At 73.7% G+C, this 113,194-nt stretch carries 102 protein-coding genes and 1 tRNA gene (2 of these 103 running past the window's edge); 58 read left to right on the top strand and 45 right to left on the bottom strand.

Translation table 11 applies throughout. The annotated features are described in order from the left end of the window. Positions 1-945, top strand: the 3' portion of a protein-coding gene (locus C229_RS0104875) for a lipase family protein (RefSeq protein ID WP_026313446.1). The gene continues 327 nt to the left of window position 1, outside the view; only the last 945 of its 1,272 coding nucleotides appear in the window; its start codon lies beyond the left edge, outside the window; its stop codon occupies positions 943-945. A gap of 45 nt (positions 946-990) precedes the next feature. On the opposite strand, the gene C229_RS0104870 is transcribed toward C229_RS0104875, so the two are convergent. Beyond that, complete coding sequence (locus C229_RS0104870) at positions 991-1,746, bottom strand: inositol monophosphatase family protein (protein WP_205624417.1); 756 nt, start codon at positions 1,744-1,746, stop codon at positions 991-993. Positions 1,747-1,817: 71 nt separating this feature from the next. On the opposite strand from C229_RS0104870, the gene C229_RS0104865 reads away from it, so the two are divergent. Next, positions 1,818-2,765, top strand: a complete 948-nt coding sequence (locus C229_RS0104865) for an Lrp/AsnC family transcriptional regulator (protein ID WP_018653956.1) — start codon at positions 1,818-1,820, stop codon at positions 2,763-2,765. 10 nt (positions 2,766-2,775) lie between these two features. After that, positions 2,776-3,615, top strand: coding sequence for a hypothetical protein (locus C229_RS0104860; RefSeq protein WP_018653955.1), 840 nt, complete (start codon positions 2,776-2,778; stop codon positions 3,613-3,615). On the opposite strand, the gene C229_RS0104855 is transcribed toward C229_RS0104860, so the two are convergent. The 4 genes from C229_RS0104855 to C229_RS0104840 all read right to left on the bottom strand — a co-directional run bounded on the left by C229_RS0104855 (position 3,612) and on the right by C229_RS0104840 (position 7,876). Further along, complete coding sequence (locus tag C229_RS0104855; protein ID WP_018653954.1) at positions 3,612-4,373, bottom strand: SDR family NAD(P)-dependent oxidoreductase; 762 nt, start codon at positions 4,371-4,373, stop codon at positions 3,612-3,614. The two genes, C229_RS0104860 and C229_RS0104855, sit on opposite strands and share 4 nt — an antisense overlap. Positions 4,374-4,439: 66 nt before the next feature. After that, positions 4,440-7,073 carry an AAA family ATPase gene (locus C229_RS0104850; RefSeq protein ID WP_018653953.1) on the bottom strand — a complete coding sequence of 878 codons (2,634 nt, stop codon included), beginning with the start codon at positions 7,071-7,073 and terminating at the stop codon, positions 4,440-4,442. 33 nt (positions 7,074-7,106) lie between these two features. Further along, positions 7,107-7,622: a hypothetical protein gene (locus tag C229_RS0104845; RefSeq protein ID WP_018653952.1), complete on the bottom strand. Its 516-nt coding sequence runs from the start codon at positions 7,620-7,622 to the stop codon at positions 7,107-7,109. 44 nt (positions 7,623-7,666) lie between these two features. After that, positions 7,667-7,876 carry a hypothetical protein gene (locus tag C229_RS0104840; RefSeq protein WP_018653951.1) on the bottom strand — a complete coding sequence of 70 codons (210 nt, stop codon included), beginning with the start codon at positions 7,874-7,876 and terminating at the stop codon, positions 7,667-7,669. Between the two features lie 150 nt (positions 7,877-8,026). On the opposite strand from C229_RS0104840, the gene C229_RS0104835 reads away from it, so the two are divergent. Further along, the gene (locus C229_RS0104835) at positions 8,027-8,413 is read left to right on the top strand and encodes a hypothetical protein (protein ID WP_018653950.1); all 387 of its coding nucleotides are present in this window, start codon (positions 8,027-8,029) and stop codon (positions 8,411-8,413) included. Here C229_RS0104835 and C229_RS0104830 read toward each other — a convergent pair. After that, on the bottom strand, positions 8,410-10,059 hold the full coding sequence (locus C229_RS0104830) for a RecQ family ATP-dependent DNA helicase (protein ID WP_026313443.1): 1,650 nt from the start codon (positions 10,057-10,059) through the stop codon (positions 8,410-8,412). The two genes, C229_RS0104835 and C229_RS0104830, sit on opposite strands and share 4 nt — an antisense overlap. 88 nt (positions 10,060-10,147) lie before the next feature. Between C229_RS0104830 and C229_RS0104825 the strand changes: the two genes are divergently transcribed. Then, positions 10,148-10,942 (top strand): SDR family NAD(P)-dependent oxidoreductase, encoded by a 795-nt coding sequence (locus tag C229_RS0104825; protein WP_018653948.1) that lies wholly within the window; start codon positions 10,148-10,150, stop codon positions 10,940-10,942. Here C229_RS0104825 and C229_RS0104820 read toward each other — a convergent pair. From C229_RS0104820 to C229_RS29430, 3 genes are all read right to left on the bottom strand, one after another. Continuing rightward, complete coding sequence (locus tag C229_RS0104820) at positions 10,939-14,553, bottom strand: nSTAND1 domain-containing NTPase (RefSeq protein WP_081639724.1); 3,615 nt, start codon at positions 14,551-14,553, stop codon at positions 10,939-10,941. The two genes, C229_RS0104825 and C229_RS0104820, sit on opposite strands and share 4 nt — an antisense overlap. Positions 14,554-14,642: 89 nt before the next feature. Next, a complete protein-coding gene (lepB, locus tag C229_RS0104815) occupies positions 14,643-15,353 on the bottom strand; it encodes a signal peptidase I (protein WP_240487076.1) in 711 nt (236 codons plus the stop codon). Positions 15,354-15,463: 110 nt separating this feature from the next. Beyond that, the gene (locus C229_RS29430; RefSeq protein WP_018653945.1) at positions 15,464-15,844 is read right to left on the bottom strand and encodes a CU044_2847 family protein; all 381 of its coding nucleotides are present in this window, start codon (positions 15,842-15,844) and stop codon (positions 15,464-15,466) included. Between the two features lie 90 nt (positions 15,845-15,934). On the opposite strand from C229_RS29430, the gene C229_RS0104805 reads away from it, so the two are divergent. After that, positions 15,935-16,525: a hypothetical protein gene (locus C229_RS0104805; RefSeq protein ID WP_018653944.1), complete on the top strand. Its 591-nt coding sequence runs from the start codon at positions 15,935-15,937 to the stop codon at positions 16,523-16,525. Between the two features lie 34 nt (positions 16,526-16,559). Continuing rightward, entirely contained in the window at positions 16,560-16,970 is a 411-nt protein-coding gene (locus tag C229_RS0104800) for an SgcJ/EcaC family oxidoreductase (protein WP_018653943.1), read from the top strand. Positions 16,971-16,974: 4 nt separating this feature from the next. Here the strand turns inward: C229_RS0104800 and C229_RS29425 are convergent, their stop codons facing one another. Continuing rightward, a complete protein-coding gene (locus C229_RS29425) occupies positions 16,975-17,364 on the bottom strand; it encodes a hypothetical protein (RefSeq protein ID WP_155884596.1) in 390 nt (129 codons plus the stop codon). 88 nt (positions 17,365-17,452) lie between these two features. Between C229_RS29425 and C229_RS29420 the strand changes: the two genes are divergently transcribed. Continuing rightward, positions 17,453-18,310 carry a metallophosphoesterase family protein gene (locus C229_RS29420; protein WP_018653941.1) on the top strand — a complete coding sequence of 286 codons (858 nt, stop codon included), beginning with the start codon at positions 17,453-17,455 and terminating at the stop codon, positions 18,308-18,310. On the opposite strand, the gene C229_RS0104785 is transcribed toward C229_RS29420, so the two are convergent. Continuing rightward, entirely contained in the window at positions 18,280-18,846 is a 567-nt protein-coding gene (locus C229_RS0104785; RefSeq protein WP_018653940.1) for a TetR/AcrR family transcriptional regulator, read from the bottom strand. The two genes, C229_RS29420 and C229_RS0104785, sit on opposite strands and share 31 nt — an antisense overlap. Before the next feature lie 59 nt (positions 18,847-18,905). On the opposite strand from C229_RS0104785, the gene C229_RS0104780 reads away from it, so the two are divergent. Then, positions 18,906-19,292, top strand: a complete 387-nt coding sequence (locus C229_RS0104780; protein ID WP_018653939.1) for a nuclear transport factor 2 family protein — start codon at positions 18,906-18,908, stop codon at positions 19,290-19,292. 3 nt (positions 19,293-19,295) lie between these two features. Here C229_RS0104780 and C229_RS0104775 read toward each other — a convergent pair whose 3' ends face one another. The 3 genes from C229_RS0104775 to C229_RS0104765 form a co-directional block, all read right to left on the bottom strand. Further along, entirely contained in the window at positions 19,296-19,871 is a 576-nt protein-coding gene (locus tag C229_RS0104775; RefSeq protein ID WP_018653938.1) for a class I SAM-dependent methyltransferase, read from the bottom strand. Between the two features lie 100 nt (positions 19,872-19,971). Beyond that, complete coding sequence (locus tag C229_RS0104770) at positions 19,972-21,201, bottom strand: WD40 repeat domain-containing protein (RefSeq protein WP_018653937.1); 1,230 nt, start codon at positions 21,199-21,201, stop codon at positions 19,972-19,974. Next, positions 21,198-21,725 (bottom strand): SigE family RNA polymerase sigma factor, encoded by a 528-nt coding sequence (locus tag C229_RS0104765; protein WP_026313440.1) that lies wholly within the window; start codon positions 21,723-21,725, stop codon positions 21,198-21,200. Before C229_RS0104765 ends, C229_RS0104770 begins: the two co-directional genes overlap by 4 nt. A 459-nt stretch (positions 21,726-22,184) precedes the next feature. Here C229_RS0104765 and C229_RS0104760 point away from each other — a divergent pair, with 459 nt between their 5' ends. Together C229_RS0104760 and C229_RS0104755 are read left to right on the top strand one after the other, a co-directional pair. Beyond that, on the top strand, positions 22,185-22,724 hold the full coding sequence (locus tag C229_RS0104760) for a S1 RNA-binding domain-containing protein (RefSeq protein ID WP_081639723.1): 540 nt from the start codon (positions 22,185-22,187) through the stop codon (positions 22,722-22,724). Between the two features lie 101 nt (positions 22,725-22,825). Beyond that, positions 22,826-23,194 carry a hypothetical protein gene (locus C229_RS0104755; RefSeq protein WP_018653934.1) on the top strand — a complete coding sequence of 123 codons (369 nt, stop codon included), beginning with the start codon at positions 22,826-22,828 and terminating at the stop codon, positions 23,192-23,194. 96 nt (positions 23,195-23,290) lie between these two features. Here the strand turns inward: C229_RS0104755 and C229_RS0104750 are convergent, their stop codons facing one another. Then, a complete protein-coding gene (locus tag C229_RS0104750; protein WP_155884595.1) occupies positions 23,291-23,893 on the bottom strand; it encodes a hypothetical protein in 603 nt (200 codons plus the stop codon). Between the two features lie 122 nt (positions 23,894-24,015). After that, positions 24,016-24,789: an SGNH/GDSL hydrolase family protein gene (locus C229_RS0104745; RefSeq protein ID WP_018653932.1), complete on the bottom strand. Its 774-nt coding sequence runs from the start codon at positions 24,787-24,789 to the stop codon at positions 24,016-24,018. Between the two features lie 184 nt (positions 24,790-24,973). Here C229_RS0104745 and C229_RS29415 point away from each other — a divergent pair, with 184 nt between their 5' ends. Together C229_RS29415 and C229_RS0104735 are read left to right on the top strand one after the other, a co-directional pair. Continuing rightward, positions 24,974-25,477, top strand: a complete 504-nt coding sequence (locus C229_RS29415) for a PadR family transcriptional regulator (RefSeq protein WP_018653931.1) — start codon at positions 24,974-24,976, stop codon at positions 25,475-25,477. Positions 25,478-25,657: 180 nt separating this feature from the next. Then, a complete protein-coding gene (locus tag C229_RS0104735; RefSeq protein WP_240487075.1) occupies positions 25,658-26,866 on the top strand; it encodes a lipase family protein in 1,209 nt (402 codons plus the stop codon). 149 nt (positions 26,867-27,015) lie between these two features. Here the strand turns inward: C229_RS0104735 and C229_RS0104730 are convergent, their stop codons facing one another. Further along, complete coding sequence (locus C229_RS0104730; protein WP_018653929.1) at positions 27,016-27,402, bottom strand: DUF7919 family protein; 387 nt, start codon at positions 27,400-27,402, stop codon at positions 27,016-27,018. Positions 27,403-27,405: 3 nt separating this feature from the next. After that, positions 27,406-31,113 (bottom strand): putative adhesin, encoded by a 3,708-nt coding sequence (locus C229_RS29410; RefSeq protein ID WP_081639722.1) that lies wholly within the window; start codon positions 31,111-31,113, stop codon positions 27,406-27,408. Positions 31,114-31,487: 374 nt separating this feature from the next. On the opposite strand from C229_RS29410, the gene C229_RS34030 reads away from it, so the two are divergent. Then, complete coding sequence (locus C229_RS34030; RefSeq protein WP_155884594.1) at positions 31,488-31,796, top strand: hypothetical protein; 309 nt, start codon at positions 31,488-31,490, stop codon at positions 31,794-31,796. Here the strand turns inward: C229_RS34030 and C229_RS0104720 are convergent. Beyond that, positions 31,761-31,846 (bottom strand) — tRNA-Leu (locus C229_RS0104720). The two genes, C229_RS34030 and C229_RS0104720, sit on opposite strands and share 36 nt — an antisense overlap. An 85-nt stretch (positions 31,847-31,931) precedes the next feature. Between C229_RS0104720 and C229_RS0104715 the strand changes: the two genes are divergently transcribed. The 3 genes from C229_RS0104715 to C229_RS0104705 all read left to right on the top strand — a co-directional run bounded on the left by C229_RS0104715 (position 31,932) and on the right by C229_RS0104705 (position 36,412). Further along, positions 31,932-33,269: a M20/M25/M40 family metallo-hydrolase gene (locus C229_RS0104715; protein WP_051108861.1), complete on the top strand. Its 1,338-nt coding sequence runs from the start codon at positions 31,932-31,934 to the stop codon at positions 33,267-33,269. A 110-nt stretch (positions 33,270-33,379) separates the two neighbouring features. Continuing rightward, positions 33,380-34,564 (top strand): hypothetical protein, encoded by a 1,185-nt coding sequence (locus C229_RS34025; protein WP_155884593.1) that lies wholly within the window; start codon positions 33,380-33,382, stop codon positions 34,562-34,564. A 129-nt stretch (positions 34,565-34,693) separates the two neighbouring features. Next, the gene (locus C229_RS0104705) at positions 34,694-36,412 is read left to right on the top strand and encodes a chaplin family protein (protein ID WP_018653925.1); all 1,719 of its coding nucleotides are present in this window, start codon (positions 34,694-34,696) and stop codon (positions 36,410-36,412) included. Between the two features lie 154 nt (positions 36,413-36,566). Here the strand turns inward: C229_RS0104705 and C229_RS0104700 are convergent, their stop codons facing one another. Further along, a complete protein-coding gene (locus C229_RS0104700) occupies positions 36,567-36,752 on the bottom strand; it encodes a DUF5703 family protein (protein WP_026313437.1) in 186 nt (61 codons plus the stop codon). Positions 36,753-36,925: 173 nt separating this feature from the next. Here C229_RS0104700 and topA point away from each other — a divergent pair, with 173 nt between their 5' ends. The 3 genes from topA to C229_RS0104685 are packed head-to-tail and all read left to right on the top strand — an operon-like array spanning position 36,926 to position 43,211. Then, positions 36,926-39,622 carry a type I DNA topoisomerase gene (topA, locus tag C229_RS0104695; protein WP_026313436.1) on the top strand — a complete coding sequence of 899 codons (2,697 nt, stop codon included), beginning with the start codon at positions 36,926-36,928 and terminating at the stop codon, positions 39,620-39,622. Between the two features lie 25 nt (positions 39,623-39,647). Further along, positions 39,648-42,038, top strand: a complete 2,391-nt coding sequence (gene tmk / locus C229_RS34845) for a dTMP kinase (protein WP_018653922.1) — start codon at positions 39,648-39,650, stop codon at positions 42,036-42,038. A gap of 36 nt (positions 42,039-42,074) precedes the next feature. Continuing rightward, a complete protein-coding gene (locus C229_RS0104685) occupies positions 42,075-43,211 on the top strand; it encodes a DNA polymerase III subunit delta' (RefSeq protein ID WP_018653921.1) in 1,137 nt (378 codons plus the stop codon). 121 nt (positions 43,212-43,332) lie between these two features. On the opposite strand, the gene C229_RS0104680 is transcribed toward C229_RS0104685, so the two are convergent. After that, positions 43,333-43,941 carry a TetR/AcrR family transcriptional regulator gene (locus tag C229_RS0104680; RefSeq protein ID WP_018653920.1) on the bottom strand — a complete coding sequence of 203 codons (609 nt, stop codon included), beginning with the start codon at positions 43,939-43,941 and terminating at the stop codon, positions 43,333-43,335. Positions 43,942-43,985: 44 nt separating this feature from the next. On the opposite strand from C229_RS0104680, the gene C229_RS0104675 reads away from it, so the two are divergent. Further along, entirely contained in the window at positions 43,986-44,378 is a 393-nt protein-coding gene (locus tag C229_RS0104675) for a hypothetical protein (RefSeq protein ID WP_018653919.1), read from the top strand. A gap of 6 nt (positions 44,379-44,384) precedes the next feature. On the opposite strand, the gene C229_RS0104670 is transcribed toward C229_RS0104675, so the two are convergent. The 6 genes from C229_RS0104670 to C229_RS0104645 all read right to left on the bottom strand — a co-directional run bounded on the left by C229_RS0104670 (position 44,385) and on the right by C229_RS0104645 (position 50,340). Beyond that, positions 44,385-45,986 (bottom strand): ABC transporter permease, encoded by a 1,602-nt coding sequence (locus tag C229_RS0104670; RefSeq protein WP_018653918.1) that lies wholly within the window; start codon positions 45,984-45,986, stop codon positions 44,385-44,387. Further along, positions 45,983-46,882, bottom strand: coding sequence for an ABC transporter ATP-binding protein (locus C229_RS0104665; RefSeq protein ID WP_018653917.1), 900 nt, complete (start codon positions 46,880-46,882; stop codon positions 45,983-45,985). The genes C229_RS0104670 and C229_RS0104665 overlap by 4 nt, the downstream gene beginning before the upstream one ends. Positions 46,883-46,952: 70 nt before the next feature. Continuing rightward, the gene (locus tag C229_RS29400) at positions 46,953-47,594 is read right to left on the bottom strand and encodes a TetR/AcrR family transcriptional regulator (RefSeq protein ID WP_018653916.1); all 642 of its coding nucleotides are present in this window, start codon (positions 47,592-47,594) and stop codon (positions 46,953-46,955) included. A gap of 65 nt (positions 47,595-47,659) precedes the next feature. After that, a complete protein-coding gene (locus C229_RS0104655) occupies positions 47,660-48,322 on the bottom strand; it encodes a potassium channel family protein (protein ID WP_205624416.1) in 663 nt (220 codons plus the stop codon). Next, positions 48,315-49,673 carry a TrkH family potassium uptake protein gene (locus C229_RS0104650; RefSeq protein ID WP_018653914.1) on the bottom strand — a complete coding sequence of 453 codons (1,359 nt, stop codon included), beginning with the start codon at positions 49,671-49,673 and terminating at the stop codon, positions 48,315-48,317. Before C229_RS0104650 ends, C229_RS0104655 begins: the two co-directional genes overlap by 8 nt. A 70-nt stretch (positions 49,674-49,743) precedes the next feature. Further along, positions 49,744-50,340 carry a dihydrofolate reductase family protein gene (locus C229_RS0104645; RefSeq protein WP_018653913.1) on the bottom strand — a complete coding sequence of 199 codons (597 nt, stop codon included), beginning with the start codon at positions 50,338-50,340 and terminating at the stop codon, positions 49,744-49,746. A 171-nt stretch (positions 50,341-50,511) separates the two neighbouring features. On the opposite strand from C229_RS0104645, the gene C229_RS0104640 reads away from it, so the two are divergent. Then, a complete protein-coding gene (locus C229_RS0104640; protein ID WP_081639721.1) occupies positions 50,512-51,705 on the top strand; it encodes an MFS transporter in 1,194 nt (397 codons plus the stop codon). A gap of 348 nt (positions 51,706-52,053) precedes the next feature. Here C229_RS0104640 and C229_RS34015 read toward each other — a convergent pair whose 3' ends face one another. Further along, positions 52,054-53,817, bottom strand: a complete 1,764-nt coding sequence (locus tag C229_RS34015) for a hypothetical protein (protein ID WP_205624415.1) — start codon at positions 53,815-53,817, stop codon at positions 52,054-52,056. A gap of 838 nt (positions 53,818-54,655) precedes the next feature. Further along, a complete protein-coding gene (locus C229_RS0104630) occupies positions 54,656-55,060 on the bottom strand; it encodes a pyridoxamine 5'-phosphate oxidase family protein (protein ID WP_018653910.1) in 405 nt (134 codons plus the stop codon). Between the two features lie 104 nt (positions 55,061-55,164). Between C229_RS0104630 and alaS the strand changes: the two genes are divergently transcribed. Together alaS and C229_RS0104620 are read left to right on the top strand one after the other, a co-directional pair. Then, positions 55,165-57,789, top strand: a complete 2,625-nt coding sequence (alaS, locus tag C229_RS0104625; RefSeq protein WP_018653909.1) for an alanine--tRNA ligase — start codon at positions 55,165-55,167, stop codon at positions 57,787-57,789. Positions 57,790-58,050: 261 nt separating this feature from the next. Next, positions 58,051-59,085: an AI-2E family transporter gene (locus C229_RS0104620; RefSeq protein ID WP_018653908.1), complete on the top strand. Its 1,035-nt coding sequence runs from the start codon at positions 58,051-58,053 to the stop codon at positions 59,083-59,085. Here C229_RS0104620 and C229_RS29390 read toward each other — a convergent pair. Beyond that, complete coding sequence (locus C229_RS29390; RefSeq protein WP_018653907.1) at positions 59,082-59,792, bottom strand: DedA family protein; 711 nt, start codon at positions 59,790-59,792, stop codon at positions 59,082-59,084. The two genes, C229_RS0104620 and C229_RS29390, sit on opposite strands and share 4 nt — an antisense overlap. A 45-nt stretch (positions 59,793-59,837) precedes the next feature. On the opposite strand from C229_RS29390, the gene C229_RS32595 reads away from it, so the two are divergent. Further along, complete coding sequence (locus tag C229_RS32595) at positions 59,838-61,838, top strand: NACHT domain-containing protein (protein ID WP_018653906.1); 2,001 nt, start codon at positions 59,838-59,840, stop codon at positions 61,836-61,838. On the opposite strand, the gene C229_RS0104605 is transcribed toward C229_RS32595, so the two are convergent. Next, on the bottom strand, positions 61,828-62,418 hold the full coding sequence (locus C229_RS0104605; RefSeq protein WP_018653905.1) for a class I SAM-dependent methyltransferase: 591 nt from the start codon (positions 62,416-62,418) through the stop codon (positions 61,828-61,830). The two genes, C229_RS32595 and C229_RS0104605, sit on opposite strands and share 11 nt — an antisense overlap. Before the next feature lie 116 nt (positions 62,419-62,534). Between C229_RS0104605 and C229_RS0104600 the strand changes: the two genes are divergently transcribed. The 7 genes from C229_RS0104600 to C229_RS0104570 are packed head-to-tail and all read left to right on the top strand — an operon-like array spanning position 62,535 to position 68,095. Beyond that, positions 62,535-63,518 carry an NAD-dependent epimerase/dehydratase family protein gene (locus tag C229_RS0104600; RefSeq protein ID WP_026313432.1) on the top strand — a complete coding sequence of 328 codons (984 nt, stop codon included), beginning with the start codon at positions 62,535-62,537 and terminating at the stop codon, positions 63,516-63,518. A gap of 13 nt (positions 63,519-63,531) precedes the next feature. After that, on the top strand, positions 63,532-64,173 hold the full coding sequence (locus C229_RS0104595) for a glycosyltransferase family 2 protein (RefSeq protein ID WP_240487073.1): 642 nt from the start codon (positions 63,532-63,534) through the stop codon (positions 64,171-64,173). Then, positions 64,170-64,784, top strand: a complete 615-nt coding sequence (locus C229_RS0104590) for a TIGR04282 family arsenosugar biosynthesis glycosyltransferase (protein ID WP_018653902.1) — start codon at positions 64,170-64,172, stop codon at positions 64,782-64,784. Before C229_RS0104595 ends, C229_RS0104590 begins: the two co-directional genes overlap by 4 nt. Beyond that, a complete protein-coding gene (locus C229_RS0104585) occupies positions 64,781-65,392 on the top strand; it encodes a class I SAM-dependent methyltransferase (RefSeq protein ID WP_018653901.1) in 612 nt (203 codons plus the stop codon). Before C229_RS0104590 ends, C229_RS0104585 begins: the two co-directional genes overlap by 4 nt. Continuing rightward, the gene (locus C229_RS0104580; RefSeq protein WP_018653900.1) at positions 65,389-66,471 is read left to right on the top strand and encodes a molybdopterin-dependent oxidoreductase; all 1,083 of its coding nucleotides are present in this window, start codon (positions 65,389-65,391) and stop codon (positions 66,469-66,471) included. The genes C229_RS0104585 and C229_RS0104580 overlap by 4 nt, the downstream gene beginning before the upstream one ends. Further along, the gene (locus tag C229_RS29380; RefSeq protein ID WP_018653899.1) at positions 66,468-66,830 is read left to right on the top strand and encodes a hypothetical protein; all 363 of its coding nucleotides are present in this window, start codon (positions 66,468-66,470) and stop codon (positions 66,828-66,830) included. The genes C229_RS0104580 and C229_RS29380 overlap by 4 nt, the downstream gene beginning before the upstream one ends. After that, positions 66,827-68,095 carry a hypothetical protein gene (locus C229_RS0104570; RefSeq protein ID WP_018653898.1) on the top strand — a complete coding sequence of 423 codons (1,269 nt, stop codon included), beginning with the start codon at positions 66,827-66,829 and terminating at the stop codon, positions 68,093-68,095. The genes C229_RS29380 and C229_RS0104570 overlap by 4 nt, the downstream gene beginning before the upstream one ends. Positions 68,096-68,097: 2 nt before the next feature. On the opposite strand, the gene C229_RS0104565 is transcribed toward C229_RS0104570, so the two are convergent. Continuing rightward, positions 68,098-68,727: a hypothetical protein gene (locus tag C229_RS0104565; protein WP_018653897.1), complete on the bottom strand. Its 630-nt coding sequence runs from the start codon at positions 68,725-68,727 to the stop codon at positions 68,098-68,100. Positions 68,728-68,745: 18 nt separating this feature from the next. Here C229_RS0104565 and C229_RS34630 point away from each other — a divergent pair, with 18 nt between their 5' ends. Next, entirely contained in the window at positions 68,746-68,898 is a 153-nt protein-coding gene (locus C229_RS34630; RefSeq protein WP_169513807.1) for a hypothetical protein, read from the top strand. Here C229_RS34630 and C229_RS0104555 read toward each other — a convergent pair. The 3 genes from C229_RS0104555 to C229_RS0104545 form a co-directional block, all read right to left on the bottom strand. Next, positions 68,895-69,395 (bottom strand): DUF1269 domain-containing protein, encoded by a 501-nt coding sequence (locus C229_RS0104555; RefSeq protein ID WP_018653895.1) that lies wholly within the window; start codon positions 69,393-69,395, stop codon positions 68,895-68,897. The two genes, C229_RS34630 and C229_RS0104555, sit on opposite strands and share 4 nt — an antisense overlap. 11 nt (positions 69,396-69,406) lie before the next feature. Continuing rightward, the gene (locus tag C229_RS0104550; protein WP_033423919.1) at positions 69,407-70,477 is read right to left on the bottom strand and encodes a rod shape-determining protein; all 1,071 of its coding nucleotides are present in this window, start codon (positions 70,475-70,477) and stop codon (positions 69,407-69,409) included. Positions 70,478-70,634: 157 nt separating this feature from the next. Continuing rightward, positions 70,635-71,852 (bottom strand): L,D-transpeptidase, encoded by a 1,218-nt coding sequence (locus C229_RS0104545; protein ID WP_018653893.1) that lies wholly within the window; start codon positions 71,850-71,852, stop codon positions 70,635-70,637. A gap of 156 nt (positions 71,853-72,008) precedes the next feature. Here C229_RS0104545 and C229_RS0104540 point away from each other — a divergent pair, with 156 nt between their 5' ends. Beyond that, complete coding sequence (locus C229_RS0104540; RefSeq protein WP_155884589.1) at positions 72,009-72,272, top strand: hypothetical protein; 264 nt, start codon at positions 72,009-72,011, stop codon at positions 72,270-72,272. Here the strand turns inward: C229_RS0104540 and C229_RS0104535 are convergent. Then, positions 72,269-73,468, bottom strand: coding sequence for a PucR-like N-terminal domain-containing protein (locus C229_RS0104535; protein WP_018653891.1), 1,200 nt, complete (start codon positions 73,466-73,468; stop codon positions 72,269-72,271). The genes C229_RS0104540 and C229_RS0104535 overlap by 4 nt on opposite strands. A 182-nt stretch (positions 73,469-73,650) precedes the next feature. Further along, positions 73,651-74,829 carry a cytochrome P450 gene (locus tag C229_RS0104530; RefSeq protein WP_018653890.1) on the bottom strand — a complete coding sequence of 393 codons (1,179 nt, stop codon included), beginning with the start codon at positions 74,827-74,829 and terminating at the stop codon, positions 73,651-73,653. 183 nt (positions 74,830-75,012) lie between these two features. Here C229_RS0104530 and C229_RS0104525 point away from each other — a divergent pair, with 183 nt between their 5' ends. Further along, entirely contained in the window at positions 75,013-75,828 is an 816-nt protein-coding gene (locus C229_RS0104525; RefSeq protein WP_018653889.1) for an SAM-dependent methyltransferase, read from the top strand. Here the strand turns inward: C229_RS0104525 and C229_RS0104520 are convergent. Both C229_RS0104520 and C229_RS0104515 read right to left on the bottom strand, forming a co-directional pair. Continuing rightward, positions 75,825-77,519: an ABC transporter ATP-binding protein gene (locus C229_RS0104520; RefSeq protein ID WP_018653888.1), complete on the bottom strand. Its 1,695-nt coding sequence runs from the start codon at positions 77,517-77,519 to the stop codon at positions 75,825-75,827. The genes C229_RS0104525 and C229_RS0104520 overlap by 4 nt on opposite strands. Then, positions 77,516-79,156, bottom strand: coding sequence for an ABC transporter transmembrane domain-containing protein (locus tag C229_RS0104515; protein ID WP_018653887.1), 1,641 nt, complete (start codon positions 79,154-79,156; stop codon positions 77,516-77,518). Before C229_RS0104515 ends, C229_RS0104520 begins: the two co-directional genes overlap by 4 nt. 116 nt (positions 79,157-79,272) lie before the next feature. On the opposite strand from C229_RS0104515, the gene C229_RS0104510 reads away from it, so the two are divergent. The 5 genes from C229_RS0104510 to C229_RS0104490 all read left to right on the top strand — a co-directional run bounded on the left by C229_RS0104510 (position 79,273) and on the right by C229_RS0104490 (position 86,529). Continuing rightward, positions 79,273-81,603: a phosphoketolase family protein gene (locus tag C229_RS0104510; protein ID WP_018653886.1), complete on the top strand. Its 2,331-nt coding sequence runs from the start codon at positions 79,273-79,275 to the stop codon at positions 81,601-81,603. Further along, positions 81,600-82,664, top strand: coding sequence for an acetate/propionate family kinase (locus C229_RS0104505; protein WP_018653885.1), 1,065 nt, complete (start codon positions 81,600-81,602; stop codon positions 82,662-82,664). Before C229_RS0104510 ends, C229_RS0104505 begins: the two co-directional genes overlap by 4 nt. Before the next feature lie 76 nt (positions 82,665-82,740). Beyond that, on the top strand, positions 82,741-84,810 hold the full coding sequence (locus tag C229_RS0104500) for a catalase (RefSeq protein WP_018653884.1): 2,070 nt from the start codon (positions 82,741-82,743) through the stop codon (positions 84,808-84,810). A gap of 10 nt (positions 84,811-84,820) precedes the next feature. Next, positions 84,821-85,600 carry a sulfite exporter TauE/SafE family protein gene (locus tag C229_RS0104495; RefSeq protein WP_205624414.1) on the top strand — a complete coding sequence of 260 codons (780 nt, stop codon included), beginning with the start codon at positions 84,821-84,823 and terminating at the stop codon, positions 85,598-85,600. A 23-nt stretch (positions 85,601-85,623) separates the two neighbouring features. Next, the gene (locus C229_RS0104490; protein WP_018653882.1) at positions 85,624-86,529 is read left to right on the top strand and encodes a glycoside hydrolase family protein; all 906 of its coding nucleotides are present in this window, start codon (positions 85,624-85,626) and stop codon (positions 86,527-86,529) included. On the opposite strand, the gene C229_RS0104485 is transcribed toward C229_RS0104490, so the two are convergent. From C229_RS0104485 to C229_RS32590, 3 genes are all read right to left on the bottom strand, one after another. Further along, positions 86,508-87,416, bottom strand: a complete 909-nt coding sequence (locus C229_RS0104485) for a sulfotransferase family protein (RefSeq protein ID WP_018653881.1) — start codon at positions 87,414-87,416, stop codon at positions 86,508-86,510. The genes C229_RS0104490 and C229_RS0104485 overlap by 22 nt on opposite strands. A gap of 154 nt (positions 87,417-87,570) precedes the next feature. After that, a complete protein-coding gene (locus C229_RS0104480; RefSeq protein ID WP_018653880.1) occupies positions 87,571-87,756 on the bottom strand; it encodes a DUF397 domain-containing protein in 186 nt (61 codons plus the stop codon). Then, positions 87,747-88,511: a DUF5753 domain-containing protein gene (locus C229_RS32590; protein WP_018653879.1), complete on the bottom strand. Its 765-nt coding sequence runs from the start codon at positions 88,509-88,511 to the stop codon at positions 87,747-87,749. Before C229_RS32590 ends, C229_RS0104480 begins: the two co-directional genes overlap by 10 nt. Positions 88,512-88,768: 257 nt before the next feature. Between C229_RS32590 and C229_RS29370 the strand changes: the two genes are divergently transcribed. The 10 genes from C229_RS29370 (at position 88,769) to C229_RS0104430 (ending at position 97,333) form a co-directional block, all read left to right on the top strand. Next, positions 88,769-89,119 (top strand): ATP-binding protein, encoded by a 351-nt coding sequence (locus tag C229_RS29370; protein WP_018653878.1) that lies wholly within the window; start codon positions 88,769-88,771, stop codon positions 89,117-89,119. A gap of 8 nt (positions 89,120-89,127) precedes the next feature. Beyond that, positions 89,128-89,307: a MerR family transcriptional regulator gene (locus C229_RS33380; protein WP_081639796.1), complete on the top strand. Its 180-nt coding sequence runs from the start codon at positions 89,128-89,130 to the stop codon at positions 89,305-89,307. A 133-nt stretch (positions 89,308-89,440) separates the two neighbouring features. After that, positions 89,441-89,788: an NADH-quinone oxidoreductase subunit A gene (locus C229_RS0104465; RefSeq protein WP_018653877.1), complete on the top strand. Its 348-nt coding sequence runs from the start codon at positions 89,441-89,443 to the stop codon at positions 89,786-89,788. Next, positions 89,779-90,753 (top strand): hypothetical protein, encoded by a 975-nt coding sequence (locus C229_RS35220; RefSeq protein WP_018653876.1) that lies wholly within the window; start codon positions 89,779-89,781, stop codon positions 90,751-90,753. Before C229_RS0104465 ends, C229_RS35220 begins: the two co-directional genes overlap by 10 nt. After that, positions 90,750-91,667 carry a complex I subunit 1 family protein gene (locus C229_RS0104455; RefSeq protein ID WP_018653875.1) on the top strand — a complete coding sequence of 306 codons (918 nt, stop codon included), beginning with the start codon at positions 90,750-90,752 and terminating at the stop codon, positions 91,665-91,667. The genes C229_RS35220 and C229_RS0104455 overlap by 4 nt, the downstream gene beginning before the upstream one ends. A 9-nt stretch (positions 91,668-91,676) precedes the next feature. Continuing rightward, complete coding sequence (locus C229_RS0104450) at positions 91,677-92,189, top strand: NADH-quinone oxidoreductase subunit J (RefSeq protein WP_018653874.1); 513 nt, start codon at positions 91,677-91,679, stop codon at positions 92,187-92,189. Further along, the gene (gene nuoK, locus C229_RS0104445) at positions 92,186-92,491 is read left to right on the top strand and encodes an NADH-quinone oxidoreductase subunit NuoK (protein WP_018653873.1); all 306 of its coding nucleotides are present in this window, start codon (positions 92,186-92,188) and stop codon (positions 92,489-92,491) included. Before C229_RS0104450 ends, nuoK begins: the two co-directional genes overlap by 4 nt. Further along, positions 92,488-94,302, top strand: coding sequence for an NADH-quinone oxidoreductase subunit 5 family protein (locus C229_RS0104440; RefSeq protein ID WP_018653872.1), 1,815 nt, complete (start codon positions 92,488-92,490; stop codon positions 94,300-94,302). Before nuoK ends, C229_RS0104440 begins: the two co-directional genes overlap by 4 nt. Positions 94,303-94,305: 3 nt before the next feature. Beyond that, on the top strand, positions 94,306-95,787 hold the full coding sequence (locus tag C229_RS0104435) for a complex I subunit 4 family protein (protein ID WP_018653871.1): 1,482 nt from the start codon (positions 94,306-94,308) through the stop codon (positions 95,785-95,787). A gap of 163 nt (positions 95,788-95,950) precedes the next feature. Then, entirely contained in the window at positions 95,951-97,333 is a 1,383-nt protein-coding gene (locus C229_RS0104430; RefSeq protein ID WP_018653870.1) for an NADH-quinone oxidoreductase subunit N, read from the top strand. A 315-nt stretch (positions 97,334-97,648) separates the two neighbouring features. Here C229_RS0104430 and C229_RS32585 read toward each other — a convergent pair whose 3' ends face one another. Then, on the bottom strand, positions 97,649-98,023 hold the full coding sequence (locus tag C229_RS32585; RefSeq protein ID WP_155884588.1) for a hotdog family protein: 375 nt from the start codon (positions 98,021-98,023) through the stop codon (positions 97,649-97,651). A 779-nt stretch (positions 98,024-98,802) separates the two neighbouring features. Here C229_RS32585 and C229_RS0104420 point away from each other — a divergent pair. Beyond that, a complete protein-coding gene (locus C229_RS0104420; RefSeq protein WP_240487070.1) occupies positions 98,803-99,270 on the top strand; it encodes a GNAT family N-acetyltransferase in 468 nt (155 codons plus the stop codon). Between the two features lie 709 nt (positions 99,271-99,979). Here C229_RS0104420 and C229_RS0104415 read toward each other — a convergent pair. Next, positions 99,980-100,930, bottom strand: coding sequence for a leucine-rich repeat domain-containing protein (locus C229_RS0104415; protein ID WP_081639718.1), 951 nt, complete (start codon positions 100,928-100,930; stop codon positions 99,980-99,982). A gap of 77 nt (positions 100,931-101,007) precedes the next feature. On the opposite strand from C229_RS0104415, the gene C229_RS0104410 reads away from it, so the two are divergent. The 6 genes from C229_RS0104410 (at position 101,008) to C229_RS0104385 (ending at position 111,546) form a co-directional block, all read left to right on the top strand. Next, the gene (locus tag C229_RS0104410; RefSeq protein ID WP_026313430.1) at positions 101,008-102,060 is read left to right on the top strand and encodes an NAD-dependent epimerase/dehydratase family protein; all 1,053 of its coding nucleotides are present in this window, start codon (positions 101,008-101,010) and stop codon (positions 102,058-102,060) included. 1,140 nt (positions 102,061-103,200) lie between these two features. Then, positions 103,201-105,843, top strand: coding sequence for a class III lanthionine synthetase LanKC (gene lanKC, locus C229_RS0104405; RefSeq protein WP_018653865.1), 2,643 nt, complete (start codon positions 103,201-103,203; stop codon positions 105,841-105,843). Positions 105,844-105,850: 7 nt separating this feature from the next. After that, positions 105,851-105,982: a SapB/AmfS family lanthipeptide gene (locus tag C229_RS34010; protein ID WP_018653864.1), complete on the top strand. Its 132-nt coding sequence runs from the start codon at positions 105,851-105,853 to the stop codon at positions 105,980-105,982. Positions 105,983-106,071: 89 nt separating this feature from the next. Continuing rightward, positions 106,072-107,754, top strand: a complete 1,683-nt coding sequence (locus tag C229_RS0104395; protein ID WP_018653863.1) for an ABC transporter ATP-binding protein — start codon at positions 106,072-106,074, stop codon at positions 107,752-107,754. After that, positions 107,751-109,490: an ATP-binding cassette domain-containing protein gene (locus C229_RS0104390; RefSeq protein WP_018653862.1), complete on the top strand. Its 1,740-nt coding sequence runs from the start codon at positions 107,751-107,753 to the stop codon at positions 109,488-109,490. Before C229_RS0104395 ends, C229_RS0104390 begins: the two co-directional genes overlap by 4 nt. Before the next feature lie 22 nt (positions 109,491-109,512). After that, the gene (locus C229_RS0104385) at positions 109,513-111,546 is read left to right on the top strand and encodes a prolyl oligopeptidase family serine peptidase (protein ID WP_018653861.1); all 2,034 of its coding nucleotides are present in this window, start codon (positions 109,513-109,515) and stop codon (positions 111,544-111,546) included. A 4-nt stretch (positions 111,547-111,550) separates the two neighbouring features. Here the strand turns inward: C229_RS0104385 and C229_RS29360 are convergent, their stop codons facing one another. Then, positions 111,551-112,210 (bottom strand): response regulator, encoded by a 660-nt coding sequence (locus tag C229_RS29360; protein ID WP_033423917.1) that lies wholly within the window; start codon positions 112,208-112,210, stop codon positions 111,551-111,553. Between the two features lie 499 nt (positions 112,211-112,709). Here C229_RS29360 and C229_RS0104375 point away from each other — a divergent pair, with 499 nt between their 5' ends. Further along, on the top strand, positions 112,710-113,194 hold the 5' portion of the coding sequence (locus tag C229_RS0104375; protein WP_018653859.1) for a patatin-like phospholipase family protein. 352 nt of this gene lie beyond the right edge of the window; the window shows 485 of its 837 coding nt (coding positions 1-485); it begins with the start codon at positions 112,710-112,712; the stop codon falls past the right edge of the window.

Genomic DNA, 113,194 nt, shown 5'->3' with positions numbered 1-113,194 from the left:
GTCGCGAACAGCGCGTTCACCCACGGATCGGGATCGCAGTGCTCGATCTCCAAGCAGCTCAGCGGGAACTTCAACGACGGCTACGACGGCCCGATCATCGCCGGGTTCCTCAAGCAGGGCTGGGCGGTCGCGGCCAGCGACGGCGTCGGCTACCTCGACGGCGAGACGCACAGCTACGTCAACGGCCCGAACGCCGCGCACTCGGTGCTCGACTCGGTGCGCGCGGCGTACCGGCTTCCCGGAAAGCCGGTCGCGCCGGGCGGCAAGGTCGGTCTGACGGGGTACTCCGAGGGCGGCGCCGGGTCGCTGTGGGCCGCGCAGGAGGCGAAGTCGTACGCGCCGGAGCTGAACGTGGTCGGCGTCGCGTCCGGCGGCGTGCCGGGCGACCTCAAGGTCACCGCCGAGATGATGAGCGGCGGGTTCTTCGCCGGGTTCATGGCGATCGCGGTGATCGGGCTGCACGTGTCCTACCCCGAGATGCCGTTCGCCGAGCTGCTCAACGACTTCGGCAAGAAGGCCGTGAAGGACGTCGTGTCGCACTGCATGTTCGGCACGCTGGCGATCTTCGCGGGCAAGAAGATCGAGGACTTCACCACCAAGAAGCTGACCCTTCCGCAGATCTACGCGCTGAAGGGTCCGGACGGCACGACGTGGGGCGAGATCCTCGACCGGCACAAGCTGGGCGTCGGCATCGGCCGGGCCGGTTCGGGCGCCCGGTACGAGATCGGCTTCCCGGTCTTCCAGTACCGGGGCTGGTTCGAGGAGGCCATCCCGCACGAGACCACCGACGAGACGCGCGCCCTGTACTGCAAGGCGGGCATCCCGACGTCGTGGAAGAACGGCTACCCGACCGAGCACGCCACGACGTACTTCGGCGCGGCGGGCGACGTCCTGAAGTTCCTCGACGACCGCTTCACCGGCAGGCCGTTCACCGGCAACTGCTGACCGGACCCGTCCCGCCACGCCCCACACGTGGCGGGACGACCCGTTTCACAGCAGGGCGAGCAGCTTCGGGTGCAACTGGGCCGGAGCGGCGAGGACGCCCGTTTCGCCCGCACGCCAGGGCGCGCCCGCGAGGCCGGTGACCCTCACCCCGGCCTCGCGGGCGATCAGCACGCCGGGCAGCAGGTTGGCGTCGTCGCGGCCGTGCTGCCAGAAGCCGTCGAGGCGGCCCGCGGCGACGTCGGCGAGCTGCCACGACGTCGCGCCGAGGTTCCGGACGGCCGCCACGTGCGGCAGCACGGCCGTCAGCGACCGGCCCGCCTCGGCGGGCCGGGCCGCGTCGAACGGGGGCTGGCTCGTCGCGACGAGCGCGGCGCGCGGGTCGTCGCGGCCGGACGGCGCGCACGGCGCCCCGTTCAGCCGGGCGCCGCCGCCGCGCTCGGCGGTGAACGTCTCGCCGGACGCGGGCGCGTGCAGGACGGCCGCGACGGGCTCCCCGTCCCGGACGAGCGCGACGCTCACGCACCACTGCGGAAGCCCTTGCAGGTACTGGACGGCGCCGTCGACCGCGTCGACCACCCAGACCTCGCCGGTGCCGGGGACGGCGTCGAACTCGTCCGCCCACGCGGCGCCGGGCCGGTGCGGAAGGTGCTCGCGGAGCAGTGCGGTTGCCGGGGCGTCCACGGCCTCGAACGCGGCGCGCAGCGCGGCGAAGTCGCGGCCCCGGACGGGGAGGGGACGGTCGCGCAGGGAGGAACCGGTCGTCTCCGCTGCGAGGGCCATGGACTGCAAGAGAGCGCTCATGCGGACCACTCTCGCCTCGCCGTGCCTGAAACAGGCGCTCACCGCCGCGAACATGGGCGAAACTGGTCGTCATGGACGGTGATACGAGCGAAGACGTCCTCGATCTGCGGGATCGTCGGCTGGTCGCGGCGCTCCAGTGCGACGGGCGGCTCCGCGCCGAGCGCGCCGCCGAGGTGCTGGGGCTCCCGGTCCGCGTCGTGCACCGGCGCTGGGCGGCGCTGCTCGGCTCGGGCGCCGTGCGGATCGTCCCCAGCCCGCTGACGCGGGCCCGCGCGGGGCTGCTGCTGCGCGTCAAGGTGCTGCGCGGGCGCACCGAGGCTGTCGCCGCCGCGCTCGCGGAACGCGACGACGTCCCGTTCGTGGACGTCTCGGCGGGCGGCGACGAGATCGCCGCCGTGCTCCTGGCCGACCCCGGCGTCCCGCACCGCCTCGTCTTCCGGCAGCTCCCGGCGACGGGCGCCGTCACCGACGTCGAGACGCAGACGATCCTGCACGTCTTCGCGACCGCCGAGGACTGGCGCCTCGACGTCCTCACCCCGGACGAACGCGCCGCCCTCACCTACCCCAAGCACGACGTCCAAGGCGAACCGGACGACCTCGACCGCGCCCTCCTCGCCGCGCTCGCCGCCGACGCCCGGCTTCCCGCCGTCGCCGTCGCCGCGCGCACCGGCCATCCGGAGTCGACCGTCCGCCGCCGCCTGGCGGCGCTCCGCGCGAACGGCCTGTTCCGCACCCACCTGCACGTGGACGCGCGCCGCCTCGGCCTGCCCATCGACGCGAACGTCCGCCTCCAGGTGCCGCCGGGCGCGCTGGACGGCGTCGGCCGCGCCCTGGCCGCCCACCCGTCCGTGCACGGCGCCCTCGCCACCACCGGCGCGACGAACCTGCACCTGGCCGTCTGGCTGCCCGACCTGCCCGACCTGTACCGCTTCCTCACCGAGGACATCGGCCGGCACGGCGTCCCGGCCGCCGACGTCCTGCTGGTCGGCCGTGCCGTGAAGCGTCCGGGGAGCGCCTAGGCTGCGGGACGTGGAGGTGCTGGAGCACGAGGTCTGGCGCGCGCGGGAGCGGGCGCACGCGGCGCGCGTCGAGGCGTGGACGGGGCCGTACCTGCGGCGGCGGGAGCGGGGCGAGAAGCACCCCGTCGAGGACTTCCTGTTCACCTACTACAGCCACGGCCCGTCGAAGCTGCGGCGCTGGCAGCCGGGCGCCGGGGTCGTGCTCGAAGGCGCGCGGGCCGCCGACCTCGGCCCGGCGTACCGGGACGTCCCGGACGGCGCGGCGCTCGACACGGACGCCGTGCTGGCCCGGCGCGGCGGCTCGGTCGCCTGGATCGGGCGGCTGCTGACCGCGACGGCGGCGCGCACGCCGCATTTCGGCTGCTTCGGGCTGCACGAGTGGGCGATGGTCTACCGCAGCGACGACATCCGCCACGAGGCGTGGCCGCTGCGCCTGCCCGGCGCCGACATCGCCGCGCTGCTCGACGAGCGCGGCGTGCGGTGCAGCCACTTCGACGCGTTCCGCTTCTTCACCCCGGCCGCCCGCCCCCTCAACGCGCTCCAGCCGACCCGCGAGACGCAGCCGGAACTGGAGCAGCCCGGCTGCCTGCACGCCACCATGGACCTGTACAAGTGGGCGTACAAGCTGTCCCCGCTGGTCTCCTCCGACGTCGTCGCCGACTGCTTCGCGCTCGCCCGCGACGTCCGCGCCGTCGACATGCGCGCCAGCCCCTACGACCTGGCCGCGCTCGGCTACCCGCCGATCCGGATCGAGACGCCGCAGGGCCGCGCCGAGTACGCGGCCCTCCAGCGCGGCTTCGCCGGCCGCGCGGTCCCGCTCCGCCGCGTCCTCGCGGACGCGTGCGCCTAGTCCACCAGCGCGCCGCAGGAGATGTTCACCTGTGTGGACGTGAGCGTGCGGGCGTCGTCGGACGCCACGAACGCCGCGACGCGGCCGACGTCCTCCAGCGTGGCGGTGCGCTTGAGCAGCGTCCCCTCGGCCATCCGCCGCCCGATCTCGTCCGTGGCCGAGTCCGCGATGCCGCCGGTCCGCAGCGTCAGCACGCGGACGCCGCGCGGGCCCAGCTCGCACGCCCACTGGCGGCGCATCGCCTCCACCAGCTCGTAGCCGACCTGGACGTTGCCGAGCCCCGGCATCGCGTTCGTGGTGTCGCCGCCGCCGAAGTGCAGGATGACGCCCGAACCGCGCTCCACCATGTGCCGGGCGGCGGCCCGGTTCGTGATCATGTACGTGCGGGCCACCCGCTCCAGCGACCGCGCGAACGCGTCCGTGGGCATGTCGAGCAGCGGCGTGAACAGCGCCTCGTGCGAGATCATGTTCACGGACACGTCGATGCCGTCGGCGCGCCCGGCGACCGAGTCGACCCAGCCGTTGACGGCGGCCTCGTCCAGCGCGTCCACGACGGCCGTCTCGGCGAGCCCGCCCACCGCGCGGACGTCGGCGGCGACGGCCTCCAGCGGCTCCGGCGTGCGTCCGGCGAGGAACACGCGGGCGCCCTCGGCCGCGAACGCCCGCGCCATCGCGCCGCCGATCGTCCCGCCGCCGCCGTAGATCACGGCGGTCTTCTTCTCCAGCAACATCGTTTCCTCCCGGGTCGTGGTGTCCACGACGCTACGGAGCGGGCTCCGGCCGCCGCATCGGTCGGACGACCGGCGTCCCGGCGCGCGCATCGGTCACAGGTCGAGGCGCGCCAGCTCGGCCCGCCGCGTCACGCCCACCTTCGGGAACGCCTTGTACAGGTGGTGGCCCACCGTGCGGGGGCTGAGGAACAGCCGCGCGCCGATCTCCCGGTTGCTGTACCCGGCGGCGGCCAGCCGCACCACCTGGAGCTCCTGCGGCGTGAGCCGGTCGGCGGTGCCGGGCGCCGTCCGCCGGTCACCGAGCGCGGCGAGTTCGGTGTCGGCCCGCGCCGCCCACGCGGACGCGCCGAGCCGGGCGAACGCCTCGCCCGCCCGCCGCAACTCCGCGCGCGCATCGGCGCGGCGCCGGCGGCGGCGCAGCCACTCGCCGTAGAGCAGCCGGGCGCGGGCGGCGTCGAACGCGCGGTCGTCGTCCAGCGCGGCGCGGTGGTGCTCCTCGGCGTCGTCGCCCGCGAGCAGGGCGCGGCAGCGGGCCAGCAGCGCGGCGGCGCCGCCGGTGTGCGCGGCCCACCGCTCGAAGGCCGGGAGGTACCGGGACGCCTCGTCCGGCCGCCCCGCGCGGACCGCCGCCTCCACGTGGTCCGGGACGGCGCGCAGCAGCACGTCGTGCCCGGCGGGCCCGCCGCACACCGCGTCCAGCCGGTCCAGCGCGGCGGCCGCGTCGCCGCGCGCCAGGTCGAGCAGCCCGAGGCCCCACGCCGCGACGGCCGCGTTCGTCGGATGCAGCCCCGCCGCCGCGACGGCCGCCTCCGCCGGGGCGGGATCGCCCGCCAGCGCGGCGGGCCACGCCGCGATCCCGCGCAGCGCGACGACCTGCGTCGGCATCCCGAGATCGTCCGCCAGCGCCAGCGCCTCGTCGAGCACCGCCTCGGCGCCCGGCAGGTCGCCGCGCAGCAGCAGCGCCAGCGCCAGCGGCTCCAGCGCGTACGGCAGCCAGCCCAGCGCGCCGTCCGCGCGGGCGTCGGCGACGAGCCCGCCGAGCACCGACGCCGCCGCCGCGTCGTCCGCGACGAGAAGCGCCAGGAACCCGGCGATGACGCGCTCCACGACGTCGCCGGTGCGGTCGGCGGCGTCCACCAGCGTCCGCATGGCCGGGACGGCGGCGGCCGTGTCGCCGTCGAGCAGCAGCCCGTACCCGGTCAGGCCCGCGACGGCGGCGGTGCCCGGCGGCAGCAGCGCCACCGCGCGGCGGACCAGGTCGTGCGCGCCCGCGTCGCGCGCCGACCAGATCGCCTCGGTGAGCATCGCGACCGCGCGGTCCGGGTCGTGCGGGAGCGCGAGCCCGGCCGCCTCCAGCGCGAGCGCCGCGTCCGCCGCCGGAGACGTCCGCTCGTAGGCGATCTGGGCGCGCAGGAACACGGTCTCGGCGGTGATCAGCGGGTCGGCGGTGTACGTCGCCGCCTCCGCCGCGAGCCGCAGCGCCCAGCCGGGACGGCCCGCGTCGTAGGCGGCGCGGGCCGCGCCCGCCGTGCGCCGCGCCCGGCCCTCGGGGTCGGTCGACAGCCGCGCCGCCCGCTCGCGCGCCGCCGCGACCGCCGCCGCCCCGCCGCGCCGCAGCGCGCGCCCGGCGGCCTGCTCCAGCTCGGCGGCGACCCGCTCGTCCGGGCCGGTGGCGGCCGCCGCGCGGTGCCAGGCGCGCCGGTCGGCGTGCTCGGGGCCGGGCAGCGCGGCGGCGAGTGCGTCGTGCGCGGCGATGCGCAGGTGGTGCGGCGCCTCCTGGTAGACGACGGCGCGGATCAGCGGATGCCGGAACCGCGCCTCGTCCGGCGCGATGAGCCGCGCCTTCGCGGCGGCGCCGAGGTCGGCGGCGCCCGCGCCGAGGGACGCGGCGGCGCGCAGCACGACGCCCAGATCGCCGGTGCCGTCGGCGGCCAGCACGAGCAGGACGAGCCGGGTGGCGTCGGGCAGCGCGTCGAGCTGCGCGCGGAACGCGTCCTGGACACGGGCGGTGACGCGCGGCGGCCCGGCCAGGACGGGCCGTCCGGGCAGGTCGCGGGCGGCGACGCCCAGCTCGACGAGTGCGAGCGGGTTGCCGTCGGCGTCGCCGAGCAGCCGGTCCCGGACGGGCGCGGTCAGCCCCGGGACGCGCCGGTCGAGCAGCGCCGCCGCGTCGTCGCGGGCCAGCCCACCGAGCCGGACGGCGGGCAGCCCGGGCGCGGGCGTCGGCCGGGCCGTGTCGCGGATCGCGACGATCATCGCGATCGGGTCGGCGTGCAGGCGCCGCGCGGCGAAGAACAGCGCGTCCGCCGACGCCTGGTCGAGCCACTGCGCGTCGTCCACCAGGACCAGCAGCGGGCGTTCCCCGGCGAGTTCGGACAGCAGCGTGAGCGTCGCGGCGCCCACCAGGAAACGGTCGTGCGGGGCCTCGTCGGCGAGCCCGAACGCGGCGCGCAGCGCGGCGGCCTGCCGGGCGGGCAGCGCGCCGAAGCGGTCCGCGAACGGGTGCAGCAGCAGGTGCAGCCCGCTGAACGGCAGCTCGGCCTCGGACTCGATGCCGGTCACGCGCAGCGTCCGGAGCGCTCCGGCGCCTTCGGCGGCCCGGTCGAGCAGGGCCGTCTTCCCGATCCCGGCGTCACCGCGCACCACGAGCACGCCGCTGCGGCCCTCGGCGGCCGCGGCCACCAGGCGGCCGACGCGCTCCACCTCGGCGTCCCGCCCGATCAGCATGCGGCACAACCTAGCCGGGGGAGCCGCCCGTGGCTACGAGGCGCGGAAGGCCACGTCGGCGGCGCGGACGCGGAGCCGTTCCAGCGTGCCGATCTGGGCCCGGGCGCGCTCGGCCAGCGCGTCGACGCGGGCGGCGTCGACGCGGTCGTCGACGTCGGCGAGGCGGCGCAGCGACTCCCACCCCCGGGCCTTGCCCTCGACGCCGAGCCGCAGCAGTTCCAGCTCGATCAGCCCGGTCAGCGGCGGACGCCCCAGCAGCCGCCCGTTGAGCTTCAGCCGCCCGGCCTTCTCGGCGATCCAGCCCGCCGCGACCTTGTACCGGCGCACCGGCACGTCCAGGTCGGCCATGATCGACAGCAGGGCCTCGCGGTCCGCGTGGATCTCGCGGGCGAGCCGGTGCAGGTCTTCGCGTGTCGCCGGGTCGGGCTGCGACGACGCGGCGCGCCGGGCCAGCTCACCGCCCGCCGTGGCGCCCATCAGGTGATCGTTCAGGTAGATGCCGACCGCGCCGGTGTCGAAGCCGAGCCGGCGCGCGAGTGTTCCCCTCATCTCCCGCCCCTGCCCGTTCGCGGGGTACTGAACCGGTACGTGCTCTACGTGCCCGGTGCGGCGAGATGCCGGGCGCGGTCGTGTTCGGTGTCGAAGGTCAGGACGGTGACGGTCGGCGGCGCGACCGCGATCAGCACGGGGGAGCCGCCGGCCTCGGCCAGGTAGAGCGTCGTGCCCTCCGCCGTCCCGCACAGCCGGGCGCCCGGGTACGCGGCGGTGAGGTCGTGGTCGCCGGTGAACGTCTCGATGCGCATGTCGCCCTCCCGGGCGCCATTCAGCCAGGCGGTGGTGTCCCCGGGATGACGCGGCGGTGACGTCGTCCGCACGTCCCGCCGACCATCGCCCGCGAAGCAGGAGGAAGATAACCTCTGCCCCCGGAACCGCACTCATCCCCTGGGAACCACATGAAGCTCCGCGTCACCGCCGTCGCCGCGCTCGCGGTCCTCACCGCCGCCGGGTGTTCGGAGGACGCCGCGCAGCCCCGCCCGTCGGGCTCCCCGACGGCGGCGCCCGCCGCCGCGCACCCCCTGGCGGGCACCTGGCGCGGCCCCACCAACCAGGACGGCAGCAAGCCGACCATCCGCGTGCAACCGGACGGTCGGCTCACCCTGGACTCGGGCGGCCACTCCTGCACCGGCGCCGTCAAGGGCGCGGGCCGGGCGTTCTCGCTCCAGGTCACCGACTGCGTCGTGCCCGTCCCGCCGATCGAGGCGACGCTGGCCGCGAACGGCCGCACCATGATGGCGGGCGGGCAGGGCGGTAAGAAGGAGCGCTGGAGCCGGGCGGGCTAGTCCTTGCCGAGCGTCAGCAGCGACTGGCTCTGCACGGCGTCCAGCGACAGCGTCCGGTAGCCGACCTCCTCGAACAGGACGGTGATCCGGTCCTCCTCGACCCGCATCACGGTCCCCGGCCCCCACGACGCGTGCAGCACCTCGGCGTGCACCGGGAACGGGCCGTCGTCCGCCGCCGTGGGCTCGGGCGCCGCCGTGCCGTCCGCGCAGGTGTCGCAGGCGCCGCACGGCCCGGCGAACGGCTCGCCGAAGTACTCCAGCAGGTAGCGGCGGCGGCAGCCGGTCGTCTCGGCGTAGCCGCGCATCATGTCGATGCGCGAGTCGTCCACGCGGCGGCGGCTCTCGTCCAGCCGGACCGCCTGCGCCACCGCCTCCTCCGGGTCGGGGCCGTCGCCCGCGTAACGCAGCTCGCCCTTGGGGCCCAGCTCGACGGCGTCGGCCTGCTGGAGCAGGTTGACCAGGCCCGTCAGCCGCGACGGTCCCACGCCCACCGCCTCCCGCACCTCGCGCGGGTTCTCGGCGCCGTCGTGGATCAGGTCGGCGACGCGGCGCAGCATCTCGGCGTCCGGGCGGCCCGCCGTGAAGAACCGGCGGAGCCCGAGATCTTCGGACCGGTAGAACAGGACGGCCTCGGCGGGCTCGCCGTCGCGCCCGGCGCGGCCGATCTCCTGGTAGTACGCGTCGGGCGACTCCGGCGGCGCGCTGTGCAGGACGAACCGGACGTCCGGCTGGTCGATCCCCATGCCGAACGCCGACGTGGCCACCACGACGTCCAGCTCGCCCGCCGAGAACAGCCCGTGCACCCGCTCCCGCTCGGCGGCCTTCATGCCCGCGTGGTACGACTCGGCGCGCTTGCCCGCCGCCGCGATCTCGGCGGCGTACTCCTCGGCGTCGCGACGCGTCGCGACGTAGACGAGCCCCAGGCCCTTCCGCCCGGCGGCGTCGGCGACGAGCGCCTTGCGCTTGTCCCGGTCGTCGGCGAAGCGCCGCACGTTCAGGGTGATGTTCGGCCGGTCGAAGCCCCGGATGACCTGTTCGACGTCGCGCAGCCCGAGCGCCGCGACGATGTCCTCCCGCACCGGCGGCGCCGCCGTCGCCGTCAGCGCGATCACCGGCGGGTGCCCGAGCCGCTCGATGACGTGCCCGAGCCGCAGGTAGTCCGGCCGGAAGTCGTGCCCCCACGACGACACGCAGTGCGCCTCGTCCACCGCGATCAGCGACGGCTTGGCCGCCTTCAGGCGCTCCACCACCTCGGGCTTGGCGAGCTGCTCGGGCGACAGGAACACGTACTCGGCCTCGCCCGCCTGCACCTGGTCGAGCGCGTCCTCGCTCGACCCGGCCGACTGCGCCGAGTTCACCATCGTCGCGCCGCCCGCCTTGCGCTCGGCCAGCGAGAGCACCTGGTCGCGCTGGAGCGCGATCAGCGGCGACACCACGATCGTCGGGCCCGGCAGCAACTGCGCGGGGATCTGGTAGACGGCCGACTTGCCGCTCCCGGTCGGCATCACGACGAGCACGTCCCGCCCCCGCAGCAGGTGCTCCATCGCCTCGCCCTGGCCTGGACGCAGCTCCCGCCAGTCGAACACGTCCCGCGCGACGCGCCGGACCCTCCGCCGCTGCCCCGCCCGGTCCCACCGCTCGCGCATCTTCACGCCGCCACCTCCGTCAAGTGGCCGCTAGCTACCCCCCACCCCGGCGATTAGTCCGCCGATCCGCAGGGGAAGATCTTGCGTCATGCGCATCGATCTCTCCGGCCGGACGGCCCTCGTCACCGGCTCCACTCAGGGCATCGGCGCGGCCATCGCGGCCGGTCTCGCCGCGGCGGGCGCCCGCGTCGCCGTCAACGGCCGCGACCCCGGCAAGACCGGCGCCGCCGCCGACCGCCTCCGCGCCGACGTGCCCGGCGCGGACATCGTCCCCATCGCCGCCGACCTCGCCACGGACCAGGGCACGTCCGCCCTGCTGGACGCCCTGCCCGACGTGGACGTCCTCATCAACAACCTGGGCATCTTCGGCACCAAGCCCGCCCTGGACATCACCGACGACGACTGGCGCCGCTACTTCGAGGTCAACGTCCTGACGGCCGTCCGCCTCACTCGCGCCTATCTGCCGGGCATGACGTCGCGGGGCTGGGGCCGCGTCCAGTACATCGCCAGCGACTCCGCCATCGCCACGCCCGCCGAGATGATCCACTACGGCACCACGAAGACGGCGCTGCTCGGCGTCTCGCGGGGCTTCGCCAAGGCCGCCTCCGGCACCGGCGTCACGGTCAACTCGGTCATCGCCGGACCGACGCACACCGGCGGCGTCGAGGACTTCGTCTACGAACTCGTCGACAAGGACCTCCCCTGGGAGGAGGCCCAGCGCGCCTTCATGCGCGAGCACCGCCCCACCTCGCTCCTGGAACGCCTCATCGAGCCGGAGGAGATCGCCAACATGGTCGTCTACCTCAGCTCGCCCCTGGCCTCGGCCACGACGGGCGGCGCGTTGCGGGTGGACGGCGGCTACACCGACGCGATCCTGCCCTAGGGGAGGTCGTCGCGCAGCCGTTCGTAGGGGATGTCCGGAAGGTGGTGCGCCCAGAGGCTCGGGGGGACGTTGTAGGGGAGGCGCTGGGACGCCTGCCGGATGAGGGCGTCCGGGGAGAGCGCCCAGACACGGGCCGTACCGTCGTGGGACGCCGTGCCGAGGTGGGTGCCCGCCGGGTGGAAGGTGACGCACCGGACCCAGCCGTCGTGGGGCAGGCGCGCGGTCTCGGCGCCGGTCGTCAGGCTCCAGACGTGTGCGGTGCCCGGTTCGCCGCCGAAGGCCAGGTGAGTGCCGTCCGGGCTGAACGCCACCGAGAAGACGGTGCCGTCGCAGGGGATCTGGACCCTGGAGCCTCCGGCGAGGTCATGGACGCACACGTTGCTGCCCCAACCCGCCGTGGCCAGGAGGGAGCCGTCCGGGCTGAACGCGATTGAGTAGACCCCACCCGGATGCTGTAGGCGGGCGATGACGGCGTGGTTCCGGAGGTTCAGCACGCGCACCGTGCCATCGAGGCCGCCGGTGGCCTTTACGGTCCCGTCCGGACTGACGGCGATTGCGGGCAGTGGCGGAAGACGAAGGGGTGAGCCGTCACCGTCCTGCATGACGTCCGCGACCAGTTGCCCCTCCGGACCGAACGCGATCGAGGCGATGCCCTCCGGGTACGTGTGGCGGACGGTCTCGGCCCACGCGGACAGGTTCCACAGGCGCGCGACGCGGTCCGTGCCGGCGGTGGCCAGGTGGGTGCCGGTGGGTGCGAACGCCAGCGCTCGCGGCCAGCTCCGCAGGGAACGCCGCAGGGTTCTGGTGCCGTCGGCCAGGTTCCACACGTGGGCGCTCTGATCGTCGTCCGCGCTCGCCAGCCGGGTGCCGTCCGGGCTGAACGCGACCGCCACGACCGTGCTGCCGTGGGCGAGATACCGGGCTTCGCCGGTCTCGGGGTTCCAGACGCGGGCCGCCTGGTTCAGGCCGCCCCAGGCGACGCGCGTGCCGTCCGGGCTGAACGCGACGGCCTTGACCGAGTCGCCCGCGAAGAACCGGCGGAGTTCCGCGCCGGTCTCCACGTCCCACAGCCGGATGTGCTGGTCGGTGCATCCGGTGACCAGCCTCGCGCCGTCCGGGGCGAACGCTACCGCGTCGACCATGCCCTCGTGCGCGAGGTGGGCGATCTCCGTGCCGGTGCCGAGGTCGAGGAGGTGGACGTCGGCGCCGCCGGTGGCCAGGCGCGTCCCGTCGAGACTGAACGCGACCGCCCGGACACCCCGGCGGCGGTGGGCGATCCGGGCGACGACCGCGCCCGTGGACAGGTCCCAGACGTGGACCGTCCTGCGGTCGCCCGCCGTGGCCAGACGCGTGCCGTCCGGGCTGAACGCCACCGCGAGGACCTGCGCGCCGTGCTCGACCTGGTGGAACCAGTCGCCGGTGCGCAGATCCCAGACGCGCACGCTCCCGTCGTCGCCACCGGCGGCCAGCATCGTGAGGTCGGCACTGAACGCCGCCCCGTGAACCCGGTCGCCGTACGGGAACGGCGTCTCCGAGGGCTTCGCGAACGCGAGGGCGCGACGCAACGCCAGATCGCCCTCGAACGTCGGGGCGTGCCGGAGCGAGACGATGCCGAGCGCCAGCGCGGTCGGCTGGTCCGGAGCCGTGCCGGTGAGCAGGTCTTCGGCACGGCGCGCGATGCCGCGCGCCCGAGCCTCCCTAGCGGCGCGTTCCCGCTCGTCCCGCTCGACGTCGGCGCGCGCGGTGCTGGCGGCGATGAACTCCTCGACGCCGGTCAGGTCGTCGGGATGGGCGGCGGCCATGGCGCGGGCCCGGTCGAGGACGGGGCCGCGCAGCAGCAGTTCGTCGTGGCGTCCGTGCTGTTCCCACACGTCGCGGGCGGCCACGACGGACGCGCGCCAGGCGCGCAGCTCGACGTCCTCGGCGAGCCAGCCGTGCAGCCGCCTCCACCCGCGCAGCAGGGCCTCGTGGGAGATCTCGACCAGCGCCGGGCCGCCGTCCGGGACGCGCACCGACAGCAGCCGCGCCTCGCGCAGCCGCTCCACGGCCGGCCAGTCGCCGGGCCGCAGGTCGGTGCGCCGCACCTGGCGGGCGACGTCCGTCCGGTCGGGCTGGACGAGCGCGGTGAAGACGCGCCGCGCGGCGTCCTGCTCGGCGGGGCGCAGCGCGGCGTACTGCTCCTCGGCGTGGCCCGCGAGGGCCTCGGTGACGCCGCCGAGATCCTGGTAGGCGGCGAGGGTGAGGGTCCGGCCGCGTTGCCGCTCCCACAGCCGCGTCAGCGTGAACTCCAGCAGCGGCAGCGCGCCGGGACGGCCCCGGAAGTCGTCCTGGACGAGCCGGACGAGCCCGTCCTCGAACACGACGCCGCCCGCGACGCGCGCGGGCTCCTCGATCGCGCGGGCCAGCTCGCCGGGGTCCATCTCGTGCAGCGCGTGGAAGTGCTCGCGGACGTAGCCGCCGAGGGCGCGGTTCGCTTCGAGCAGGTCCCACAGGAAGTCGTCGCGGACGCTCAGCGCGACGCGCACGGCTCCGGGTTCGTCGGTGGCGAGCCGGGTGAGCAGGTCGAGGAACGCGGCCCGCCGTTCCGGATCGCGGCATTCGGTGTAGATCTGCTCGAACTGGTCGACGGTGAGCAGCAGCCGGGACGTGCCGGTGCCCGCGCATACCTCCTCGGCCGCCTCCGCGAGGCCCCCGGCGTCGAGTCTTTCGAGCCACCGCTGCACCTCGCCGGGCGGATGCGGTGCCCACGACCCCGACGCGGCGGCCAGCGCCACCGCGAGCCGGTACATCGGGTCGGCTCCGGGCCGCAACGACCCCACGGCCCACGAACCGCCGTCCCGCAGCGCGGGCACCAGCCCCGCCGCCACCACGGACGACTTCCCGGCTCCGGACCGTCCCGCGACGACGATCAGCGGTTCGTCTCGCACCGCCTCGACCAGCTCGCGGACGAAGGTCTCCCGCCCGAAGAACAGGTGCGCGTCCTCTTCGCCGAACGCGGCCAGGCCCCGGTAGGGGTTGGGCGGCGGCCGGTACAGCACCTCCGGCCACGCCTCCACGAGCGTGTCGGCGCCGATGACGAGCACGTCCACGGCGTCGTCGTCGCCCGGAACGGCCTGGACGATCCCGACGATCTGCCCGGTCGCCTGCTCCCACACCGGCCCGCCGCTGTACCCGGACTGGACGCGCAGCACGCCCGCGAGGTCCTGGTCGAGCTGGAAGCGGACGCGGTCGTTGCGGTCGAGCAGCCGTCCCACGATCTGGCCGGGCCGCTGCGGGTCGTCGCTCCGGTTCGGCCCCCAGGCGCCGACGCGCCGCTCCCCGGCGCCGTCGGAACTGAGCGTCGCCGCCGCCGCCCCGTGCGGCACGTCCTCGGTGAGCCGCAGCCCGGCGACGTCGCGCATCTCGAACGCGGCGCCCGCACGCGGCATCCACGCCGCCACCCGCGCGCGCCGCACCACCTGCTCGTCGTCGCGTCCGGCGAACGGAAACCGCACCTGCACCCAGCCGTCCCCGGGCAGGCTCGCCGCACGCGCGGGCCGTCCGAGCGCCGCGTTGACGACATGCGCGCACGTCACCAACTCCCGCTCACCCGCAACGAACGCCAAACCCACGGCCCGGTCGTCCGTCCCGAGGATCTGCGCGCGGAAGCGGTCGGGACTGGTCCGGGTGTTCAGGGGCCGTCCTCCTCACGCGCCGGGGGTCAGGGGCCGGTGTCGAGGGCCCGCTGGTGGAAGGTGCCGGGGGTGGGGAGGGTCGTCGCGTGGCCGACGGGCCACAGGATCACGGACGCGCGGCCGATCACGTTCCGAACCGGGATCGTTCCGTCGTCCGAACCCCTCCGGTGGTAGCGCGAGTCCGCCGAGTTGCCCCGGTGGTCGCCCATCACCCACAGGCGGCCGGGCGGGACGACGATGTCGAAGGTCTCGGTGGACGGCTTGTCCCGCTCGTGCGTGACCGGGTCGCGGTAGAGGTAGGAGCGCTCGTCCAGCGGAACGCCGTTGACGGTGACGCGCCCTTCGGCGTCGCAGCACTTCACCCGGTCACCGGCGACGCCGATGACGCGTTTGATGAAGTCCGTCTCGGCGGGCGCGAAGCCCAGCGCCCCGCGCACCGACCGCAGGATGCCGCCCGGCGGGTCGGCCTGGGCCGGACGCCAGGACGCGGGGCCCTTGAAGACGATCGTGTCCCCGCGCTCGACGTCGCGCAGCCGGTAGACGACCTTGTTGACCAGGATGCGGTCGTCCACGTTCAGCGTGTTCTCCATCGACCCCGACGGGATGAAGAACGCCTGCGCCGCGAACGTCTTGATCAGCACGGCGAGCGTCACCGCGACCACGACCAGGACGGGGAACTCCCGCCAGAACGATCGCCGTCTCCGCTCTTTCCGCGCACCGCCGGATTCAGGCTCCACGTCCTTGCGACCCTTTCCCCCGGCCGCGTGCTCGACCCGAATGCGCGGCAGAACCCCTATCCAGCCGAATTTACCCCATGACGCCGCCGGGACGATCGAGGGACGCGGACCTAGGGGGCGTCCTCGTCCTCTTCGTCTTCTTCGTCCTCGGCCGGTTCACCGTTCCACGTGACGGTCACCTTGAGGGCGGCCTCCATCTTCCCCTTGGTGAAGATGATCCCGGTCTCGCCGCCGAACTTCAGCCCGAACTCGACGACGATCTGGTCCGGCCCGCGCGTGGCGTCGCGGAGCCGGGTGACGATCGTGTCGAGGGCGGGTTCGAGGTCGTCGAACGCGGCGGCGAGGCTGCGGAGCGCGCGGGCGGTGCGGCCGGGGCCGTCGTCGGCGACGAGTTCGACGCCGTCCTCGGTCTCGACGTCGCGGCGGTCCACCTCGACCACCATGAACCGGTCCGCGCCCGCGCCGTCGTCCAGCGGAATCCGCATGAGCATGTACCCACCGCCCGTTCTGTCGGCCGTCCGTCCGAACGAACCTACGGGACGTCCGGTCCGGCGGCAGGGCAGAATCGGAAGGGGGGTCGAATGCGGGACGAACTGGTGCTCAAGCCCGACGCCGGGACGCAGGCGGTCGTGGCGGGTGTGCTGGCGCTGGCCGGGGCGGGGCTCGTCGCCGCCGTCGTGCTCGGGCCCGCGCCGACGGTGCTCGCCTGGGTCGTGGGCGGGGTCTTCGGCCCCGCCGTGGTCCTGGCGTGCGCGGCGGTGCGGACGCGGATCGTCGTGACGGACGACGCGATCGTCCGGCAGGGCGTGTTCGGGCGGCGGACGTGGGAGCGGGGACGGGCCGTCCGGACGGTCCGGGCGCACCTGGCGTCCACGGTGGAGGCGGAGGGGCAGGGCGACACGGTCTTCGTGCTGGACGCGCGGGGAAGGGTCCTGTTCCGGGTGGCCGCGCTGCACTACACGCGCGACGGTCTCGACCGCCTGGTGGCCGCGCTCGGCGTGCCGTGCGACGCGGTCGAGGGGCCCGTCAGCGCGAAGGAGTTCGACCGGACGCATCCGGGGCTCGTGTCCTGGGTCGAGAAGCACCCGTACCGGCTCATCGCGGTCGTCGCGGGAGTACTGGGCGCGGTGGCCCTGGCGGTGGCGGGCGCGGTGCTCGCCCTCGGGGCTTGACCTCGACTTCGCTTGAGCTTCTACGTTGGCGGGCATGAACACCACGAACCTCACGCCCCGCGAAATCGACGATCAGCGCATCGGGGAGCTGGTCGCCCGCTCGGAGAGCGCGCAGTTCGACGCGGACGCGCTGCCGCGACTGCACACGTCCGACGTCGTGATCGTCAACATCGTCGGCCGCCGGATCTTCGGACGGGACACGTTCTCCGCCGCCATGCGCGACGCGCTCGCGTCACCGCTCAAGGACGTGCGGACGACGCTGGAGATCAAGGACATCCGGTACGCGGCGCCCGACGTCGCGGTCGTCAGCCTCGTCAAGACCGTCCACGACGAGCGCGACGACGCGCAGTACGCCCCGCAGCAGACCGGGGCGATGACGTACGTCCTCGTCCGCGAGGCGGGTGACTGGCGCATCGCGGTGGCGCAGACGACCCCGATCCCCTGACCGCTCACGCCTGGGCGGCGAGACGCTCCTTCGCCCACGCGACGGCCTCGTCGGTGTCGGTCGTCCCGAACACGGCGAGGCCGCCCGGGCCCGGGTCGACCACCAGGTCCGCGAGCTGCCGCGTCGCGACGACGGACGCGTACCCGCAGCACCGCTCCGCGATCTCGGCGGCGTGCTCGGCCCAGTACGCGTGCACGACCTCCAGGGCGCCCTTCTGCGGCGCCCGCCGGTCCTGCTGCTCGACGACGATCGCGAACCGCGTCCCCTCGTTCCTGGCACGTTCCAAGACAGCTCCGAGCGCCGCGTTCAGCGACTCCGCCTCGTCCACCGTGAGCCGCCCGTTCTGCGCGGCCCGCGCCAGCGGCCACCCACTGAGATCCACATATTTCGCCATAAAGAGGATCTTATGGGCGGCAGGGGCGAGGACAGGAGCCGACCGTCTAGGGTCGCGAGGAGGTGCACTTCGGGAGGAGCCGGACCCCGTGACCGAGCCAACGCTGTTCGCGATCAGTGACCTGCACGTCGGGCACCGGGAGAACCGGGCCGTCGTCTCCGCGCTGCGACCGCGCGGCGACGACGACTGGCTCATCGTCGCCGGGGACGTCGGCGAGGTGTTCGCGGACGTCGCCTGGGCGCTGGGCCTGCTCGCGTCCCGCTTCGCCAAGGTCGTCTGGTCGCCCGGCAACCACGAGCTGTGGACGCCGCCCGCCGACCCCGAGCAGTCCCGGGGCGAGGCCCGGTATGCGCGCCTGGTCGAGATGTGCCGGAACCTGGGGGTGTCCACGCCCGAGGACGAGTACCCCGTCTGGGACGGCCCGGGCGGACCGGCGATCATCGCCCCGCTGTTCACCCTGTACGACTACACGTGGCGCCCGCCCGGCACCCGCGACAAGGCGTCCGCGCTGCGCTACGCCTACGGCACCGGCGTCGTCTGCACCGACGAGGCGCTGCTGCACCCCGCGCCGCACCCCACCATCGACGCCTGGTGCGACGCCCGCATCGCCTACACCGAGTCCCGCCTGAAGGCCCTGCCCGCCGACGTCCCGACGGTCCTGGCGAACCACTATCCGCTCGTCCGCGACCCCACCCGCATCCTGCGCTACCCGGAGTTCGCGCTGTGGTGCGGCACCGACCGCACCGCCGGCTGGCACACCGTCCACAACGCCGCCGCCATGGTCTACGGCCATCTCCACATCCCCCGGACGACCGTCCACGACGGCGTCCCCTTCCACGAGGTCTCGCTCGGCTACCCCCGCGAATGGCAGCCGCGCGGCGGCCCGACCCCGCTCCGCGAGGTCTTCCCCGGGGTTCAGGGGGTCGGCAGGGACAGCGCCCGGTAGGTGGCGGTGATCAGTGCGTCGACGGCGGGCGGGGGCGGGCGGTCGGCGAGCAGGTGGCGGCGGACGGCGCCGTACGGGGCGTCGATGACGGCGTAGCAGAGGGTCTCGGGGTCGGTGCCCTGGTGGCGCGCGATGAAGGAGGTCAGGGCGTCCTCCACCGCCCGGTCGAGGCGGTCGAGGTCGGGGCCGAGTTCGGCGGGCCAGGCGGTGACGAGGTCGCGTCGCCGGTGCAGCAGCAGGAACCGGGCCTCGTCGGGGTGGCGGCGGCACCAGCGGGGGGTGTGCAGGGCGGCGGCCGGGGCGTCGTCGGCGTTGAGGGCGTCGAGGAAGCCGCGCTGGAAGCGCTGGACGCCGCGAATCCACAGGGCCGCGAGGAGCAGGTCGCGCGAGGCGTAGCGGTGGTAGAGGGAGCCGGTCGGGGCGTTGAGGCGGGCCGCGATCGCGGCCATGGTGACCGCGCCGAGGCCGCTCTCGGCGGTGAGGGCCAGGGCCGCGTCCAGGATGTCGTCCCGGCTGAACTTGGCCGGTCTTCCCATGCGTCCTCCCGGAGTATTAGATTAAGGGTTCTAGAATCCTAATTCACCTTGGAGGAGCCATGACCGACGCCGTCGACGAGTTCTACGCGGCCACCCAGCGCCGCGACGCCACCGCGGTCCTCGCCCTGCTCGACCCCGCCTTCGAGGCCCGCACCGCACCGGGCATGCCCAGCGGGGCCGGGGGCGTCTTCCACGGCCCCGAGGAGACGATGACCCGCGTCTGGGGCGCCGTCTTCGCCGACTACGACACGGCCCCCTACGCCGAGACCCGGCACGAGACCACCGACGGGCTCGTCGTGATCACCGGCCACTATCGCGGCACCGCGCGCGCCACCGGCCGCCCCCACGAGGCCGAGTTCGTCCACCTCTGGCGCCTCACCGACGGCCGCATCTCCTGGCTCCACCAGTACACCGACACCGCCCGCTGGCACGAGGCCGGCGCCTGACGGTCAGGCCAGGCGCAGCCGGTACCACTGCGGCGACGTCCGGTTCATCGGCCAGCCGAGCCCGGCGGTGTCGGCCGCCCGGACGTCGAGGAGGTCCCAGCCCGGGAAGGCGTCCTCGACCTCCGCCTGGGACACGCCCCCGATGCGCGAGCGGAGGCGCGTCACCCCGAACGCGAGCATCAGCAGCGTCGCCCCGGGCTCGGCCGAGGCGGTCACCCCCCGGCCCTGCGCCGCCCGCTGCTCGGCGTCGAACCCCTGAAAGCACCCGATGTCGAGAAAGAAGCCGAACGTTCCCAGCCCCGCCGCCGGTAGATCCGTCACGTCACCGACGACGTAGGCGACCCCTTCGGGCCCCTTGGCGCGGGCGGCCTCGATCGCGGCGGGCACGCAGTCCACGCCCACCGCCTCCCACCCCCGCCGCGCCAGCTCGGGCGTGAACTGCCCCCGCCCGCATCCGAGATCCAGCGCCCGCCCGAGCGGCCGGGAACGTCCGTCTTCCTCGCGATCCAGCACCGCCGCGACACTCGCCGCCGCAGCCTCCCCGTACCGCTCCCAAGGCGTCACCCCGAAGCGATACATACGCGCATAATCAGCCATATTCCGGACCCTCTCACGCCCTTCCCGGCCCCCCGCACCGGGTCGGGGCCGCCGGACACGTCCGGCGGCCCCATGCGGCGCGTCAGCGGAGGTAGCCGCCGGAAACGAAGGCGATCTGGTTGGCGCGCAGGGTGAACGCCTGCATCCGGGTCTCGTGGCCCGTGTTCAGGTCGATGACACTGCGGGTGATGCGGAAGAGGCCGTCGATGCCCTCGCCGGAAGCGTCGCCGCGGCCGGTCTTGGTCGAGCCGGTGAAGACCTGGGTCGGCCCGACCCACCCGGTGGGCGACCCGGCGACCTGCGCGACCTTCTCGGGCAGGCGGAGCCTGCGCGTCACCTTCCCGGTGCGGACGTCGGCGAACGCGTGGTCGAGCATCGACCTGGTCTTCATCCGGACGAGCAGCGTGTGCCCGTCAGGGGAGAGCGCCGGGCCGGTGGTGCCCAGTTCCGTCCGGGGGTCGAGCGTCGTGCGGGAGAGCACCCGGCCGTCGGGGCCGGTCAGCATCAGTGTCGTCGCCTTGCGCATCCGCTCGTCCCCGCGTCGCGGTGTCGCGAGCGCGACACCGCCGTCCGCGCGGATGCCGAGGAGCTGACCGTCCGGCAGGGGCACCACGGCGCCCGTCGCCGTGTCGAACAGCACGGCGCGCTTGGTGGTGGTGACGTCGGGGGAGACGGCGAGATACCGTCCGTCCCGGGAGAACGTCAGGTCGTGGTAATTGCCCAGGAGGTCCGCGAGCGGCGCCGGATACCGCACCGGGATGACCCGGCCCGTCGGCACGTCCCGGACGACGAACCGCTGCTCGTCCGCGCGGTAGTACGCCAGGCGCCGTCCGTCGGCGCTGATCTCCAGCGGGCCGCGACCGTTCATGTAGTCGTTGACGCGGGTCTGGTAGGTGCCCGTCCCGTCGGAGAGCCGCCACTGCCGGCCGGAGCGGTCCGTCAGCCGCCACTGCGCGCAGTCGCCCCGGGGAGTCTTGCCGTTGGGCCCGCCCGGATTCTTGCAGTGGTCGAGGAACGCGGACGTGATCGCCTCGGGGTGCCGCTTCGGCAGCGGAGGCGGCAGCGGCCCGTCGTTGACGATGCCGGTGCGCGGCGGGTTCGCCGGGGTGACCGGTTCGGGCGTCCCGCCGGTGGTCCCGGCGAGCGTCGCCCCGGCGGCGACGATGACGGCGGCCGCCGCCGCCAGCACCGGCGCCGCGACCGTCCGTACCCGCCTGCGCCGCCGCGCGCCCGCCAGGACGCGGTCGGTCAGGTCCGTCCTCGGCGCCTCTTCGGCCAGGTCCCGCAGGGCCTCGTGCAGTCGTGCGCTCACCGGTTCGCCTCCACGTTGACGTCGTTCAGGAGATCGGCCAGACCGGGTTCGAGCAACCGCAGCCGTGCCAGCGCACGGTGCGTCTGGCTCTTGACGGTCCCGACCGAGCAGTCGAGCAGCCGCGCGGTCTCCGCCGCCGTCCGGTCCTCGTAGAACCGCAGCACGAGCACGGCCCGCTGCCGGGGCGTCAGCCGCCGCAGCGCCCGCGCGAGCACCAGGGTCCGCACGGCGTCGTCGGCGTGGTCGGGGTGCCGTCCGGTCTCGGGCGTCGCGGCGCTGGGCCGCTCGCCGAACCGCCCGAACCGCCGCCACCCGTTGACGTGCTCGTTGTAGAGAGCCCGCCGCACGTACGCCTCGGGATCTCCGGCGGCCACGATCCGCTCCCACCGCGGCGCGACCTTCACCAGCGTGCTCTGCACGAGATCCTCCGCCAGATGCCCGTCGCCCGTCAGCAGGTAGGCCGCCCGCAACAACCCAGGCCCCCGCCCCACCACGAACTCGGCCAACCCGTCATACCGAGCCATCCCGCCTCCTCATCACCCCCTAAACACGCCCCCACCCCCCAACAAGGTTGCCGCCCACCCCAAGCCAACCAAGCCAAAGGCCGTACGCAGAACAACCCCAACGACACGAGACAGCCACGAACCCGACCACACCCGCTCGGCCTGGCGCCACAGCCCAACCCGCACACCTACGTGCATAGCCCGACCCGCTTCTCCGACCCGCTCGGTTCGAGCCCGCGGAAGTACGGTGGCTCCAACGACCCCGGCGAACCCCGGGTGCTCCATCGTGCTCCCGCGCGAGGAAACAAGGAATCCGAGCGGTTCAGCCCGAACGCGCAGAACCAGGATTCACCGAAGCCTTCCCCCGGATCGGTATGAACGGACGCACGACAACAAGCGGATCATCCCGGTCAGCGAGATCGACCGCTTCAATTCGTTCATGGACCACAGCAAGACGAAGTGGACCGACTACCACCAGGAATGGGCATGGGAAGACTAGGAGAAACCCCTGGCGATGACGGCCCGGAGGCACCCTTCACCGCGCACGAAGTCGGCGACGAGGTCATGGGCACCGTCGTCGCCACCGAGCGCTTCGGAGCGATCGTCGATCTCGGGACGGTCGAGGGCGTCATCACCGCCGCCAACCTCTCCTGGCGCCCTTTCGATGACCCCTCGGAGATCGTCTCCCCTGGCGAACAGGTCCGTGTCCGCGTCCTCGACATCGATCACGAACGACAGCGGATCTCCCTCGGCCTGAAGCGGGCGGAGGACGACCCCCTCCACCTGATCCACACGGGCCTCACGGTCACGGGCACTGTGACCAGGACGGCCCCGATGGGAACCTTCGTCCGCCTCAACGAGAGCATCGACGGCCTCCTCCCCGGCGCCTCGACCCTCGAACCGGGCGAACAGGTACGCGTCACCGTCATCGACGCGAACCGCCAACAGCGCCGCATCACCCTTTCCCCGGCCAGCGACGACGACCCCGAAAGCACCACCACACGCACGCTCCCACGCTGACCACACCCCCGCCCCCGCCCCATGCTGGCGGATTTCGGGTAGGTCGAGCGTTCCGACCTCATCACGCCGCACCCCCTCGTGATCGACGCCTGACCGACCAGATGTGGGCGCCGTGCCCCGGCCAGCCACCTGGCGACCTCTGCCGGGCCGGGCTCGTCACCGACGAGGGGCACGGGCGGTTCCGGAGGGCCGCGCACGCGCGCGGCAAGGCGACGCGCGGCGAGCACGACGCGGCGCTGCGCCGCCTGGTCGAGCGGTACCTGCGCGCCGCCATCGCCGCCGACCACGCGCTTATGGAACAGGCCCTGGCCCTGCTGCCCGCGCGCCATCACCCCGTCGAGCGGGCGGGCGCGCTGGAACTGCTGGCGGTGGCGGCCGAACGCGACGGCGACCGGGCGGCGGCGCGGGCGCTGGTCGACGACGCGCTGGACCGCGCCCGCCTGACCACCGAACGGGACCAGGCGCGGTAGGACTCATCAGAGCCGCGAACTCGGGCAGGCTGATCTTGCCGTCGCGGTCGGCGTCCGCGCTGCTGAACGGGCGCGGCCCCACCCGTGTGGGCGCGCTCAGGGCCTGGGCGGAGCGGCTGGCGGACTGAACGACGCCGTCCAGCCGTCCGGCCCGGCGATGATGTCGACCTCCGGCGGGAGGTCGCGCAGCGGGCGTCCGTCCGCGAGCCAGGCGTGCACGGCCGAGGCGGCCAGCGCGAGACGGCCGGTGCGGCAGCGCACGGTGCCTTCGTCGCGTACCCGGACGACGGCCTCGCCGGGGGCGGACTCGGCGGCGGCGACGAGGCAGCCCGGATAGGTGGTGAGCGCCGCGCCGGTCCACGCGGCGGCAGGCGGATCGAGCGCGGTGTGCTCGCGGACAAGGACGTCGGCGAGGCCGAGCAGCCGTTCCTCCGGCTCGCGGACGTCCACCACGAGGTGACGTCCGGCGGCGTCGTCCAGCGCCACGGCGGCGGGACGCCGGTCCAGCGTGGCCCGGACGCCCTGCGACGGGTCGGGCCGGGGGTCGGACGGCCTGCGGACCACGGGCTCGCCCGCCGGTTCGTCCAGCTTCATCAGCCGGTACATCTCTGCGCGCAGCAGCCGCGCCGACGCGCCGGGAGCGGACGTCGTCGTCGCGGTCACCGCGCTGTAGCGGTCTTCACGGTGATCGCGGAACACGGCGGTGAGCTGGGGGAGGATCAGAACGCATGAACCGGGCAACCGTATCGGTCCGGCCAGGGCAGGAACGCCTCGAAGCGGGGCTCAACGCGCGGAGGAGCGCTTCCTGCGCCCGGCGTATGTCACTTGGACATGGCGCGGAAGAAGGCGCCGCCCATCTGGCGGTAGCCGTCTGCTGTGAGGTGGGCGTCGTTGCGGTCGCACTGGGTGCTCCAGGCGCAGATGCGGGCGACGGCGAGAGGGAGTTTCCCGTACGGCTCCAGGGACACCTTGGTCGTGAAGTCGTGGGAGCCGAAGGCGTCCGCGACCTCTGCGATCCGGAAGCCGTTGGCGAAGGCCGCGGTCCGCTGCATCAGGTTGTAGATGTCCAGCAGCGGCACGGAGGCCAGTGCCGTGACCTTGTCGCCGTGGACCCAGGCGGCCAGTCCGGGGTTGAACAGGGTCATCGACGCGTAGACGGGTGCGTCCCCGCCGGCCTCCCGCAGCTTCGCCTCGATCTTCGAGGCGTTGGTGCCGACCCGGGCGACCGCCTGCGCTCCGCAGGCCAGGTCGAGGTCGAGGGCGCAGGCGGCGTCGTTGGCGCCGATGCTCAGCGTCACGTACTTCACCTGACCGGGGTGGTCTCGCAGGAAGGCCAGCGCGGCCTTGAGCTGTGAACCTTCGGGGTAGGCGCACTTGCCGCCGTCGATCATCGTCGTGGTCGTCTCGCCGCCGCAGCCCAGCTTCACCAGCTTCAGGCCGGGCTCCTTGGCGCGCAGGGACGCCAGCAGGAACTCCCCGTGCCCCTCATCGGTGGGCCGCCCCACCTCGGCGTCCGGGAAGAGTTGCGTGCCCACCGACAGGGAGTCCCCGAGGGCCAGCAGGTACGTCGTGGGCGTCTCGGCCCGAGCGGGCAAGGGGAATCCGCTGATGACGGCCAGAGTCAGAGCGAGGGCCAGGGACGACCAAGCACGAGAACGCGTCACGCGAAACTCCTCGAATCCGATAGTCCATTCTGGACTATCGGAACGATAGGGATCGCCCCGACCACCGTCAAGGCCCAAGGCCCGGACGCCCCGGCAGGACGGTAGCTTCTGGGGCGTGAATCTCACTCCGTCGGCGTTCCTGGTGCTCGGTATCGTCAATCTGCTCGGGTCGGCCAGTCCGTACGACGTGAAGGTGGAGGCGGGCCGGACGATCGCGCCGTTCTGGCAGGTGCCGCACGCGCAGGTGTACGCGGTGTGCGACCGCTTGGTCGAGGCGGGCCTGCTGGAGCGGGAGCAGGCGGGGGGCGGGCGTCAGCGGCGGGTGATGCGGCTGACCGACGAGGGCCGGGCGGCGCTCCGGGAATGGCTGGAGGACACGGTGGTGGTACCGGTCGAGGCCAGGGAGCGGGGGATGCTGAAGATGTGGCTGGGCGGCGACCCGCGCGAGCACGCACCCGCCCAGGTCGAGGCGCACGGCAGGACTCTGGCGGAGTACGAGGAACTGTCCCGCCTGGTCGGCGACCATCTGACGCCCGGTCAGCGGCACGCCCTGGAGTTCGGCATCAGATACGAGCGGATGATGACCGAACTCTGGCAGAGCGCCCTTGACCAGGAGTGATCGACCGTTCGGGCGCGGGAATGGAACGTTCCCCTCCCGCTCTCGACGTTCGAGGCTTGACGAGTCCCGTTCGCGATAGTCCAGAATGGACTATCGCTGACGGGTTCGTCCGGGCACCGGAGCGGACCCAGACCGCCCTGCGGCGGCCGTCCGTCGCCTCGGCAACCTCTGGAGCATCCCGTGAACCCTGTGACCCGTGTCCTGCGCGCTTGCGGCCTGGTCGCGCTCGTCGCCGCCGGTCTGGCCGTCCCGGCCTACGCCGACGAGGTGCCGCTCCCGTCGGCCGACGGGTTCTACCTGCCGCCGTCCCCGCTGCCTCCGGGCGCCCTGGGCGACGTCGTGCGCTCCAGGCAGGCCCGTTATCCGCTGTCGTCGAAGGTCGTCTCGACGCAGGTGCTGTACCAGACCCAGAACGCGACCGGGGAACGGATCGCGGTGTCCGGAACGGTCCTCGTCCCCTCGGCGGCATGGTCGGGTAGAGGGTCACGGCCGCTGGTGTCCTATGCGGTGGGCACCAAGGGGCTCGGCGACAAGTGCGCCCCGTCCTACTCCCTCAGCCGGGGCCTGGACTACGAGCAGTTCGCCGTCAACGACCTGCTCAACAAGGGCTGGGCCGTGGCCGTCACCGACATGGAGGGACTCGGCACCCCCGGCGTCCACACCTACATGGTCGGCCGGTCGCAGGGCCGTGCCGTCCTGGACATCGCACGCGCCGCCCTGCGCCTGCCCGGCACCGGGCTGAACGCCGCCACCCCCGTGGGGATTCTCGGCTACTCCCAGGGCGGCACCTCGGCCGGCTGGGCCGCGCAACTGGCGGCGACCTACGCCCCCGACCTCAACCTCAAAGGCGTCTCGGCCAGCGGGATCGGCTCCGACATGGTCGCCATCGGCACCTTCCACGAAGGAGGCCCGCTCGTCGGCTCGGCCTTCATGGCCGCGCTCGGCTACGACGCCGCCTACCCCGACCTCCGCCTCGACTCCGCCCTCAACGACGCCGGCCGCGAACTCCGACGACGCCACGCCGACCTGTGCTTCGTCAGCCTCGACCTCGGCCCCGCCGCCCTCGACACGTCCTTCCGGCGCTTCAGCGACGTCGCCACCCGCGACCTCATGAAGGACCCCGCGTGGCTCGCCCGCTTCGCCGAGAACAAGCTCGGCACCCTCAAGCCGTCCGTCCCGGTCTTCCAGGGCCACGCCCTGTTCGACGAGGTCCTTCCCCTCCGCCAAGCCGACACCGTCCACAAGAACTGGTGCGCGCTCGGCGCCGACCTCACCTGGAAGGTCTACCCCTTCGCCGAACACCTGTCGGGCGCCGTCCAGTCGTACCCCGACGCCAGCAACTTCCTCAACGACCGCTTCCACGGCAAACCCGCCACCACCACTTGCTGACCGCCCCCGCCGCCCTGGTTCTCTCAACGATCCGCGCAGCAGGGCCTGAAGGCGCCCGGTCCAGACGGTCCATCCCGCCAGCGGCGGGGGTCGCCGAACCGTAGCGTCCGGAACGATTCGGGCTCATCGCGTGACCGGGGCGGCGGTCGTCAGCCCGGGTCGCGAAGGACGGCGTGGAGGAACACGTCCGGCGGACGGTAGTGGTGCGTGTCGATGTAGTGGACGATCAGTGTCGGAGCGACGTAGACGCGGCCCTCGCCGTCCGGTACGTGAATCTCCCCGGTGCCGAGCGCGGCCTCCTCACCCTCGGGCGTCATGCTGCAGATCGGTGATTCGGCGTCGCAGAAAGCGCAGTAGTGATAGCCGCGCATGACGTTCTGCGGATCGACGGCCCGGCGCAGCAGAGCCGCGACGACCCGCGAATCGACCTCGCCCGTGGGGAATCCGGCGTCACCGCCCAGCCAGCCGACGTTCACCGCCTCGCCAGGCGGTGCGGCGTCGTAGGTGTAGGGCGAAAGGTCGGGATAGGTGGACATCGCTTACCTGCTCCTCAGCTCCTGGCAGGCCGCCCAGTGTACGGTCCCCATCCGGGGTTTCAGCAGCTCGGACAGGTTCCTCGCATCCTCGACGGTCCGCGACTCCTGCGCGATCGTCAAGTTCTTGGGCGCCTTCAACGTGTAGTTCGGCATGCTCTCCCCGGCCTCGTAGACGCGCACCGGCGTCCGTCCCGTCCCCCGCTCGATGCCCAGCCCCACCCGGTCGTGGATCCGCTGCCCGTGCTCGGCGTAGACCGCCACCCGCGTCCCCGGCGGCACCGTCACCTCCCCGGCGCCCCGCCGGTACTCGCCGTGCCCCGCGAACACCTTCTCGCCGTCGGCCCGTCCGCCCGGCACGACCGACCGCGCGTACCCGTGCCCCGCCTGGCCCCGGTCCCCGGAGTCGGACGGGCACAGGCCGAGCGGGTCCGACCAGCCGGTCGGGTTGAGCACGTAGGCGTGCGGGTCGGGCTGCGGGGTCAGGCCGAGCGGGTCGGGGCTCTGGTACCGGCCGTCCTCGGGGCTGTAGTACCGCTGGTAGTTGTAGCCGAGCCCGGTCTCGGCGTCGTGGTACTGGCCGGGGAAGCGCAGCGGGCAGCCGTCCACGTCACCCGTCAGCGGCACCCCCCACACCGTCGTGCGCAGGCTCCAGTCCACCGTCCCCGCGGCGCCGACCAGTTCCGTCGGCGCGCCGACGAGGTCGGTCACGATGCCGTGGAACCGCTCGTCGATCCACCGTTGGGGCGCGTCGGCGGCCGTGCTCCGCCGGAGCTGGTAGAGCGGGCGGAACGTCCCCGGTGCGTATCCCCACGAGGTCACGCGCGTCACCGGCGTGTCCCGCGACCGGTGCATCTCCTCGACCAGCAGCGGGCCGTCCCAGGTGAAGTCGGTCTGCTCGGTGACGACGCCGTCCGTGCCGAGCCGCTGCTTGGCGATGCGCCGCCCCAGCGGGTCGTAGCGGTAGCGCCAGCGCGTGCCGTCCGGCGTCCGCACGGTGGTGAGCCGGTCGTCGGCATCCCAGCCGAACGTCCAGGTGCGCGTCCCGCCCGATGGCCCGGTCCGCCTGCGCGCGACGACCCGGCCCTGCGCGTCGTACTCCAAGTGGACGCGTCCGGCCCGGCGCAGCAGCGTGCCCACGAAGTCGCGGTCGCCGTCGTCGGCGGAGGTGACGCGGCCGACGGCGTCGTAGGCGTACCGCTCGGACCAGCCGCGCGCGTGGACCGCCGTCACCCGCCCGGCCCGGTCCAGCTCGAAGTGGCGCTCGCCGTCCGCCCGGTCGTGGACGCCCGACAGCACGCCGTCCGGCCGGTACCGGTACGTCCGGTGCCGCAGCAGCCGGGCGTCGGCGTGGCCGCCGTCCGGCGCGCCCCACACCGACTGCGCGACGAGCCGGTGCCCGCCGTCCCACTGCTGCGCGAGGGCCGCGCCCGCGCCGATCCTGCGCCGGACCTCCCGCCCGGCGGCGTCGTACTCCAGCGCCACCGTGCCACCGTCCGCGGTGACGCCGGTCGCGCGGCCCGCCGCGTCATAGCTCCACGCCGCCTCGGCGCCCGATGGCAGCCGGTGCCGGACGCGGTTGCCGTCCACGTCGTAGGCGGACCGCACCGTCCGCCCGTTGCACGTCTCGGCGATGAGCCGCCCGATCAGGTCCCGTTCGAAACCGAGCTCGGTGTCGGCGTCGGCCGCGCGTACGAGCAGCCCGGCGCGGTCATAGCCGAACGTGGTCTCCCGGCCGTCGCCGTGTTTGCGCACCACGTTGCCGAGCACGTCCCGCTCGAACGCGACCGTCTCGCCTGCGCCGTTGGTGCGTCCCACCAGGCGTCCGGCCGCATCGTGGGCGTAGCCGACGACACGACCGTTGAAGTCGCGCTCGCCGACGAGGTTCCCGGCCGCGTCGTAGGTGTAGCGCCATTCCAGGCCCTGCGGGTCGGTGACCGCCGTCAGACGCAGCTCGGTGTCGTGGGCGAAGACGCGGCGGGCGCCGTCCGGGCCGGTCTCGGCGACGACCAGGTCGAACGGGCCGATCTCGTACCGGGTGGTCTGCCCGGCCGCGTCGGTGTACGCGGTGAGATTGCCCTCGGCGTCGTAGGTCCACCGCTCGGTGCCGCCGTCAGCGTCCGTCCGCCAGGCCGGCGCCCCCTCGGCGGTCCACCCCTGCCGGACGACGTTGCCGAGCGGGTCGGCGGTGGCGGTCACCCGGCCGGCCTCGTCCCGCTGGTAGCGGGTCACGTTGCCGAGCGGGTCGGCGACGGCGAGCGGCAGCCCGGCGGCGTCGGGCGCGTAGCGGGTCACCGCGCCCGAGGGCGCCGTGACGGAGGTGGGCCGCCCGGCCTCGTCGTAACCGAACCGGGTCGTGGCACCGAACGGGTCGGTGGAAGCGGTCAGGTTGCCGCGCTCGTCGTAGTCGCGCCGCCAGACCGCCCCGTGCGGCTCCACCATCTCGACGGGGAGGTTCAGCGCGTTGTAGGCGATCGTGAACCGGGCACCGTCCGGGCGCGTCAGTTCGGTGATGTTGCCGTGCTCGTCGTAGGCGTAGGCGATCGTGCCGCCCAGGGCGTCGGTGTGGGAGAGCAGCCGGTCGTGGGCGTCCCAGCCGAAGCGCTGCGTCGAGCCGAGGGGGTCGGTCTCGGCCGTGATCTGGAACAGCTCGTTGTAACGGTACGTGGTGGTGCGCCCGAGCGAGTCGGTGATGACGGTCGTGCGTGCCGCCGGGTCGTAGGCCAGCGTCACGTCGAGGAAGCCGCCGGTGCCGCGGGCCCGGACGGCGCGGCCCTCGCCGTCGTACTCGTAGCGGTAGGTGTGGCCCGTGCGGTCGTGCCAGGCGGCGAGCCGCCCCGCATCGTAGGTGAAGCGGAGCGGGCGCCCGGACGAGTTCACGACCTCGGCCAGGTCGCCTTCGCCGTCGTAGCCGTACCCGACGAGCGTCCGGCCGCCGTCGGTGCCGCCCAGCAGCCGCAGCGCGGTGATGCGGCGCTCCCCATCCCCGGTCTCCGCCGTGTCCACCGCGATGACGTAGCCGCCCGAATGCCGCAGTTCCGTCAGCGTGCCGTCGCGGTAGACGAGGTCGAGCCGGTTGCCGTTCCGGTCGGCGACCGCCAGCAGGGGCAGCCGGGACCAGCCGTGCTCGTCCCCCGGGGCGGCGAAGCGGAGCGTCCGGCCCGTCTGCGGATCGGTGACCTCGTATCCTCCGTCGCGGCCCAGCGTGAGCGTCCACTGGCGTCCGTGCTCCGGCCGGAAGGCGACGCCGGGGAGGTTCGCGTGCGGATACTTCTGGACGGTCGCGTCCGCGGAGAAGAACCGGACGCCGTCGGCGTCGGTGCGCAGGTGCTGGTCGAGTGTAGACGCCCACGCCGGGCCGAACAGGCCGCCGTCACGGTAGGTCGAGATGTGCGTGCGACGCAGTACCAGCGGCAGGATTCCCTGCAGGTGGACGTCGGTCTGGCTGAGCAGCACCTCGCCGGTGACCACGTCGATGGGGTCCTTGGTGGTCGTGCGGCCGTCCGGATGCCGTGCCGTGCCCCGGTCCGCGCGGGCCCCGTCGTTCCCGCCCCCGCGCGTCGTCCCGTCCGGCCGCCGCGACGGACGCCCGCCCGGCCCCGCGCCGTTGCCCCCGCCCCGCTTGGGCAGCCGGAACGCCTTCCCCGCCGCCTTCCCGAACACGCCCGCGGCGGCGCCCCCGGCGCCACCACCGCGTCCTCCGCGCCGTCCCATCACGCCCCCGCTTCGATCCGACGATCAAGGCAATCCTCAGGGACAACCCACATCACGACAAACCGGGCCGAAGGCGAGCCAGTCCCCGCCGATCCGCAGAGACGTCAGCGCACGACCAGGCGTACTACCGATGCAGAGCGCCCAAGGCGTACACGCTTACATCGAGGTCGCCCATCCCAAGGTCGTCTACCGCGAGAAGCGCAGATCATCGGCCACATCGACGCATGGCTCCTGACCGCGTTCGCGCCCGACCGCATCGACGCGACCCTCAAAAGCCATGACCGAGCAGATCCAGCCCGCCGAGAACCCCGCAAGGACCCAACTGCACCGGCAGATCGCCGCGTGTAAGCGCCCTCGACGCAGGAGCCGACCCGGTGCAGGTGGCCGGATGGATCAACGAGACCGAGGCCGAACGCAGCCAGCTAGAAGCCCGGCTGCAAGAAGCACCACAGACGCACGCCGTCAACGCCGACGCGATTCACGCGGCTCTGAAGAAGACCGACGAACTCGCCCGCGCGGTCGTGCGGGCTCACCCCAATGACAAGGCCGACCTGTACCGGGAACTGGGGCTGACGATGACCTACCACCCCGACAAAAAACTAGTGGAGGCCAAGGTGAACCCGGCCTCCACATGTACAGATGGTGTGTGTCCGAGGGGGGACTTGAACCCCCATGCCCCGTAAAGGGCACTAGCACCTCAAGCTAGCGCGTCTGCCTATTCCGCCACCCGGACGTGGGTGTGTGCCGCTTTGGTAGGCGGCAGCGGGTTCACCATACCAAAGGTCGGGAGGTGCGGCGAAGTCGATCGAGGGGGCACCATGGCGGGGTACCGGTCGGGTGGAGTGAGGGTGAGGGTTGTGGGCGCTGAGGACGAGGTCGTGCGGCTCTGTCAGGAGCTGATCCGGATCGACACGAGCAACCCCGGGGATCACTCCGGGCCGGGGGAGCGGGTCGCGGCGGAGTACGTCGCGGCGCAGCTCGAGGAGGTCGGGGTCCGGGCGCGGCTCTTCGAGAGCCACCCGGGGCGGACCAGCGTCGTCGCGCGGATCGAGGGCGAGGACCCGACGCGCGACGCGCTGCTGCTGCACGGGCACCTCGACGTCGTGCCCGCCCGCGCCGAGGACTGGACGCGCGACCCGTTCGGCGGCGAGATCGCCGACGGGTGCGTGTGGGGGCGCGGCGCCGTCGACATGAAGGACATGGACGCGATGATCCTCGCCGTCCTCCGGGACCGGATGCGGGAGGGCCGCCGGCCGCCGCGCGACGTCGTGCTCGCGTTCCTCGCCGACGAGGAGGCCGGCGGGTCCTGGGGCGCGAAGTGGCTCGTCGACGAGCATCCCGAGCTGTTCGAGGGGTGCACCGAGGCGGTCGGCGAGGTCGGCGGGTTCAGCCTCACCGTGCCGGGCGACCGGCGGATGTACCTCATCGAGACGGCGGAGAAGGGCATCGCGTGGATGAACCTCACCGCCAAGGGCACGGCCGGGCACGGGTCGATGGTGCATCCCGACAATGCGGTCACGGCGCTGGCGGCGGCGGTCGGGCGGCTCGGGTCGCACGAGTTCCCGGTGCGGCTGACCAAGACGGTGCGGGCCTTCCTGGAGCGGGTCTGCCTCGCGTACGGGATCGAGTTCGACCCGGAGAACCCCGAGCGGGCGCTCGCGGAGATCGGTCCGATGGCGCGGATGATCGGCGCGACGCTGAAGAACACGCTCAACCCGACGCGCCTCGATGCCGGATACAAGACGAATGTCATCCCGCAGGGGGCGACGGCTCAGGTCGACGGACGTTTCCTTCCCGGTCATGAGGCCGAATTCTTCACGGTTGTGGACGATCTGCTCGGTCCGGACGTCGAGCGTGATTTCGTCTATTACGACCAGGCGCTGGAGACCGAGTACGAAGGCGCCCTCGTCGCGGCGATGGAGGCGTCGCTGCTCAGCGAGGACCCGGGGGCGCTGCCCGTCCCGTACTGCCTGAGCGGCGGCACGGACGCCAAGCACTTCGCCCGGCTCGGGATGCGCTGCTACGGTTTCGCCCCGCTGCGGCTTCCCCCGGAATTGGACTTTTCCGGAATGTTCCACGGGGTCGACGAGCGTGTTCCCGTCGACGGTCTGCGCTTCGGTGCGCGTGTCCTGGACCGCTTCCTCGACCGTTCCTGAATTCGTCCCCGCATTTGGCGTCGCGGAGGTGTTCCGTGATGCTACCGTCACCTTCTGTGAGGGGTTGATGACTCCCTCATGGCGTTCAGGCGATGGGCGGGAGTGGTCCGATGGCGTTCGCGGCGGTGGCCGGGGCGGTTCTCGCCCCGCTGCGCCGTGACGCCGTCCATCGCGTCCTTGTTCTCGGCGGCCTGTGCTTGGCCGCCTGGCTGATCGGAACCACGTCCGCGCACGCCGACGAGCCTCGTCCTCACGCCGGTAGCGCCCTTGCGACGGGACGAGTGGCCGCCGCGCCGTCGTCGTCGGGTCTTGACCGGCCGCCGTTCCCGGCTCGCGGTGTGCGGGCTCCTGCCCTGCCGTCCGACGGGCCGTCGGTGACACGCGCCCCCGCACTCGCCACGCACGCGCCGCCTTCCGCTGGTGCGTCGTCTCCGCTGAAGAACGCCGGTCTCGAAACCTCGCCGATAGCGGACTTTGCGCCCCATGCGACGACGGCCCTCGGCGAAGTGGCGACACGGGTGGAGAACGCCCGTTCATGGGCTCCCTCGCGGGCGTCACGGCAAAGCGGCGGCCTGCTCGCCGGGGAGCCGCCGTCTGCGGAGGGCGGGCTGCCGACGCCCCGCCCGACGAGGCCCGCGTCCGCACCGGTCGCCGCCGTGCCGTCGTCCTTCGACGAGTCGCCTTCCGTGATGGCCGCCCACACGCCGCCAGCCCTCCGGGAAATCGACCCGCTGCCCCGTGCGGGGGCTCATGCGACGCTCATTTTGCGGGAATTTGACGTGCTGTCATCTCTTGCGTCGCGCTCGATGGAGGGGGATGACGTGCTTTCCCTCGTCGGGGCGCTGCCTTCGATGCGGCAGGTCGTCGGGCTGCCGCCGGGCGCCGGGGTGCTGGCCCGTTCGGGCGGGCAGCCGGGCAAATCCGTCCGGCGGGAGCCGTCCACCGTCTCCGCGAACCGGCCGGATGTGCGGCTCCCGGAGAGTAATTCGGCGTGGTCCGCTGTCCCGGCGCCCGGCATCTCGGTGGAGCCCGGCGAGGCGGCATCGTCCGGCGGTGTGGGCGGTGAGCGTGTTGGTGCGGACGCGTCACGCCCGGTTTCGCAGACTTCGGTGCTGCGTCAAGCGGGCACGGTCGTCTCGGCGTCCGGCCCGGCGGCGCCCGGTGGTGTCGGTGCCCCTTCGATCCTTCGTGCGGGCATGCTCCCGTCGCCGTACGGCTTCGTGGCGCGTGTCCTCGGAACGCTGCCTCCGGCCGTCCGCTCTGCTGCGGACGAGCCGTCCTTCGCGCCTGACTAGGGCACCTCCGCGTCGTCGGCCCGTGCGGTTCGGCCTGGCGACGCCTCTCCCTGCCGCCTTCTGAGGGCGGTATGTCCCCGGGACGGCACGCCTGCCCGCCGCCCGCATCTCTTCCGACTGAGGAGCATCATGCGTCCATGGATCTCCGGCACCGCGCGTGCCACGTTTCTGACGGCCGGTTTCGTCGCGCTCGGCGCGGCGATCGTGCCGGCCGGAGCCCTCGCTGACACGTCCGGCGAGCACGGCGTCCTTGCCGGAAACCGGCACAACGCCCCCGTCTCCGCGCCGGTCAACATCAGCGGCAACAGCGTGGGCGACGCCAAACCCCAGTCCCCGGGCGGCGCCGACGACCACCACCCGCACGCCACGCCTGAGCGCGCCGCCTGGCCTGGAGCCTCCCGCCATCGCACACAGGACTGCGCGCCGCACCAGCAGGCGTCTGGCGAGCGCGGCGTACTGTCCGGCAACCGCGCGCTCGCCCCGATCGGCGCGTCGGTGGATGCGTGCGGCAACGCGGGCGCCGTCGCGGGTCTCGCGGGCGTCGGCTGTGCGGGCGGCGCGGCCGTCAGGAACAGCGACGACGGCAAGTACCGCAAGCGCACCGCCGCACGTAACGCGCCCGCCGTCGCGCTTCCGGCGCTGCGCGGCCTGTCGGCGGTTTCTGGCCACGCGGCGACGCCGCCCACGGGCTCTGGCGAGCAAGGTGCGATGCCGGTGCCTGCCCTCCTGGACGACGACCCCGGGCTCTCGCCGGACCGCCCCGACGTGCCCGTCGAGGAGTTGCCGTTCACGAGCTGGCTCGTCGATACCGCGCAGCGCCAGGAGGCCACTGCGATCGCCCACCCGCCCCTCCTGGCCCGAGACAAGACTCCGCGCCCCGAGCTGCCGCCCCTGGACGACTCCGTCCTTCCCTACACCACGCCCATCCCAGCCCTACTGGACACGCCCGGCCGTACCGCCCCGGACCGGCGCGCGAATCCCGTGCCGGGCGTGGACGTTCCGTTGCCGAAGGTGTTCCCGCTCAGTGCCGTGGGTCTGCGGCGGGCGGACGGTGTCGCGGCGAACAAGCGTGCTGACCCGGTGCCCGGCGTGGATGTGCCGCTGCCGAAGGTGTTCCCGTTGAGCGCCGTGGGCCTTCGGCGGGCGGGTTTGGCGTCGAACGAGCGCACGGGGCCTGTGCCTGGCGTGGATGTGCCGCTGCCGAGGGTGTTTCCGTTGAGTGCTGTGGGGTTGCGCCGGGCCAGCGTGGCGTCGAACGAGCGTATGGGGCCTGTGCCGGGTGTGGATGTGCCGTTGCCGGAGGTGTTTCCGTTGAGTGCCGTGGGGTTGCGGCGGGCGGAGGGCGTTGCGGGGGCGGCGAATGAGCGGGCCGCTGCCAGTAGCCTGCGGCGGTCCGAGGGCGGGGTGTTGCCGGATCGGGTCGGTGGGCTGGTGTTCGCCAGTGGTCGGGAGCTGCCGGTGAGTGGGCCCGGCGTGCCGCTGTACGTGGTGGAAGAGGTCGTTGTGCCCTCGGCGGGGGTCGTGTCGCAGGGGCGGGGGGACGGGCTGCCTTCGTTCGGTACCGGGCGGGTGGCGGTGTTCGACGCGGGTTCGCTTCCGCTGGGCGTTCAGCGGACGATGCCGGGCCTCGGCGGTCCCGCGTCGCACACGCGCGCCGCGTCGGGCGGTGCGGCCGGGGTTCCGGACGCGGCGCCTCGCGGCGGTCGTCTCGACGCCGTGCGCGTCGCCGCCGCCGAGCCGCTGGAGGTGGCCGAGCGCGGGACGGCATGGGCGCTGGTGGCCGTCGCCGCGATGGGCGTGCTGTCGGTGGCGTCGGGGCTCGTGCGCCGCCGGTTCAGCCGCCGGTGATCTGTGCCCGCGCCCGGTGGCGGCGCGGGCTCGTGAACGCTTTGCCCGTCCCGGGAGCGCGGCCCGGGGCGGGCAAAGCCTCTTCGGCGCCAGCGAAAAGACTCACTAACGGTCAGTGAGCCGGTACGTGGTGCTACGCTCCGGTCCGGAGCCCTCAGAACGTGCGCACCTGACGAATGATCTTGCGGCGTAGTTGGATTCTGCGGCTACCGTCGGGGTAGAGGCGCAAGCGATCGAGTTCCCAGCCACCGTGTTCGGCGTGCTCGGTCATGATCTGCCGGGCGGTGTCGCGAGTGGTGCCGCGAGGCAGACGCAGGACGAGGTAGGTGTACTCCACCATCGCGACCATTATGACGTGCCCCGCCGGGCGATGTCCGGCACAGTGGCCGAGGTCTGCGACACCGGTGGGGACATGTCATCCTGTCCAGGCGCGGTAGGAATGCGGCGCCCGCCCAAGGGGGACGGGTGTGAGCGCAACGTGCACGAAGACCAGACAGCGAGGTTGGAGCGACTGTGCCAGCCAAGAACGGCACTGCGAAGCCCGGCGCGTCGGCCGGTGGAGGCACCCGTCTGGTGATCGTCGAGTCGCCGGCGAAGGCGAAGACGATCGCCGGGTACCTGGGCCGCGGATACGTCGTGGAGTCCAGTATCGGCCACATCCGGGACCTTCCCGGGAGTGCCGCCGAGGTACCGGCGAGGTACAAGGGTGAGTCGTGGGCGAAACTCGGCGTGAACGTCGAGCACGACTTCGAGCCCCTGTACGTCGTCAACGCGGACAAGAGGACTCAGGTCACCAAGCTGAAGAAGCTGCTGGCCGAGGCCGACGAGCTCTACCTCGCGACGGACGAGGACCGGGAGGGCGAGGCGATCGCCTGGCACCTCCAGGAGGTCCTCAAGCCGAAGGTCCCCGTCCACCGGATGACCTTCAACGAGATCACCAAGGACGCGATCCAGGCCGCCGCCGCGAACCCCCGCGAACTGAACCTGCGCCTGGTCGACGCGCAGGAGACCCGCCGCATCCTGGACCGGCTCTACGGGTACGAGGTCAGCCCCGTCCTGTGGAAGAAGGTCATGCCGAAGCTGTCGGCGGGCCGGGTGCAGTCGGTGGCGACGCGGCTGGTGGTGCAGCGCGAGCGCGCCCGCATCGCGTTCGTCCCGGCGCACTACTGGGACATCGCGGCCGAGTTCGACACCGGCAAGCCGGAGGAGCCGACGGCGTTCAAGGCCGGGCTCAACGCCGTGGACGGCAAGCGCGTCGCGCAGGGCCGCGACTTCGCGTCGGACGGCACCCTGAAGACCGCCGACGTCCTGCACCTGGACGAGGAGGCCGCGCGGGGCCTGGCGACCCGCCTCGACGGCCGCCCGTTCGAGGTGACGTCGGTCGAGAGCAAGCCGTACACGCGCAAGCCGTACCCGCCGTTCCGCACGACGACGCTTCAGCAGGAGGCCAGCCGCAAGCTGGGCTACTCCGCGAAGTACACGATGTCGGTGGCGCAGAAGCTGTACGAGAACGGCTTCATCACCTACATGCGAACCGACTCCACGACGCTGTCGGAGACGGCCGTGAACGCGGCGCGGCGGCAGGCGGCGACGCTGTTCGGCGGCGAGTACGTTCCGGACAAGCCTCGCGTCTACGCCTCGAAGGTGAAGAACGCGCAGGAGGCGCACGAGGCGGTGCGTCCGGCGGGAGAGAGCTTCCGCACGCCCGGCGAGACCGGCCTCACCGGTGACCAGTTCCGCCTCTACGAGCTGATCTGGAAGCGCACGATCGCCTCGCAGATGAAGGACGCGGCGGGCCGTTCGGTGTCGATCCGGGTGACGGGCGTTTCCACGCGGGACGAGCGCGCCGAGTTCACCGCGACCGGCAAGACGATCACGTTCCACGGCTTCCTCAAGGCGTACGTGGAGAGCGCGGACGACCCGTCGACCGACCGCGACGACGCCGAGCGCCGGCTGCCGAACCTCACCGAGGGCGACCCGCTGACGGCGCGGTCGGTCGAGGCCGAGGGGCACTCGACGCGCCCGCCCGCGCGGTACACCGAGGCCAGCCTGGTCAAGGAGCTGGAGGAGCGGGAGATCGGGCGTCCGTCGACGTACGCCTCGATCATCGGCACCATCCTCGACCGCGGCTACGTGTTCAAGAAGGGCACGGCGCTGGTGCCGTCCTTCCTGGCGTTCGCGGTGACGAACCTGCTGGAGCAGCACTTCGGCAACCTCGTCGACTACGACTTCACCGCGCACATGGAGGACGGTCTCGACGAGATCGCGCGCGGCGAGGCCGAGCGGGTCCGCTGGCTGACGCGGTTCTACTTCGGCGAGGACGGCGACGAGGGGCTCAAGGAGCTCGTCGGCGACATCGGCGACATCGACGCCAAGGGCATCAGCTCGTTCCCGATCAAGGACAGCGACATCATGGTCCGGGTGGGGCGCTACGGGCCCTACCTCGACCGGGACGGCGAGCGCGTCAACATCCCCGAGGACGTCGCGCCCGACGAGCTGGACGCGGCGAAGGCCGAGGAGCTGTTCGCGCAGCCGACGGGCGACCGCGACCTCGGGACCGACCCGGAGACCGGGCACCTGATCGTGGCGAAGTCGGGCCGGTTCGGCCCGTACGTCACCGAGGTGCTGCCCGAGCCTCCCGCCCCGGCCGACGGCGAGAAGAAGAAGCGCACGAAGAAGGCGGAGGCCAAGCCGCGCACGGGGTCGCTGTTCAAGTCGATGTCGCTGGACACGGTCACGCTCGACGACGCGCTGAAGCTGCTGTCGCTGCCGCGCACGCTCGGTGAGCTGGACGGCGAGCCCGTCACCGCGCAGAACGGGCGGTTCGGTCCCTACATCAAGCGGGGCACGGACAGCCGCTCGCTCGGCTCGGAGGACGAGCTGTTCACGGTCACGCTGGAGCAGGCCAAGGAACTGTTCGCGCAGCCGAAGCAGCGCGGCCGGGGCCGGGCGGCCGCGGCGCCGCCGCTGCGTGAGCTGGGCGACGACCCGTCCAGCGGGAAGCCGGTCGTGGTGAAGGAGGGCCGGTTCGGGCCGTACGTCACCGACGGCGAGACCAACGCGAGCCTGCGCAAGGGCGACGAGGTCGAGTCGATCACGATCCAGCGGGCGGCGGAACTGCTCGTGGAGCGGCGCGAGAAGGTGGCGGCCGGCGGCGGGAAGAAGACGACGACGCGGAAGCGGACGTCCGCGAAGTCGGGCTCCAAATGACAATCCCGCCGATACTCTGACCGACATGACCAGAACGGACGGGCCGCACCCCGCAGCGGCGCCCCCGGGCGTCTCCCTCCGCAGGTTCCAGGCCGCACTTTCGCTGTCCAGTCTCGGCCATTGGCTGAGCGTCCCGGCGCTCGTCGCGTCGGCCGCCGTCCTGACCCGGGACGACGGCCTCGCGACGGGCGCGCAGGCGATAGCGCTGGTCCTGGTGCTGTCGCTGCTCCCGGCACTGGTGCTGACGCCGGTGCTGAGCGGGCTTGCGGCCCGCGCCGACCGCCGGACCGTGCTCATCGCGGCCGACTTGGCGCGGCTTGTTCTGATCGTGACCGTCCCGCTGGTGGGCGCGCTGCCGTGGACCGCCGCCGTGGCGTTCCTGGCGGGGTGCCTCGCGCTGCTCTGGACGCCCGCGCTGACCTCCACGGCTCCGCTGCTAGCCACGTCCGTCACCCCGAAGGACGCCCCGGGCGGCGGCACCGCGCGCACGCACGCCGCCGGTCAGGCGCCGGGCTACCACGCGACGCTCCCGATCGACGGCCGCGCGACGTCCCGAGACGACGCGTCCGGTGGACGGTCGCGGCAGGTGGGGACGCCCGGCGGGGGCACCACGCCCGGCGGGGCGGCCGGACGGGTCGGCCACGGACCGCAGGGCGGCCCGGCGTTCGGGCCTGGGGGCCAGGGCGCCGGAGACCAGGGCACGCAGGGAGGACCGGCGTCTGGCGGCTTCGCGGGGCAGGGGCCGCAGGGAGCCGAGGCCACCCGCGCGTTCGGGCGGCCCGAAGCGGCGGGCTCCGCAGGCGGTCCGGCGACGCGGGGCGCGGGGCTCGCGGGCGGCGGACGTGACGCGGCCGCGTGGGAGGCGGGCCAGCGCGTCGCGCTGCGCTGCGTCTACGGCGCCGCCCCGGTCGCGGCCGTCCTCTTCGCCGTGCTCGCGTTGATCGCGGACGCCTCGTTCGGCGTCTCCGCGCGCGCCGACCTCGCTCTGTATGTGACGGCGGCGGTGTTCGCCGTCGCCGCCATCGTGACGTTCACGCTTGGCGATCTGCCCGGCGGCGCGGAGCACGTCCCCGCCCCGCTGGCCCTGCTCGTCCGGGACCGCTCCGCCGCCGCGCTCGCTGTCGCCGGTGCGGTGCTCGCCGGTGGCGCGGTGTTCGCGCTGGCCCGCGTCTACGCCGGGGACCTCGGCGGCGGCGACGCCGGGTACGGCGCGATCCTGGCGGGACTCGCCGTGGGTGCGGGCATCGGCCTGTTCGAGGGGCCAAGGGTTCTGGTGGTGTTCAGCCGCCCCCGGCTGCTGGGCCTGTCGGTGATCGGGGCCGCGCTGCTGCTCGTCGTGCTCGCGCTGGTGCGGAACCTGGTGGTCGTGGTGTTCGTCGCGGCGTTCCTGGGCGTGGCGGCCGGTGTCGCGGGCGCGACGGCGCGTTCGCTGGCCGCGAGCGCCCCCGGGCGGCTGCGCGCCGCCGCGCTGGTCGCGGCGCTGCTCGCGGCGGCGGTGCTGCCGCCGCTGGCGGGTGCGCTCGGCGGACGCCGGGTGCGGATCGGCGGTGCCGTCTACGACGTGCCCGGCGCGTCGATCGCGCTGCTGGTCGCGGCGCTCGTCGCGCTGGTGCTGGGGCTCGTCGCCTACCGGCGGCTGGACGACCGGCGGGGCGTTCCGCTGCTGCCCGACCTGTCGGCGGCGCTGCGCGGCGAGAAGTACACGCTGCCACTGGAGGCGCCGGAGACCCCGGCCCGGCCCGCCGAGCGCGGTGTGTTCGTCGCGTTCGAGGGCGGCGAGGGCGCGGGCAAGACCACGCAGGCGCGGCTCGCGGCGATCTGGTTGCGCGACCACGGCTATGACGTCGTCACGACCCACGAGCCCGGCGCCACGAAGATCGGGATGCGGCTGCGCGCCATGCTGCTCGACCGTGAGACGACCGGGCTGTCGTCGCGCGCGGAGACGCTGCTGTACGCGGCCGACCGCGCGGACCACGTCGCGAACGTGGTGCGGCCCGCGATGGAGCGCGGCGCGATCGTCGTCACCGACCGGTACGTGGACTCGTCGCTGGCCTACCAGGGCTTCGGACGGCGCCAGCCAGTGGCCGAGATCGCCTCGGTCAACGCGTGGGCGACGGGCGACCTCGTGCCGGACCTGACGGTGCTGCTGGAGGTGCCGCCGGAGACGGGACTGAACCGCCTGTCGGCACCGGCGGACCGGCTGGAGTCCGAGCCGGCCGAGTTCCACGAGCGCGTCCGCGAGGGATTCCGCGCTCTGGCGGACGCCGAGCCGGACCGCTATCTCGTCCTGGACGCGCGCCGCCCGCAGGCCGAGCTGAGCCGCGAGATCCACGACCGCATCCGCGCCATCCTCCCCGACCCGGTTCCCGCCGGTACCGAGGACGCCACGAGCACCTTCCCCGCGATCCGCGACTGACCCCGGACGTTCCGGAGCGCGGCTAGCCTTGGGGCCATGAGCGTGTGGAACGACCTGGTCGGCCAGGAGCCGGTGGTCGAGGGGCTGCGGGCGGCCGTGCAAGCCGGTGTGCCCGCGCACGCCTGGCTGTTCACCGGGCCGCCCGGGTCGGGACGGTCCGCCGCGGCGCGGGCGTTCGCGGCGGCGTTGCAGTGCCGCGAGAAGCCTGCGGGCTGCGGGCACTGCGCGTCCTGCCACCAGGTGCTCCAGGGGACGCACGCCGACGTCGAGGTGATCCGCCCGGCGGGACTGTCGTTCGGCGTCAAGCAGACGCGCGAGCTGGTGCTGCGGGCGGCGTCGTCGCCGAGCGGCGGGAACTGGCAGATCGTGCTGTTCGAGGACGCCGACCGCGCGACCGAGGCGGCGGCGAACGCGCTGCTGAAGGCGATCGAGGAGCCGCCGCCGCGGACGGTGTGGCTGCTGTGCACGCCCTCGCCCGAGGACATGCTCGTCACGATCCGCTCGCGATGCCGGCTGGTGACGCTGCGCACGCCGCCCGTCGCGGCCATCGCCGACGCGCTCGTCCAGCGGGACGGGGTGGACCGGGAGACCGCCGAGGTGACGGCCCGTGCCGCACAGGGGCACGTCAGCCGGGCACGGCGCCTGGCGACGGACGAGGACGCGCGGCGCCGCCGCGACGAGGTGCTGGCGCTGCCGCGCCGCCTGACCTCGGTCGGCCCGGCCGTGCACGCGGCGGAGAAGCTGGTGAAGGCGGCCGAGGCGGAGGCGAAGGCCGTCACCGAGGAACTGAACGAGTCGGAGACGGCGGCGATGCGGCAGGCGCTCGGGGAGAGCGCGAAGGGCCGGATGCCGCGTGGCACGGCGGGCGCCATGAAGGAGCTGGAGGACCGGCAGAAGTCGCGCGCGACGCGGGTGAAGCGCGACGCGCTCGACCGCGCCCTGCTCGACCTCGCCTCCTACTACCGGGACGTGCTCGCCCTCCAGCTCGGCTCTCCGGGCGAGCCGGTCAACGTGCCGCTGGGGGCCGAACTGCGCGCGGCGGCCCGCGACGGCACGCCGGAGGCGACGCTGCGCCGCCTGGACGCGATCATGGAGTGCCGCGAGCGGGTGGACGCGAACGTCAACCCCCTGCTGGCCGTCGAGTCCCTGACGCTCGCGCTGCGCACGCGCTGATCGGCTGAACCGGGTGGAGATGGCCGCCATGGCGTCCTCCTGAGCTGGTCGGAATCCGTCCCCCCGATCCTGCGACGAACCGACCACGCTCCGCGAACCGAATCCGGGCCTGTGGATAACTTCACCGGTCGAGGAGTGAGGCGTCCGAGGCCAGGGCGCGGGCGGCGGCGGCGAAGTACGCCTCGTCCGCGTCGGGGGCGAGGCCGAGGACGACGCCTTGGGCGAGGCCGACGAGCAGCGCCCGGAGCGCCGTCGCCAGGTGCCGCGCCTGGTGCGGCGTGACGGCGGCCCCGCGATGCGCGCGCCCGGTGAGCAGCGCGACCAGGTGCTCCTCGTGCTCCCGGACGGACCCGGCGAGCCGGGCGCCGAGGCCGGGATCGCGGAGCGCGATGTCCTGGAGTCCGAGCTGGAGGGAGAGGCCGGAGCGCGCGCCGGGATCGTCGCACGTGCGCCGGTAGTGGCGGGCGAAGGCGTCGAGCGCGTCGAGCAGGCCGAGTTCGCCGGGGACGGCCCGTCCGATCTCGTCGTAATGCGGGCCGAGGTGATCGGTGACGAGGGCGGCGAGCAGCCCGTTCTTGCCGCCGAACAGCGAGTAGACGGCGCCGGTCGTGAGCCCGGCCTCCCCGGCGATCTCGTCGAGCCGGGCGCGGAAGCCGTCGCGGGAGACCACACGGGCGGCGGCGTCCAGCAGCGCGCGGCGGTTGCGCTCCTTGGCCTCGGCTCTTTTCATAATCAGATTACTACCATAATCTCATTATCGAATCGGGAGGATCAGTGACCCAGACCCAGCCGGAAGCACCTTCGGCCACCGCCGGGACGCGCGCGGGCATCATCGCGGACGGCGTCGTCAAGCTGCTGCTCGGCGCCGCCTACCTGATCGCCGCCGTGCCCCTGGGCGACCTGCTCGGCGTGCCCACCTGGCTCATGGCCGCCTCGGGCGCGGCGCTGCTCGGCTGCGGAGCGGCGGAGATCGGCTGTGTCCGCCGCCGCTCCGCGCGCACCTACCTGCGGTTCCTCGCCGCCTACGACAGCGGCTGGGTGCTGGCCACGCTCGTCGCGGCGCTGATCGCCCGGCGCGGCGGCGACGCGGGCGGTGACCTGTGGATCGGCTACCAGACGGCCGCCCCGCTCGCGTTCGCCGCGCTGCTTCTCACCCGGCGGTCATGAGCCGCGTCAGCCGAGCCGCAGGTCCCGGCGGCGGAACGCGGCCAGGCCCGCCGCCGTCAGGGCCAGTGCGGCGAGCAGGAGCCACGCCAGCGGCAGCAGGTCCGGCGAAGGGCCGGGAAGCCGCGGGACGTGCGTGAACGGCGACAGGTCCCGGACCGGCTGGCTCAGGTCCAGGACCGCGCCGAACAGCGTGATCGTCACCGTCACGCCCACCACCGCCCACGACGCTCCGGAGAGCCCGGGGAGCAGGCCGAACAGCAGCACCGCGACCCCGGCGATCAGCCACACCGCCGGAGCCTGCGCCAGCGCCGCGCCCAGCAGGCTCGGGACGTCGCCCGGCCCGCCCCGGCCGAGGGCGTGCATGACGCCCGTGGCGAGGCCGCCGACGGCCAGCAGCGCGGCCGGGCCGGCGAACGCGAACAGCAGGTGGCTCGCGAGCCAGCGCAGCCGCGACACCGGTGCCGACAGCAGCGGTTCCGCGCGCAGCGACGCCTCTTCGGCGTGCGGCTTGAGCGACGCCGACACCGCGTACGCGGCGGCGAAGAGCCCGAGCATCTCCATGACCGAGGAGAAGTAGGCGTCGGTCGCGCCGGACCCGCCGCCCATACGCGTCATGATCTCCCGCATCTCCGGGTTGTCGCGCATGAGGTCCTCGATGCTGCCCGCGACGGCGCCGTACACGACGCCGAGGACCGCGACGCCCGCGAGCCACCCGTACAGCGTCCGGCTGTGCAGGCGCCACGCCAGCCCGAACACGCCCGACAGCGCGCGCGGCGCCCGCGCCGGGCCGAGGCGCGGGGGCAGCACGCCCGCGCCGAGGTCGCGCCCGGCCGAGAGCCGCGCCGCGAGCGCCGTCAGCAGGACGGCGAGCGCGACCGCCGCGAGCAGCGGCCACCAGTTCTCGTCGGCGTAGGGGCGGAGCCGCTGCGTCCACCCGAACGGCGACGCCCAGCTCAGCCACGACAGCCCGTTGCCGACGCCGCCCACGTCCGCCGCGAGCCGGACGACGTACGCGCCGCCGAGCGCCGCGATGGCCAGGCCGCGCGACGCTCCGGCGTTCTCCGCGAGCTGTGCCGTGACGCCCGCGACGGCGGCGAAGACCAGTCCGGCCAGCGCGAGCTGGCCGCCGAACGCGATCGAGCCCGCCACCGGCGAACCCTGCGCCGTCATGCCCGCCGCGACGAGGACGCCCGTCGTCAGCGCGGCCCCGCCCGCGACGATCAGCGCGGCGGCCAGGCTCGCGCCCCGGCCCAGGACGAGCGAGCCGAGCAGCTCGCGGCGCCCCGCCTCCTCCTCCGTCCGGGTGTGCCGGACGACGGTCAGCGCGCACGCCAGCGCCACGATGACGACGACGAACTGCGAACGCTGCGCGACGATCGCGCCCAGCGTCGGGTCGTACAGCGGCCCGTACAGCGCGAGGAACGTGGGGGTGTTCGCGGTGCTTTCGGCGTAGGTGAGACGTTCGGCCGCCGTGGGGAACAGCTCGTCCGTCGCCGGGACGATCGCCGCGGGCAGCAGCCCGAGCGCCAGCGTCCACAGCGGCAGCACGACGCGGTCGCGGCGCAGCGCCAGCCGGACGAGGTGCCCGGTGCCCGTCAGCGCGCTCATCGGGCGGCCTCTTCGGGCAGTTCGTCGGTGTAGTGGCGCAGGAAGAGCTGCTCCAGCGTCGGCGGACGGCTCGTCAGCGACCGGACGCCCAGCGGCGTCAGCCGCTCCAGCACCTCGCCGATCCGGGACGACTCCACCTCGAACCGCAGCCGGTCGCCGTCCACCTGGAGGTCGTGCACCTCGCCGAGGTCGCCGGGCGGACGGTCCAGCTCGACGTCGATCGACGTCCGCGTCAGATGCCGCAGCTCGTCCAGCGTGCCGCTCTCGACGGTCGCGCCCTTGCGGATGATCGTGACGCGGTCGCACAGCGCCTCGACCTCCGACAGCACGTGGCTGGACAGCAGGACGGTGCGCCCGGCCGCGCGCTCCTCGCGGACGCACTCCTGGAACACCTCCTCCATGAGCGGGTCCAGGCCGGACGTCGGTTCGTCCAGGATGAGCAGTTCGGCGTCGGACGCCAGCGCCGCGACGAGCCCGACCTTCTGCCGGTTGCCCTTGGAGTAGGCGCGGCCCTTCTTGCGCGGGTCCAGCTCGAACCGGTCGAGCAGGTCGGCGCGGCGGCGCGGGTCCAGGCCGCCGCGCATCCGGCCGAGCAGGTCGATGACCTCGCCGCCGGACAGGTTCGGCCACAGCGTCACGTCGCCCGGCACGTACGCCAGGCGCCGGTGCAGCGCGGTGGCGTCGCGCCACGGGTCGCCGCCGAGCAGGACGACGCGGCCCGCGTCGGCGCGCAGCAGCCCGAGCAGGACGCGGATCGTCGTGGACTTTCCCGAGCCGTTGGGGCCGAGGAAGCCGTGCACCTCGCCCTGCCGGACGGTGAGGTCGAGGCCGTCCAGGGCGCGCGTCCGGCCGAAGGACTTGGTCAGCGCGGACACCGTGATCGGATGGTTCGTCATCGCAACACCTCGATGGTGGATGTGGGCATGCTTCCGCCTGCCTGTGGCGGTGTGCCGGAGGACGATCGGGTCAGGGGGCGGGCGGGTCGGAGTCGCCGGGCGCGTCGTCCATGAGGGTGCTCAGCGCCGCGCGGGCCTGCTCGGTGAACTCGGGCGTGACGAGGGCGTGGGAGAAGACGTCCAGGGCGGCCCTGGCCAGCCGGGGGTAGCCCTCGGGTGTGAGCGTGTTGCCGCCGAGGGAGCGCGACAGGTGCTCGTGCAGGACGATCATGCCGAAGCTGAACGCCGTCAGGACGGCCGCGTAGGCGTGCGGGTCGTCGGTGGCGGGCGGGTTCATGCCGGGCATGCCGTGTTCCGTCATGTCGCGGGTGAGCGCGACGGCGTCGTCGAAGAGCGCCGCCGCGCGCGGCGAGCCGTCCACGAGGGCGCGTGCCAGGTACGTCTGGATGGGGATCGCGGCGGACATCGCCACGGCCAGGAACCCGGTGTCACCGGCGCCGCCGCCGAACGACCTGGTCTTGATGTCGCGGATCGTGTCGATCGCGTAGGCGTCGCACGCCTCGCGCAGCGCAGCCTTGTTCGGGAAGTGGTGCTGGACGAGCCCCGCCGACACCCCGGCGGCGTCGGCGATGCCGCGGATCGTCGCGCCCTTCTCGCCCTTGGCGGCGAACTCCTCCAGCGCCACGCTGAGGATGCGGGTCCGTGCGTCCATCGTCGCTCCCATACGTTTGTACGGTACCGACGATACACCCGTATGGCATACATGTGTATTGGGGGTCAGGCGCGTTCCGCGAACCGCTCCGCCTTGGCGATCGGGCCCGCCACCAGGATCACGTCGCCGTACTGGAGGATCGTGTCGGCGTCGGCGTAGGTGAACGACTCGCCGGGCGACTTCACCGAAACCACCGTCACGCCGTGCCGCGACCGCAGCCGCGTCTCGCCCAGCGGCACGCCCACCAGGTCCTTGGGCGGATGCGTCTTGACCAGCGCGAAGTCCTCGTCGACCTCGATGTAGTCGAGCATCCGGCCGCTCACCATGTGCGCGACGCGCTCGCCCATGTCGTGCTCGGGCAGCACCGTGTGGTGGGCGCCGACGCGCTCCAGGATCGTGCGGTGCTGGAGCGTGACCGCCTTGGCCCAGATGTCGTCCACGCCCAGCTCGTCCAGCAGCGACGTGGTGAGGATGCTCGCCTCCAGGTCGCCGCCGATCGCGACGACGGCCCGGTAGAACTCCCCGACGCCCAGCTCGCGCAGCGCGTCGATGTCGGTGGAGTCGGCGGCGGCCACGTGCGTCAGCCGTCCCGCCAGACTCTGGACGATCTTGGGCCGGACGTCGATGGCCAGCACCTCGGTGCCGCGCGTCGCCAGCTCCAGCGCCAGCGCGGACCCGAACCGGCCGAGGCCGATCACCACGACGGGAACCCTGCTCGATTCAGCCAACGATCGGACGCTCCTCTGGAAGGGTGTAGCGGCGGGTGCGCTCGCGCAGCGCCAGCGCGGTCGCCAGCGTCAGCGGTCCCGTCCGCCCGACGAACATGAGCACGACCAGCAGGACGTGCCCGGCCGGCGGCAGCTCGGCGGTCAGGCCCGTCGAGAGCCCCACCGTGCCGAACGCCGACAGCACCTCGAACAGCACCCGGTCGAGTGTGTGCGGGGTCAGCGCGAGCAGCACGACGGTCGAGAACGCCACCATCATGCCGCTCAGCATGACCACCGCCATCGCCTGACGCGGCGTGCCGTCGGCCAGCCGCCGGTTGCCGATGTTGATGTGCGTCTCGCCGCGCATCTCCGCCCAGACCAGGAAGACCAGGACGCCGATCGTCGTCACCTTCACGCCGCCGCCGGTGCCCGCGCTGCCCGCCCCGATGAACATCAGGATGTCGGTGACGAGCAGGCTGTCGGGGTTCATCGCGGCCGTGTCGACGCTGTTGAAGCCGCCGCTGCGCGGCATCACGGCCGCGACGAACCCGGCCAGCCAGCGGGCCGGTTCGGGCAGCCCGCCCAGCGTGAGCGGATTCGTCCACTCCGTGGCGGTCAGGACGGCCGTGCCGCCGCCGACCAGCACGGCCGTCATCGTGACCGTGATCCGCGTCAGCACCGACCACGTGCGCGGACGGCGCCACGAGCGCGCCAGCTCGAACACGACCGGGAAGCCGAGGCCGCCGACGATGACGGCGACGCTGATCGGCAGGCAGATCCACGCGTCGGTGGCGAAGCGCATCAGGCTGTCGGGCCACAGCGCCATGCCGCCGTTGTTGAACGCCATCACCGAGTGGAAGACGCCCAGGTACAGGGCGCGCAGCGGCCCCTCGCCGTAGGCCAGCACGAAGCGGCCCGTCAGGACGGCCGCCAGCAGCGCCTCCGACACCAGGCTGAAGATGACCACGTTGCGGACGACGCGGCGGACGTCCGTCGTCGCCAGCGTCTTCGTCTCGACCTGGGCGGCCAGGCGGGCGCGCAGGCCGAGCCGTCCGGACAGCAGGAGCGCGAACAGCGTCGCGATCGTCATCAGGCCGAGGCCGCCGACCTGCACCAACGCCATGATCACGAGCTGGCCGAACAGCGACCAGTGCGTGCCGGTGTCGACCGAGGCCAGGCCGGTGAGGCAGACGGCGGACGTGGCGGTGAACAGCGCGTCCACGCTCGTCGCGCGGCCCGGTCCGGGGGTCGCGGCCGGAAGCGACAGCAGGAACATGCCGGTCAGCACGGTCAGGCCGAAGCCGGTGACGACGACCTGCGCGGGGTGGGTGAAGCGGTCGAGCAGCCCCCTGCGCCGCGTGAGACCCCGCATGCCCCCGCCCCCTCGTGAAATGACCAGGACACATATCAGCACATCGAGGGACGTGGATGGACCTGTCGGCTCAGGTGTGACGCACGCCGTAGTACAGATGGGTGACGCCGTCGCCCTCGATCACGCGGGGGCCGTCGAGGACGCGCGGCGTTTCCGTCAGGTGGGCGAAGAACGGGATGCCGTCGCCCAGCAGGACCGGGGCCAGGTTGACGCGGATCTCGTCGAGCAGGCCCTCGTTCAGGCAGCCCTGCACGACGTTCGCGCCGCCGACGCCCACGTCGCCGTCCCCGGCCAGCTCCCGCGCCGCCGCGACCGCGTCGCGCAGGCCGGTGGTGACGACGGTGATCGGTGACGTGCCGCCCTGCGGCACCTCCGCCGGGGCCTCGTGCGTGACCAGGACGACCGGGACGCCCAGCGGGTGGCTGCCGTCCCAGCCGCCGGTGATGTCGTAGAGGCGGCGCCCGGTGACCAGGGCGCCCAGCGTCGCCATCGTCTGCCGGAGGTGCCCCGCCGACGCCTGCGAGGTGTGCCACACCATGTCCGAACCCGGCGTCGGCACCTCGACGTCACCGTTGTCGTACCAGTCGAAGATCGGCCCGACCCCGTCCTGTGGGTCAGCGACGAACCCGTCCAGCGACATCGTCATCTCGGCCACGACCTTGCCCATGTTTGCTCCCCTTTTGTCCCGCCGGTCGCGGTACAGACATCCCCACCCTGCGAAGTCATCACCGCTCCACCCGCCGATCATGCGCGAGCCCGGGAATCCGTCGGCCCGAAGTGACCGTTGGGCGCGGGGGTTGGGTCCTTCCGGAGGGGTGATCATGGGGTGGGAGGTCTGATGGGGGTAGATCTGGGAGTACGGCGGCCTTCGGGGGCGGCGGGCGGGTTCTGGATCGTCGCGGTGGCGTTCGCGGTGCTCATGGCGTTCGGGACCGCCCCGACGCCGTTGTGGCCGCTGTACGCGGCGCGCGACGGGTTCGGGCCGACGACGCTGACCGCCGTGTTCTCCGGGCTCGTCATCGGGGCGGCGTTGAGTCTGCTCGGGGTCGGGCATCTGTCGGACCGGCTCGGACGGCGGCGGATGGCCGAATGGGCGCTCGGGGCGGCGGCGCTGGCCGCCGTCGTGTTCGCCGGATGGGAGGACGTGCCCGGGATTCTGGCCGCGCGGGTACTGAACGGCGTCGCGATCGGGCTCATGGCCGGAACCGCGACGAGCTACCTGTTCGACCTGTACGCGCGGGCGTACCCCGGGCGGAACGCGCGTCCGGCGGCGATGGTCGCGACGGCGGCGAACCTCGGCGGGCTCGCGCTCGGGCCGTTCGCCGCCGGGCTCGTCGCGACGTGGACGTCCGATCCGCTGCTGTACACGCAGATCGGGTTCGCGGTGGCGCTCGGCGTGATGCTGGCGCTCGTCGCGCTGGTGCCCGAGACCGTCGACACCGGCAAGGCGGGCAGACCGCCCCGGTTCGCGTTGCGGCCCGCTGGGCGGACCGTGTTCGGCTCGGCGGGGCTGCTGGGGTTCGTCGCGTTCGGGCTGTTCGGACTGTTCGCGTCGCTCGGGTCGAGCGTCGTCCGCGACCTCGGCGTGGACGCGCCGCTGCTGTCGGCGCTGCCGACGATCGTCATGTTCGCGGTCGCGGCGTGCGCGCAGATCGCGCTGGACCGGGCGCCGTGGCGGCGGGTGCTGCTCGGCGGCGCCGTCGCCTTCCCGGTCGGGCTCGCGCTGGCCGCGCTGGCGCTCGTCCACCCGGCGTACTGGCTGTACGTGCTCGGCGCGGCCGTCGCGGGCGGCGGTGCGGGGCTGCTGTTCAAGACGGGCCTCACGCGCGGTGCCGAGGTCGCGCAGCCGTACTCGCGCGCGGGCGTCCTCGCCGTCTTCTACACGATCGCGTACGTGGGCATGGCCGTTCCGGCCCTCCTGTTCAGTCTCGCGCTCCGGGCCTTTTCGACGCCCGCGACGATGATCGGCTGCGCCGTCGCCCTCTCGCTCTGCGCCCTCACCGCCGCCCTCGGCGTCTACCGCAAGCACTGAGGCTCCGGCTGGACTTCGGCTCGAACGTGCGTCTTGCCCGGATCTCGCTCATGGGCACGTCCTGCCCGGTTTCGCGCAGACGCGGGACGGGGCCTGGCGCTCAGCCGGGGTTTCGTGCGCGCACGCTCGTGACGGGCTGGCCGCACCCGCCTCGCCTTGGTCTCGTGTGCAGGTGCGCCCTATGGGGGTCTCGCGCGCATGCTGGTAGGCGGGACCTCGCGTACACGCGCTCGGGGTGGGCCGCGCGTCCGGCTGGGTGTCGGAGGTGTGCGTGTGTGGCCTTGCGGGGTCGTGCGTGCGCGTCGTGGTGGTGTCGGGCGCCGGTGGGAATCGGCGTCACTGCTGGGGTTATTGGCGGCTCAGCGCGCGGCTCGTCCCGGCGATGATCGTGGTGGCGAGAATCCAGCCGAGGAGGACGAGGGCGTAGGCGAGCCACTGGTGGGCGCCTGCGGGCTTGAACGACCTCTCCTGGCCGAAGTCGATGATCGGGAGGAGGAGGTCGAGCGTGTAGAAGAGCGGGTTGAAGGCCGGGTGCTCGTCGGCCTTGAGGGGTTCGGGGTGGTGGAGGCCGTAGGCGAGGGTGCCCGCCGTCAGGAGGGCGACGAGCCAGGCGGCGGCGCGGCGGGGGCGGTAGCCGTAGCCGACGGTGACGTCCTGGAGCAGGCCCCACGTGCGGGCGTACCACGGGAGGGTGCGGCGGTGGCGGCGGAGCCTGGCGAGCTGGACGGTGCGGGCGGCGCTCTCGTCGCCCCGGTTGCGGTAGTCGGCGGCGAGCTGCTCGTAGCTGTGCGGGACGTGGCCGTCCATGTCGCGGTCGAGCATCGCCAGCCGCTCGGACGGGGGAAGCGGCGGGTTCAGCGCCGTGTACGTCAGGCCCGCCAGGCGGACGCCGTCCGCCCACGTGTCGGCGCGGAGTTCGAGCACGTCGATGCGCGACCGGCGGACGCTCACCAGGCCCTCGACGGGATGGGCGTGCCGCATCCACAGCTCGCCGATCGTGCAGCTACTGGCCCGCAGGGCGGTGCGGCCCGGGTGGCTCAGCCTCGCGCCCGTCAGCACCAGACGTCCCGGGATACGCGCGCCGCGCAGCTCGATCTGGCCAAAAGCCCGTAGGTCGTCCGCGAGCACGTTAGACCCGACGCTCAGCGACTCGGCGTCCAGCGCCATCCCGTCCCCCGAACCCGCGCCACGCGGCCCCCGGCCGGGCGCCGTCTCCCCGGGTGCCGTCTCCCCGGGTGCCGTCTCCCCGGGCGGTGCCTCGCCTGGTGGCGTCTGTCCGGGTGGCGTTTCGCCCGGTGGTGTTTCGCTGGGTGGCGTGCCGTCGTGCGGCGTCCGGTCAGGCGGCGTCGCTCCGGATGGCGTCTCGCCCGGCGGTGTCTCGCCTGTCGGTGTTTCGCCCGGTGGTGTTTCGCCAGGGGGCGTGCCGTCGTGCGGCGTTCGGCCGGGTGCCCTCTCCCCGGCTGCCGTCTCCCCGGGCGGTGTCTCGCCTGGTGGTGTCTCTCCGGGCGGTGTCTCTCCGGATGGTGTTTCGCTCGGTGGTGTCTCGCCGGGGTGTGCGCCGTCGTGCGGCGTTTGGTCGGGTGGCGTCTCGGCGGGGGGTGTGCTGTTGTGGGGTGGTTCGGCCGGGGAGCCTAGGTGGGCGCGGATCAGGTTGGCCTGGCCGCCGATCGTGGCGCCGCTCAGGCGCAGGCCGCCGGGGGCGTGCAGGCCGATCGCCCACAGGTCGTCCTGGACCGTGGCGTGGTGGAGCTGGACGGGACCGTCGAGGACGGCGTCGTCGGCGAAGAGCGCTCCCGCGATGCGCGCGCCGCCCAGTTTGGTCTCCCCGGCGATGTGGCAGCCGGTGAGCCGGAGGACTCCGTCCACGTGCAGCGTCGCCGCCTCCAGCGCGGGCAGGTGCGACCGGCTCAGGTTGAGCTGCCGCATCCGCGCGCCGTACAGCGCGGGCGTCTCGGTGAAGTGGCAGTCGGCCAGCACGATGGGGCACGGCACCTCGGAGTACCGCAGGTCGAGGACTCCGGTCACGCAGGCTCCGCGCACCCGCAGCGCCGCGACCTCCCCTTCGTCGGCCGTTCCGGCGAGCAGCAGCCACCGCAGCACCTCACCCCGCACCCGCCGCCGCGCATCCCACGAGGCGCCGTCCCGAGGGTCCTCCCCCTCCTCCCGAAGATCGACCACCGCACCCGACGAGAACGCCCGAGCGATCCGCCGCTCCACCACACTCAACCGCCCGATCTCCACCACCCGAACCTCCCGCCCCCACCACCCCCTGTCAAGATCACCCCAAACCCCCACCCAACGCCCACACGCCCAACACCCAGACGCCCACACACCCGACGCCCACACACCCAGCGCCCACGCGCCCGACGGTCGCCCAACGCCCGCGCACCCAACGCCCAGCGCCCACGCACCAGCGCCGCGCATCCAAGGCCCGCGCCTCCCGGCCCGCGCCCCACACCCGCCTATCCGGACGCCCGCACGACCAGTGCCTGCGCCGGAGATCCGCGCGCCCAGCGCCCGCGCGCTCAACGCCGCGCCTCCGAGGCCCGCGCGCCCAACGCCCGCGCCGGAGATCCGCGCGCCCAGCGCCGTGCCTCCGAGGCCCGCGCCTCCCGGCCCGCGCCCACGCCTGTGTATCCGGACGCTCGCACGACCAATGCCTGCGCCGGAGATCCGCGCGTTCACCCCCCGCGCGTTCACCCCCCGCACGTTCAACGCCTGCGCCGTCAATCCCGCGCGTCCGGTGCCCGCGCGCCCCACGCCCGCGCATCTCACGCCCGCGCATCTCACGCCCGCGCATTGCGTGTCCGCGCATTGCGTGTCCGACGCCTGCGTCCGGCGCCTGTGCGTGCACGTTCGGTGCGTGTGTCTGGTGCGGGTGTGTTCGGTGTCCTTGCGTTTGGTGTTGGCGTGGTTGGTGGTAGTGCCTTTGGGTGTTTGTGGGTGGTGGTCAGAGGTTGCCGAGGATGTGGGTGATGGTGATTTCCAGGACGACTCGGTTCGGGTTCGCGCGGGGTTCTCGGTAGCGGTCGGTGTAGCGGGCGACGGCTTCGGCTACGTGGGACGGGTCCGAGTTGACGGTGGCGTGGCCCTCCAGGGTGGACCAGCGGCGGCCGTCCACCTGGCAGAGGGCGACGGGGGAGCCCTGGGCGTTGCGGGCCTTGACCGTCGAGGCCGAGGTGATGACGCGGGCCAGGCCCGCGTCGGGGTCGAGGGTGGCGCCGACCGGGACGACGTGCGGGGTGCCGTCCGGGCGGAGCGTGGTGAGGGTGCAGACGTGGCGTTCCGCCCAGAAGGCGAGGAGGGCCGGGTCGTGCAGGGAGATGCGGTGGTCGATGGGCCGGGTGGGCTGCATAGTGTTCCTTCCTGGGTACTCGCCGTGAAGGGTCTCAGAACCGGCCGGGGCCCGGCACGTCGGTACCCTGTTATTGCAAACGAGTTGCAGTAGGGGAGGGTGGCATGCGGACGGCAGAGGTCAAGCGGCGATTCCTGGAGCATTTCGAGGCTCGCGGGCACACGGTGGTCGGGAGCGCCCCGCTGCCCGCCGATGATCCCACCCTCCTGTTCGTGAACGCGGGCATGGTGCCGTTCAAGCCGTACCTGCTCGGCCAGGTGAGCGCGCCCTACCCGCGCGCGACGAGCGTGCAGAAGTGCGTCCGCACCATCGACATCGACGAGGTCGGCAAGACGACCCGGCACGGCACGTTCTTCCAGATGAACGGGAACTTCTCCTTCGGCGACTACTTCAAGGAGGAGGCGATCCGCTTCGCGTGGGACCTGTCCACCACGCCGGTCGCCGAGGGCGGGTACGGACTGGACCCGGACCGAGTCTGGGCGACGGTCCACCGCGACGACGACGAGGCGTACGGCCTGTGGCGCGACGTCGTCGGCCTGCCCGAGGAACGGCTCGTGCGGCGCGGCATGGCCGACAACTACTGGTCGATGGGCGTGCCCGGCCCCTGCGGCCCGTGCTCGGAGCTGTTCTACGACCGCGGCCCCGCCTACGGCCGCGAGGGCGGCCCCGACGCCGACGAGGACCGCTACATCGAGTTCTGGAACCTCGTCTTCATGCAGTACGAGCGGGGCGCGGGCACCGGCAAGGACGACTTCCCGATCGTCGGTGAGCTGCCCGCCAGGAACATCGACACCGGCATGGGCCTGGAGCGCATGGCGACGCTGTTGCAGGGCGTCGACAACCTGTACGAGATCGACGAGACCCGCCCCATCCTCGACCGGGCCGCCGAACTGACCGGCAAGGACTACGGCGCGCGCTCGGGCCCGTCGGCGGCCGAAAGCCACCCCGACGACGTGCGGCTGCGCGTTGTCGCCGACCACGTCCGCACCGCGCTGATGCTCATCGGCGACGGCGTCACCCCGGCCAACGAGGGACGCGGCTACGTGCTGCGCCGCATCCTGCGGCGGGCCGTGCGCGCCATGCGCCTGCTCGGCTACGACGACCCGGCGCTGCCCGAGCTGCTGCCCGTGGCCCGCGACACGATGGCGCCCTCCTATCCCGAGCTGGCCGCCGACTTCGAGCGCATCGCGTCGTACGCGTACGGCGAGGAGGAGGCGTTCCGGGGGACGCTCAAGCAGGGCAGCGTGCTGCTCGACCGGGCGCTCGGCGACGGCGCGCTGCCCGCCGCGACGGCGTTCCGGCTGCACGACACCTACGGCTTCCCGATCGACCTCACGGTCGAGATCGCGGCCGAGCGCGGCCTGGACGTGGACGTCGCCGGCTTCCGCGCGCTGATGGACGAGCAGCGCCGCCTGGCCAAGGCGGACGCGCTGGCCAAGAAGGCCGGGCACGCCGACACCGGGCTCTACCGGGCGGTGCTGGACGAGTCCGGCCCGACCGAGTGGCTGGCGTACGAGACCCTCGACACCGACTCGGTGATCCAGGCGATCTTCAGCGACGGCGTCCCGGTGACGACCGCGCCGGACGGCTCGGTCGTCACGCTCGTCCTCGACCGGACGCCGTTCTACGCCGAGTCGGGCGGGCAGGAGAGCGACGCCGGGCGGATCGAGGGGCCGGGCGTCTCGGCCGAGGTGCTGGACGTGCAGCGGCCGGTGCGGGGGCTCGTCACCCATCTGGTGCGGGTGACGGGCGGCGAGCTGGCGGTCGGTGCGCACGTACGGGCGCACGTCGATCCCGAGTGGCGGGTCGGCGCGCGGCAGGCGCATTCGGGCACGCACGTCGTGCACGCGGCGCTGCGGCAGGTGCTCGGCCCGGCGGCGCTCCAGTCCGGCTCGTACAACCGGCCCGGTCACCTGCGGCTCGACTTCGCCTGGCGCGGCGGGCTGTCGGCGACGATCCGGTCGGAGGTGGAGGAGGCGGCGAACGTCGCGCTGCGCCGCGACCTGCCCGTCGCCGTGCGGTACATGCCGCTGCCGGAGGCGCGCGAGCTGGGCGCGCTCGCGCTGTTCGGCGAGACCTACGACGACACCGTCCGCGTGGTGGAGATCGGCGGGGCGTGGTCGCGCGAGCTGTGCGGCGGGACGCACGTGCGCAGCGCCGCGCAGATCGGCACGATCGCGATCACGGGGGAGTCGTCGGTGGGCGCGGGGCAGCGGCGTGTCGAGGCCGTCACGGGCATCGAGGGGTTCCGCTACCTGGCGCGCGAGCGCGACCTCGTCGCGCGGATCGCCGAGCAGCTCGGCGCCCCGGCGGCGGAGCTGCCGGACCGGATCGCCGCGCTGGTCGACCGGGTGAAGCACGCCGAGCGGGAGGCCGCACGGCTGCGCGACGAGCGCACGACCGGCGAGGCCGCCCGGCTCGCGGACGGTGCCGCCGACCTCGGCGGCGTCGCCTACGTCGGGACCTCGACGGACGGCGATCCCCGCGCCCTGGCGGGCCACGTCCGGGACCGGATGGCGGGCGACCGCCCGGCCGTCGTCGTGGTCGAGGGGCCGAAGAGCACCGTCGCGACGACGAACGGCGCCGCCCGCGCCCGGGGCCTGTCGGCCGCCGACCTGCTCAGGACGGCTCTGCGCGGCAGGGGCGGCGGCACGCCCGAGACGGCGCAGGGCCCGGCCGGTGGCACCGACACCGTGCAGGCCGTGGCGGACCTTCTCGGCGCACGCTAGGACGAGCCGCCGGGCCCGCTCTGCGGCGGAGGTGCGCTCGTGCGGGTGATGCTGCGGGGCCATGACGTCTCCCGTCGTCGATCCGGTCTCGCAGCACATGCTCGGCCCCCCGACCGCCCTTCCGGCGAACTTTCCTCAGCCTGTGGACAACCCGATCGCCGGATCGCCCGCAGGCCGGGGAAGTCCGAATCCCGAACCGTGTGAAGCCGATTGGGCACGGTGGGTAGCGGCTATACCTCTTTTGATCATCGAGGGGGGCCGATGGCGGAGACGAGACGGGCGGCGCCCGGGTTCACGTTCCTGCTCGGCGCGGGCGCGACCGTGCTGGTGCTCGCGGGCATCCGCGAGGCCGGGTCGATCGTCGGGCCGGTGTTCCTCGCCGTCATTTTCACGATCGCCGTCAGTCCGCTGCGCGGGTGGCTGAAGAGGGCGGGGGCGCCCGGCTGGGTCGTGTTCGCGGCGCCGCTCGCGACGGTGCTGCTGGTGCTGCTCGCCCTGCTGGCCGCGATCGGGCTGTCGGCGGCGAAGCTGGCGTCGATGCTGCCGTCGTACACGGGCGAGTTCGACGCGCTGCTGGCGACCGTCACGGCCAGGCTCAGCGCGTGGGGCGTCGATCCGACGAAGGTCCGGGAGACGCTGACGACCCTCGACCCCGAGCGCGTTCTGCCGATCGTGCAGGGCTTCCTGTCCAGCGCGATCGGGGTGTCGTCGGCGGTCGTCCTCATCGTGATCACGCTGGTCGGGCTGGCGCTCGACTCGATGACGCTGGACGAGCGCATCGCCGAGCTGCGGCACGGCCACCGCGACCTCGCCGACGCGCTCGGCCGCTTCGCCGACGACACCAAGCGCTACATCATAGTCAGCGCCGTGTTCGGCCTGCTGATGGCCGCGATCGACACGATCTCGCTCACGCTGCTGGGCGTCCCGCTGCCGCTGCTGTGGGGGTTCGTATCGTTCCTGGCCAACTTCATCCCGACCGTCGGCTTCGTGCTGGGCCTGATCCCGCCCGCCCTGCTCGGCCTGCTGGACCAGGGTCCGTGGACGATGCTGGGCGTCATCGGCGCCTACTGCGCGAGCAACTTCGTCACCCAGTCGCTGATCCTGCCGCGCTTCCTCGGCAAGGCGGTCGGGCTGTCGGTGGCGCTGACGATGCTGTCGCTCGTCGTGTGGGGCTGGCTGCTCGGCCCGCTCGGCGCCGTCCTCGCGGTCCCGCTGACGATGCTCGCCAAGACGCTCCTGCTCGACGCCGACCCGGGCAAACGCTGGGTCTCCCGCCTGCTGGGCGGCTCGGTCTAGGCGGGGCGCAGTCGGCGGCGGTAGACGAACCAGCACGCGGCGACGGCGACCACCAGCGGGGCGCCGACGAAGCCGACGAGGGTGCGGTACTCGTCCAGGGCGGTTCCTGCGGTGCGGCCTGCCAGGACGAGACCGGCGCCCCAGGTGACCGCGCCGGCCGCGTTGACGAGGGCGAAGCGGCGGTAGGGGACGCCCGCCTCGGCGGCCAGCCGGGGGAGCAGCGTACGCAGGCCGCCGGTGCAGTGGCCGGTGAAGATCGTGCGGCCCGGGTGGGAGCGCGTGTAGGCGAGGGCGCGCGCGTGGCGGAGGCCGAGGCGGCGCCGGACGAACGCCGTCAGCGGCCCGGTGCGGGTGCCGCGCAGGTAGCCCCAGTGGGCACCGGCGGCGGTGGCGGCGACGACCGTGACGCATACCGCGACGAGCGGACGGCCGCCGTGCGCCGGGTGCGTGACGAAGCCCGCCGTCAGGGCGGTGGCGGCGCCGGGCAGCAGGAGCCCGGCGAGCAGGCCCGACTCGGCGGCCAGGAGGAGCGCGAGAGCGGCGAGCAGCCACGGCAGCGGGAGGGCGGCGAGCTGGTCCAGGAGCGCGGTGATGGGACGGCCTCCCCCCCCGGCGGTATGCGCCGGACGGGGGACGGCGCACGGTACGTCGACCCTATCCGGTGACGTGCGGGAAGCGAGGTGCGTGGCCGGTTCCGGGCTGATCACGGCTGTCTGTGGCGGACGAGCGGCGGCAGCACGAATGATGGACGTATGCGTCGGTGGGTGCTCGTCTGGATACTCGTCTCCGCTGTCGTGGTGATCGTCGCGTCGGTCCTGTTCGTCGTCCCGCTGCCCGGGCTGGACGACGCCGACAAGATCGCCAGCCTGGTCGGTGCGACGTCCGGGCTGCTGTCGCTGGGCGTCGCCGTCTGGGCCGCGCTGCTGAGCCGCCGCGCGCTGCCCGCGCCGCCCGGTTCCGCCGACGGGCTCGCGGCGGCCGTCGAGGAGCTGGCCGCCGCCGTCCGCGACCAGTGGCACGAGGAGTCGATCACCCGCAGCCTGGGCGACAACGACCGGCTGCTGACGCTGCGCTGGTCGGTCCGGAACGCCGCCGCGAACCCGGGGCCGCCGCAGGTCCGGGAGCTGAACGGTCCCGTGCAGGTCCTCGACGCGTACCGGGCGACGGGCGCGCGGCGGCTGGTCGTCGTCGGCGGGGCGGGCAGCGGGAAGTCGGCGCTGGCGGTGCTGCTGACGCGCGGGGTGGCCGAACTGCGGACGGCCGGGGACATCGCGCCGGTGTACGTGTCGCTGGCGTCGTGGAACCCGGAACTGAACGGCCTCCGGACGTGGCTGGCCCGGCGGCTCGCGGAGGACTACCCGTTCCTGCGCGGCCGGGACGCGATGGGCAAGGACATGCCGGAACGGCTCGTCCGCGCGCCGGGCGCGCTGCTGTTCGTGCTGGACGGCCTGGACGAGATCCGGGCCGACCTGCGCGTCCGCGCGCTCCGGGAGATCGGCCGCGCCGGGCTCACCGACCTCGTCCTCACCTGCCGCGAGGACGACTACGACGCGGCGCAGCGCGCGGGCGGCATCACGGTCGCGGGCGCGGCGCACGCCACGATCGAACCCCTCGCGGTGGCCGACCTGGACCCCGACTTCTTCGCGCACGGCTGCACACCCGAGCAGGCCGCCCGCTGGGTGCAGGTGCTGGACCGCGTGCGGCGGCGTCCGGGCGGACGGCTCGCGCGGACGCTGCGGACGCCGCTGATGGCGGCGCTGGCCCGGGACGTCTACCGCCATCCCGCCCGCGACCCCCGCGATCTGCTCCGTACCGCCCAGTTCCCGACGACCGAGGCGATCGAGCGCCATCTCGCCGGAGCGCTGGTCCCCGCGCTGTTCGGGACGCTGCCGCTGGACGAGCGGCGGCGCGGCTGGGAGGGGCGCGACGCCGAACGCTGGCTGCGGTACCTGGCGGCGGGGCTGCCCGCCGACGGGACGATCCGCTGGTGGGAACTGTCCCGTTACGTCCGGACGCCGGACCGGGTGCTGTCGGCCGTCTTCGGCGCCGTCACGGTCGGCCCGGCGATCGGCCTGGGCTTCGCGCTGCTGTGGGGCACGCTCGCGGGCGTGGTCATCGGCGCGGCGTTCGCGCTGGTGATGGCCGTGGCGGCGGCGCGGACGCTGCCGCCGCCGTCGGCGCTGTACCTGGGCGACCTGCGCTCGCCGGTGGCGCCGCTGGCGGGGGCGATGGTCGTCGGCGCGGTCGCGGTCGTGGTGTGCAGCATCCGGGAGGGGCTGGCGTTCGGCGTGCCCGCCGGGCTCGTCCTCGGGGTGCCGATCGGCTTCGTCTACCTGTGGGCGAAGCCCGACGCGACGGTCCGTCCGGTGACGCCCCGGCGGCTGCTGCACCAGGACGTCTGGGTCGCGGTGACGTTCGGTCTCACCTACGGCCTGACGACGGGCGCCGTGGTCGGTTTCGCGGTGGACGTGCTCTACGGGGCGGTCTTCGGCCTCTTCTGCGGACTGTCGGGCGCGTTCCTGTACGGGCCGGTCTGGCTGGCGGCGTTCCGGGTGGACAACGCGGGCGTCATCGGATGGATGCACTACACGTTCGCGCGGCTGCTCCTGGTGCCGCGCGGGCGGCTGCCGTGGCGGACGCTGGCGTTCCTGGAGGAGGCGCACCGGCGCGGCGCGCTGCGGCAGGTGGGCGCGGTGTACGAGTTCCGGCACAAGGTGGTGCGGGAGGCGCTGGCGGAGCGCACTACGCCGTGACGTCCCGGCGCGGGCGTCTCGCCCGGTAGACGATGGCCGGGGGCAGGTTGGCCCAGATGACCGGACTGACGGACACCGAGGCGAATGAGGCGGAAAGAGCCGACGCGAGGCGCCGCGCCGGAGGTGCCCAGAGTGCGTGGACATAGGCGTAGGTGGTGAAGCAGCCGTCGTCGGTGAGGGCGTCGCGGACCAGGCTCAGGATGGCGCGCTGCCGGTCGGCGGGCAGCACCGCCCACGGCAGGCTGCTGACGACCGCGTCGACGGGCCCGACGCCCCGTCCGGCGAGGACGTGCCCGAGGTCGGCGGCGTCGACGCACGCGACCTCGACGTCCGGCCACCGGCCGGCGACGAGCCCGGCGAGCCGGGGGTTCACCTCGGCGGCGAGCTGGCGCAGCGGCGCCCGGCGGCGGATCGCGGCGGTGACGGCGCCGGTGCCGGGGCCGAGTTCGACGACGACGCCGTCGCGGGGGACGACCCGCGCGAGCACGTCGGTGAGAAGTCGCCCACTGGGCGCGATCGCGCCCACGCGCACAGGATCGCGGAGGAACTCGCGGAAGAGGACGGACGCGTCGGAACCCACCCGGTCACCGTACCGCCGGACGACCCTCGGGGGCGCGGGCAAAGACTTCTTACGGAGTCCGAACGGTTCCGGTGAGGTGGGCCGAAACCGTTCCTGGGACGCCTAGCGTCACCTGCATGCGAGTGCTGCTCACCGGCGCGTCGGGCTTCATCGGCGGCGCCGTCGCCGAGGCGCTGGACGCGGCCGGCCACGACGTCCGGCCGTTCGACCTGCGCACCGGACAGGACGTCCGCGACGCGGGCGACGTCGCCCGCGCGCTGCGCGGCGTGGACGCCGTGTGCCACCAGGCGGCCAAGGTCGGGCTCGGCGTGGACGTGTCCGACCTGCCCGACTACACCTCGCACAACGTGCAGGGCACCGCCGTGCTGCTCGCCGAGATGGCGCGGGCGGGCGTCGCCGCGCTCGTGCTGGCGTCGTCGATGGTCGTGTACGGCGAGGGCGCCTACCGGTGCGCCGAGCACGGCGCCGTGGCGCCGGGCCCGCGCGCCGGGGAGGCGCTGCGGGCGGGCCGGTTCGAGCCGCCGTGCCCGCGCTGCGGCGCGGCGCTGCTGCCCGGCACCGTCACCGAGGACGCCCGCCTCGACCCCCGCAACGCCTACGCCGACAGCAAGACGGCGCAGGAGCACCTGGCGGCGTCGTGGGCGCGGATGACGGAGGGGTCGGTGGCCGCGCTGCGCTACCACAACGTCTACGGGCCCCGGATGCCCCGGGACACGCCCTACGCGGGCGTCGCGGCGCTGTTCCGGTCGCGGCTGGAGCGCGGCGAGCCGCCGCTGGTGTTCGAGGACGGCGCGCAGCGCCGCGACTTCGTGCACGTGCGCGACGTCGCCCGCGCGAACCTGCTGGCACTGGAGAACCCGCCGGACGCGGGCACGCTGCGCGCCTACAACGTCGCGAGCGGCACGCCGCGCACCATCGGGGAGATGGCCGGGGCGATGGCCGACGCGTACGGCGGTCCCGAACCGGTCGTCACCGGGCGGTTCCGGCTGGGCGACGTCCGGCACATCGTCGCCGCGCCCGGCCGGGCGCGCGACGAGCTGGGCTTCGCGGCGCGGGTGCCGTTCGGCGAGGGCGTGGCGGCGTTCGCGGTGGGCGGCTGAGGTGGGCGCCGACGTGATCCTGCCGTGTCTGGACGAGGCCGCCGCGCTGCCCTGGGTGCTGACGCGGATGCCCGACGGCTACCGGCCCATCGTGGTCGACAACGGTTCCACCGACGGGTCGGCGGAGGTGGCCGCCGCGCACGGCGCGCTGGTCGTGCACGCGCCCCGGCGCGGGTTCGGTGAAGCCTGCCACCACGGGCTTTCCGCCGCTACCGCCGATGTCGTCTGCGTGCTGGACGCCGACGCCTCGCTCGACCCGCGCGACCTGCCCCGGCTCGTCGCCGCGCTGGACGGCGCCGATCTGGTGCTGGGCCGCCGCCGTCCGCGTGGGCGCGGCGCCTGGCCGCCGCACGCCCGGCTCGGCAACGCCGTGCTGGCCCGGCAGCTCAACCGGCGGGCGGGCACGCGGCTGCGCGACCTCGGCCCGATGCGCGCGGCCCGGCGCGGGGACGTGCTCGGCCTCGGGCTGACCGACCGGCGGTTCGGCTACCCGCTGGAGATGGTCGTGCGGGCGGCCGAGCACGGCTGGCGGATCGCCGAGCTGGACGTTCCGTACTATCCGCGCACCGGCGACTCCAAGGTGACGGGCACCCTCGGCGGCACGGTCCGGGCGGTCCGTGACATGCGGCGCGTTCTCGCTCAGGTCGCCCGATGACGGCCGGAACGCTCGCGGTGATCGCGAAGGAGCCGGTGCCGGGGCAGGTCAAGACGCGGCTGACGCCGCCGTACTCGCCGGAGCAGGCCGCCGCGCTGGCCGCCGCGTCGCTGGCCGACACGCTCGCCGCCGTCGTGGGTACCCCGGCCGCCCACCGCGTCGTGGTGCTGCGCGGACGACCCGGGCCGTGGCTGCCGCCGGGGGTGGACGTCGTCGCGCAGCGGACCGGCGGGCTGGACGAGCGCATCGCGCACGCCTTCGAGAGCTGCCCGGACGGTCCCGTCGTCCTCATCGGCATGGACACCCCGCAGGTCACCCCGGGCCATCTCCTCGACGCCCTGCACGCGCTCACCGGCCACGATGCCGTGTTCGGCCCCGCCGCCGACGGCGGCTTCTGGCTGCTCGGCCTGCGCGAGCCCGACGGGGACGTGGTGCGCGGCGTCCCGATGTCGCGTCCCGACACCGGCCGCGTCCAGCTCGACCGGCTGCGCGGGCGCAGCGTCGCGGTGCTGCCCACGCTGCGCGACGTCGACACCGCCGCCGATGCCGCCGCCGTCGCCGCGCAGGCGCCCGGCGGGCGGTTCGCGGCGGCCGTCCGGAACGTCCCGTGATCGGGCCGCTGTACGCGCGGGCGCTCGACGGCGCGGGCGGCGTCGAGATCGAGGACGCCGCCGGGCACCGCCGTCCGCTGCCGGTCGAGACGTGGCGGACGCTGCGGCCCGGCGACCGGGGCCTGCTCGATCGCGCGCGGGGACCGGTTCTGGACGTCGGCTCGGGCCCCGGCCGCCTGACCGTGGCGCTGACGGAGCGCGGCGTGCTGGCGCTCGGCATCGACGTCGCGGCGTCGGCCATCGCGCTGACCGTCGCGGCGGGCGGACCGGCGCTGTGCCGGGACGTGTTCGGGCCGCTGCCCGGCGAGGGCGACTGGGGGACGGTGCTGCTCGCGGACGGCAACATCGGCATCGGCGGCGACCCGGTGGCGCTGCTGCGGCGCGCGCGGCGGCTGGCGCCGAGCGGTCGGGTGCTGGCCGAGCTGGCGGAGCCGGGGCTGGCGTCCCGGGTGGAGCGGCTGCGGCTGCGGCGTCCCGGCGCGATCGGCGAATGGTTCCCCTGGGCGCACGTGTCGGCGGCCGACATCGTCGCGTACGCGTCGGTCGCGGGGTTCGCCGAGACCGACGTGTGGGAGGAGGCGGGGCGATGGTTCGCCGTCCTCGAATGAGCCCGCTGCACGACGAGCGGCTGGCCGCGTGGCTGGGCGTGGCGCTCGGGGCGAGCCTGGGCGCGGTGTTCCTCACCGGCCTGGTCAGCCACTTCATGCAGAACGCGCCCGCGTGGGCGGCGTGGCCGTCGCGGCCGGTGAACCTGTACCGGGTGACGCAGGGCGTGCACGTCATCGGCGGGCTGGCGATCATCCCGCTGCTGCTGGCCAAGCTGTGGACCGTCTACCCCCGGCTGTTCCGGTGGCCGCCGTTCCTGGGCGCCGGGGACGCGGTGGAGCGCGCGGTCGTCGGGCTGCTGGTGCCGGCGGCGCTGTTCCAGGTCGTCACCGGGCTGTTCAACATCGCGTACTGGTATCCGTTCCCGTTCTTCTTCACCGTCGCGCACTACTGGACGGCGTGGATTCTCGCCGGGGCGGTGCTCGTCCACGCGCTGAACCAGCGCCGCAAGGTCGCGCACGCGATGATGACGAAGCCGGACGACGCGGTGCCCCGGCGCCGGTTCCTGCTCGCGGTGGGGGCGACGAGCGGGGTCGTGGTGCTGACGACGGTGGGGGAGACGCTGCGTCCGCTGGCCCGGCTCGCGCTGCTGGCCCCGCGCCTGCCCCGGACCGGGCCGCAGGAGCTGCCGGTGAACCGCAGCGCGTACGCGGCGGGCACCACCGCGCTGGCGAACGACGACGGGTGGCGCCTCCGCGTGACCGGACGCGTCGCGCGCCCGCTGGTGCTGTCGCGCGCCGACCTGCGCGCGCTGCCGCAGCGCACCGAGCGGCTGCCGATCGCGTGCGTCGAGGGGTGGAGCGCGTCCGCGACCTGGACGGGCGTCCGCGTCCGCGACCTGCTGGACCTGGCCGGGGCGGCGCCGGACGCGCGGGTGCGCGTCGAGTCGCTGGAACGGACCGGGGTCTACCGGCGGTCGTGGCTGGACGCGCCGCACGCGCGCGATCCGCTGACGCTGCTGGCACTCGGCGTCAACGGCGCCCCGCTGGACGCCGACCACGGCGCGCCGCTGCGGCTCGTCGCGCCGAACCGGCCCGGCGTCATGCAGACCAAGTGGGTCGGGGAGCTGGTCGTGACGTGATCAAGGTCGGGTACGCGGTGGGCGCGGCGGCGATCCTGTACGGGCTGCTGGGGATCGTCCGGGAATCGGAGCCGCTGGGATGGCTGGTGTGGTTCGCCGGGATGGTGATCGCGCACGACCTCGTGGCGCTGCCGCTCGCGCTGGCGGCGGGGACGCTGCTGAGCCGGTGGCCGTGGCTGCGGGCGACGGCGGCGGCGTGCCTGGTGGTGACCCTGATCGCGCTGCCGATGGTGCTGCGGCTGGGGGAGCGGCCGGACAATCCGTCGATTCTGCCGCAAGATTACGGGCGGAACCTGGTGGTCGTGCTCGCGGTGATGATCGTGACGGCGTCGCTGGTGCGGATGCGGCGGGCGCGGTGAGGCGCTGGGTTCCGCTCGCGCTGTGGGCGCTGCTCGTCGCGGGCGCCTTCGTCGTCGGGGACGTGCTGCGGCGCGCGGGAATCGAGACCGAGGACGCGCTGCCGCCGCTGCACGCCCATCCGCAGCTCCCGTCGGCGTGGATCGTCCCGGCGGTGGCGGGCGCGGCCGTCGCCGTCGCGGCGCTGCCGCCGCTGGCCGCGCGGCTGCCGTGGCGGTGGCTGCTCCCCGCGAGCTGGGCGCTCGCGGCGGGCTGGGCCGTCGTGCTCGCCGTCGCGGACGGGCCCGGCTCGCTGACCCGCCCGCTGGAGGCGCCCACCGAGTACCCGGCCGCGATCGGCGCCGTCGACGCCGACCCGGGCCTGTGGGTCCGCACCTTCGCCGACCGCCTCTACGCCTACACGACCCACGTGCGCGGGCATCCGCCGCTGCCGACGCTCGTCGTGTGGGCGCTGGACGCGGTCGGCCTGCACGGCACCGGCTGGTCGGCGGCCCTGGTGATCGGCGCCGGGGCGTCGGCCGTCCCGGCGGTGGCGCTGACGCTCCGGGTCCTGACGGACGAGTCCGTGGCCCGCCGGGCGCTGCCGTTCCTGGTCCTGGCACCGCTGGCGGTCTGGGTCGCGACGTCGATGGACGCGTTCTTCCTCGGCGTCGGCGCCTGGGGCACGGCGTTCCTCGCCCTCGCGACGCGGAGCCGCGCGGCGTGGCCGTGGGCCGTGGCGTCGGGGCTGCTGCTGGGCTCGCTGCCGTATCTGAGCTACGGGCTGCTGCCGCTGTTCGCCGTGCCGCTGGTCGTCCTGATCGTCCGCCGTCCGGCCTGGCCGGTGTGGGCGGCGCTGGTGTGCGGCCTGGTGGTCGTCCCGGCGGCCTTCACCGCCGCCGGTTTCTGGTGGTTCGACGGGGTGGCGGCCACCCACGAGACGTACCTGATCAGCCGGGGCTCCGCGCAGCGCACCTACGCCTACTTCGCCGTGGCGAACGTCGCCGTCCTGGCGCTGCTCACCGGCCCGGCGACGGCCATGGCCCTCCCCGAGACCCGGCGGCACCGCCGCAGCCCGCTGGTCTGGCTCGCCGCCGCCGCGCTCGTCGGCACCCTCGCCCTCGACCTGTCGGGCGTCACCCGGGGCGAGGTCGAGCGCATCTGGCTGCCCTTCGCGCTCTGGATGGTCCCGCTCGCGGTGCTGCACCGGCCCCCGGCCCGGCTGCTCCTGGCGGCGCAGGCGGTCACCGCGCTGGCGATCCAGGGGTTCGTGCTGTCGGAGTGGTGACCTCAGCCGACGACGGGGATCTCGCCGCCGAGGGCGGCGCCGTCGCGCAGGTCGAGGTCGTCGCCGCTCCAGAAGCGGCCCGGGTCGAACCAGTCGGGGCGGCGGTCGCGGGGCAGCAGGCCCATGTCCTGGTAGGTGGAGGCGACGATCTCCGCGCAGAACGCCGTCTCCAGGTTCGGGTCGCGTTCCTCGGGGCGGCGGATCGGGACGCGGGCGCGCAGCCAGCGCGACAGCAGCCGGGTCGAGGTGGGGAACGGCGTGCCGTCCAGCCGGGCGACGGTGCGCAGCGCGGCGTCCTCCATGGCGCGGTCGGCGGGCGGTTCGAGCTGGCGCAGCCAGGCGCGCTGGTCGTAGCGGTCGCACCAGGTGCGGACGGCGTCGCGCAGGTCGTGCAACTGGGCGCCGCGGTGGTGGCCGCCGGTCCAGGCGTCGCGCAGTGAGCGGCCGAGTTCGGCGTGCCACATCAGCGGCGGCAGGTCGTCGGGGACGATGGCCATGCCGACGTGGTTGACGGGGCTGTTGGTGAGCGTCTGGATGGCGCGGTCGGCGCGGGTGCGGCCGCGGAAGAGCCAGAGGTCGCCGGTGCGGGTCAGCTCGACGGCCTCGTCCAGAGTCACGCTTGTGGCGGGCATACCCGTTACCGTAGCGACATGCGATGGTGGAAAGCCCTGGGTATCGCCGGATTCGTCGGTGTCGCGGCTACCGGCGCGGTGATCGCCCGGTCCGAGCGGAAACGCCGTGCCTACACGCCCGACGAGATCCGCACGAAGCTGCACGAACGGGTCGCGGAACGCGACGGCTAGGACGGCTCGCGCCGCGCCGCCGCGACGGCCTCGCGCAGCCGTTCCTCGGCCGAGTCCGACAGTGACGTGCTGATGAGCTGCCCGCCGAGCGGGGCCAGCTCGGGCACGACCTTGTCGGGCGTGAACGAGTCGACGAGGACGAACACCGCCGACGCGCCCGGGCTGAGGCCCTGGCCGAGGTCGCGCATGAAGTCGTCGTTGACGCCGAGGTCGGTGGCGGCGCCGACGGCCGCGCCGGTGGCGCCGCCGATCGCCATGCCGAGCAGCGGGTTGAGGAAGATCAGCCCGATCAGGCCGCCCCACGCGGCGCCGCCGAGCGCGCCGCCCGCGACGAGCTTGGTCGACTGGTGCAGCTTGATGTTCCCGTCCTGCCGCCGTTCGACGACGACGAGGTCCTCCAGTTTGATCAGGTGGCGGCGCTGGAGGTCCGCGAGCTTGTCGCGGGCCTGTTCGGCGGTGGCGAGGTCGGGATAGGCGACGGCGATGAGGTCGCTCATCGGACTCCTTCTCAGGATCGGGCGGGCCAGAGCTGGCGGGGCATCGACAGCAGCCCCCATTCGCGGGCGCCGCTCTCGTGCGGGACGGACGAGCGGGGCAGCGCGAGCAGCGCCGCCGCGCCCTCGACGGCGGCGTCGGGCGCGTTGCCGGCGACGTTGCACTGCACCCCGGTCTCGCGGCGCAGCCGCCGGTCGAGGCCGGGCAGCCGGGCGCCCGCGCCGGTGAGGGTGAGGCCGCTGGTGACCAGGTCGCCCGCCATGTCGGGCGGGCATTCGGCCAGGCCCCGCTGCACGACGTCGATGATCGCCTGGAGGGGCGCCTGGATGGCGCGTTCCAGTTCCGGTGTGGTGACGACCTCGCCGCGCGGCAGCCCGGTGCGGACGTCCTTGCCGTGCACGAGCGCCTGGCGGCGGCGGCGCCGGCCGCGCGGTTCCAGCTCGGCGGCGGCCAGCTTGGCGGTCTCGGCGACGAGGTCACCGATGAGCAGGCCGCGTTCGTCGCGCAGCCAGGAGGCGATGGCGTGGTCGAAGGCCGCGCCGCCGACGGGGGCCGTCACCGAGCTGACCAGCCCGCCGAACGCCACGATCCCGACGTCGGTGACGTGGGCGCCGATGTCGGCCACGACGACGATGTCGGTGTCGAAATCGAGCCCGGCGCCGATCGCGGCGGCGAGCGGTTTGGGAACGACGGTGACCTTCCGGGCGCCGGTGCGGAAGGCGACCTCCTCGATGGTGCGGCGCTGGAGCGGCGTCTGCACGCTGGGCGCGGTGACGGCCATGTGGGGGCGCGCGAGGTAGTGGGCGCGGTGGTGGGCGCGCAGCAGCCGCCGGACGAGCGTCTCGACGTCGTCGCTGTCGCTCGGCACCCCGGCGCGGACGGGACGGACGAGTTCGACGTCGCCGCGCGTCCCGGCCATCTCCAGCGCGGGCGCGCCGATCGCGAGGGTGCGGCCGGTGCGGCGGCAGCGGGCGAGCGCCGTCGGTTCGCTGGCGACGATGCCGCGTCCGGCGACGTGCATCCGGAGGGTGTGGCTGCCGATGTCCAGCGCCGTTCCGCGCCCGGGGAACTCCCGCACGTTCATCGCCACCTCCGAGGGACGTCCGTTTTCCGCGCGCACGCCTCGATCATCCGAGCCGGGGTGAGATGGCGTGTTGGCGGTGGTCTCGGTAGATGTCTTCGCCGCCGGGCGGGGCCGCTAAGACCCCATCGAGGTTGCCGTACGGCAAAAGAGCAGCAGATCAGGACAAGGGCGCGGAGGTGACGGGCTTGCCGAGCGCGCCGCCGGACGTCCAGCGGTCGAACGGGAGCTGCCAGTAGCCCCAGCCGTTCGTCCAGTCCAGCTTGCGGGCGGTGCCGGTGATCGTCACGAAGTCGCCGGGGTGGGCCCAGTGGAAGAACCACTTGGCGGCGCTCTCGGGCGAGCGGACGCAGCCGTGCGAGCAGTTGCGGCGGCCCATGCACGCCGGGCCGGACATGTTCTGGTGGATGTACTCGCCGCTGTTGGAGATCCGGTACGCCCAGGGGATCATCTCGTCGTACCAGCCGGGGTCGCCCTTCTTCTTGCCGGGCGGCCGCATCCGTTCCACGCGGACCTTGTTCATCGTCAGGTGGACGCCGCTGGTGGTGAGCTGGTGGTCGACGCCGTCGGCCCACACGTCGCCGCCGGAGCCGAGGCTGACCGGCCAGGTCTTCACGACGCGGCCGTTCTCCTTGGCGACGGCGCGGTGCTTGGTGGAGCTGATCGTGACGGTGTGGGCGTCGCCGACGCGGAAGGCGCGGGTGGCGTCCTTCTCGCCGAAGACGGCGTCGCCGATGCGGACGCCGCCGTAGTGCGCGGTGACGGTGACCTTCTGGTTCGGCTTCCACGGCTTGCGCGGCCGGAACACCACCGACGGCAGGCCGTTGAACGACTCACCCGCCGACAGCCAGCGCCAGGCGCCCTCGGTCGGCTTCTCCGAGCGCACCTCCAGGCCGCGTTCGATCGCGGCCCGCGCCCCGGTGGGGACCTCCTTGTTGAACTGGACGAACACCGGCATCCCGACGCCGACGGTCTCGCCGGGCTGCGGCACCATGTTCACGATCTTCGTGGCGGCGAGGGCGCGCGAGGTGCGGAAGGCGCTGGTGGCCGTCACGCCGCCGGCGGTGGCGGTGACGTTGTACCGGCGGCCGGGCTGGAGGGTCCAGGTGGTGCGCCAGGTCCGCTTGTCGGCCGACAGCGCGCCGGGCACCGGCCTGCCGCCGAGCGTGACGGCGACGTTCGTCAGTTCGGCCCGCTCCGCCCGCACCGTGACGCCCCGGTCGGGACGGGCCGACGCGGCGCCGTTCGCGGGCGCGATCGTCACGGCGGGCGCGGCCTTCTTCGGGTCGCCCCCGCCCGGCGACGACGGATTCCCCGAAGCCTTGCACCCGCCGACGGCGAGCACCCCGACCAACACCAGCGCGATGACCCGCCGCACACGACCCCCCTAGACCGCGAAGCACGATATCCACCCCACCGCCCCACCGCGACGGTTTTGGTGGTACTCGTCCTGCGGGAATTCTTTGGGTCGGGTGGTGGCAAAGGGTCGGTGCGAGCCGGGCGCGCCGGACGCGGGCTCGTTAGCGTGCCGGGCATGTCGAACAACGCGGCCCATGAGATGTCGGCGGCCCCGGGCAGGATGGCGGGCCGGTTCGCCGGGGGCATGGACGAGCCGGGCGTCGCGGTCCGGCAGACCGCCACCCACCACCTCGACCCGGCGATCACCGGGCTCGTGTCGTGGCTGCCGCCCTCGGGCGGCACCCTGTCGCGGGCGGCGATCGACCGCTGGACCGACGCGGCCCGGTCCGTCCTGCTGCTCGCCTACGCCCGCGAGGACGAGGGCAAGCACGAGCGTTAGGCGTCGTCGGCGTCCTGGAGCAGGTGGCGCCAGGTGTGCAGGAGGAGCATCAGCTCCAGGTAGCGGTCCGGGTTGGACAGGTCCTGGGTGAGGATCTCCTCCAGGTGCGCCAGCCGGTAGCGGACGGTCTGCTTGTGCACCTGGAGGCGCTGCGCCGCCGCCGCGGCGTTGCGGCCGGTCTCCAGGTAGGCGAGCAGCGTGGGGATCATCCGTTCGCGGCGGCTCGGCGTCAGCTCCATCAGCGGCGCGAGGCGCTGCGGCAGCGCGGCCTCCAGCAGGTCGAGCCCGGCGGACGCCACCAGGGTCGGCAGGTGGTCCACGGCGCGGACGACGCCGTCCGCCGTGGGCAGCCGCCCGGCGTCGGCCAGCTCCAGCGCGCGCCGCGCCCAGTGCAGCGACACCGAGCCGCGCGACAGGTCGACGGTGGGCCCGACGGCGGCGGTGAAGCCGCGCAGGCCCGCCAGGAGGCGCCCGCCGCCGGGGCCGTCCGGGTCGGGGACGACGAGCGAGGGCGCCGGGCTCGTCCAGTCGGTGAGGACGTGCGGCGGCAGCATCGGGGGCGTGGCGTCGGGCGCGCGGTGGACGGCGACGACGGCGATGGTGGCGGGGGTCGTCCATCCGGCGGACCGTGCCAGGTTGGTGATCGCGACGCGGTCGACCAGTCCCTCGCCGGTCAGCATGCCGTGCAGCCGCGCGCGCAGCCGGACGCGCTGGTCCTCGGGGCGTTCGCGGGCGCCCGCGTAGCCTTCGGCGGCGGCCTCGGAGATGGCGTCCAGGTAGGCGAACAGGGATTCGGTGAGCTGGCCGAGCATCTCGGGCGGCCATCCGAGCCGCCGCGTCTCCTTGGCGAACCGGCGGGCGGCGACCTGCCCGCACAGCCGCATGGCGGTCTGGAGGCTCTCCAGGCTGCGGCCCTTGCGGGCCTCGTACTCGCCGATCTCGGCGTAGATCTCGTGCAGCGGCTTCCAGGACGCGCCGGGGCTGGACACGACGGTGAGGAAGTCGGAGACGGCGCGCAGCACGGCCGTCCACATCTTCTGGCCGTAGTTGCTGTCGATGGGGCGGGCGTATTCGGGGATTCGCTGCTGAATCCACTCGACCATCTCGCGCGCGATCTCCTCGACGTGCGGACGCACCGGCTCGATCAGGTCCGCGGGGATCGTCCCCCAGGGGACCTCGGTGGACGGCTCACGCACGATCGCCTCCCTGTACCGGCCAGTAGATTACCCACAAGTAACCTTTTCCTGATGAGGGCCACGGTAACCCAGGTCACGTCCGGGCAGCGCAAGACTGTGACCTCGCACAGCAGTACGAGGCCACAGTCAAGGGAGGATCGGCGCGGTGCGGGGGCGCGGGCCCGCACCCCGTCCGACCAGGGCTAACGCAACGTCACGCGGGTCGGCAGGGAGGCGAAGCCGCGGTCGTTGGAGGAGTGGACGCGCGTCGCGCGATCGTCGTCGATCTCGTAGTCCGCGATGACCGCGGCCAGCTCACCGAGCGCGATCCGCGCCTCCAGCCGGCCGAGGTTCATGCCGAGGCAGTGGTGGCGGCCGTTGCCGAACGCCAGCGACGCCGAGGTGTCGCGGCCGAGGTCGAACGCGTCGGGGTCGGTGAAGACGCCGGGGTCGCGGTTGGCGGCGCCGGTGAGCAGCAGGACGCGGGCGTCCTTGGGGATCGTGACGCCGTGCAGCTCGACGTCGGCGTCGGTGGTGCGGGCGATGGCCTGCGACGGCGGGTCGTAGCGCAGCGCCTCCTCGACCCAGGCGTCGATCCCGCCGCCGAGGGCCTTGGCCTTCTGGTCGGGGTGGGTGTGCGCGGCGTGCCAGGCGTTGCCGAGCAGCAGCATCGTCGTCTCGATCCCGGCGCCGACGAGCAGGATCAGCACCCCGACGATCTCCTCGGGCGTCAGCCGGTCCTCGCCCTCGGCGGCGTCGAGCAGGCCGGACAGCAGGTCGTCGCGGCGGACCTTGGCGCGCTCGATCGTCAGCTCGGTGTAGTAGCCGACGAGCGCGCCGATCGCGGCCAGGGCCTCGGGCGGCAGGTCGGTGGCCTCGTCGTCGTGGTACATGATCGCCATGCCGAGGTCGCGGACGTGCGCGCGGTCGGCCTCCGGGACGCCGACCAGCTCGGAGATCACGTCGGTGGGGAAGCGCCCGGCGAAGTCGGTCATCAGGTCGAACTCGCCGCCGTCCAGCGCGGGACGCAGGCAGTCCAGCGCGATCTCGCGGATGCGCGGTTCGAGGGCCTGGACGCGGCGCTGGGTGAACGCGCGGGAGACCAGGCCGCGCATCCGGGTGTGCTTGGGCGGGTCCATCGCGACGAAGGAGAAGAACTTCTCGGCGTCCGGCCCCCAGAACGCGGGCTCCAGCCGCAGCCCGTTGCGGGACGAGTAGCGGCTCGGGTCGCGCAGCGCGGCCAGCACGTCGGCGTGCCGGGAGAGCGCCCAGAAGTCGTCCTCGTCGTTGCGGTAGACCGGGGCCTCCTCGCGGAGCCGCCGGTACGTGGGATAGGGGTCGTTCTGGATCGTGTGATCGAACGGGCTGTAACGCAGGGCCATGCCCGCCTCCCGGAGAGTGTGGTCGTCGCCGCGACCCCGATCATGACGCGTCGGATGTGTGCTCTGCCACCGATTCTTGTTATTTGTGTGACATGCCGGGCTGATGTGCCACAGACCGTAGGGGCGGTGCAGAATGGGCTTTACGGTCGGCGGCCACGGTCGCGAACGAGAGCCGAGGTTGCGGTGGAGAACGAGCACGCCCCCAGAGGGATCGACCCGACGAAGGCCCATCCCGCGCGCCGGTACAACTACTGGCTGGGCGGCAAGGACAACTTCCGCGCGGATCGCGAGTCGGCCGAGCAGGTCGCGACCGGGTTCTCGACCGTCCGGCTGGCCGCCGTCGAGAACCGCAAGTTCCTGCGGCGGGCCGTCACCCACCTGACCGCCGAGGCTGGCGTCCGGCAGTTCCTCGACATCGGCACCGGGCTGCCGTCCGCCGGGAACGTGCACGAGGTGGCGCAGGCCATCGCGCCGCAGAGCCGGATCGTCTACGTTGACAACGACCCCATCGTGCTCGTGCACGCGCGGGCGCTGCTGACCAGCGTCCCCGAGGGCGCCACCGCCTACCTCGACGCCGACGTCCGGAACCCGCGCTCGATCATCGAGCACCCCGACCTGCTGCGCACCCTCGACATGACGCGGCCGATCGCGCTGATGCTCGTGGCGACGATGCACTTCGTGACCAACGACCAGGACCCCTACGGCATCGTCACGACGCTGCGCGAGATCCTGCCGTCCGGCAGCCACCTGGTCATGACGCACGCCACCGACGAGCACCTGGACGCGGCCGGGCGCGCCGAGGCGCACGAGGCCAACGTCCGCAGCGGCATCCCGTTCCAGACCCGCGACCGCGCCGAGTTCGCCCGCTTCTTCGACGGCCTGGAGCTGCTGCCGCCCGGCATCGTCAACGTCATCGACTGGCGTCCGGACGAGCCCGCCGAGGACCGTCCCGACGAACGCGACGTCTCCATGTGGTGCGGCGTCGCCCGCGTCCCCTAGCGGCTGCCCGACCAGGCCGCCCAGAGCGCGGCGTACCGGCCGTTCGCGGCGCGCAGTTCGTCGTGCGTGCCGGTCTCGACGACGTGGCCGGACTCCATCACCACGACGCGGTCGGCCGACGCCGCCTGGGTGAGGCGGTGCGCGACGATCAGCGCCGTGCGGTCCCGCGTCGCGGCGGCGGCGGAGCGCTCCAGCGTGCGGGCGCCGGTGCTGCCCGCCTCGGCGGTGGCCTCGTCCAGGACGATGACGTGCGGGTCGGCCAGCACGAGCCGGGCCAGCGCGAGCTGCTGGGACTGCGCGCCGGTGAGGCGGTGCCCGCCCGCGCCGACCTCGGTGGCGAGGCCGTCCGGCAGCGCCTGCGCCCAGGTGAGCGCGCCGACGGTGTCGAGCGCGGTGCGCAGTTCGTCGTCGGTGGCGTCCGGGCGGGCCAGGCGCAGGTCGTCGGCGAGCGGCCCGGCGAAGACGTGGACCTCCTGGGTGACCAGGTGGGCGCCGCCGTTGCCGACCGTGCCGCCGGTGGGCGGGTGGACGCCCGCGACGATGCGCGCCAGGGTCGTCTTGCCCGCGCCGGTCGCGCCGACGAGCGCGACGCGCTCCCCGGGCTCCAGCGTGAGGTCGACGCCGTGCAGGACGGGCCGTCCCGCGACGTAGGCGTGCGTGACGCCGGTCGCGGCGACGGCGCCCGGCCCGGCGAGCGGGCGCGGTTCGCGGACGGGCAGCGACGCGACGCCGACGAGCCGGGCGAGGCCCGCAGCGGCGGCCTGCGCGTCGTCCAGCAGGACGAGCACGGTGTTCATCGGGGCGAACAGGTTGGAGAAGTACAGCGCGGCGGCCGTCGCGGTGCCGATCGACGCCGAACCACCGCGCACCAGGAAGAACCCGGCGGTGAGGACGGCGGCGAGCCCGGCGAACTCCGCGATGTGCAGCCGCATGTAGAACCGCAGGACGAGCGTGACGCCGCGCATGGTGAGGTCGACGACGGCGCGGGACGCGCGGGCGACGCGCCCGTTGTGCTCGTTCTCCAGGCGGAACGCCCGGATCGTCGCGCCCGCCCGGATGCTGTCCAGCAGCCGCTGTTGCTGCTCGCCGTTGGCCACGCGCTGCTTCGCGTACAGCGGCACGGCCCGCCGCACGTACCACCGCGCGGTGTAGAGCTGCACGGGCAGCGCGATCAGCGCGGCGAGCAGGAACCGCCAGTCGAGCAGTGCCAGCGCGACGAGCGTCAGCACGATCGCCAGCGACGAGCGGACCAGCTCGGGCAGCGCCCGCCGCACCGCCTCGGCGATGAGCGAGACGTCGCCGGTGACGCGGGCGGTGAGGTCGCCCGTCCCGGCCTTCTCGACCTGCGCGAGCGGCAGGTGCAGCGCGCGTTCCACGAACCGTTCGCGCAACCGCGCCAGCACGGTCTCCCCGAGCCGCGACGTGAGCGCGAGCCCGGCGGCGGTCGCGGCGCCCTGCGCGACGGCGACGACGGCCAGCAGCACGATCACCGGCGTGATCGCGTCCACGGGGCGTCCGTCCGCGACGATGTCCACGATGCGGCCGAGCGCGGGCGCGGTGACCAGCCCGACGCCGGTCGCGACGGCCAGCAGCGCGAACGCCCCGGCCGCCAGGGCGCGGTGGGGCCGCAGCAGTTCGCCGAGGACGGCGCGGATCGCGGGCCCGTCGGCGGTGGGCAGGAGGTCGCTCACGCGAGCACCGCCGTCCGGTAGCCGGGGTGGCGGGCGGCCAGGTCGGCGTGGGTGCCCGCGTCGGAGGTGGCGCCGTCCTGGACGAGGACGACGCGGTCGGTGACGGCGAGCAGCGCCGGGCTCGTCGTGACGAGGATCGTGGTGCGCCCCTGCCGCAGCGCGCGGACGCCCTCGGCGACGCGCGCCTCGGTGACGGCGTCGACGGCGGTGGTGGGCTCGTGCAGGACGAGGACGGGCGGGTCGGCGGCGAGCGCGCGGGCGAGCGCGACGCGCTGCCGCTGCCCGCCCGACAGCGTCCGGCCGCCTTCACCGACGTGCGCGGACGCGGCGATCTCGTCGGCTCCGGCGGCCTTCATCGCGGCGGCCGGGTCGGCGCCGCCGACGTTCTCCGCGACGCCGCCCGCGAACAGGTCGGCGTCGTGCGGGGCGACGAGGATGGCGGTGCGGACGTCGGCGGGGTGCAGCCCGGTGAGCGGGTCGCCGTCGAGTTCGACGGTGCCGCGCCCGGGGTCGGTCTCGCGGCCGAGCAGGCGCAGCAGCCGCGCGGCGTCGGCGGGGTCGGCGGCGACGACGCCGAGCAGTTCGCCGGGCGCGGCCTCGAAGTCGAACCCGTCGGCGGCGACGCGGACGCGGCCGGCCACCCGCCCGGGCAGCGCGTGGTCGCCCGCCGGGACCGCGTACGGGGAGGCGAGGACGGCGGCGATGCGCGCCGCCGACGCCCGGCCCTGCGCGAGTTCGGCGTTCACCCAGGCCAGCGTGGACAGCGGCCCGAGCAGCAGCAGCGCGAGGCCGACGGCGGTGACCAGCTCCCCGAGGGTGATCGCGCCGGACGCGGCGAGCCGTCCGCCGACGAGGGCGACGAGCGCGATGAACAGCCCGGTGAGCGCCAGGACCGTGCCGGTCTGCCCGGCTTCGGCGCGGGCGGCGCGGAGCGTCGCGGTCAGCGACGCCTGGCTCGTCCGCCGGTACCGCTCGACGGCGGCCGCCTCGGCGCCGATGCCCTTGAGCACCCGCAGCCCGCCGACGAGGTCCACCGCGACGGCCGAGGCGCGCGCGACGCGTTCCTGCTCGGCGCCGCTGCGCTTCTCCAGCGGCTTGGCGAGCAGCCGCCCGAGGACGAGCAGCGGGGGAGCGCCGAGCAGCACGACGAGCCCGAGCGGCACGGAGATCCGCAGCAGCACGACCGCGCCGACGGCGATGCCGAACAGCGCGGCGAACCCGGCGAACAGGGCGACGTGGACGGCGCCGACGCGGCGGGCGTCCTCGGTGGCGATGGCGGTGAGCGCACCGGGCAGCCGTCCGTTCTCGGCGCCGCCGCGCGGGTCGAGGACGCGCCGGACGACGGCCGTCCGCAGCTCGTGCGCGGCGTTGGCACCGGCCCGCTCGCCCGCCCCCGCGCCGATCCGGAAGCCCCACGACAGCCCGAGGTAGACGACGCCGAGGACGGCGAGCCAGACCAGCAGCGCGCGGCCGTCGCCGCGTCCGATGGCCCGGTCGACGGCGACGCCGATGAGGACGGGGACGAGCGCCTCACCGACCTGGTGGACCGAGCACAGCGCGGTGCTGAGCGTCAGTCCGCGCCACTGCCCCCGGAGGGCGCCGCGCAGAACGCGCGCCCCCGTCGGTGCTTCGTCCACCGATCCCCCGATTCATCCCAATCTGCGAAAGTTAGGCAAGCCTAAGCTATCTGCCGGTGACCCAGGTGACGCAAGTGCGCGGGATTGCCCGGCGAGCAGGTGGGGAGAGGCCGGGCATGAGGGACGAATTCCGCCAGCTCGACGCCTGGTGGCGGGCCGCGAACTACCTGTCCGCCGCCCAGATCTACCTGCGCGACAACCCCCTGCTCCGCGACGAACTCCGCCCCGAGCACGTCAAGAAGCGCCTCCTCGGCCACTGGGGCACCACCCCCGGCCTCAACTTCGTCCACGTCCACCTCAACCGCGCCGTCCGTGCCCGCGACCTGGACATGATCACCGTCACCGGACCCGGCCACGGCGGCCCGGCCGCCCTCGCCAACGCCTGGCTGGAGGGCACCTACAGCGAGGTCTATCCCGACGTCCCGCAGGACGCGACCGGCATGGCCCGGTTGTTCGCCCGGTTCTCCTCGCCCGGCGGCGTCCCGAGCCACTGCGCGCCCGAGACGCCCGGTTCGCTGTACGAGGGCGGCGAACTCGGCTACGCGCTCACCCACGCCTACGGCGCCGCGTTCGACAACCCCGGCCTGGTCGTGGCCTGCGTCGTCGGGGACGGCGAGGCCGAGACCGGGCCGCTGGCCGCGAGCTGGCACGGCAACAAGTTCCTCGACCCCCGAGGCGACGGCGCGGTCCTGCCGATCCTGCACCTCAACGGCTACAAGATCGCCAACCCGACGATCCTCGCCCGGCTCCCCGAGGACGACCTGGTCAAGCTCCTGGAGGGGTACGGGCACCGGCCGCTGCTCGTCACCGGCGACGACCCCGCCGCGATGCACGCGGCGATGGCGGCGGCCGTGGACGAGGCCCTGGACGGCATCGCCGCGATCCAGCGCGCCGCCCGGGAGGACGGGAACGAGACGTACCGGCCGTGGCCGATGATCGTCCTGCGTTCCCCGAAGGGCTGGACCGGCCCCCGCGAGGTCGACGGAAACCCCGTCGAAGGGACGTTCCGGGCGCACCAGGTCCCGCTGGCGGGCGTCCGCGACAACCCCGACCACCTCGCCCGGCTCCGCGACTGGCTGCTGTCCTACCGTCCCGAAGAGCTGTTCGACGCCGACGGCCGCCCCGTCGCCGCGCTCCGCGACCTGTCCCCGCGCGGCGACCGGCGGATGACCGCCAACCCCCACACCAACGGCGGCCTCCTCACCCGCCCGCTCGACCTCCCGCCCGTCCGCGACTACACGGTCGGCGTGGACGAACCCGTCCAGGCCACCAAGGTCCTCGGCACCTGGATTCGCGACGTCATCGTCCGCAATCCCGACAACTTCCGGCTGACCGGCGCCGACGAGGTCGCCTCCAACCGGCTCGACGCCGTCTTCGACGTCACCGACCGCGTCTTCACCGGCGCCCGCACCGCCGCCGACGTCCACCAGGGCCCGCGCGGACGCGTCCTTGAGGTGCTGAGCGAGCACCTGTGCCAGGGCTGGCTGGAGGGCTACGTCCTCACCGGACGGCACGGCATCTTCACCAGCTACGAGGCGTTCGTCCACATCGTCGACTCGATGTTCAACCAGCACGCCAAGTGGTTGAAGATCTGCCGCGAGCTGCCGTGGCGGCGGCCCCTCCCGTCGTTCACGTACCTGCTGTCCTCGCACGTCTGGCAGCAGGACCACAACGGCTTCACCCACCAGGACCCGGGCTTCCTCGACGTCGTCATGAACAAGAAGGCCGAGATCGTCCGCGTCTACCTGCCGCCGGACGCCAACACGCTGCTGTCGGTCACCGACCACTGCCTGCGGTCCCGGCACACCATCAACGTGATCGTCGCGGGCAAGGCGCCCGCGCAGGTCTACCTGGACGCCGCCGACGCCGCCGCGCACACCGAACGCGGCGTCGGCGTCTGGGACTGGGCGGGCAACGACGGCGGCGACCCGGGCGTCGTGCTCGCCTGCGCGGGCGACGTCCCCACCCGCGAGACGCTCGCCGCCGCCGACCTGCTCCGGCGCCACCTGCCCGATCTGCGCGTCCGCGTCGTCAACGTCGTGGACCTCATGCGGCTCCAGCCCGACACCGAGCACCCGCACGGTCTCACCGACACCGAGTACGACTCGATCTTCGGCACCGACGTGCCGGTGATCTTCGCCTTCCACGGCTACCCGGCGCTCATCCACCGCCTCGCCTACCGCCGCGCCGGGCACCGGCACCTGCACGTGCGCGGCTACAAGGAGGAGGGCACCACCACCACGCCGTTCGACATGGTCATGCTCAACGACCTCGACCGGTTCCACCTCGTCATGGACGTCATCGACCGCGTCCCCTCGCTGCGCGGACGGGCCGCGACGCTGCGGCAGGAGATGGCCGACGCGCGCCACGCCGCCCGCGCCTACACGCGCGAGCACGGCGAGGACGCGCCCGACGTCCGCGACTGGCGCTGGGAGCACGCGCGATGAACGTCCTCACGGTCAACCCCGGGTCGAGCAGCCTGAAACTCGCCCTGCTCGACGACGCCGACGCGGTCGTGGCGACCGGGGACACGCTCGACGCGCTGCCCGCGCCCGACGCGATCGGCGTCCGGTTCGTGCACGGCGGCGACCGGCACCGCGACCCCGTCCGCGTGGACGACGGCGTCCTGGCCGACCTGCGCGACGTCACCGACCTCGCCCCGCTGCACCAGCCCAAGTCGCTGGAGGCCGTGAAGGACGCGGGACGCGCGTTCCCCGGCGTCCCGGTCGTCGCCGTGTTCGACACCGCGTTCCACGCGTCCCTGCCCGACGCCGCCGCCACCTACCCGCTGCCCGCCGGATGGCGGGAACGGCTCGGCCTGCACCGGTTCGGCTTCCACGGGCTGTCGCACGCGTGGGCGACGCGGCGCGCCGGGGAACTCCTGCGCCGCGACCCGGCGGAGCTGCGGATCGTCTCCTGCCACCTCGGCTCGGGCGCCTCGCTGGCCGCCGTCGCGGGCGGCCGGTCCGTGGACACCACGATGGGGTTCACGCCGCTGGAAGGGCTCGTCATGGGCACCCGCGCCGGCAGCATCGACCCCGGCATCCCGCTCTGGCTCATCCGGCACGGCGTCGAGCCCGACGAGGTCCGCGACGCGCTGGAGCGCTCGTCCGGCCTCACCGCCCTCGCGGGCACCGGCGACCTGCGCGAGATCCGCGACCGCACCGACGACGACGCCCGGCTCGCCCTCGACGTCTACCACCACCGGCTGCGCGCCTGCGCCGCCGCGATGACCGCCGCGCTCGGCGGCCTGGACGTCCTGCTGTTCACCGGCGGCGTCGGTGAGCACGACGACCGCGTCCGCGCCCGGCTCTGCGCCGACCTGGCGTACCTCGGCGTCACCCTCGACGCGACGGCCAACACGGCCGTGGACGGCGACGCCGACGTCTCGGCGGACGGCGCGGCGGTGCGGACGCTGGTCGTCGCGTCGCGCGAGGACCGGGGCATCGCGGCCGGGGTCAGGACGGTGCTGACCGGAGAATTCCCTGGTCGGCCAGGGCGCGCGTAAATCCTGGTCAAGACCGCATACACGGTCGCCGTTCGGGGAGGGGGACGCCGTATCCGATCCGAAAGGCCCCTCTTCCATGGCGCACCGCGACGAGAAGCAGGCCCAGTTGGACGCCGTACGGGTGGAACCGTGCGACGCCCCGCTGACCACCGACCAGGGCATCCAGGTCGACGACACCGACAACTCGCTCAAGGTCGGCGAGCGGGGCCCGAGCCTCCTCCAGGACTTCCACCTCCGCGAGAAGATCACGCACTTCGACCACGAGCGCATCCCCGAACGCGTCGTGCACGCGCGCGGCGCGGGCGCCTACGGCACGTTCCAGGTCTACGACGACTCGCTCGCGGAGTTCACCCGCGCCGAATTCCTCACCGACCCCTCGATCGAGACGCCCGTCTTCGTGCGGTTCTCCACCGTCGCCGGGTCGCGCGGCTCCGCCGACACCGTCCGCGACGTGCGCGGCTTCGCCACGAAGTTCTACACGCGGCAGGGCAACTTCGACCTCGTCGGCAACAACATGCCCGTCTTCTTCATCCAGGACGGCATCAAGTTCCCCGACTTCGTGCACGCGGTGAAGCCCGAGCCGCACAACGAGATCCCGCAGGCGCAGTCCGCGCACGACACCCTGTGGGACTTCGTGCAGCTCCAGCCCGAGACGATGCACATGATGCTGTGGGCGATGTCCGACCGCGCCCTGCCGCGCAGCTTCGCCACCATGCAGGGCTTCGGCGTCCACACGTTCCGGCTCCTCGACGCGCGGGGCCGCTCCACGTTCGTGAAGTTCCACTGGAAGCCCAAGGCGGGCGTCCACTCGACCATCTGGGACGAGACGCAGAAGATCGCCGGCAAGGACCCCGACTTCCAGCGCCGCGACCTGTGGGAGCGCATCGAGACCGGCGCCCACCCCGAGTGGGAGCTGTGCCTCCAGCTCGTCCCCGAGGAGGACGAGCACAAGTTCGACTTCGACCTCCTCGACGCGACCAAGCTCATCCCCGAGGAAGAGGTCCCGGCGCGGCCCGTCGGCCGTCTCGTCCTCAACCGGAACCCCGACAACTACTTCGCCGAGACCGAGCAGGTCGCGTTCTGCACGGCCAACATCGTGCCGGGCCTCGACTTCACCAACGACCCGCTCATGCAGGCGCGGCTGTTCTCCTACCTCGACACGCAGCTCTTCCGCCTCGGCGGGCCGAACTTCCCGCAGCTCCCGGTGAACAAGCCGATCGCGCCGGTGCGCAACCACCACCGCGACTCGTTCCACCAGCACGAGATCCACACCGCCAAGACGTCGTACCACCCCAACACGCTGTCGGGCGGCTGCCCCGTCATGGCGGGCGACACCGCGTTCGCGCACTACCCGGCGCCGACGCAGGGCGAGATCGTCCGCAAGCGCGCGGAGAGCTTCGGCGACCACTACAGCCAGGCGACGCTGTTCTGGAACTCGATGTCGGACGTCGAGAAGGAGCACATCGTCGCCGCGTTCCGGTTCGAGCTGGGCAAGGTCGAGACGGTGCAGATCCGCGAGGGCGTCGTCGTGCACCTCAACCACGTCGACCACGACCTCGCCGTCCAGGTCGCGCAGGGCATCGGCGTCACGCCGCCCGAGCGGGCCGTGACGCAGAACCACGGGAGGACGTCGCCCGCGCTCAGCCAGGTCAACCTGACCGGCGACGAGCCCGTCAAGGCCCGCAAGGTCGCGGTGCTCGTCGGTGAGGGCAGCGACTCGGGCGCGATCGGCGTCGTCGGTGACGCCCTCGCGGACGCGGGCGCCGTCTCCGAGCTGCTGGCCGCCCACAGCGGGACGGTCCAGAGCGCCGACGGCGGCCGCATCACCGTCGACAAGGCGATCAACACGATGGCGTCGGTGCTCTACGACGCGATCCTCATCCCGGGCGGCGAGGCCGCCGTGCGGGCGCTCGGCAAGGACGGCCTCGCCGTCTTCTACGTCACGGAGGCGTACAAGCACGGCAAGCCCATCGCGGCCGTCGGGCCCGGCGCCGCCGACCTGCTCGACAAGGCGGGCGTCCCGCGCGACGCGGCGGGCGTGATCGTCGCGGAGACGCCGGACGCCTCGACCGCGCAGGCGTTCGTGGACGCCATCGCCCGGCACCGCTTCTGGGCCGAGCGGGAGGTCGACCACATCCCCGGCTAGTGTTCGTCCGGTGATCTCTGAATTGCCGGTCGGTTTACTGGGGTTCCTGGTGGGGGTGGCGCTGGCCACCCTCACCGCCCCGGTCGGGGTGTCCGGCGCCGTGTTCCTGCTGCCGGTGCAGCTCACCGTCTTCCAGGTGCCGAACCCGGCGGTGACGCCGACGAACCTGCTCTACAACGTCGTCGCGGGCCCCGGCGCCCTGCTGCGGTACCGGCGCGACGGCGGCCTCACCGGCGGCCTGGCCCGGCGCCTCGTCGCCGGAACCCTGCCCGGCGTCGCGGTGGGCGCGGTGATCCGCGTGTTCGCGGTGCCGGGCGAACGCGAGTTCCAACTGATCGTCGCGCTGCTCCTGCTGCCCCTCGGCCTCTGGATCTGCTGGCGCACCCTGCGCCCCCCACGCCGCGCCACCAGCCCCCCGCGACCCCGCACGATCACCACCCTGGCCCTCGGCGTGGGCGTCATCGGCGGCATCTACGGCATCGGCGGCGGTTCCCTGCTGGGCCCGATCCTGGCGGGCCGCGGCGTCCCCCTCACCCAGGTGGCACCGGCGGCCCTGGCCGCGACCTTCGTGACGTCCATCGCGGGCGCCCTCACCTACGCGGCCCTGTCCCTCACCACCACCGGCGACATCGCCCCGGACTGGACCCTCGGCATCCTCTGCGGCCTGGGCGGCCTCCTCGGCGGCTACCTGGGCGCCCGCCTCCAGCCCCACCTACCGGAGAAGTCCCTCCGCCTCCTCCTGGGCACCCTGGCCACGACCGTCGCCTGCCTCTACTTCACCCGCCTCTGACCGCCGTTCTCTATCATCCTTGTATGGGCACTAGGGATTATCCGTTCGCCGCACCCGACCCCGATCGTTCCGAAGTCGCCGTCGCGCCGCCGCTCGACGCGGCCGGGTTCTGGGCCGGGGCGCCCAGTGCCGTCTACGCGGACGGCGTCTACCACCTCGCGTACCGGTTGCGGCGGCCGGTCGGGGAGGGGCGCGGGTACGCGATCGTCGTGGCGCGGTCGGCGGACGGGGTGCGGTTCGAGACCGTCGCCGTCATCGAGAAGGACCGGATGGACACCGAGTCGCTGGAGCGGCCCGCCCTCGAACGCACCGACGAGGGCACGTGGCGGCTCTACCTGAGCTGCGCCACCTGGGGTACCAAGCACTGGCGCGTCGAGGTCCTGGAGGCCGAGCGGCCCGAAGACCTGGCGACCGCGCCGTCCACCGTCGTGCTGCCCGGAAGTTCCGACATCGGCATCAAGGACCCCGTCATCGTCCGGCAGGACGGCAAGTGGCACCTGTGGGCGTCCGCGCACCCGCTGGCCGACCCCGTCGAGGCCGACCAGATGGTCACCGACTACGCCACCAGCGCCGACGGGCTCGCCTGGACGTGGCAGGGCACCGTCCTCGGCGGCCGGGCCGGGCACTGGGACGCGCGCGGCACCCGCGTGTCCGCCGTCGTCCCGCACGAGGGGCGCCTCTACGCCTACTACGACGGACGCGCCACCGCCGCCGAGAACTACGAGGAGCGCACCGGCCTCGCCGTCGGGGAGGGCTTCGGCGTGCTCGACCCGGTGGGGGACGCGCCCGTCGCCCAGTCACCGCACGGCGGCCTGCGCTACCTGGACGCCGTCCGGGTCGACGGCGGGTGGCGCCTCTACTACGAGGTCACCCGCGCCGACGGCGCGCACGAGCTGCGCACCGAGTTTCAGCGCAGCCAGTCCGCGTAGTCGTTCCCGGTGATCTCCTGGAGCAGCGTGACGTCGTCGGCGAAGTACGGCAGGAGGGCGGCGCGCTGCTCCGGGGTGAGCGGCTGCCGGGGCCGCTTCTCCCGTTGCAGGACGTTCAGCAGCGGTCGGCTCGCCAGCCCCCGCGCCTGACGGGGCATGTGCCGGCCGATCCAGGCGCCGCCGCGCAGCACCTGCTGGAGGGCTCGGGCGGCGGGCGTGTCGTCGACGTGCGTGGTGACGTTCTCGCGCGGGATCGAGGTGATCACTCCGGTGGAGACGCCGAGGAACGCGCAGATGCGCTGGAGCGTGGCGTCCGCGTCGTCGCGGATGTCCCGGTAGCGCAGCAGGAGGACCTGGTCCTCCGGGAACAGCTTGTAGAGGTGCTGGATCTGCTCGCCGTACCGGCCGAGCCCGACGTACTGCCAGAACGCCGCGTATCCGGCGGCGACGCGCTTGGGTTCGGCCTCGCACGCCTCCACGACGTCGCGCAGCGGCTCCAGGCCCGCCGACCGCAGGTGCGCCCAGTTGGAGTGCGCCCGCTCCACCGGGTCGCGCAGGACGGCGATCAGCTTCGCGTGCGGGACCGTCCGCTGGATGCGGAGCTGGGCGTCGCGGTCGTGCAGGTAGAACGGGGTGGCCTCGCCGCGCAGCGTCCCGGCGGGGGCGCCGTCGAACAGCGCCTGGTAGTCGGCGGGGCGCCAGACGTGCTCGCGGTAGGTCTGGGCGTCGCCGGGGCCGCCGCGCGTCGGGGGCGGCCCGTCGGTGAGGAAGAACTTCGGTTCCTTGACCTTGGACAGGAACAGCTCGGGATGAGCGGTGAGCGCGGCGTGGAGCGCGGTGCTCCCCGCCTTGGGCGCTCCGATCACGAAGAAGTCCGGCCATGCCATAGCGCAGCTCCCGGGGGTCCGACCGGCGGCAATGTGACTATTTCCTACCGGAACACTCTACAATAGGACGGACGCGCGATCGGGTGGGACCGCCGGAACAGCAGAACGCCCCTCGCTCCGGCTGGGTGGCCGGAGCGAGGGGCGTTCCCCGCGTTCAGAGAGTCTTGACGACTCCGGCGAAGCGGCGGAAGTTCTCACGGCCGACGAGCAGCGTCCCGCCGTCGCGGTCCTTGGTGTCGCGGATGGCGACCGTGGCGGGGGCATTGGCCAGCTCGACGCAATCGCTGTGGGTCGGACCGCTGTGCGACGACTTACGCCAGGCGGCGCGGTTCAGGTCCATACCTCTCCCTTCACCGCGTGCAGGAATGCACGGGTGTCCTCCACGTTCATCGCGTACGCCTGGAGTGTAGCGACCTCGCTGACGAGGTCGGCGAGAACTTCGGGATCGGTCACGGTGACGCCGAAGCGCGGGGTGTCCATGACGGCCACGGCCGTGAGGTCGGGCATGGTCGCGATGGTGAAGTCGCCCGTCTCTGTCGCGCTCTCGTTCGACCGCAGGAACGTGTAGGGCACGACCTGGATCGTGATGTTCGGTCGGTACGACATGGCGATCAGGTGCTCATGCTGCTCTCGCATGATCTCCCTGGACCCGACCCCGCGACGAAGTGCGCTTTCGTCCAGGAGGACGTTGAGACGCGGCGGCTTCTCGCGGCTGAGCAGCGCCTGACGCTCCAGGCGCTCGACGGCGTACCGCTCGTCGCGCACCAGGGCATGCGCGTACGCGGGTGTCTGCAACAAGCCTGTCACGTACAGCGTCTGGACCGAGGTGATCCTCGCGGCGCCCGGCTCGGCAGCGTGGTAGTCCGCGAACGGCGGCTTGTTCAGTCCGCCGATGAACTCTTCCCACGCTTCGAGGATCTTGCCGTCCGCGTGCAGGACCTTGTCGAGGTTCCTCGCGTCGTCGTAGGCGCACGTGAACCGCCCCCGCCGAAGCTCGGACGTCCATGCCTGGCCCTTGTTGACCAGCCGGGAGATCGCCTGTGCGTTCAGGGGTGAACGCACGACAAATTCACCCACGAACTTCCCGAAAGCCACGTTCTGTGGCAAAGGTTCCCCTCTTGGCATATTGCGCCCCTTTCGCTGGGTTCGGGTGGGTGCACGTGCGTCCCTCAAGGATATAGCCCGCTGTGTGTCGCGCGCTACAGAAAGCCGTGGAAACGTGTGCGTCGAGAGCCGAAATTCCGACACGAACGCGGAGCGCGATCGAACACGAGAAGGGCCGCACGATGATCACTTCCGGTATCACCGAGCACAAACCCCCGCCCGGTGGAACGGCTCCGGGAACCGCGTGGGTGGGCGAGGCGCGCGATCTCGCCGGACAGTGGGCGGACGCCGAGGGCTTCCCCACCGAGGTGATCGAGGACGTGCGGCTGGTCGCATCGGAACTGGTCACGAACGCGCTGGCCCACGCGTCCGGGTCGGCGGGCGTTGTGTTGCGCCTGTACCGGTGTGACGCGGGTGTGGTGGTGGAGGTCTGGGATTCCGATTCGACCCACCCGCCTCGGATCACGGAACCGGATTTCGTCCGGGAGACCGGCCGCGGGCTGTTCATCGTGAACAGCCTGAGCAACGGAATGTGGGGCTGGCAGCGCCTCGCGAACAACAAGGGAAAAGCAACGTGGGCAAGGATTCCATGCACATGAACCCGCACATGAACTCATCCATGAAGACACGCGAGGTAGCACGCCTCTTCGGCGTCACCCCCTACACGGTCGTCCGCTGGACCCGCAGGGGCCTCCTAACGGCCGGAACCACCCCCTCGGGCCACCTGCGCTTCAACCGAGCCCAGGTCATGAACCTCTACCGAGACTCAAACGGAGAGAAAGAATGACCTGACCCGGGGCACGGAGACGTGCCCTCGCGAACGGCCCCCGTCCCGCATTCCTGGAGGGGAGAGTGCGGGACGGGGGTCTCCCCGTCGCATCGGACGTGCGCGGGGGTCTTGATCGGGTAGGACCCGGCTGGTGGAGACCTTCGTCGCGGTGGTCGCGCTGGCCGGGTTGGGTGGGGCGCTGATCACGGCGGTGTACGCGCTGTCGTTCCTGACCGGGGTGCGCGGGACGCTCGGTGTCGCGCCGTTCCTGTCCGGCGGCGTTCCCCGGGAGCACGCGCTGTCGCGCTTCCACGTGCGCTGGTACGCGGTGACGATGGTGTTCCTCGCCTTCGACATGGAGATGATCTTCATGTATCCGTGGGCGTTGGTCGTCGCGTCGATGGGCACGATGGCCGTCGTGGAGATGTTCCTGTTCCTCGGGCTGCTGCTGCTCGGCGTCCTGTACGCCTGGCGGGAGGGCGCGTTCCGGTGGGCCTGACGGCGTACGCGGCGGGCCGGCCGTCCGCGCTGCTCGTCGGGGTGCCGGGGGCGGCGGCCGTCCGGCTCGCCGCCGAGGCCGAGGTGCGCCGCCTCGGCTGGGCGTCGGCGTCGTCTCCCGCGTCCGCGTCGGTCCTGGTCGTCTGCGGTGACCCCGGGCCGTCCCTGGCGGCGGCGATCGACGCCGCGTGGAACGGCGTTCCGTCGCCTCGCGCGGACGTGCGGCTGTCCTCGCCGGGCACCGTCCGCGCCGCCCTGGCGGACGTTCCCGCCACGCTCGCGGACCTTCCGGGCCAGCGTGCCTCGGCCGTCACCGGCTCATGGCGCCCGCCCGCCGCCGCCGAGCCCGAGCACGGCCACGGCCATCACATGACGGGCGCCGTACACGGGCTCGCCATGGCCGAGCGCGCCGACGACCGCGACGGGCTGAAACTCGACGTCCTGCACCTCCCGTTCGGCCCGGTCCTGCCGTACTGGCCGGACGGGCTCCAGATCCGCATGGCCGTGCAGGGCGACGTCGTGCAGAGCGCCGAGGCCGCGTTCCTCGACCCGTCCGGACCGGACTTCTGGGACGAGCCCGGCGCGCGACGCCGCGCGGCCGCACACCTGGACGCGCTCGCCCGCCTCCTCGGCGTCGCCGGATGGCGCGCGCAGGCCGAACGGGCCCGGCTGCTGCGCGACGCCGCGCTCGACGGCACGCCCGCCGCGACCCTGCTCCCGCGCGCCACCCGCTTCGCCCGCCGCGTCGCGCGCTCCCGGACGCTCCGCTGGATGACCGACGGCCTCGGCGTCCACGCCCGCCTGCTGGCCCGCCTCGACGCGACCACGACGGCCCTCGCCCACCTCGACGACCCCGAACCGCTGCCGCCCGAGCCCGACGTGCTCGGCGTCCTGCCGTCCCTGCTCGCCGGTCGGGACCTCGCCGCCGCGCGGCTCATCGTCGCCGCCCTGGACCCGCGCCCGTGACGCCCGTCTGGACCGTCGTCGCGCTGCCGGTCGCGCTGGGCGTCCTCACGCTGCTCGCCGCGTCCGGCAACGCGGTGCTGGGCGCCGCCGCGTCCGGCGCGCCCGCTCCGCTGCGGCACTGGGACGACCCGCTGCGCGCCGCCGCGCGCGCCCTCGTCCAGCAGCGCCGCCGCACGTTCGCCGCCGACCGGCTCCTGTCGCGCGTCGGCGTCGTGACGCTGCCCGTCGCGGCGCTGCTCGCCGCCGTCGTGCTGCCGCTCGGGACGCGGGCGGTCGCGGACTGGTCCGTCGGCGTCGTCTGGTTCAACGCGATGGAGGTCGCGACGTGGGCCGCCGTCTGGCTGACCGGATGGGGGCCCAACTCCGCGTACGCGCTCGTCGGCGGCTACCGCTACCTCGCGCAGGGCCTCGCCTACGAGCTGCCGCACATGTTCGCGCTGATCACGGTGGCGCTCGGTGCCGGGTCGCTGAACGTCACGCGTGTCGCGGACGCCCAGGACGGCCTGTGGTTCGGCGTCTGGATGCCGGTCGCGTTCGCCGTCTACCTCGTCTCCGCGCTCGCGATGGCGTTCTGGGGGCCGCTCGCGCACCCGGTCGCGGACGACGTCGCGTCCGGCGCCGCCGTCGAGCTGGACGGGCCCGACCGGCTCGTCTTCGCCGTGGGCCGGTACGCGCTGCTCGTCGTCGCGGCGGCGGCGGCCGTGCCGTTCTTCCTCGGCGGCGGCGCCGGGCCGTGGCTGCCCGCGCCCGTGTGGACGCTGGTGAAGACGCTGGTCGTGCTCGGCGCGCTGCTGTGGGCTGGACACCGGCTGCCCGTGCTGCGGATGGACCGCTTCCTGGAGTTCGCGTGGATCGTCCTGATCCCGGCGTCGCTGCTCCAGATGCTCGTCGTCGCGCTCGTCGTCCTGGACTGAGGGGGTTCCATGCAGGTCGCCGCGTTCTGGGCGCTGGCCGTCACCGCCGTCGCGAGCGGCGTCGCGGTGTTCCGCGTCGACTCGATGGCCCGCGCCACGTTCGCGTTGCTCGCCTCGTTCCTGTGCGTCGGCGGGCTGCTGCTCCTGCTCGACCTGCACTACCTCGGCGCGCTTGTCGTCCTCATGATGATCATGGAGATGCTGGTGATGGCCGTCTTCATGGTCATGTACATGATGAACCCCGCCGGGCTCATGCCGATGACGATGATCCACAACGGGCGGTGGGCGCTCGGGATCTCCGTCGCCGTGTTCGCCGCGCTCGCCGCCGGAATCGTGCTCACCCCCTGGCCGCCGCGCCGGGGCGCCCCGCCGGACGACCCGACGTACGCGCTCGGTGAGGCGATCATGGGTCCGAAGATGCTCGTCATGATGGGCATCGGGCTCGCCATCCTCGCCACCATGATCGGCTCCGTCGTCCTGTCCACCGACCGGGGCCGCTACGACCGCGAGGACCCGCGATGACCCTGGACGCCTTCCTGCTCCTCGCCGCCGCCCTGTTCTCCGTCGGCCTCTACGGCGCGCTGTCGCAGCAGTCGATCGTGATGCTGATGATGGGGCTCGAACTCATGGTCAACGGCATCGTCGTCGCGGGCGGCGCGTTCTGGTACTACATCGCACCCGGCGCCGCCGACGGGCAGGTGCTCGTCCTGGTCGCCGTCACCGTCATGGCCCTGGAGATGGCCATGGGCTTCGCCGTCGTCACCGCCCTCTTCCGCGCCCGCGACGCCGACCTCACCGACGACGCCGAAGACCTGCGCGGATGACCGTTCTCGTCGCGTTGCCCGCGATCGTCGGCGCCGTGCTGCTCCTCGTCGGCCGCCGGGCCGATCGGGCGGCGCCGACGATCGCGCTCGCCGCGTCGGCCGGGACGCTCGGGCTCGCGGTCGTCGCCGCCGTCACGCGGCCGTCGCTCACGTTCCCGCTGTTCGAGGGACTGCCCGGCGGGCTCGCGGTGGACGGGCTGTCCGCCGTGCTCGTCGTCACGGTCGCCGCCGTGACGCTCGCCGTACTCGGCTTCGCCGCCGGAGACATGCCCGCGTCGTCCCGGTTCTTCGGGCTGATGCTGCTGTTCGCCGCCGCGATGCTCGTCACGGTCACCGCCACCGACCTCGCCGTCCTGCTCGTCGGCTGGGAGATCATGGGCGCGCTGTCCTACGCGCTCATCGGCTACCGCTGGCGGGACGCGGGCGGCGTCCGCGCCGCGACGACCGCCTTCCTCACCACCCGCGCGGGCGACCTCGGCCTCTACTTCGCCGCCGGATGCGCCCTCGCGGGCACCGGCTCGTTCGCGCTCGACGGGCTCGCCGCCGCCCCCGCGCCCTGGCGCGACCTCGTCGCGGGCGGGATCGTCCTGGCCGCGCTCGGCAAGTCGGCGCAGCTCCCGTTCTCGTTCTGGCTGTCCCGCGCGATGGCCGGGCCGAGTGCCGTGTCCGCGCTGCTGCACTCCGCCACGATGGTCGCCGCCGGGGCCTACCTGGTGCTGCGCGTCCAGCCGCTGCTCGCCGCGACCGGCTGGGCCGCGACGCTCGTCGCGTGGGCCGGGGCGCTGACGGCGCTGCTGCTCGGCTTCGTCGCGCTCGCGCAGCGCGACCTCAAACAGCTCTTGGCCGCGTCCACCTGCGCGCAGCTCGGCTTCATGGTCCTGGCGGCCGGGACCGCCGCCGTCGCCGGAGGCGTCGCCCACCTCGCCGCGCACGCGGCCGTCAAGAGCCTGCTCTTCCTCGGCGCCGGAACCTGGCTGACCGTCCTCGGCACCAGGGACCTCGCCGCCCTGCGCGGCGCCGCGCGCCGCCTCCCGCTCGTCGGCGTGACCTTCGGCGTCGGCGCGCTGGCGCTGGCCGGGGTGCCGCCGCTCTCCCTGTGGCTCACCAAGGACGTCATCCTCGGCGCCACCGGCTCCTGGCCCCTCGCTGGCGTGACGCTCGCGGCCACGGTTCTGGCGGCGGCGTACTCCGCCAAGGCGCTCATCGCCGTGTGGCGCGGCGAGGCGCGACCGGGCTCCGCCTCCCGGTCCGGGCGTGGCGGGGGCATCGGGCCGGGGGTGCCGTTCGTCGCGCTGGCGGCCGGGGCGGCCGGGCTGGGGGTGGTCGTGGTGCCGCCGTTGAACGAGGTCTGGGCGCGGACGGTCGGTGCTCCGGCGGCTCGACCGCACGTGGTCGAGCTGGTCGGGACGGGGGTGCTCGCCGTCGTCGTGCTCGGCGTCGGGGTGCTGGTCGCGCGGCGTCCGCCGAAGGTCCGGTTCGCGGCTTTCGCGGTGGACTGGCTGTTCCTGGAACGGGCCGTCGAACGCGGGATCGTCCGGCCGGTGCTCGCATTGGCGCGGGGTCTCGCCTGGTTCGACGACCACGTCGTCCAGCGCGCCGTCGTCGGTGCGGCGGCGTTCTCGCGCGGTGCGGCGTCGGGCGCGCTGGCTGTGGAAAAGCCCGTAGACGCCGCCGTGCAAGGGCTGGGGGAGGGTGCGCGGCGGCTCGGCGCGCTCGCACGTTATCCACAGACCGGAAAGGTGCACACGTACTTCGCTCAGGCCGTGGTCGGATTCCTCGTGTTGGCCGTCGTCCTCGTCCTGGTCAGGTGAAACGTGCTGTCCCTGGTGATCTTCCTACCGCTCGCAGCGGCGCTCGTCCTGCTCGCCGTCCGCCGCATCGGTGACCGTGCCGCCGTCCCGGTGTGGATCGCCGTCGCCGCCGTCGACCTGGCGCTCGTCCTCGTGCTGTGGGCGCGGTACGACGGCGCGGGCCTCGCCCACGAGACGCGCCTGCGGTGGATTCCATCGGTCGGCGCGGGCTACCACGTCGGTGTCGACGGGCTGTCACTGCCGCTGCTGGCGATGTCGGCCGTCCTGTTCCTGTGCTGCGCGGTGTACTCGCTGCGGTCCACGCCGCGTCCACGGGCCTGCGCCGCGCTGTTCCTGGCCCTGCAAACGGTCTGCCTCGGCCTGTTCGCCGCGCTCGACCTGCTGCTGTTCTTCGTCTTCTTCGACCTGTCCATCGTCGGCATGTACTTCGTCATCGCGGGCTGGGGGCACGGCGAGCGGGCGCGCTCGGCGCTCCAGTTCTTCCTGTACACCTTCTTCGGCTCGCTGGTCCTGCTGCTCGGCTTCCTCGGCCTCTACCTCGGCTCGGCCCCGCGCACGTTCGACATCGTCGACCTCACCCACGACCCGCCGCTCACCGGCTCCCCGGGCGTGGCGGCGCTGGTGCTGCTCGCCGTCGGCGTCGGCCTCGCCGTGAAGACGCCGATCGTCCCGTTCCACACGTGGCTGCCACCCGCCCACACCGACGCGCCCGCCGCCGGGTCGGCGATCCTCGCGGGCGTCCTGCTGAAGATGGGCACGTACGGGTTCGCCCGGATCGCGATGCCGCTGCTGCCCGACGCATGGCGCCGCTATGCCTGGGTGATCATCGTGCTCGGCGTGGTGAGCGTGCTGTACGGGGCGCTGGTGGCGCTCGCGCAGCGGAACCTGAAACGGCTGGTGGCGTACACGTCCGTCAGCCACATGGGGTACATCGTCCTCGCGCTGGGCGTCGCCGGTCTCGCGGGCGACGCCGCCGCCCACCGCCTCGCGGTGACGGGCGCCGTCACCCAGATGGTGAGCCATGGCCTGGTGACGGGCGCGCTCTTCCTCCTGTGCGGCGTCCTGTACGACCGCGCCGGCTCCTACGACCTCGACCGCTTCGGCGGCCTGGCCCGCGCCGCCCCCGCCTTCGCGGTTCTGACGGCCCTGGCGGCGTTCGCGTCGCTGGGGCTGCCCGGCCTGTCCGGCTTCATCGCAGAGTTCCAGATCTTCGCGGGCACCCTGGGCGGCGGCGCCCCCGTCCCCGGCGCCCTCGCGCTTCTGGGCGTCCTCATCACCGCCGCCCTGTTCCTCCACGTCCTGCAACGCACCGTCCTGGGCGCTCCGGGCCCGCTCACCGCCCGTGTCACCGACCTCACCAGGTCCGAACGGACGGCCGTCACACCGCTCCTGGCCCTCTCCGTCCTCATCGGATTAGCCCCGCGCTGGCTTCTCGACACCATCGAACCGGCGTCAACCGCCCTGATCAACGCGCTCGCGCCATGACCACGACTCGCGCCGCCCGACCCGGCCACGGGCCGTCTCCCCGACGGCCCGGTCGCACGGCCTGGTGCTCGGCGGGACTTGCCCGTGCGCGGCCGGGTCGAGGTCAGGAGCGCATTGGGCGGGCGGTGCCGTCGGAGTTCCGGGAGGGGGTGGCGGTGTGGGGATGAGTGAGAACCCGGTCGATCTGCTGCCGGAGTTGTGCGTGCTCGGGGGCGTCGTCGTCGCGTTGCTGACCGGGTTGTTCGTCCCGCGCGGGCGGCAGTGGCTCGCGGTCGCGCTCGGGGCGGCGGGGGCGGGCGCCGGACTGATCGCGGCGCTGGTCGCGGCCGGGCGGGGCGACGGCATGACGTTCGAGGCGTTCCTGCTCGACCCCGTCACGCACGTCACGCGCGTCACCGTGCTCGGGGCCGCGCTCGTCGTGCTGGCGCTCGCCGCCGGTCCGCTGCGCGGGCACCGGCGCGAGACGGAGTTCACCGTCCTCGTCCTGCTGGCCGCGCTCGGCACGATCCTGCTCGGGGCGTCGGCCGACCTGCTCGTCCTCGTTGCCGCGTACCTGCTCGCGAGCATCCCCGCGTACGTCCTCGCGGGCTTCGCCAAGGACGCCCGGGGCACCGAGGCCGCGCTGAAGTACTACCTGATGGGCGCCCTGCTGGGCGTGCTCATGCTGGCGGGCGTCACCGTCCTCTTCGGCCTGGGTCGCGGCACGAGCTACGCCACGTTGTCGCAGAACCTCGCGCACGCGCCGCCGGGCGCCGTCACGGCCGGGCTCGTCGCCCTCCTCGCGGGCCTGCTGTTCAAGGCGGGCGCCGTCCCGGCCCACCACTGGGTTCCGGACGTCACCGAGGGCGCCCCACCGGTCGTCGCCGCCTTCGTGACGACGGTCCCCAAGATCGGCGCCTTCGCGGCCCTCTTCCGCGTCGCCACGGACGTCGTCCCGTCCTCGGCGCCCGGCCCCGAGCTGTTCGCCGTCCTGGCGGCGGCCACGATGACCCTGGGCAACCTGGCGGCCTTCGCGCAGACGAACGTCCGCCGCCTCCTGGCCTACTCCACCATCAGCCAGGCGGGCTACCTTCTCGTCCCGGTCGCCGTCGCCACCCGCACCGACCTTGCCGAACCCGCCCTGCTCTACTACCTGGCCGCCTACGTCGTGACGAACCTCGGCGCCTTCGCCGTCGTCCTGACCACCAACACCGACACCCTGACGGACTACCGCGCCCTGGCGACCCGCTCCCCGGCCCTGGCCGTCTCCCTGGCCGTCCTCCTGCTGGGGCTCATCGGCACCCCGCCCACCGCCGTCTTCGTCGGCAAACTGCTGATGTTCACGGCCGCCATCGACGCGGGCTACACCTGGCTGGCCGCCGTGGCCCTGGCCAACACGGTCGCCAGCGTCTTCTACTACCTCCGCTGGCTGACCCCCGTCTTCACCCGCCCCGAAGACCCCCCACCCCCACCCCGTCTACACCGACCCACAATTCTCCTCACCTACACCCTCGCCACAGCCACCCTCGCCCTGGGCCTCCTAAGCGGCCTCACCCTGCTCCCCTAACACCCACACGCCGCCACCACCGACCGCCCCGGAAAGGAAGACGCCGATGCCCACCACGACGCCCGACACCGCAGGGACGGGGAAAAGGCATCGGCGTGGCGAGGCCAGCGCCCGAAGCAGGCTGACGAAACGACGACGCAAGCGGCCTCACCCTCCGTCCCTGACGCCCACACGGCGACGCCGCTGTGCGTCCCGGGACGGAGAAGATGCCGATGCCCCACCGCGACCGCCCGACACGGCAGGAGAGGGGCAGCGACATCGGAGTGGCGGGGCCAGCGCCCGAAGCAGGCTGACGAAACGACGGCGCAAGCGGCCTCAGCGCGGCGGGGGCGAGATCAGCATGATCCAGTCGGCGATCATCGCCGGATCATCGAAGCCTTCGACGTACAGGCGGTTGCGCGTCAGCACACGAAGCCCACTGGACTTCTCAACGGCATCAAGCAGTTCCGCGTCGAGCCGGACCTGCTCACCCGTCATGACGGTACGCAGAAACCGCACCCGATCCAATCCGTAGTTAAGCGCATGCCGCCCAGGCGGCAACCGCAGTTCCCGCTTGTGAAACGCGGCCAGCATCGACAACATCAAAAACCCGGAGACAGGACGCTCCGCACCAGGATCAACGGAACTCGCCCGCCCGACGAAGTCCTCCCGCACGAACGTCGCCACATTGAACGCCGCCTCGTCCCCCACCCCCACCCGAACCCAAGGCGACCGAAACAACCGGCCCCCCACCCCACCACCCACAAGCCCCTCAACCCCATAAACCATCCACGCACCCTGCCACGCCCACCCCACCCACCCCGCATCCACACCACGCACCCCACGTCACGCCGCTCGCGCTCGCCGTCGCACCACACCGAGCCGAGCCGCGCCGCACCACGCCGCCCACCGCGCCGAGCCGCGCCGAGCCGCGCCGAGCCGCGCCGCGCCGCGCCGAGCCGCGCCGAGCCGCGCCACGCTACGCCGCACCGTGCCGTGCCGTGCCGCGCTACGCCGCACCGCGCGGCACCGCGCCGCACCGCGCGGCACCGCGCCGCACCGCGCGGCACCGCGCGGCACCGCGTCGCCCACCGCGCCGCACGCCTACCGCACCGCGCCGCGCTACGCCGAGGCGCCGCGTGCGCCGTTCGCGCCTCGCCGTGCTTTTCATGCCGCACCGCATTGCGCCGCGCCGAGCCGTTCGCGTCGTTCGCGCCGTGTCGTGCCCTGCCGCATCGCACCGCGTCGCTCGCACCGCGTCGCTCGCACCGCGTCGCTCGCACCGCGTCGCTCGCACCGCGTCGCTCGCACCGCGTCGCTCGCACCGCGTCGTGCGCGCTGGGCTGTGCGCGCTGGGCTGTGGTGGTAGGTCGTGTGGTGGTGGGTTGGGTGGTGTGCGGAGTTGGTTGTTGGGCGGGTACGTTGCGTGGTCGGCGTGGTACGGTGCGGCACATTCGCAGGGTGGGGGGCGTTTCATGTTCGTTCCGCCGGTGTCCGATGATGTGGAGCTGATCACCGATCGGCTGGTGCTCCGGGCCTGGACGGGTGAGGAGCTGACCGCCGTGCTGCGGGGGCCGCGCCTGGGTGCCTGGGCACCGGACTTCCCGGCCGACGCCGACCAGATCATCGCCGCGTACGCATTCGACCGCCCGGACGGCCAGCGCCTCATCACCGAGCGGGACGGGGGCCTCGTCATCGGGTCGATCGGCCTGTTCGGGCCGCCCGACGACGGCGTCATCGAGATCGGCTACGGCATCGTGCCGTCCCGCCGCGGCGCCGGATACGCCACCGAGGCCGTCGCGTCACTCGCCGCCCTGACGCTGACCGCGCCCGGCGTCCAAGCCGTCCAGGCGAACGTCGACCCGAACAACCCCGCCTCAATCCGCGTACTGGAGAAGTCCGGCTTCCGCCCCTTCACCGTCGACCCCACCTCGGCCCGCTACCGCATCGAACCCTGACGCCCACCGCCCCGCAAAGGCCCACCACCCCACAAAGGCACGCTGCCCCTGTGAGGCATGCCGCCCCGTCAGGGCATGCCGCCCTGCTAAGTGCCGACGCCCCGTTGAGGGCCGCCGCCCCGCTCGGGCGCGGCGTCCCGCTCTAGCACGTGGCCTCGAAGGCATGCCGCCCCGAGGGCACGCGGCCCCCGCCAGGGCCGCCGTCCCGCTCTAGCACGCGGCCTCGAAGGCATGCCGCTCCGAGGGCACGCGGCCCCGCCAGGGCCGCCGTCCCGCTCGGGCGCGACGCCCCGCTGAGGCACGCGGCCCCGCTGAGGGACGCGGCCTCGCTCAGGCACGCGGCCTCGAAGGCATGCCGCCCCGAGGGCACGGGGCCCCGCCAGGGCCGACGCCCCGCTCGGGCGCGACGCCCCGCTGAGGCACGCGGCCCCGCTGAGGCACGCGGCCTCGCTCAGGCACGCGGTCTCGCTCAGGCACGCGGCCTCGAAGGCATGCCGCCGCGCTAAGGGCCGACGCCGACGCTTCACCCGGTGACGCCCGCTGTCCGGTACTCGCCATCCGGTCTACGTGACTCCGACGCCCGAGTGACGACCGACGTCTCAGCGAAGCGGGTGCCCGGTATCGGCGTCCCAGCGGGCGCGGCGCATGCGTGTCGTCGAAGGCGTGCCTGTGCCGTCGAAGGGGGCGGGTAGGGCGGGTGCCGTCCGGGCTAGGTGAGCACGATGCAGCCGCGTTGGCGTAGTTCGTGCAGTGCGTCGGGACCATCGGACAACTCGGACAGCTTCGTCCATCGCAGGTCCAGTCTCCGCAGGGCCGGGAGTTCGGCGAGGGTCGGTGGGAGTTCGGTGAGGGCGGTGGCGCGTAGGTCCAGGACAGCGAGCCGGGTGAGGGCGGCGATCGAGTCGGGTAGACGGCGCAGCGGGTTGTCGCGCAGGTCGAGGTGCCGTAGCTCGGTCAGGCCGTCCAGCGGTGGCAGGTCCGTCAGCGCGTTCGCGCGGACGTGCAGCTCCCGCAGCAGCGGCAGCCGACCGAGCGACGCGGGCAGCGAGGTCAGCCGGTTGCCGTTCAGCCGCAGTTCGTGCAAGGACGTCATGCCGCCGAGCGCGTGGGGGAGGCGGGTGAGCGCGTTGTCCGCCAGGCTCAGGTAGCCGAGCCGGTCGAGGCGCCCCAGCGTGGCGGGCACCGCCGTCAGGGCATTGGCGCCCAGGTACAGGTAGTCGGTCAGGTTCGGCAGGTCCACGATCGTGCCCGGGACGTCGCGCAGCCGGTTGTGCGCGAGGTCGAGCATCCGCAGTTCGGTCAGCGCGCCGAAGTCGCCGGGGAAGTCGGTCAGCGCGTTCTCCGCGAGGTTGAGCGACCGCAACCCGGTGAGCGTGAGAAGCGTCGGCGGCACCCGCGTCAGCCGGTTCGCGCCCAGACTGAGATGACGGAGGGTGCGGGCGCGTTCGAGGCCGGGCGGGACCTCGTCGATCCGGTTGCCGTAGGCCCACAGTGTCTCCAGCGACGGCAGCGACCCGAGCCAGGACGGCAGGGACGTCAGCGCGTTGTGGTCCACGTCGATGTGCCGGAGCACCCGGCTCCCGGCCAGGGACGTGGGCAGCCGTGTCAGGCCCGTCGACGCGGCGTGGAAAGCGGCGGGGGGCTCGGGACGCGACGGCATCCGGTGAGCTTAGGCCGGGTGTGGTGGTCTGGGGCCGGGGTAGGGGCGCAGTGTCGGGCCGAACGGGGAGGGGCGGCATGCGGGTTGTCGTGGTGGGGGCCACCGGGAACGTCGGTACCAGTACCGTGCGGGCGCTCGCCGCCGCGCCCGAGGTGACGTCGGTTCTCGGGCTGGCGCGCCGCGAACCCGAGCTGCGCGTCGACAAGACCGAGTGGGCGCGGGCCGACGTCGCCCGCAGCGACCTGCTGCCCCTGTTCAACGGCGCCGACGCCGTGATCCATCTCGCCTGGCTCTTCCAGCCGACGCATCGGCCCACCGTCACCTGGCGCAACAACGTGCTGGGCAGCGCGCGCGTGTTCCGGGCCGTCGCGGAGGCGGGCGTGCCCGCGCTGGTGTACGCGTCGTCCGTCGGCGCGTATTCGCCGGGGCCGCGCGACGGACGTCCGGTGGACGAGTCCTGGCCGACGCACGGGTCGCCGGAGGCGGCCTACGGGCGCGAGAAGGCGTACATCGAGCGGATGCTCGACACGTTCGCCCTGGAACATCCCGATACGCGCGTCGTGCGGATGCGCCCGGGGTTCATCTTCAAGCGGGAGGCGGCGACGGGGCAGCGCCGCATCTTCGCGGGGCCGCTGGTGCCGAACCGTCTGGTCCGCCCCGGGCTGCTGCCCGTCGTGCCCGACATTCCCGGCCTCGCCTTTCAGGCGCTGCACTCCGACGACGCGGGCGAGGCGTACCGGCTCGCCGCCGTCGGTGACGCGCGCGGCGCGTTCAACCTCGCCGCCGATCCCGTCCTCGACACCCAGACCCTCGCCAACCTGCTCGACGCCCGGACGGTCCGCGTCCCGGCGGGCGGCGTCCGCGCGGCGGTCGCGGCGCTCTGGCGGCTCAACCTGCTGCCCGCCTCGCCGCAGCTCTTCGACATGGCCATGCGCATCCCGCTCCTCGACACGACCCGCGCCCGCACCGAACTCGGCTGGACCCCCGCCCACACCGGCCTCGACGCCATCACCGAGTTCCTCGACGGCTTCCGCGCCGGCACCGGCCTCCCCACCCCACCCCTCGCCCCCCGCACCAGCGGCCGCCTACGCGCCCACGAGTTCGCAACGGGACTGGGCCGACGCCCGTAACGGGAGGCATGGGGCCGCCCAGGCCAGCCACCCTCGCGCCCGGCACGAGTGGTCGTCTGCGTGGTCACGGGTTCGTGGCGGGATTAGCCGCCGCCCGTAGTGGGAGGCGGGGGCGCGCATTCGCCTCCCTCGCGTCTGCACGGGTGGCCGTGTGCTCGCGGGTTCGTGGCGGGGTTGGGCCGCCGCTCCTGGCGGGAGGCCCTGCCCGCACCTTCCGCGGCCCTCGCACGAGCGGCCGCCTATGCGCCCACGAGTTCGCGGCGGGACTGGGCCGCCGCCTGCCGACGCGCGGGCCCGCCCGCGCCGCCCTCGCGTCCGGTACGAGTGGTCGTCTGCGCTTACGAGTTCGCGACGTGACTGGGCCGCCGCCTCCGGACGCGCGGGCCTGTCCACCCGCCCTCGCGCCCGGACGCGCGGTCGCCTACGTGCTCACGAGTTCGCGGCGGGTTTGGGCCGCCGCACCGTGAGTTCGCGGGCCTGGGCGCCCCGCCCCTCGCACCCCGCGCGAGCGGTCGCCTACGCGCCCAAGAGTTCGCGACGGGGCTGGGCCGCGAGGCCCGGGTCAATCCGCGCCGCCCTCGCGCCGCCGCGAGCGGCCGTGTGCGTGCTCGCGGGTCGTGGCGGGGTTTGGGCGCCGCCCGTGGTGGGGCTGGCGTGGGTGCTGCGCCTGCGGCCGTGTGGAGTGCCTTGGTCGGGTGGATGCCCGCGCGTGGGCAGTCGGCCCGGGGTACGGATAGCGGCTCCAGTGCGGGTGTGCCCCGGGCGTGCGGGGCGCGGGGAGCGCTCACGTGTGCGCCTGAGCGGGTGTTTGGTCTGGGTGTTGGTGGGTGTGTTCACCCGGACGGCTGGCCTCGCAGGCTTCTGTGTTCTTACGGCTCGGGTGCGTGTGCGGGTTCGGTCGGGGGGTGCTTGTGGCTGGTTTGTCTTGGTTCGGTGGCGTGTTTCGTTCGTCGTGACGGGGTGGTCTTGTCGGGGTTGGTGGGGGTGAGCGGGCTGCACACGCGTCGCCACAGTGGGTGTGTGATGGATGCATGTGGTCGTTGGTGTGATCTGCACATAACGAAGCTGCACTTCCGACTAGGTTTGGTCGAAGTCTTTTGGAATTCTTTGCCGTGAGCGAACGAACGGGAGGGAGTCGAGATGGACCAGTACGAGCCTTACTGCCTCGCAGATCGGTTCTTCTACGACAAGCTCGGGCAGCAGCAGACCGACCTCTCGGACTTCTCGCTCGTCGCCCGTCCCGTTCCGCAGGGCTGGGAGCGGCACGACAGCGACGTGTGGATGTACTACGGCCCGGTCGACGGCGAGAAGCTGCCGTCGCAGGGCTGGAAGGTGCACGTCTCGGCCTGCCTGGACGACGCCGAGCGCGCCCTGGACACCGTCTGGGAGTACTGCGTCTCACGCGGCATCGCCTTCAAGTACCTGCGCGGCCAGTCGACGCTTCTCATGTACAACGCGAAAACGGCCTCACGCGGCGCCAGCGGAAAACTCGTCACCATTTATCCGCGTGACGAGAGCTCGCTGGAACTGCTGCTGAAAGAACTGAACGAACTGCTGGAAGGCGTCGAGGGCCCGTACATTCTGAGCGACCTCCGCTACGGCGACGGCCCCCTGTTCGTCCGCTACGGCGGTTTCGCCGAGCGTCGCTGCGTCGGCAAGGACGGCGACCTCGTCCTCGCGATCGAGAACGAGCACGGCGAGCTGATCCCGGACGTCCGCGGCTCCACGTTCGCGGTCCCGGAATGGATCGGGCTGCCCGAGTTCCTCGCCCCGCACCTGGCCGCCCGCAACGCCGTCACGACGACCGGGCTGTTCTACGACATCGAGAGCGTCCTGCACTTCTCCAACGGCGGCGGCGTCTACCTGGGCCGCGACCAGCGGACCGGCGACCGCGTCGTCCTGAAGGAGGCCCGGCCGCACGCCGGCCTCGACGCCGCCGGACGGCACGCGGTGACGCGGCTCCAGCACGAGCGCGACATTCTGGAACGCCTCGCGGGCCTCGACGTCGTGCCCGGGCTGGTCGACTACTTCACGCTCGGGGAGCACCATTTCCTCGTCGAGGAGTTCATCGACGGCAACCCGCTCCAGCGGCTGCTCGTCCAGCGCTATCCGCTCACCCGGACCGACTGCGACGAGGACCAGATCGCGGAGTACACCACGTGGGCGCTGGAGACGCTCGACAAGGTGGACGGCGCGTTGCGGCAGCTCCACGAGCGCGGCGTCGTGTTCGGTGACCTGCACCCGAACAACATCCTCGTCACCGCCGAGGGCCGGTTGAGCCTCATCGACTTCGAGGTCGCGACGCTCGCCGCCGACGACACCCGCGCGACCCTCGCGAACCCGGCGTACTTCGCACCCGCCGACAGGTCGGGCGTGGCCGTCGACCACTACTCGCTCGCCTGCCTGCGGCTCGGCATGTTCGCCCCGCAGACGACGATCCCGCTGATGATGCACCGGCCCAAGGTCGTGCAGCTCGTCGAGCTGATCGCCGAGACGTTCCCGGTGCCGCGCCGGGTGCTCGACGACGCCTGCGCCACGATCCTCGGTGACGACCCGGGGCACGCGCCCGTCCACGACCTGCCGCTGCCCGGTGCCGCGCCCTGGCCCCGCCTCCGCGACGCCCTGCACCGCGCGATCCTCGCCAGCGCGACCCCGGAACGCGACGACCGGCTCTTCCCCGGCGACGTCCTTCAGTTCGAGACGGGCGGCGGCCTCAACGTCGCGACCGGCGCGGCCGGTGTCCTGCTCGCCCTGGCCGAGACGGGTTCGGGCGCGATGCCCGACTACGAGGACTGGCTGATCAAACGGGCCCTGGCCCCCGTATCGGGCACACCGCTCGGGTTCTACGACGGGCTGACCGGCGTCGCGCACGTCCTGCACCGGCTCGGCCGGCACCAGGAGGCCCTGGACATCGCGGACATCTGCCTCCGCGAGGACTGGGAACGGCTCGGTGACAACCTGTTCTCCGGACTGTCCGGCATGGGCCTGGCCCTGGCGCACCTCGGTGAGGCCACCGGCGAGAGCGCGCTGCGCGACGCCGCCGCCCGCATGGTGGAGCTGTGCGCCGAACGGCTCGGCGGCCCCGGTGACGTCCCGGAGATCAGCGGCGGCGACCATCCGCGCGCCGGGCTGCTGCACGGATCGTCCGGGCCCGCGCTCCTCTTCCTGGACGCCTACGAACGCACCGGCGACACCGCGCTGCTCGACCGCGCCGCCGACGCCCTCCGCCAGGACCTGCGGCGCTGCTCGCAGGCACCGGACGGTTCCCTCCAGGTCAACCAGGGGTGGCGGCTGCTGCCCTACCTGGACGAGGGATCGGTCGGCATCGGCATGGTCGTCGCCCGGTACCTCGCGCACCGCGACGACGCCGAGTTCACCGACGCGCGGCTGCGGCTCGGCCGCGTCGCCCGGTCACGGTTCTTCGTGCAGGCCGGGTTGTTCACCGGCCGCGCCGGGATCGTCGCCGCGCTCGCCCACGACCTGCGACCCGACCAGGACGGCCCGGACCCGCTGCTCAACGAGCAGATCCGCGGGCTCCGCTGGCACGCCATGCCGTACGAGGACGGGCTCGCCTTCACCGGAGACCAGCTCCTGCGGCTCTCCATGGACTTCGCGACCGGAACAGCCGGAGTTCTGTTCGCGCTCGGCGCCGCGCTCGACACGCGGCGCCCGTCCCTCCCCTTCATGCGTCCGTCCGGCGGCGCGGGAGCCCTGGCCAAGGCGACTCCCGCGTATGAGGTGGCCGGACGGCCGGCCCAACACGAGTCAAGGAAGGAGGTGTAACGACACCATGGTACTCCTCGACCTGCAGGGCCTCCAGGCCCCCAGCGCCAACGGCGCGGCGAGCGGCGGCAGCGGCCTGACCGTCCTGACCTGCCACTCGCACAAGCCGAGCAACCTGAGCGTCGCGCTCTGCCACTGAGCAGGGGCTTCGTAGGTTCTCGCTCCCTGGGCGGCCGTTCCGACGGCCGCCCAGGGTCATTTCTCGCAGACTCTCTTTTGGGAGGAATTTTGCGCGCGGCGGACCGGCTGGTGGCCCGTACCGTCCGGCACGGCGGCCCGTGGTCGGCCGTGCTCGCGGCGGGCGTGGTCGGCGGCGCCGTCGTGCAGCTCCTCCTCCCGTACGCGCTCGGGCGGGCGCTGGACGTGCTCGTCGCCGGAGCCGCCGGAGCGTCGTTCTGGCTGACGGCGTGCGCGGTCCTGGTCGCCGGGGTGATCGTGTGCGAGACGCTCGGCGTCTGGGCCGGGGGCGCCAGCGGCGCCCGCGCGTCGGCGCGGCTGCGGCGCGGGATCGTCCGGCACGTCCTGGACGCCGGGCCCGGCCTCACGCGGCGGTTCGGCGACGGCGACCTCGTCGCGCGGGCCGGGATGAACGCCGAGGAGGTCGGCCGGGCGCCGGACGCGATCGTCACCGCCGCCGCGCTGCTGATCCCGACCGTCGGCGGGCTCGTCGCGCTCGCACTCATCGACCCGTGGCTGCCGCTCGCGCTCGCCGCCGGGCTCGTCCTGATCCTGCTGGTGCTGCGGGGCTTCCTGCGGGAGACGACGCAGTTCGCGGGCGACTACCAGCGGGTGCAGGGCGACATCGCGTCCCGGCTGACCGACGCGCTCGCCGGTATCCGCACCATCGCCGCCGCCCGGACCGTGCCGCTCGAAGCCCGGCGCGTGCTGGCGCCGCTGCCGGAGCTGCGTCTGCACGGGATGTCGCTGTGGCGCGCGAACGCTCGCGCGGGGGTGCGGGCCGGGCTCGTCGTGCCGCTGCTGGAACTCGTCGTGCTCGGGGTCGGGGGGTGGCGGCTCGCGGCGGGGGAGATGAGCGTGGGCGAGCTCTATGCCGCCGCCCGGTATGTCGTTCTCGGCGCCGGGCTGTCCGCGGCGCTGGGGCAGGTGGGGCAGATCGCGCGGGCCCGCTCGGCGGCAGGACGCGTGAGCGAACTCTTGGCCGTTCCGGCGCCGCGCGCCGGTACCCGGGCCTTGCCGCCGGGGTCCGGCACGCTGGAGTTCCGGGACGTCGCCGCGCCCGGCCTGTCCGGTGTGTCGTGCACGATTCCGGGTGGTTCGGTCACGGCCGTCGTCGGGCGCTCCGGTTCAGGCAAGTCCCTGCTGGCTGCGCTGGCCGGTCGGCTCGTGGACCCCGAGCGGGGCACCGTCCTGCTCGACGGCGTCCCGCTGCACACCCTCGACCGCGCCGACCTGCGCCGCGCCGTCGGCTACGCCTTCGAGCGTCCCGTCCTCATCGGCCGCACCCTGACCGACGCCGTCGCCCTCGGCGTCCCGCACGGCGCGGGCGACGGCGCCGCGGTGCGGGAGGCGGCGCGGCTGGCGTGCGTGGACGGGTTCGTGCGGCGGCTCCCCGACGGATACGCGACGGTCCTGGAGGACGCCCCGATGTCCGGCGGCGAACGGCAGCGGCTCGGCCTCGCGCGCGCCGTCGCGCAGGGCGAGCGCCTGCTCGTCCTGGACGACGCGACCTCCAGCCTCGACACCGTCACCGAACAGCAGGTCGGCAAGGCTTTGACCACGGACCTGAGGGGACGCACCCGCCTCATCACCGCGCACCGCCTCACCACCGCCGCCCGCGCCGACCTCGTCCTCTGGCTGGACGACGGACGCCTCCGCGCGGCGGCGCCGCACGCCGACCTGTGGCGCGACCCGGACTACCGCGCCGTCTTCCGCGCCGAGGAGGCGTCGTGACGGCGCCGTCCGGCGCGGGCGCGGCGACGCGGGTCCGGCGGGTCGTGTGGGAGGCGGTCGTCGCGCGGCCGTCGGTGACGGCGCGGTTGATGGCGTGGTCGGTCGTGGAGGCGGCGCCCGCGTTCCTCATCGGGCTCGCCATCGCGCGGGCCGTGGACGACGGGTTCGCCGCCGGGCGCGTCGATGTCGGGGCGGCCTGGCTCGGGGCGCTCGCCTGCGTGTGGGTCGTCGCCGCGATCGGGGCGCGGCAGGTCGTGCTGGCCGTGGCGGCGCTGGTCGAGCCCTTCCGCGACCGGCTGCTCGAACGCGTGGCCGGGACGGTGCTGCGCGACGCCGCGGCGGCCGGGCGGGGGCCGGGGGCGTCCGCCGTCGCGCGGGCGACACTCCAGGTCGAGCTGGCGCGGGACGCGCTCGCGGCCGTCATCACGGTGGTGCGGTCGTTCGCGTTCACGCTCGTCAGCGTGCTGCTCGGGCTCGCGGTGCTGGACCCGCGCATGCTGATGCTGGTCGTGCCGCCGTTCCTCGCCGGGCTCGTCCTGTTCCTGCTGTCGCTGCCCGCGCTCGCCCGGCGCCAGCGCGCGTACCTGCTCGCCGACGAGCGCACCGCGTCCACGACCGGCACGATCGCGGGGGGCCTCCGCGACATCGTGGCCTGCGGCGCGGAGGACCGCGTGGCGGCCGACGCCCGCGCCCACATCGACGCCCAGGAGGCGGCGGGCCGGGGCCTGGCCCGCGTGACCGCCGTCCGCACGCTCGCGTTGTCGCTCGGGGCCTGGGTTCCCGTGGTCCTGATCCTCGCGGCGGCCCCGTGGCTCACCGGCCACGGCGCGACCGCGGCGATGATCATCGGCGCGCTCGCCTACCTGACGCAGTCGCTCGTCCCGGCGTTCAACGGCTTCGTCGAAGGGCTCGGCGTCAGCGCCGTCCGCCTCGCCGTCTCGCTGACGCGCCTGCTGGAATCCGGCCCGACCGCGCACGACGCCCGCCCGGCGGACGCGCCCGCCGCGCCCGAGGCGGCGGCCGTCACGGTGCGGGGCGTGCGGTTCGCCTACGGGGAGTTCGCCGCGCCCGTCATCGACGGGCTCGATCTGGATGTGCCGTCCGGCGACCACCTGGCCGTCGTGGGGCCGAGCGGCATCGGGAAGTCGACGCTGGCCGCGCTGATCGCCGGGGTGCTCGTGCCGGACGCGGGCGAGGTGCTCGTCGGGGGCGTGCCCGCCGCGCGCGCCGACGCCGCGACCCGCGTGCTCATCCCGCAGGAGGCGTACGTGTTCCGGGGGACGGTGCGGGAGAACCTGGAGTACCTCGGCGGCGGGACGGACGCGGCGATCCTCGCGGCGGCGGACGCGGTCGGGGCCTCGGCCCTGGTCGAACGGCTCGGCGGGCTCGACGCGGCCGTGGACGGCTCCGTCCTGTCGGCGGGGGAACGGCAGCTCGTCGCGCTCGTCCGCGCGTACCTCGCGCCGGCGGACCTCGTCGTCCTGGACGAGGCGACCTGCCATCTCGACCCCGCCGCCGAGGCCCGCGCGGAGGCGGCCTTCGCCGCCCGGGGCGGCACCCTGGTCGTCATCGCCCACCGCGTGTCCTCAGCCCTGCGGGCCCGCCGGGTCCTCCTCATGGACGGCACCGACGTGCGCCTCGGCACCCACGCCGACCTCGTCGCCACGGCCCCCCTCTACGCCGACCTCGTCGGCCACTGGAACCCCCTCGCGCGCGGCCACGAACGCGTCCGATGAACGACTGAACGAGAGGTGCGCAATGGAGTACCCGGAGGCGGAGCGCGGTGACGTCGTCGACGTGCTGCACGGAGAGCCCGTGGCGGACCCGTACCGGTGGCTGGAGGACGCCGATGCCGGACGGACCGCCGGGTGGCTCGCCGCGCAGGACGCGCTGTGGCGCGAGCACGCCGGGAGGCTGGGCGCCTGGGAGTGGTTCCGGGAGCGGGGGCGGGAGCTGGCGGACACCGGGATGATCGGGGCGCCCGTCTGGCGCGGGAACCGGCGGTTCTTCCTGCGGCGGGGCGCCGGGCAGGAGCACGCCGTCCTGTACGTCGCGGACGACGCCGGGGAGCGCGCGCTGCTCGACCCCTCGGTGCTGGACGCGAGCGGGCTCACGACGCTGGACGCCTGGCAGCCCGACGCGTCCGGCGAACGGCTCGCCTACCAGGTCTCGCGCGGCGGGACCGAGCAGGGCGAGCTGTACGTCGTCTCCGTCGACGACGGACGCGTGCTCGCCGGGCCGCTCGGCCCGTGCCGCTACTCGCCGACGGCGTGGCTGCCCGGCGGCGACGGCCTCTACTACGTCCGCGAGACCCCGACCGGCAAGCGCGTGCGCCTGCACCTCCTCTCCGGCGCGGACGCCGAGGTCGGGGAGTTCGGCGCCGGTGCGTTCTTCGGGCTCGGGACGAGCCCGGACGGCCGGTGGCTGGCGGTCTCCGTGACGTCGGGAACGCGCCCCGGGAACGAGCTGTGGCTCGCGGACATCGCGGGAGGCGACCCGGCGGCGCCCGCGTTCCGGCTTGTGCAGGCGGAGGGGGCGCACCGGAGCGTGCTCGTCGTCGGCCGGGACGGCCGGATGTACGTCGTGACCGACCGGGACGCGCCCCGCGTGCGGCTGTGCGTCGGAGACCCGGGCGAGCCGGAGGCGTGGGACGAACTGGTCCCGCAGGAACCCGAGGCGGTGCTGTCCGACCTGACGTTCCTCGACGACCCGGACGCGGGCCGGACGCTGCTCGCCGTCGCCTGGATCAGGCAGGGGATCAGCGAGGTCAGCGTGCACGATGCGGCGACGGGCGAGCGGGTCGCGGAGGTGCCGCTGCCGGGCGCCGGGTCGATCGGGCCGCTGTCGGCGCGGCCCGAGGGCGGCGCGGAGCTGTGGTTCACCTACACCGACATGGCCACGCCCGAGGCGGTGTGGCGGTACGACGTCCGCACCGGCCGCACCGAGCCGTGGGAGGCCGCGCCGGGCACCACCGAGCTGCCCGACGTCGAGACGCGGCGGCTGTGGTGCACGTCGGCCGACGGCAGCCCGGTGCGGGTGACGGTGCTGGCGCGGCGCGGCGGCGACGGGCCGCGTCCGGCGGTCCTCTACGGCTACGGCGGCTTCGGCGTGCCGCTGACCCCGTCGTACGCGGCGGACGCGCTGGCCTGGGTGGAGGCCGGCGGCGTGATCGCCATCGCGCACCTGCGCGGCGGCGGCGAGGACGGGGAGGCGTCGCACCGCGCGGGCATGCTCGGCGCGAAGCAGAACGTCTTCGACGACTTCCTCGCGGCGGCGGAGCACCTGGTCGCGGAGGGCTGGACGACGCCGGACCGCCTCGCCGTCTGGGGCGAGTCGAACGGCGGGCTGCTGGTCGGGGCGGCGCTGACGCAGCGGCCGGAGCTGTTCGCGGCGGCGGTCTGCGCGGCGCCGCTGCTGGACATGGTGCGCTACGAGCGGTTCGGGCTCGGCGCGGCGTGGCGGGCGGAGTACGGCACGGTGGAGAGCGCCGAGGAGTTCCGCTGGTTGCACGCCTACTCGCCGTACCACCGCGTGCGCCGGGGCACGGCCTACCCGGCGACGCTGTTCACGGTGTTCGGCGGGGACACCCGCGTGGACCCGCTGCACGCGCGCAAGATGTGCGCGGCGTTGCAGTGGGCGACCTCGGGGGACCGGCCGATCCTGCTGCGGCACGAGGGCGACGTGGGGCACGGCGCCCGCGCGGCGACCCGCTCCCTCGACCTGGCCGCCGACCTGCTCGCGTTCGCGGCCGAGCACACGGGCCTGCGGGCGCCGCGCCTGGCCGCGTCCTGACGCGTCAGCGCTGCGCGATGTGGCGACGGCGTGTCGGTCCCGTCGGCGGGGACGTCTCGTGGTGTAGCCAGCCGTTGCCGCGCGCCATCGTGACGGCCTCGACCCGCGTCCTCGCGCCGAGTTTCGCGAGGATGCGGGCGAGGTAGTTCCGGACGGTGCCGGAGGAGAGGTAGAGCTGCCCCGCGATCTCGCTGACGGTGCCGCCCGCGGCCATGGCCTTCAGCACGTCCAGTTCCCGGGGCGTGAGGGGGCTGCGCGCGGCGGCCAGTTCGGCGTAGGCGAGTTCGGCGTCGAGGACGCGTTCGCCGCGCGCCACGCGCCGCAGCGCGTCGACGAGTTCGGCGGGTGAGGAGTCCTTGAGGACGAAGCCGCGCGCCCCGGCGGTGACGGCGCGCCGCAGGTCGCCGGTGCGCCGCAGGTCGGCCATGATGACGACGGCGCAGTCGGGGGCGGCCTCGTGCACGGACGCGATGGCGGCGATGCCGTCGGCGCCGGCGAGGTCGATGTCCAGCAGGACGAGGTCGGGAGCGTGCTCCCGGCAGGCGGTGGCGAGGCCGTCGCCGCCGACGGTCGCGGTGACCGTGAGGTCGGGTTCGCCCGCGAGGAGCGCGACCAGGCCGCTGCGGAACAGGTGCACGTCCTGGGCGATGAGTACTCGAATCACAGTCGTCTTCCCATGATCGCGTTTGGGCATCGGTCAGGGGTCGCCGCGGCTGCGGAACGATCTCCGGAAAGCGTGGTGACAGGGGTGGGTATGCGCTCTGCTTGCCACCTGACCGGGCTGGGTCAGGTGGGCTGCGACTCAGGGTGAAGGAAAATTTGCAGGGCGTCAAATAGGACATATTCGGCATTCTCCTCAGACTCTTCGTGGACGGCCCTGGTCAAGCGCTCGCGCGGGCTGATGTGAAAACCTCTCGCACCCCCTCCGGTCAGGGATTATGGGCAAAGTGAAGGTAAAGACGGCACGGCCGATAGCGGCCACCCGAACTGATCGTGAGAAAGTCTCAAAACGATCTTTCGATGGGTCTGACCTATCACCAAGAAGACAGAATTGTCTTTCTTCCTTGCTTTTCAGCCGATCATCACGCTCGTCCGGCTCGGCCGCCCGGCCGGTTTACCGCGCCGCGCGCTGGACAGGCTCCCTCCGACCCCGGGAGGAGCATGTGGACGAACGAGCGCGCACGGCTTACGTCCTCGGCGGCGGCGGTGTCCTCGGCGCCCACGAGGTCGGCATGCTGCGCGCCCTGGACGAGTCGGGCATCCGCCCCGACCTCGTGGTCGGCACGTCGATCGGCGCCCTCAACGGCGCGCTCATCGCCGCCGACCCCGGCACCGCCGTCGAACGCCTGACCCGGCTGTGGTCCGACGCGGGCGTCCGCGAGGCGCTCGGCGCGCCCGTCTGGGAACGGCTGTGGACGCTCGCCCGCTCCGGCACGCACCTGCACTCGTCCGAGCCGCTGCGCCGGATGCTGGCCGAGCTGCTGCCCGTCGAGCGCATCGAGGACCTGGCCGTCCCGTTCCAGTGCGTCGCGGCCGGCATCGAGAAGGCGATGGCGCACTGGTTCGACGCCGGGCCGATCATCCCGGCGGTGCTGGCGTCGTCGGCCGCGCCGGGGCTGCTGCCCCCGGTCCGGATCGGTGACCGGCA

Source organism: Actinomadura flavalba DSM 45200 (assembly GCF_000374305.1).
GTDB classification, from domain to species: Bacteria; Actinomycetota; Actinomycetes; order Streptosporangiales; family Streptosporangiaceae; genus Spirillospora; species Spirillospora flavalba.
Note: the sequence above shows the minus strand (reverse complement) of the source record. Positions and strands in the feature narration are given on the sequence as shown.

Bases quoted from the DNA above. Each gene is read 5' to 3' on its own strand.
- C229_RS0104565 (WP_018653897.1), bottom strand. From the start codon at position 68,727: ATGCCCGCCACAAGCGTGACTCTGGACGAGGCCGTCGAGCTGACCCGC.
- C229_RS0104555 (WP_018653895.1), bottom strand. From the start codon at position 69,395: ATGAGCGACCTCATCGCCGTCGCCTATCCCGACCTCGCCACCGCCGAA.
- C229_RS0104600 (WP_026313432.1), top strand. From the start codon at position 62,535: ATGCGAGTGCTGCTCACCGGCGCGTCGGGCTTCATCGGCGGCGCCGTC.
- C229_RS29425 (WP_155884596.1), bottom strand. From the start codon at position 17,364: ATGGCGAAATATGTGGATCTCAGTGGGTGGCCGCTGGCGCGGGCCGCG.
- C229_RS0104640 (WP_081639721.1), top strand. From the start codon at position 50,512: ATGGGGGTAGATCTGGGAGTACGGCGGCCTTCGGGGGCGGCGGGCGGG.
- C229_RS0104680 (WP_018653920.1), bottom strand. From the start codon at position 43,941: ATGAAAAGAGCCGAGGCCAAGGAGCGCAACCGCCGCGCGCTGCTGGAC.
- C229_RS0104540 (WP_155884589.1), top strand. From the start codon at position 72,009: ATGTCGAACAACGCGGCCCATGAGATGTCGGCGGCCCCGGGCAGGATG.
- C229_RS0104645 (WP_018653913.1), bottom strand. From the start codon at position 50,340: ATGGGCAAGGTCGTGGCCGAGATGACGATGTCGCTGGACGGGTTCGTC.
- C229_RS0104415 (WP_081639718.1), bottom strand. From the start codon at position 100,930: ATGCCGTCGCGTCCCGAGCCCCCCGCCGCTTTCCACGCCGCGTCGACG.
- C229_RS0104870 (WP_205624417.1), bottom strand. From the start codon at position 1,746: ATGAGCGCTCTCTTGCAGTCCATGGCCCTCGCAGCGGAGACGACCGGT.
- C229_RS0104755 (WP_018653934.1), top strand. From the start codon at position 22,826: ATGTGGGCGCCGTGCCCCGGCCAGCCACCTGGCGACCTCTGCCGGGCC.
- C229_RS32595 (WP_018653906.1), top strand. From the start codon at position 59,838: ATGCGTCGGTGGGTGCTCGTCTGGATACTCGTCTCCGCTGTCGTGGTG.
- C229_RS0104620 (WP_018653908.1), top strand. From the start codon at position 58,051: ATGGCGGAGACGAGACGGGCGGCGCCCGGGTTCACGTTCCTGCTCGGC.
- C229_RS0104840 (WP_018653951.1), bottom strand. From the start codon at position 7,876: ATGCGCATCGAGACGTTCACCGGCGACCACGACCTCACCGCCGCGTAC.
- C229_RS0104715 (WP_051108861.1), top strand. From the start codon at position 31,932: ATGGCGGGGTACCGGTCGGGTGGAGTGAGGGTGAGGGTTGTGGGCGCT.
- C229_RS0104825 (WP_018653948.1), top strand. From the start codon at position 10,148: ATGCGCATCGATCTCTCCGGCCGGACGGCCCTCGTCACCGGCTCCACT.
- C229_RS0104865 (WP_018653956.1), top strand. From the start codon at position 1,818: ATGGACGGTGATACGAGCGAAGACGTCCTCGATCTGCGGGATCGTCGG.
- C229_RS29430 (WP_018653945.1), bottom strand. From the start codon at position 15,844: ATGCTCATGCGGATTCCGCTGGACGACGGCGCGGGCGCGGACCGGTTC.
- tmk (WP_018653922.1), top strand. From the start codon at position 39,648: ATGACCAGAACGGACGGGCCGCACCCCGCAGCGGCGCCCCCGGGCGTC.
- C229_RS0104700 (WP_026313437.1), bottom strand. From the start codon at position 36,752: ATGGTGGAGTACACCTACCTCGTCCTGCGTCTGCCTCGCGGCACCACT.
- C229_RS0104775 (WP_018653938.1), bottom strand. From the start codon at position 19,871: ATGTATCGCTTCGGGGTGACGCCTTGGGAGCGGTACGGGGAGGCTGCG.
- C229_RS0104730 (WP_018653929.1), bottom strand. From the start codon at position 27,402: ATGTCCACCTATCCCGACCTTTCGCCCTACACCTACGACGCCGCACCG.
- C229_RS0104505 (WP_018653885.1), top strand. From the start codon at position 81,600: ATGAACGTCCTCACGGTCAACCCCGGGTCGAGCAGCCTGAAACTCGCC.
- C229_RS0104410 (WP_026313430.1), top strand. From the start codon at position 101,008: ATGCGGGTTGTCGTGGTGGGGGCCACCGGGAACGTCGGTACCAGTACC.
- C229_RS0104830 (WP_026313443.1), bottom strand. From the start codon at position 10,059: ATGCGCGAGCGGTGGGACCGGGCGGGGCAGCGGCGGAGGGTCCGGCGC.
- C229_RS0104800 (WP_018653943.1), top strand. From the start codon at position 16,560: ATGAACACCACGAACCTCACGCCCCGCGAAATCGACGATCAGCGCATC.
- C229_RS0104705 (WP_018653925.1), top strand. From the start codon at position 34,694: ATGCGTCCATGGATCTCCGGCACCGCGCGTGCCACGTTTCTGACGGCC.
- C229_RS0104530 (WP_018653890.1), bottom strand. From the start codon at position 74,829: ATGGCCCTGCGTTACAGCCCGTTCGATCACACGATCCAGAACGACCCC.
- C229_RS0104835 (WP_018653950.1), top strand. From the start codon at position 8,027: ATGAAGCTCCGCGTCACCGCCGTCGCCGCGCTCGCGGTCCTCACCGCC.
- C229_RS33380 (WP_081639796.1), top strand. From the start codon at position 89,128: ATGAACTCATCCATGAAGACACGCGAGGTAGCACGCCTCTTCGGCGTC.
- C229_RS0104670 (WP_018653918.1), bottom strand. From the start codon at position 45,986: ATGAGCGCGCTGACGGGCACCGGGCACCTCGTCCGGCTGGCGCTGCGC.
- C229_RS0104430 (WP_018653870.1), top strand. From the start codon at position 95,951: ATGAGTGAGAACCCGGTCGATCTGCTGCCGGAGTTGTGCGTGCTCGGG.
- C229_RS0104650 (WP_018653914.1), bottom strand. From the start codon at position 49,673: ATGCGGGGTCTCACGCGGCGCAGGGGGCTGCTCGACCGCTTCACCCAC.
- C229_RS0104780 (WP_018653939.1), top strand. From the start codon at position 18,906: ATGACCGACGCCGTCGACGAGTTCTACGCGGCCACCCAGCGCCGCGAC.
- C229_RS0104805 (WP_018653944.1), top strand. From the start codon at position 15,935: ATGCGGGACGAACTGGTGCTCAAGCCCGACGCCGGGACGCAGGCGGTC.
- C229_RS0104685 (WP_018653921.1), top strand. From the start codon at position 42,075: ATGAGCGTGTGGAACGACCTGGTCGGCCAGGAGCCGGTGGTCGAGGGG.
- C229_RS0104480 (WP_018653880.1), bottom strand. From the start codon at position 87,756: ATGGACCTGAACCGCGCCGCCTGGCGTAAGTCGTCGCACAGCGGTCCG.
- C229_RS0104485 (WP_018653881.1), bottom strand. From the start codon at position 87,416: ATGGCATGGCCGGACTTCTTCGTGATCGGAGCGCCCAAGGCGGGGAGC.
- lanKC (WP_018653865.1), top strand. From the start codon at position 103,201: ATGGACCAGTACGAGCCTTACTGCCTCGCAGATCGGTTCTTCTACGAC.
- C229_RS29400 (WP_018653916.1), bottom strand. From the start codon at position 47,594: ATGGACGCACGGACCCGCATCCTCAGCGTGGCGCTGGAGGAGTTCGCC.
- C229_RS0104665 (WP_018653917.1), bottom strand. From the start codon at position 46,882: ATGACGAACCATCCGATCACGGTGTCCGCGCTGACCAAGTCCTTCGGC.
- C229_RS0104630 (WP_018653910.1), bottom strand. From the start codon at position 55,060: ATGCAGCCCACCCGGCCCATCGACCACCGCATCTCCCTGCACGACCCG.
- nuoK (WP_018653873.1), top strand. From the start codon at position 92,186: ATGACCCTGGACGCCTTCCTGCTCCTCGCCGCCGCCCTGTTCTCCGTC.
- C229_RS0104510 (WP_018653886.1), top strand. From the start codon at position 79,273: ATGAGGGACGAATTCCGCCAGCTCGACGCCTGGTGGCGGGCCGCGAAC.
- C229_RS0104550 (WP_033423919.1), bottom strand. From the start codon at position 70,477: ATGAACGTGCGGGAGTTCCCCGGGCGCGGAACGGCGCTGGACATCGGC.
- C229_RS0104580 (WP_018653900.1), top strand. From the start codon at position 65,389: ATGAGCCCGCTGCACGACGAGCGGCTGGCCGCGTGGCTGGGCGTGGCG.
- C229_RS0104765 (WP_026313440.1), bottom strand. From the start codon at position 21,725: ATGGCTCGGTATGACGGGTTGGCCGAGTTCGTGGTGGGGCGGGGGCCT.
- C229_RS0104760 (WP_081639723.1), top strand. From the start codon at position 22,185: ATGGGCATGGGAAGACTAGGAGAAACCCCTGGCGATGACGGCCCGGAG.
- C229_RS0104785 (WP_018653940.1), bottom strand. From the start codon at position 18,846: ATGGGAAGACCGGCCAAGTTCAGCCGGGACGACATCCTGGACGCGGCC.
- C229_RS0104385 (WP_018653861.1), top strand. From the start codon at position 109,513: ATGGAGTACCCGGAGGCGGAGCGCGGTGACGTCGTCGACGTGCTGCAC.
- C229_RS0104450 (WP_018653874.1), top strand. From the start codon at position 91,677: ATGCAGGTCGCCGCGTTCTGGGCGCTGGCCGTCACCGCCGTCGCGAGC.
- C229_RS34630 (WP_169513807.1), top strand. From the start codon at position 68,746: ATGCGATGGTGGAAAGCCCTGGGTATCGCCGGATTCGTCGGTGTCGCG.
- alaS (WP_018653909.1), top strand. From the start codon at position 55,165: ATGCGGACGGCAGAGGTCAAGCGGCGATTCCTGGAGCATTTCGAGGCT.
- C229_RS0104440 (WP_018653872.1), top strand. From the start codon at position 92,488: ATGACCGTTCTCGTCGCGTTGCCCGCGATCGTCGGCGCCGTGCTGCTC.
- C229_RS0104500 (WP_018653884.1), top strand. From the start codon at position 82,741: ATGGCGCACCGCGACGAGAAGCAGGCCCAGTTGGACGCCGTACGGGTG.
- C229_RS34025 (WP_155884593.1), top strand. From the start codon at position 33,380: ATGGCGTTCGCGGCGGTGGCCGGGGCGGTTCTCGCCCCGCTGCGCCGT.
- C229_RS34010 (WP_018653864.1), top strand. From the start codon at position 105,851: ATGGTACTCCTCGACCTGCAGGGCCTCCAGGCCCCCAGCGCCAACGGC.
- C229_RS29410 (WP_081639722.1), bottom strand. From the start codon at position 31,113: ATGGGACGGCGCGGAGGACGCGGTGGTGGCGCCGGGGGCGCCGCCGCG.
- C229_RS0104590 (WP_018653902.1), top strand. From the start codon at position 64,170: ATGACGGCCGGAACGCTCGCGGTGATCGCGAAGGAGCCGGTGCCGGGG.
- C229_RS0104850 (WP_018653953.1), bottom strand. From the start codon at position 7,073: ATGCTGATCGGGCGGGACGCCGAGGTGGAGCGCGTCGGCCGCCTGGTG.
- C229_RS0104490 (WP_018653882.1), top strand. From the start codon at position 85,624: ATGGGCACTAGGGATTATCCGTTCGCCGCACCCGACCCCGATCGTTCC.
- C229_RS0104845 (WP_018653952.1), bottom strand. From the start codon at position 7,622: ATGAGGGGAACACTCGCGCGCCGGCTCGGCTTCGACACCGGCGCGGTC.